The sequence below is a fragment of the Paenibacillus sp. ClWae2A genome (assembly GCF_032452295.1).
Taxonomy (GTDB): domain Bacteria; phylum Bacillota; class Bacilli; order Paenibacillales; family Paenibacillaceae; genus Paenibacillus.
The window spans coordinates 57,672-173,014 of the sequence record NZ_JAULSQ010000013.1; the positions used below are offsets into that span (position 1 = coordinate 57,672).

The 115,343-nt window shown below is 45.2% G+C and carries 103 protein-coding genes and 4 pseudogenes (1 of these 107 only partly in view); 26 read left to right on the top strand and 81 right to left on the bottom strand.

The window, feature by feature from the left end:
* Window positions 1-81 precede the first annotated feature (81 nt).
* Window positions 82-1,497, bottom strand: coding sequence for a sensor histidine kinase (locus tag QVE09_RS26140; protein WP_315939165.1), 1,416 nt, complete (start codon window positions 1,495-1,497; stop codon window positions 82-84).
* A 239-nt stretch (window positions 1,498-1,736) separates the two neighbouring features.
* Between QVE09_RS26140 and QVE09_RS26145 the strand changes: the two genes are divergently transcribed.
* Complete coding sequence (locus tag QVE09_RS26145; RefSeq protein WP_315939166.1) at window positions 1,737-2,390, top strand: phosphatase PAP2 family protein; 654 nt, start codon at window positions 1,737-1,739, stop codon at window positions 2,388-2,390.
* A 4-nt stretch (window positions 2,391-2,394) separates the two neighbouring features.
* On the opposite strand, the gene QVE09_RS26150 is transcribed toward QVE09_RS26145, so the two are convergent.
* From QVE09_RS26150 to QVE09_RS26175, 6 genes are all read right to left on the bottom strand, one after another.
* The gene (locus QVE09_RS26150; RefSeq protein ID WP_315939167.1) at window positions 2,395-3,906 is read right to left on the bottom strand and encodes an HD domain-containing phosphohydrolase; all 1,512 of its coding nucleotides are present in this window, start codon (window positions 3,904-3,906) and stop codon (window positions 2,395-2,397) included.
* Window positions 3,907-4,097: 191 nt separating this feature from the next.
* Window positions 4,098-5,081, bottom strand: a complete 984-nt coding sequence (locus QVE09_RS26155) for an anti-sigma factor domain-containing protein (protein WP_315939168.1) — start codon at window positions 5,079-5,081, stop codon at window positions 4,098-4,100.
* Entirely contained in the window at window positions 5,078-5,674 is a 597-nt protein-coding gene (locus tag QVE09_RS26160) for an RNA polymerase sigma factor (protein WP_315939169.1), read from the bottom strand. Before QVE09_RS26160 ends, QVE09_RS26155 begins: the two co-directional genes overlap by 4 nt.
* 954 nt (window positions 5,675-6,628) lie before the next feature.
* The gene (locus QVE09_RS26165; protein ID WP_315939170.1) at window positions 6,629-6,940 is read right to left on the bottom strand and encodes a hypothetical protein; all 312 of its coding nucleotides are present in this window, start codon (window positions 6,938-6,940) and stop codon (window positions 6,629-6,631) included.
* Between the two features lie 263 nt (window positions 6,941-7,203).
* Window positions 7,204-7,311, bottom strand: a complete 108-nt coding sequence (locus QVE09_RS26170) for a sporulation protein YjcZ (RefSeq protein ID WP_201028111.1) — start codon at window positions 7,309-7,311, stop codon at window positions 7,204-7,206.
* A 43-nt stretch (window positions 7,312-7,354) separates the two neighbouring features.
* Window positions 7,355-7,459 (bottom strand): hypothetical protein, encoded by a 105-nt coding sequence (locus QVE09_RS26175; protein WP_017690880.1) that lies wholly within the window; start codon window positions 7,457-7,459, stop codon window positions 7,355-7,357.
* A 447-nt stretch (window positions 7,460-7,906) separates the two neighbouring features.
* On the opposite strand from QVE09_RS26175, the gene QVE09_RS26180 reads away from it, so the two are divergent.
* Entirely contained in the window at window positions 7,907-9,031 is a 1,125-nt protein-coding gene (locus QVE09_RS26180) for a PsbP-related protein (RefSeq protein ID WP_315939171.1), read from the top strand.
* 95 nt (window positions 9,032-9,126) lie between these two features.
* Here QVE09_RS26180 and QVE09_RS26185 read toward each other — a convergent pair whose 3' ends face one another.
* Window positions 9,127-9,453 (bottom strand): MTH1187 family thiamine-binding protein, encoded by a 327-nt coding sequence (locus tag QVE09_RS26185; RefSeq protein ID WP_017690882.1) that lies wholly within the window; start codon window positions 9,451-9,453, stop codon window positions 9,127-9,129.
* Window positions 9,454-10,226: 773 nt separating this feature from the next.
* Between QVE09_RS26185 and QVE09_RS26190 the strand changes: the two genes are divergently transcribed.
* Window positions 10,227-12,545 (top strand): ribonucleoside-diphosphate reductase subunit alpha, encoded by a 2,319-nt coding sequence (locus QVE09_RS26190; protein ID WP_315939172.1) that lies wholly within the window; start codon window positions 10,227-10,229, stop codon window positions 12,543-12,545.
* A gap of 407 nt (window positions 12,546-12,952) precedes the next feature.
* Window positions 12,953-13,984, top strand: a complete 1,032-nt coding sequence (locus QVE09_RS26195; protein WP_062837278.1) for a ribonucleotide-diphosphate reductase subunit beta — start codon at window positions 12,953-12,955, stop codon at window positions 13,982-13,984.
* 112 nt (window positions 13,985-14,096) lie between these two features.
* Here the strand turns inward: QVE09_RS26195 and QVE09_RS26200 are convergent, their stop codons facing one another.
* Both QVE09_RS26200 and QVE09_RS26205 read right to left on the bottom strand, forming a co-directional pair.
* A complete protein-coding gene (locus QVE09_RS26200) occupies window positions 14,097-14,492 on the bottom strand; it encodes a toxin-antitoxin system TumE family protein (protein WP_315939173.1) in 396 nt (131 codons plus the stop codon).
* On the bottom strand, window positions 14,467-15,174 hold the full coding sequence (locus tag QVE09_RS26205) for a MerR family transcriptional regulator (RefSeq protein WP_315939174.1): 708 nt from the start codon (window positions 15,172-15,174) through the stop codon (window positions 14,467-14,469). Before QVE09_RS26205 ends, QVE09_RS26200 begins: the two co-directional genes overlap by 26 nt.
* 212 nt (window positions 15,175-15,386) lie before the next feature.
* Here QVE09_RS26205 and QVE09_RS26210 point away from each other — a divergent pair, with 212 nt between their 5' ends.
* Window positions 15,387-16,361, top strand: a complete 975-nt coding sequence (locus QVE09_RS26210) for an SMI1/KNR4 family protein (protein ID WP_315939175.1) — start codon at window positions 15,387-15,389, stop codon at window positions 16,359-16,361.
* Between the two features lie 21 nt (window positions 16,362-16,382).
* Window positions 16,383-17,417, top strand: a complete 1,035-nt coding sequence (locus tag QVE09_RS26215; RefSeq protein WP_315939176.1) for a phosphotransferase family protein — start codon at window positions 16,383-16,385, stop codon at window positions 17,415-17,417.
* A gap of 184 nt (window positions 17,418-17,601) precedes the next feature.
* Here QVE09_RS26215 and QVE09_RS26220 read toward each other — a convergent pair whose 3' ends face one another.
* The 17 genes from QVE09_RS26220 to QVE09_RS26300 form a co-directional block, all read right to left on the bottom strand.
* A complete protein-coding gene (locus QVE09_RS26220; RefSeq protein ID WP_315939177.1) occupies window positions 17,602-19,413 on the bottom strand; it encodes a S9 family peptidase in 1,812 nt (603 codons plus the stop codon).
* A 107-nt stretch (window positions 19,414-19,520) separates the two neighbouring features.
* Entirely contained in the window at window positions 19,521-20,327 is an 807-nt protein-coding gene (locus QVE09_RS26225; protein ID WP_315939178.1) for a 4'-phosphopantetheinyl transferase family protein, read from the bottom strand.
* A gap of 30 nt (window positions 20,328-20,357) precedes the next feature.
* Window positions 20,358-21,581, bottom strand: a complete 1,224-nt coding sequence (locus tag QVE09_RS26230) for a M16 family metallopeptidase (RefSeq protein WP_315939179.1) — start codon at window positions 21,579-21,581, stop codon at window positions 20,358-20,360.
* Window positions 21,574-22,884 carry a M16 family metallopeptidase gene (locus QVE09_RS26235; RefSeq protein ID WP_315939180.1) on the bottom strand — a complete coding sequence of 437 codons (1,311 nt, stop codon included), beginning with the start codon at window positions 22,882-22,884 and terminating at the stop codon, window positions 21,574-21,576. The genes QVE09_RS26230 and QVE09_RS26235 overlap by 8 nt, the downstream gene beginning before the upstream one ends.
* Before the next feature lie 24 nt (window positions 22,885-22,908).
* Window positions 22,909-23,886, bottom strand: a complete 978-nt coding sequence (locus QVE09_RS26240) for a lysophospholipid acyltransferase family protein (protein ID WP_315939181.1) — start codon at window positions 23,884-23,886, stop codon at window positions 22,909-22,911.
* Between the two features lie 2 nt (window positions 23,887-23,888).
* On the bottom strand, window positions 23,889-25,070 hold the full coding sequence (locus QVE09_RS26245; protein ID WP_315939182.1) for an arginase family protein: 1,182 nt from the start codon (window positions 25,068-25,070) through the stop codon (window positions 23,889-23,891).
* 27 nt (window positions 25,071-25,097) lie between these two features.
* Window positions 25,098-26,483 (bottom strand): MATE family efflux transporter, encoded by a 1,386-nt coding sequence (locus QVE09_RS26250; RefSeq protein WP_315939183.1) that lies wholly within the window; start codon window positions 26,481-26,483, stop codon window positions 25,098-25,100.
* 18 nt (window positions 26,484-26,501) lie between these two features.
* Window positions 26,502-27,470: a hypothetical protein gene (locus tag QVE09_RS26255; protein ID WP_315939184.1), complete on the bottom strand. Its 969-nt coding sequence runs from the start codon at window positions 27,468-27,470 to the stop codon at window positions 26,502-26,504.
* Window positions 27,463-28,620 (bottom strand): acyl-CoA dehydrogenase family protein, encoded by a 1,158-nt coding sequence (locus QVE09_RS26260; RefSeq protein ID WP_315939185.1) that lies wholly within the window; start codon window positions 28,618-28,620, stop codon window positions 27,463-27,465. The genes QVE09_RS26255 and QVE09_RS26260 overlap by 8 nt, the downstream gene beginning before the upstream one ends.
* A complete protein-coding gene (locus QVE09_RS26265; protein ID WP_315939186.1) occupies window positions 28,620-29,342 on the bottom strand; it encodes a hypothetical protein in 723 nt (240 codons plus the stop codon). Before QVE09_RS26265 ends, QVE09_RS26260 begins: the two co-directional genes overlap by 1 nt.
* A 15-nt stretch (window positions 29,343-29,357) precedes the next feature.
* Window positions 29,358-30,314 (bottom strand): 3-oxoacyl-[acyl-carrier-protein] synthase III C-terminal domain-containing protein, encoded by a 957-nt coding sequence (locus QVE09_RS26270; protein ID WP_315939187.1) that lies wholly within the window; start codon window positions 30,312-30,314, stop codon window positions 29,358-29,360.
* A gap of 20 nt (window positions 30,315-30,334) precedes the next feature.
* Complete coding sequence (locus QVE09_RS26275; protein WP_315939188.1) at window positions 30,335-31,213, bottom strand: hypothetical protein; 879 nt, start codon at window positions 31,211-31,213, stop codon at window positions 30,335-30,337.
* Complete coding sequence (locus tag QVE09_RS26280) at window positions 31,213-31,473, bottom strand: acyl carrier protein (RefSeq protein ID WP_017690901.1); 261 nt, start codon at window positions 31,471-31,473, stop codon at window positions 31,213-31,215. Before QVE09_RS26280 ends, QVE09_RS26275 begins: the two co-directional genes overlap by 1 nt.
* 18 nt (window positions 31,474-31,491) lie before the next feature.
* A complete protein-coding gene (gene lysA, locus QVE09_RS26285) occupies window positions 31,492-32,778 on the bottom strand; it encodes a diaminopimelate decarboxylase (RefSeq protein ID WP_315939189.1) in 1,287 nt (428 codons plus the stop codon).
* The gene (locus tag QVE09_RS26290; protein WP_315939190.1) at window positions 32,779-34,167 is read right to left on the bottom strand and encodes a preATP grasp domain-containing protein; all 1,389 of its coding nucleotides are present in this window, start codon (window positions 34,165-34,167) and stop codon (window positions 32,779-32,781) included.
* Entirely contained in the window at window positions 34,106-35,116 is a 1,011-nt protein-coding gene (locus QVE09_RS26295) for a 3-oxoacyl-[acyl-carrier-protein] synthase III C-terminal domain-containing protein (RefSeq protein ID WP_315939191.1), read from the bottom strand. Before QVE09_RS26295 ends, QVE09_RS26290 begins: the two co-directional genes overlap by 62 nt.
* A gap of 121 nt (window positions 35,117-35,237) precedes the next feature.
* Entirely contained in the window at window positions 35,238-35,429 is a 192-nt protein-coding gene (locus QVE09_RS26300; protein WP_315939192.1) for a hypothetical protein, read from the bottom strand.
* A 183-nt stretch (window positions 35,430-35,612) separates the two neighbouring features.
* Between QVE09_RS26300 and QVE09_RS26305 the strand changes: the two genes are divergently transcribed.
* A complete protein-coding gene (locus tag QVE09_RS26305; protein WP_315939193.1) occupies window positions 35,613-36,863 on the top strand; it encodes a helix-turn-helix domain-containing protein in 1,251 nt (416 codons plus the stop codon).
* A gap of 123 nt (window positions 36,864-36,986) precedes the next feature.
* Here QVE09_RS26305 and QVE09_RS26310 read toward each other — a convergent pair whose 3' ends face one another.
* Both QVE09_RS26310 and fosB read right to left on the bottom strand, forming a co-directional pair.
* Window positions 36,987-37,190, bottom strand: a complete 204-nt coding sequence (locus QVE09_RS26310) for a hypothetical protein (protein ID WP_315939194.1) — start codon at window positions 37,188-37,190, stop codon at window positions 36,987-36,989.
* Window positions 37,191-37,325: 135 nt separating this feature from the next.
* Complete coding sequence (gene fosB, locus QVE09_RS26315) at window positions 37,326-37,745, bottom strand: metallothiol transferase FosB (RefSeq protein WP_315939195.1); 420 nt, start codon at window positions 37,743-37,745, stop codon at window positions 37,326-37,328.
* 156 nt (window positions 37,746-37,901) lie between these two features.
* Between fosB and QVE09_RS26320 the strand changes: the two genes are divergently transcribed.
* The 4 genes from QVE09_RS26320 (at window position 37,902) to QVE09_RS26335 (ending at window position 43,589) form a co-directional block, all read left to right on the top strand.
* The gene (locus QVE09_RS26320; RefSeq protein WP_315939196.1) at window positions 37,902-38,801 is read left to right on the top strand and encodes a glucose 1-dehydrogenase; all 900 of its coding nucleotides are present in this window, start codon (window positions 37,902-37,904) and stop codon (window positions 38,799-38,801) included.
* A 124-nt stretch (window positions 38,802-38,925) separates the two neighbouring features.
* The gene (locus QVE09_RS26325) at window positions 38,926-40,536 is read left to right on the top strand and encodes a gamma-glutamyltransferase family protein (protein ID WP_315939260.1); all 1,611 of its coding nucleotides are present in this window, start codon (window positions 38,926-38,928) and stop codon (window positions 40,534-40,536) included.
* 366 nt (window positions 40,537-40,902) lie between these two features.
* On the top strand, window positions 40,903-41,910 hold the full coding sequence (locus QVE09_RS26330; protein WP_315939197.1) for a BMP family lipoprotein: 1,008 nt from the start codon (window positions 40,903-40,905) through the stop codon (window positions 41,908-41,910).
* Window positions 41,911-41,936: 26 nt separating this feature from the next.
* Window positions 41,937-43,589, top strand: coding sequence for a methyl-accepting chemotaxis protein (locus tag QVE09_RS26335; RefSeq protein WP_315939198.1), 1,653 nt, complete (start codon window positions 41,937-41,939; stop codon window positions 43,587-43,589).
* 757 nt (window positions 43,590-44,346) lie between these two features.
* On the opposite strand, the gene QVE09_RS26340 is transcribed toward QVE09_RS26335, so the two are convergent.
* The 4 genes and pseudogenes from QVE09_RS26340 to QVE09_RS26355 all read right to left on the bottom strand — a co-directional run bounded on the left by QVE09_RS26340 (window position 44,347) and on the right by QVE09_RS26355 (window position 47,682).
* Complete coding sequence (locus tag QVE09_RS26340; RefSeq protein WP_315939199.1) at window positions 44,347-44,514, bottom strand: hypothetical protein; 168 nt, start codon at window positions 44,512-44,514, stop codon at window positions 44,347-44,349.
* A pseudogene (locus tag QVE09_RS26345) lies at window positions 44,504-46,101 on the bottom strand (NAD(P)H-hydrate dehydratase). Before QVE09_RS26345 ends, QVE09_RS26340 begins: the two are co-directional and overlap by 11 nt.
* 201 nt (window positions 46,102-46,302) lie before the next feature.
* A complete protein-coding gene (locus tag QVE09_RS26350) occupies window positions 46,303-46,935 on the bottom strand; it encodes an NAD(P)-dependent oxidoreductase (RefSeq protein ID WP_315939200.1) in 633 nt (210 codons plus the stop codon).
* A gap of 318 nt (window positions 46,936-47,253) precedes the next feature.
* Entirely contained in the window at window positions 47,254-47,682 is a 429-nt protein-coding gene (locus QVE09_RS26355) for a GNAT family N-acetyltransferase (RefSeq protein ID WP_315939201.1), read from the bottom strand.
* A 111-nt stretch (window positions 47,683-47,793) separates the two neighbouring features.
* Between QVE09_RS26355 and QVE09_RS26360 the strand changes: the two genes are divergently transcribed.
* Window positions 47,794-48,681 (top strand): hypothetical protein, encoded by an 888-nt coding sequence (locus QVE09_RS26360; RefSeq protein WP_315939202.1) that lies wholly within the window; start codon window positions 47,794-47,796, stop codon window positions 48,679-48,681.
* Between the two features lie 639 nt (window positions 48,682-49,320).
* Here the strand turns inward: QVE09_RS26360 and QVE09_RS26365 are convergent.
* Both QVE09_RS26365 and QVE09_RS26370 read right to left on the bottom strand, forming a co-directional pair.
* Window positions 49,321-49,854 (bottom strand): transposase, encoded by a 534-nt coding sequence (locus QVE09_RS26365; RefSeq protein WP_315939203.1) that lies wholly within the window; start codon window positions 49,852-49,854, stop codon window positions 49,321-49,323.
* Entirely contained in the window at window positions 49,805-50,440 is a 636-nt protein-coding gene (locus QVE09_RS26370; protein WP_315939204.1) for an IS110 family transposase, read from the bottom strand. Before QVE09_RS26370 ends, QVE09_RS26365 begins: the two co-directional genes overlap by 50 nt.
* A 488-nt stretch (window positions 50,441-50,928) precedes the next feature.
* Between QVE09_RS26370 and QVE09_RS26375 the strand changes: the two genes are divergently transcribed.
* Window positions 50,929-52,488: an IS1182 family transposase gene (locus QVE09_RS26375; RefSeq protein ID WP_315939205.1), complete on the top strand. Its 1,560-nt coding sequence runs from the start codon at window positions 50,929-50,931 to the stop codon at window positions 52,486-52,488.
* 194 nt (window positions 52,489-52,682) lie between these two features.
* Here QVE09_RS26375 and QVE09_RS26380 read toward each other — a convergent pair whose 3' ends face one another.
* Window positions 52,683-55,394, bottom strand: coding sequence for an S-layer homology domain-containing protein (locus tag QVE09_RS26380; protein WP_315939261.1), 2,712 nt, complete (start codon window positions 55,392-55,394; stop codon window positions 52,683-52,685).
* Between the two features lie 364 nt (window positions 55,395-55,758).
* On the opposite strand from QVE09_RS26380, the gene QVE09_RS26385 reads away from it, so the two are divergent.
* Both QVE09_RS26385 and QVE09_RS26390 read left to right on the top strand, forming a co-directional pair.
* Window positions 55,759-58,080 carry a helix-turn-helix domain-containing protein gene (locus tag QVE09_RS26385; protein ID WP_315939206.1) on the top strand — a complete coding sequence of 774 codons (2,322 nt, stop codon included), beginning with the start codon at window positions 55,759-55,761 and terminating at the stop codon, window positions 58,078-58,080.
* A gap of 232 nt (window positions 58,081-58,312) precedes the next feature.
* On the top strand, window positions 58,313-59,782 hold the full coding sequence (locus QVE09_RS26390; RefSeq protein ID WP_315939207.1) for an extracellular solute-binding protein: 1,470 nt from the start codon (window positions 58,313-58,315) through the stop codon (window positions 59,780-59,782).
* A gap of 95 nt (window positions 59,783-59,877) precedes the next feature.
* Here QVE09_RS26390 and QVE09_RS26395 read toward each other — a convergent pair whose 3' ends face one another.
* The 10 genes and pseudogenes from QVE09_RS26395 to QVE09_RS26435 all read right to left on the bottom strand — a co-directional run bounded on the left by QVE09_RS26395 (window position 59,878) and on the right by QVE09_RS26435 (window position 68,008).
* Window positions 59,878-60,117, bottom strand: a complete 240-nt coding sequence (locus QVE09_RS26395) for a YezD family protein (RefSeq protein ID WP_036607453.1) — start codon at window positions 60,115-60,117, stop codon at window positions 59,878-59,880.
* 156 nt (window positions 60,118-60,273) lie between these two features.
* A complete protein-coding gene (gene cysW / locus QVE09_RS26400; protein ID WP_076319499.1) occupies window positions 60,274-61,149 on the bottom strand; it encodes a sulfate ABC transporter permease subunit CysW in 876 nt (291 codons plus the stop codon).
* Window positions 61,150-61,216: 67 nt separating this feature from the next.
* Window positions 61,217-62,053 carry a sulfate ABC transporter permease subunit CysT gene (cysT, locus tag QVE09_RS26405; RefSeq protein WP_017690928.1) on the bottom strand — a complete coding sequence of 279 codons (837 nt, stop codon included), beginning with the start codon at window positions 62,051-62,053 and terminating at the stop codon, window positions 61,217-61,219.
* Between the two features lie 87 nt (window positions 62,054-62,140).
* The gene (locus tag QVE09_RS26410) at window positions 62,141-63,220 is read right to left on the bottom strand and encodes a sulfate ABC transporter substrate-binding protein (protein ID WP_315939208.1); all 1,080 of its coding nucleotides are present in this window, start codon (window positions 63,218-63,220) and stop codon (window positions 62,141-62,143) included.
* A 518-nt stretch (window positions 63,221-63,738) separates the two neighbouring features.
* A complete protein-coding gene (tnpA, locus tag QVE09_RS26415; protein WP_315939209.1) occupies window positions 63,739-64,212 on the bottom strand; it encodes an IS200/IS605 family transposase in 474 nt (157 codons plus the stop codon).
* Between the two features lie 247 nt (window positions 64,213-64,459).
* Window positions 64,460-64,579: pseudogene (locus tag QVE09_RS31590) on the bottom strand (rhamnogalacturonan lyase family protein); the annotation flags it as partial.
* Between the two features lie 280 nt (window positions 64,580-64,859).
* On the bottom strand, window positions 64,860-65,414 hold the full coding sequence (locus QVE09_RS26420) for a GrpB family protein (RefSeq protein WP_315939210.1): 555 nt from the start codon (window positions 65,412-65,414) through the stop codon (window positions 64,860-64,862).
* Window positions 65,395-66,198: an ABC transporter permease gene (locus QVE09_RS26425; RefSeq protein WP_315939211.1), complete on the bottom strand. Its 804-nt coding sequence runs from the start codon at window positions 66,196-66,198 to the stop codon at window positions 65,395-65,397. The genes QVE09_RS26420 and QVE09_RS26425 overlap by 20 nt, the downstream gene beginning before the upstream one ends.
* Window positions 66,199-66,200: 2 nt before the next feature.
* Complete coding sequence (locus tag QVE09_RS26430; RefSeq protein ID WP_315939212.1) at window positions 66,201-67,001, bottom strand: ABC transporter permease; 801 nt, start codon at window positions 66,999-67,001, stop codon at window positions 66,201-66,203.
* A gap of 11 nt (window positions 67,002-67,012) precedes the next feature.
* Entirely contained in the window at window positions 67,013-68,008 is a 996-nt protein-coding gene (locus QVE09_RS26435) for an ABC transporter ATP-binding protein (RefSeq protein ID WP_315939213.1), read from the bottom strand.
* Window positions 68,009-68,206: 198 nt separating this feature from the next.
* Here QVE09_RS26435 and QVE09_RS26440 point away from each other — a divergent pair.
* A pseudogene (locus tag QVE09_RS26440) lies at window positions 68,207-68,865 on the top strand (IS5 family transposase).
* Between the two features lie 35 nt (window positions 68,866-68,900).
* On the opposite strand, the gene QVE09_RS26445 reads toward QVE09_RS26440, so the two are convergent.
* The 15 genes from QVE09_RS26445 to QVE09_RS26515 form a co-directional block, all read right to left on the bottom strand.
* Entirely contained in the window at window positions 68,901-69,722 is an 822-nt protein-coding gene (locus QVE09_RS26445; protein WP_315939214.1) for an HAD-IIB family hydrolase, read from the bottom strand.
* A complete protein-coding gene (locus tag QVE09_RS26450; RefSeq protein ID WP_315939215.1) occupies window positions 69,715-71,010 on the bottom strand; it encodes a glycosyltransferase in 1,296 nt (431 codons plus the stop codon). The genes QVE09_RS26445 and QVE09_RS26450 overlap by 8 nt, the downstream gene beginning before the upstream one ends.
* Window positions 71,011-71,086: 76 nt before the next feature.
* Entirely contained in the window at window positions 71,087-71,677 is a 591-nt protein-coding gene (locus tag QVE09_RS26455) for an HAD family hydrolase (protein ID WP_315939262.1), read from the bottom strand.
* A 23-nt stretch (window positions 71,678-71,700) separates the two neighbouring features.
* Entirely contained in the window at window positions 71,701-72,486 is a 786-nt protein-coding gene (locus QVE09_RS26460; protein ID WP_315939216.1) for a class I SAM-dependent methyltransferase, read from the bottom strand.
* A 22-nt stretch (window positions 72,487-72,508) separates the two neighbouring features.
* A complete protein-coding gene (locus tag QVE09_RS26465) occupies window positions 72,509-73,666 on the bottom strand; it encodes a PHP domain-containing protein (RefSeq protein ID WP_315939217.1) in 1,158 nt (385 codons plus the stop codon).
* Between the two features lie 10 nt (window positions 73,667-73,676).
* Window positions 73,677-75,905 carry a phosphoketolase family protein gene (locus QVE09_RS26470; protein ID WP_315939218.1) on the bottom strand — a complete coding sequence of 743 codons (2,229 nt, stop codon included), beginning with the start codon at window positions 75,903-75,905 and terminating at the stop codon, window positions 73,677-73,679.
* Window positions 75,906-75,920: 15 nt separating this feature from the next.
* Window positions 75,921-76,994, bottom strand: coding sequence for a mandelate racemase/muconate lactonizing enzyme family protein (locus QVE09_RS26475; protein WP_315939219.1), 1,074 nt, complete (start codon window positions 76,992-76,994; stop codon window positions 75,921-75,923).
* A 23-nt stretch (window positions 76,995-77,017) separates the two neighbouring features.
* A complete protein-coding gene (locus tag QVE09_RS26480; protein WP_315939220.1) occupies window positions 77,018-78,106 on the bottom strand; it encodes a radical SAM protein in 1,089 nt (362 codons plus the stop codon).
* 25 nt (window positions 78,107-78,131) lie between these two features.
* Window positions 78,132-78,602 (bottom strand): hypothetical protein, encoded by a 471-nt coding sequence (locus tag QVE09_RS26485; RefSeq protein ID WP_315939221.1) that lies wholly within the window; start codon window positions 78,600-78,602, stop codon window positions 78,132-78,134.
* A 4-nt stretch (window positions 78,603-78,606) separates the two neighbouring features.
* Window positions 78,607-79,629: a hypothetical protein gene (locus QVE09_RS26490; RefSeq protein WP_315939222.1), complete on the bottom strand. Its 1,023-nt coding sequence runs from the start codon at window positions 79,627-79,629 to the stop codon at window positions 78,607-78,609.
* 120 nt (window positions 79,630-79,749) lie between these two features.
* Entirely contained in the window at window positions 79,750-81,012 is a 1,263-nt protein-coding gene (gene ectB / locus QVE09_RS26495) for a diaminobutyrate--2-oxoglutarate transaminase (protein WP_315939223.1), read from the bottom strand.
* Between the two features lie 21 nt (window positions 81,013-81,033).
* Window positions 81,034-82,293, bottom strand: a complete 1,260-nt coding sequence (locus tag QVE09_RS26500) for an ATP-grasp domain-containing protein (protein ID WP_315939224.1) — start codon at window positions 82,291-82,293, stop codon at window positions 81,034-81,036.
* Window positions 82,290-82,550 carry an acyl carrier protein gene (locus tag QVE09_RS26505; protein WP_315939225.1) on the bottom strand — a complete coding sequence of 87 codons (261 nt, stop codon included), beginning with the start codon at window positions 82,548-82,550 and terminating at the stop codon, window positions 82,290-82,292. Before QVE09_RS26505 ends, QVE09_RS26500 begins: the two co-directional genes overlap by 4 nt.
* Before the next feature lie 2 nt (window positions 82,551-82,552).
* The gene (locus QVE09_RS26510; RefSeq protein WP_315939226.1) at window positions 82,553-83,686 is read right to left on the bottom strand and encodes a class-II aminoacyl-tRNA synthetase family protein; all 1,134 of its coding nucleotides are present in this window, start codon (window positions 83,684-83,686) and stop codon (window positions 82,553-82,555) included.
* Window positions 83,687-83,702: 16 nt separating this feature from the next.
* Window positions 83,703-84,845 carry an acyl-CoA dehydrogenase family protein gene (locus QVE09_RS26515; RefSeq protein WP_315939227.1) on the bottom strand — a complete coding sequence of 381 codons (1,143 nt, stop codon included), beginning with the start codon at window positions 84,843-84,845 and terminating at the stop codon, window positions 83,703-83,705.
* A gap of 128 nt (window positions 84,846-84,973) precedes the next feature.
* Here QVE09_RS26515 and QVE09_RS26520 point away from each other — a divergent pair, with 128 nt between their 5' ends.
* Window positions 84,974-85,729: a helix-turn-helix transcriptional regulator gene (locus QVE09_RS26520; protein ID WP_315939228.1), complete on the top strand. Its 756-nt coding sequence runs from the start codon at window positions 84,974-84,976 to the stop codon at window positions 85,727-85,729.
* Between the two features lie 594 nt (window positions 85,730-86,323).
* On the opposite strand, the pseudogene QVE09_RS31595 reads toward QVE09_RS26520, so the two are convergent.
* Window positions 86,324-87,000: pseudogene (locus QVE09_RS31595) on the bottom strand (IS5 family transposase).
* Between the two features lie 79 nt (window positions 87,001-87,079).
* Window positions 87,080-87,514, bottom strand: a complete 435-nt coding sequence (locus QVE09_RS26530) for a lactonase family protein (protein ID WP_315939230.1) — start codon at window positions 87,512-87,514, stop codon at window positions 87,080-87,082.
* An 86-nt stretch (window positions 87,515-87,600) separates the two neighbouring features.
* Between QVE09_RS26530 and QVE09_RS26535 the strand changes: the two genes are divergently transcribed.
* Together QVE09_RS26535 and QVE09_RS26540 are read left to right on the top strand one after the other, a co-directional pair.
* Window positions 87,601-88,461 carry an AraC family transcriptional regulator gene (locus tag QVE09_RS26535; protein WP_315939231.1) on the top strand — a complete coding sequence of 287 codons (861 nt, stop codon included), beginning with the start codon at window positions 87,601-87,603 and terminating at the stop codon, window positions 88,459-88,461.
* Window positions 88,462-88,607: 146 nt separating this feature from the next.
* Window positions 88,608-89,291, top strand: a complete 684-nt coding sequence (locus QVE09_RS26540) for an S-layer homology domain-containing protein (RefSeq protein ID WP_315939232.1) — start codon at window positions 88,608-88,610, stop codon at window positions 89,289-89,291.
* Between the two features lie 115 nt (window positions 89,292-89,406).
* Here the strand turns inward: QVE09_RS26540 and QVE09_RS26545 are convergent, their stop codons facing one another.
* The 3 genes from QVE09_RS26545 to QVE09_RS26555 all read right to left on the bottom strand — a co-directional run bounded on the left by QVE09_RS26545 (window position 89,407) and on the right by QVE09_RS26555 (window position 90,760).
* Complete coding sequence (locus tag QVE09_RS26545; RefSeq protein ID WP_315939233.1) at window positions 89,407-90,033, bottom strand: nitroreductase family protein; 627 nt, start codon at window positions 90,031-90,033, stop codon at window positions 89,407-89,409.
* 65 nt (window positions 90,034-90,098) lie between these two features.
* Window positions 90,099-90,230 (bottom strand): hypothetical protein, encoded by a 132-nt coding sequence (locus tag QVE09_RS26550; protein WP_315939234.1) that lies wholly within the window; start codon window positions 90,228-90,230, stop codon window positions 90,099-90,101.
* Window positions 90,231-90,295: 65 nt separating this feature from the next.
* Window positions 90,296-90,760 carry an RrF2 family transcriptional regulator gene (locus QVE09_RS26555; RefSeq protein ID WP_315939235.1) on the bottom strand — a complete coding sequence of 155 codons (465 nt, stop codon included), beginning with the start codon at window positions 90,758-90,760 and terminating at the stop codon, window positions 90,296-90,298.
* A gap of 431 nt (window positions 90,761-91,191) precedes the next feature.
* Here QVE09_RS26555 and QVE09_RS26560 point away from each other — a divergent pair, with 431 nt between their 5' ends.
* Together QVE09_RS26560 and QVE09_RS26565 are read left to right on the top strand one after the other, a co-directional pair.
* A complete protein-coding gene (locus QVE09_RS26560; protein ID WP_315939236.1) occupies window positions 91,192-91,923 on the top strand; it encodes an MBL fold metallo-hydrolase in 732 nt (243 codons plus the stop codon).
* A complete protein-coding gene (locus QVE09_RS26565) occupies window positions 91,920-92,492 on the top strand; it encodes a TetR/AcrR family transcriptional regulator (protein WP_315939237.1) in 573 nt (190 codons plus the stop codon). Before QVE09_RS26560 ends, QVE09_RS26565 begins: the two co-directional genes overlap by 4 nt.
* A 1,042-nt stretch (window positions 92,493-93,534) precedes the next feature.
* Here the strand turns inward: QVE09_RS26565 and QVE09_RS26570 are convergent.
* Genes QVE09_RS26570 through QVE09_RS26580 form a run of 3 tightly spaced genes read right to left on the bottom strand, consistent with a single transcriptional unit; the run spans window position 93,535 to window position 97,296 of the window.
* Window positions 93,535-94,665, bottom strand: a complete 1,131-nt coding sequence (locus QVE09_RS26570) for a hypothetical protein (protein WP_315939238.1) — start codon at window positions 94,663-94,665, stop codon at window positions 93,535-93,537.
* Window positions 94,666-94,718: 53 nt separating this feature from the next.
* Window positions 94,719-96,161: a glycosyltransferase family 2 protein gene (locus QVE09_RS26575; RefSeq protein ID WP_315939239.1), complete on the bottom strand. Its 1,443-nt coding sequence runs from the start codon at window positions 96,159-96,161 to the stop codon at window positions 94,719-94,721.
* On the bottom strand, window positions 96,142-97,296 hold the full coding sequence (locus tag QVE09_RS26580) for a HEAT repeat domain-containing protein (protein ID WP_315939240.1): 1,155 nt from the start codon (window positions 97,294-97,296) through the stop codon (window positions 96,142-96,144). Before QVE09_RS26580 ends, QVE09_RS26575 begins: the two co-directional genes overlap by 20 nt.
* Window positions 97,297-97,513: 217 nt before the next feature.
* Between QVE09_RS26580 and QVE09_RS26585 the strand changes: the two genes are divergently transcribed.
* Window positions 97,514-97,999, top strand: a complete 486-nt coding sequence (locus tag QVE09_RS26585; protein WP_315939241.1) for a CcdC family protein — start codon at window positions 97,514-97,516, stop codon at window positions 97,997-97,999.
* A gap of 120 nt (window positions 98,000-98,119) precedes the next feature.
* Here the strand turns inward: QVE09_RS26585 and QVE09_RS26590 are convergent, their stop codons facing one another.
* Together QVE09_RS26590 and map are read right to left on the bottom strand one after the other, a co-directional pair.
* Window positions 98,120-99,133, bottom strand: coding sequence for an NADP-dependent oxidoreductase (locus QVE09_RS26590; protein WP_315939242.1), 1,014 nt, complete (start codon window positions 99,131-99,133; stop codon window positions 98,120-98,122).
* Between the two features lie 174 nt (window positions 99,134-99,307).
* Entirely contained in the window at window positions 99,308-100,054 is a 747-nt protein-coding gene (gene map / locus QVE09_RS26595; protein WP_315939243.1) for a type I methionyl aminopeptidase, read from the bottom strand.
* Between the two features lie 207 nt (window positions 100,055-100,261).
* Between map and QVE09_RS26600 the strand changes: the two genes are divergently transcribed.
* Entirely contained in the window at window positions 100,262-100,471 is a 210-nt protein-coding gene (locus QVE09_RS26600) for a hypothetical protein (protein ID WP_017690946.1), read from the top strand.
* Between the two features lie 221 nt (window positions 100,472-100,692).
* Here the strand turns inward: QVE09_RS26600 and QVE09_RS26605 are convergent, their stop codons facing one another.
* The 3 genes from QVE09_RS26605 to QVE09_RS26615 all read right to left on the bottom strand — a co-directional run bounded on the left by QVE09_RS26605 (window position 100,693) and on the right by QVE09_RS26615 (window position 102,744).
* Window positions 100,693-100,941 (bottom strand): hypothetical protein, encoded by a 249-nt coding sequence (locus QVE09_RS26605; RefSeq protein ID WP_017690948.1) that lies wholly within the window; start codon window positions 100,939-100,941, stop codon window positions 100,693-100,695.
* Window positions 100,942-101,101: 160 nt separating this feature from the next.
* On the bottom strand, window positions 101,102-102,061 hold the full coding sequence (locus QVE09_RS26610; protein WP_315939244.1) for a serine/threonine protein kinase: 960 nt from the start codon (window positions 102,059-102,061) through the stop codon (window positions 101,102-101,104).
* Window positions 102,058-102,744, bottom strand: coding sequence for a hypothetical protein (locus QVE09_RS26615; RefSeq protein WP_315939245.1), 687 nt, complete (start codon window positions 102,742-102,744; stop codon window positions 102,058-102,060). Before QVE09_RS26615 ends, QVE09_RS26610 begins: the two co-directional genes overlap by 4 nt.
* Window positions 102,745-103,288: 544 nt before the next feature.
* Between QVE09_RS26615 and QVE09_RS26620 the strand changes: the two genes are divergently transcribed.
* Window positions 103,289-104,242, top strand: a complete 954-nt coding sequence (locus tag QVE09_RS26620; protein ID WP_315939246.1) for an L-lactate dehydrogenase — start codon at window positions 103,289-103,291, stop codon at window positions 104,240-104,242.
* 258 nt (window positions 104,243-104,500) lie between these two features.
* Here QVE09_RS26620 and QVE09_RS26625 read toward each other — a convergent pair whose 3' ends face one another.
* The gene (locus tag QVE09_RS26625) at window positions 104,501-107,209 is read right to left on the bottom strand and encodes a PAS domain S-box protein (RefSeq protein WP_315939247.1); all 2,709 of its coding nucleotides are present in this window, start codon (window positions 107,207-107,209) and stop codon (window positions 104,501-104,503) included.
* A 542-nt stretch (window positions 107,210-107,751) separates the two neighbouring features.
* Between QVE09_RS26625 and QVE09_RS26630 the strand changes: the two genes are divergently transcribed.
* Window positions 107,752-108,312 (top strand): acyltransferase, encoded by a 561-nt coding sequence (locus QVE09_RS26630; RefSeq protein ID WP_315939248.1) that lies wholly within the window; start codon window positions 107,752-107,754, stop codon window positions 108,310-108,312.
* 94 nt (window positions 108,313-108,406) lie between these two features.
* Here the strand turns inward: QVE09_RS26630 and QVE09_RS26635 are convergent, their stop codons facing one another.
* The 5 genes from QVE09_RS26635 to QVE09_RS26655 form a co-directional block, all read right to left on the bottom strand.
* Window positions 108,407-109,141 carry an ABC transporter permease gene (locus QVE09_RS26635; protein WP_315939249.1) on the bottom strand — a complete coding sequence of 245 codons (735 nt, stop codon included), beginning with the start codon at window positions 109,139-109,141 and terminating at the stop codon, window positions 108,407-108,409.
* A 1-nt stretch (window position 109,142) separates the two neighbouring features.
* Complete coding sequence (locus QVE09_RS26640; RefSeq protein ID WP_315939250.1) at window positions 109,143-109,859, bottom strand: ABC transporter permease; 717 nt, start codon at window positions 109,857-109,859, stop codon at window positions 109,143-109,145.
* Window positions 109,856-110,770, bottom strand: coding sequence for an ABC transporter ATP-binding protein (locus QVE09_RS26645; protein ID WP_315939251.1), 915 nt, complete (start codon window positions 110,768-110,770; stop codon window positions 109,856-109,858). The genes QVE09_RS26640 and QVE09_RS26645 overlap by 4 nt, the downstream gene beginning before the upstream one ends.
* Before the next feature lie 80 nt (window positions 110,771-110,850).
* Window positions 110,851-112,311, bottom strand: coding sequence for a HAMP domain-containing sensor histidine kinase (locus QVE09_RS26650; RefSeq protein ID WP_315939252.1), 1,461 nt, complete (start codon window positions 112,309-112,311; stop codon window positions 110,851-110,853).
* Between the two features lie 113 nt (window positions 112,312-112,424).
* Window positions 112,425-113,108, bottom strand: coding sequence for a response regulator transcription factor (locus QVE09_RS26655; protein WP_315939253.1), 684 nt, complete (start codon window positions 113,106-113,108; stop codon window positions 112,425-112,427).
* A 229-nt stretch (window positions 113,109-113,337) separates the two neighbouring features.
* On the opposite strand from QVE09_RS26655, the gene QVE09_RS26660 reads away from it, so the two are divergent.
* Window positions 113,338-115,092: an alpha-glycosidase gene (locus QVE09_RS26660; protein ID WP_315939254.1), complete on the top strand. Its 1,755-nt coding sequence runs from the start codon at window positions 113,338-113,340 to the stop codon at window positions 115,090-115,092.
* A gap of 142 nt (window positions 115,093-115,234) precedes the next feature.
* Here the strand turns inward: QVE09_RS26660 and QVE09_RS26665 are convergent, their stop codons facing one another.
* Window positions 115,235-115,343: the final stretch of a helix-turn-helix transcriptional regulator gene (locus QVE09_RS26665; protein WP_315939255.1), read on the bottom strand. Its footprint extends 404 nt past the window's final position; the window shows 109 of its 513 coding nt (coding positions 405-513); the start codon falls outside the window, past its right edge — the gene reads right to left on this strand; it ends in the stop codon at window positions 115,235-115,237.

Below are 115,343 nucleotides of genomic sequence, written 5' to 3' on the forward strand. Positions count from 1 at the left end.
GGGATACACTCCTTAGACCGGGTCTCAAAAGCCGGTCGTTGCTAGTTGTCATCCCAAATTCTACTCACGGCGCGAAGGTTGTCAACTCATTTTTTCACGGTCCAACGGAAGATAGAGATGGAAGGTGCTTCCTTTACCTTCAGTGCTCTCAAGTTCAATTGATCCCCCCAGTAATCTCGCTAAATCCCGACTGATCGACAGGCCAAGTCCGGTACCGCCAAATTTTCGACTAATCGACCCGTCAGCCTGCTGAAATGCTTCAAATATGGAATGATGCTTGTCCTCAGCAATGCCAATGCCTGTGTCCTGAACGGAGAAAACGAGCCAGCGATTCTGAATACCTGCATTCTTAATCTGCTTGGTGCTTACGGTCAACGTGACCTTCCCCCGGGGAGTGAACTTGATGGCATTGGACATCAGATTCCGCAAAATCTGTTGTACCCGCTGGGGATCAGACCAGAGCGTGTCGGGCAGTCCCGGTTTCTTACCCATTTGCAACTGAATGCCTTTTTTCTCGGCAACCAGTTGAAAGTGATTCATGGCATCTTCTGTAAGTTGTGCCACACTGATGTCCTCCAGTACAATATCCAGCCGACCTGCTTCCACTTTGGACAGATCCAGAATATCGTTAATGAGCGTGAGTAGTTCCTGCCCGGAGTGGTCGATCATGGTGGCGAAACGTACAATATCCTCCTGATCCATCGTGTCAGCGTTCTCACTGATCATCTGGGCAAAGTTAATGACACTGTTCAGTGGTGTACGCAGCTCATGTGACATATTCGCAAGAAATTCGGATTTGTACTGTGAGGCAATCATCAATTGTTTCGCTCGATCCTCCAGTACAATCTGGGCTTTCTGTAACTCTTCCTTTTGCACAGACAATAGCCGGTTCGTACTCTGGATCAGCAAAATTCGATTCTGTTCATTCTGGAAATCACGTAAAATAAATGCAAAAATAAGACTCAGAAAAATGCCTGTAGGGAGTGTGTACGGCATAATATGTGAAAAGAAATATGTAGCTGGGATAACACCAACGATAGCGATGTTTATACTATTGACCACATTGACGATAACTGTAACAAGTATGCCTTTAATAATCAGCCTGTAGTTACTGCGTCTCATCCATATATTCAGACCTGCACATATCACGCCCAGAATAGACATGTTAAGCACTGCCGCCAATGTAGCATCCGTGATGCCAAAAGTCAGCCTCGACAGCCCAATTCCAATACCCACGATGATTACGCTATAGGGTTGTCTATACGTTAGAACGGCAACAATTAAAGGAACATATCGAAGATCAAAGACCACTTCATCGGTGAGTTGAAACCCAAAAACGGTGCTGATCCAACCTGCAAATATAAGGACAAGCACTGAACTGATCTGCTTCACTCGGGAAGAGGTACGTATTACGACATATTTATAGAACACACTAGCAAGATATGCAATGGTAATAAGCATCCCCATATTCAATACGAACATTTTTGAAAATTGCATTCACTCACTCCTGTTGTACTGACTTTACTGGCCAAAGTACCTTCGTCCGTATGTGTCTCTATCATATCATGCCCATTGAAGCTTCGACATTCCTTCTTCGTCAAAAAAATACACAAAAATACACAAATCAGGATTCAATTTGTGCGCTGAACGTAGTAAAATATATTGTTGTTTAAATTTGAATTAGTTATTTGCTGGGTCATGTTCCTCTGGAGCATGAATGAAAGGAGAAAGATGTTGTGCAATTGTTAAAAAGCAAATCCTATTGGCTGTCATTGAGTTTGATGCTGTCTTTGGCCGTCATGGGGCTCTTCTATGATATTCTTAATAGTCCAGAACGCGGGTTCGTAGTACTTGATTCGCCGCTCGACCGGATCATTCCCTACGTGCCTGCCATGTCCATTCCATATTTGGGCTGGTACCCGTTTGTATTCGGTGTGCTCGCTTACCTGTGTGCCAAGGATCGTCTGACGTATTATCGCGTCTTGTTATCCATGAATATCTGTGTCTGGATATGTTATCTCATCTACTTCAACTTTCAGACCATGGTACCGCGCCCGGAACTGACGGGTACAGGCCTGGGAGCATCTGTTCTCGGATGGCTGTATAGCCAGGACCGTCCTTATAATTGTTTTCCAAGTATTCATTCTCTTCACTCTTATCTGGTTATGCGTGCCGTTCTCTCGGTTCCAAGCATCCGCAAACCCATCAAGATTTTGGTGGCCGCTGGAGCAGCAACCATTATTGTATCCACGCTAATGATCAAACAACATGTGGTCTATGACGCCTTGGGTGCAGTCATACTTGGCGAATGCGTTCTCACCATCATAACAGGCCTCGCTCTACACCGAAGACGCAGAAAAGAATCGAAGTGGACAGAGGGGATCAACTGATCCCTCACTTCGATTGTTTCTGAAGATGCTGTTGTCTTCTCCATTCATCAATAAACAAACCTGCAAAATAGGGGTCCCATTGGGTCCCTTTTCCTTCTTCCAAAATCGTTAGCGCTTTCTCGTGACTCATCCCATTCCGATATGGTCGATCAGACGTCATGGCATCAAAGGCATCCGCTACCGCAATGATGCGGCCAAAAAGGGGAATATCATCACCAGCCATCCCATCCGGGTATCCTTTGCCATCATATCTCTCATGGTGAGATCGTACACCTGGCAGAAAGTCGGCCATGGCATCAATAGGCTCGATCTGTAACAAAATACTCTCTCCCTGCACGGGATGTGTGCGAATAATCGCGAATTCTTCATCGCTTAGTTTTCCATCCTTCAGCAGTACCTCATCAGGTATGCCGATTTTCCCGATATCATGAAGCAGGGCTGATTTGTACAATAAATCCGCCTGTTCCTCATTCATTCCGCTTAGCTTGCCAATCATCAGCGAATACTCTGCCACACGCATGGAATGCCCAGCCGTGTACTTATCTCGGGCGTCTAAAGCAGCAGCCAGTGTAGAAAAATAACTTTGCAACAGCTGTCGATTGCGTTCCTGTCTCATCTCCAGCCGATTAATCATCATATTGAATCCAGAAATCAGTGCCGAAAACTCATCCGCATATAGATCCGGAGCTCGTCTGCCAAGATCTCCCCCCTGAATTCGGTTCATCTCATGTGTCAGTTCAGCAACCGGATCACGAACATCACGAATCAACAGCCAGCTTCCCACCAGCGCAAACCCCGCGCCCAGAACCACGATGAGAATTCCCCACAGAATGTACTCTTTGGCAAATTCACTGTCCATATACTGAAGTCGGATATATGTAGCCAGGAAAAATAGAAATAGAGGGAATAATCCAATCAATGCCGTACTTAGCTGAAATTTACGCTGGATTGATACCAGAATGCGTCCTCCCAGTGAAGGCTCCATCCCGTATTGGACTTTGCCTCGATGACGAATCTCAAGTAACAGGGGTCTAATCGCCCGCACCGTTAGGTAATACTCAATCAGCGCATGCATGATAGCAATCAGAAAGGCGCATGCGGCGGCCACGACAATATACAAATAAGGGAATTCAAGCGACCCTGTGGATATCATCCACATTGTTAATCCGGCTGCCGGAAGGGAAAAACCAAGCATGTGCGGACCCATGATCCGATATATGGTCTGTCCCGGGAAACGATGAATTTTCTCATACATGTGGTTCAATTCGTCTCTCTCATGATGCTCGGAAGTGAAAAATTGTCTTATGGGGCCAAGCTGCACCCACAGCGTAATTAATTCTGCAACCAGCATGAACAAGAGTGAGATCAGTACAATGAAGATGAGTCGAACAAATTGAATATTGGGTATTTGCAGAGTAGATACCATAACTACTGTACCGACAACAAAAACAGCTGCCAGTGAACCGATCAGATAATTGCGAATCAGGCGAAAGATAAATGAACGGTATGCTTCCAACTGAACCCCTCACTCTCTATGTGCAACCAGTTCTCCCTTGAGACACGGGGAGATTAAGGGTATTGCCTTCTATTTGTTTATCGGTTGCTTCGACTAAAAAAATTAATAAATTCCAATGGGTGGGCACCAGAACTGGAAAACACAAAAAGGCCGCTCCACGACGGAGCAGCCTTTGGTGATATATCCTATATTTATCCTTTAATCTTGGCAGCCAGGATCATCGTCCCCCGCGGCTCATCCCCCATTGCATCCGGTTCAAGCGTGATGGCAACCGTATCATAGTCGTTGGCCGAATCCAATGTGTAGTATACCGCTCCCGTCCCGTCACGACTAAGGAACGTACCGGCATTGTGAGGGGTATCTCCTTTGATCAACCAGACCTGAAAAGCCTCGTTGCCTTCCAGATTCGGCAGGTTCTCAGCCTGCACAACCAGGTGAGTGCCTTTGCTGTCAATAACGATGGTTGCGAGACCCTGAGCTACAATGTCCTGCGTTGCAGGATTCAGCTTCACTGCCTCGCCCGTCTGCATGCCCTGTGCAGGTTCCAGAGCTGATGCCAGCTGCTCTTGCAGCTGTGCATTCTGCACCTGTGCCTGCACCAGTTGCTCTTGCGTAGCCGACGAGCCCGCCGCTTGCTGCGTCAGCGAGTCGATCTGACTCTGCAGCTGCGCCGTGTACACGCCCAGCAACAGTGCCGCTGCCGCAAGGCCGGCACTGGCTATGCGCCATGCGCTGCTGCTGCGCGCACGCGCGCGCGCTTGTGGCTGCCATGGCTGTGCCTGGGCAGCCTCTTCCACCCGGGCCGCAGGCACCGCCGTTACCGGCGGCAAGCCTGGCCCGGGCTGCGCCGCACGTTCGTGCTGCGGCGCAAGATCCTCCTGAAGCACCACGGGTGCTTCAGGCTCTGCAGGAACAGCCGCTGGCTTCGCCTCAGCGCTCTCCTGCACATGTCCGAGCACGTTGCCCAGCACACGTGCTCGCATGCCTGGCGGCGGTGCTACAGGTTCCGCCGCAAGTGGCAGGAAGCCAGTCACTTCCTGCAATTCCCTCACCTCCTGGCGACAAGGTTCGCAAGTTGCCATATGCGCTTCAAACGCAGCCACTTCCTCTGCTTCCAGTCCGCCCAGCACATACATCGGTGCCAGATCAGACCACTCCTCATGTCGTTCTATCATGGATGTATGCCCTCCCTTCCCGCGTCCGGATGCAATTCAGCATCGGCCAGCAACTTTTGGAGTTGTCGCATGGCAAGCCTGACACGGCTCTTTACTGTACCCAGCGGAATCCCGAATCGGCTGGATACTTCCTGCTGGGTTAATCCCGCATAATAAATCGATTCTATAACTTGTTGCTGATCACCGTTCAATTGGGACAACGCCTCTTTGATCCGGGTACCTTCCCATTTACGCTGCACTTCTTCTTCCGTGTTTGTATGCTCATCGGCATAGGCCGCCAGTGTCTCGTGTTCAACTGAAGTAACCGCTGCCCCTTTTGATTTCCGCCTCAGCATGTCCACTGCAATGTTACGCGTAATCGCAAACATCCATGTGGTCAGCTTCCCCTGTGAGGCATCGTAACGTTCAGCATTATTCCAGACCCGCATAAAAAGTTCTTGAACGGTCTCTTCTGCCGTCATGGGATCACCAACGATACGATAGGCGAAAGAATACACCGCTCGCTCATAACGGTCATATAAAAGCTCCAGTGCGGAGGCATCACGTTCCGCGATCTGCCGCATTAACCTGCTGTCCTCCATCGATTCAGTCATGCGAGGGCCCCTTTCTGTTTCTTCCCTCTTATTATAACCTACGCAGAATCTTTTGAAGAGGATTACCTCTATGAAGAAATAGTTTGAAAAATTTTCTGTATCTTTTCAAACTAACCTTTCACCTTCTAACTTAAAAACAACCCGAAAATATGTTGCTCTGGTCGCGCTTTCCTTTTTATTGCAGAAAATTACAACCTGTGGTATACTATAAAAGTTGTATTAAACAACCTCATATGATTTCTGTCTTCTTTAAACCCCGGAATATTTTCTTCATGCTGCGACCGCAGCGAATTTTAAGCACAATTAACCTATGAAGATTGAAGAACCTGAATCACAATAACCCGGTAGTACAGAGTTTCACAAGATGTTCCCATTCACACTGGCGCGGTCATCGGAGCCGCAAGGACAAAAGAGAGGTAGGGCTTTTGTTGTTTTGGATATCACTTATTCTTGAGAAGATTGAAAACATACACAAAACACCCGGAATTGGGTTCCGGGTGTTTATCCATGTCTACATACACATTTCAGCACCACCATCAGACTGTCGGACACCGTTCCTTCATTGAGAAGATTCTTCCTTACGCTTATCAGACGCTAACGAATCCTGCACACCTTATATTGAAGATTTCAGTGCTATGTAAAATCTAACGAATCTCAGCCACGTTAATTCATGTCACTTCATGAATATAGGCTCCAAACATGCCCAGATTCAGATAATAAGGTGTCTACAATTCGTTAAGCCTTCAATTTTTGCAGAAATGCATGGAATAGAGCCTGTGGAGTTCGTTAAAGAAAGTACTCCCGAAGTAAAAAAAGGACAGCGCAGGATGAAATCCTACGCTGTCCCTTTCTGAATCATAGATACGTTATGCCCCGATTTGGAACTCAGAGTTTATTTAGAGCACCTATCGTAACGATCCACGATCAGCAAAGTTTCCTTGCACTCACAAATACTTAGATAAACATCGTTTTGGAGATAATGACCAGCAGGATGAACAGTACGAGGATCGTGCCCATGGAACCCCAGCTTCCGCCGCCATGACCATAGGATACTCCACAACCCTGTTGATAACCGTGCATCATTGGAGCCTGATTGGCATGGTGTCCGTATCCATAGCCATATCCCATTGGCATTGTTCCACAACCATATCCATACCCATGCATTTCATGACCTGTGTATTGGTATCCTTGCATATACTCATAACCTCCCGTATGTCCGTATACGTGTCCCTGTCCGTTCGGTGAATTCGGTTTTACTTCGCTCATTGTTCATTCCTCCTTAACATTTGCCTACACCCCTAAGCTATGTATTCAGCCTACCTCTGGACCGGGCTATCGCCCTCATTTTGACAAAATGGGCGTTAAGCCATCAGGTACCTTCCCTATTTTCGAAGCATACGCCGTCCCTCCATTTCTTGAATTCCACCAATTCTTTCGTTCAACCACAAGCTATCTCATCTCCCTGGCTCTCCACCATGCTTGTCCTTTAGAAAAAAAACCCCACCGGTTGCCCGGCAGAGCTCGCCATATTATACCCAGAATGATTTAGTGATGATTACGAGAAGAATGAACAGAACCAGGATTGCTCCAGTCGATGTCCAGCCGCCGTATCCTACGCCTTCAACTACTTTGCTCATGCAGAACCCTCCTTCACGAATATATTAGGGTCCAAGCGGTTTATTAGATCAAGAATGCTTTAGAAATGATGACCAACAAGATAAAGAGAACCAAGATCGCGCCAGTTGATGTCCATGCTCCGCCGTATCCACCTACTACTCCACTCATGTAAACCCCTCCTTTGATTTGAGGTACAGTTCACTATATGCACCAATCACACATGGGACCGGGCTCAGGTCGAAAATGGGCTGTTTTTTTCCACCAACTATTCGCTAATTGCACCTAAATAAAGGGTTAGTTCTTAAGTCGGAATGTTATGTTTAGATATGTTTAAGTCATACATAAATCTCACACTTATATTAATCATCAAATGTATGTACTATCATTCAAAATGGATACCACTATGATCTATTATTAGATTTTAACTTGTTAAATACAGATAAATTCCCTTTTTAGTAATTATGAATACTGAAATCTTTATTTATGTTATTATTTTACTAATAAAGTAGAAAGGAGTGTCCATGCCCACCGTCTAAACTAGATTATCCCAAACGAAATGATGAACTTAGAAAAAATCCCAACCGATGGGAAGCACATTAGGAGAAATTAGACATAATGAAGAAACTTATTACGATTTTGGCATTAGCCACATTGCTTAGTGCTTGTGGTAATTCAGAAACAAACACAACAACCAATAGCCAAACGTCCGAAGCATCCAAGGCAACTGAAACTGTCTCAACAGAAGCAAAAGCTACGAAATACACTACATATAGTGGAGAAGGATTTTCTTTTGCATATCCTGAATCCTGGAAAAGCCTAGATACAAGTCAAATGAATGTGCCATCCATTAAAGCTGCTTTTTCAGACCAATCTTCATCAGCCACATTTGCAGATAATATGAATCTGGCGATTGAGGCCAGCTCAACCGGTTCAATTAATCCTGAAGAATACGCCAATAATATAGTTGATTATTACACACAAAACGGTTCAAGCATCGGCATTTCCGATTATAAAAAAACCAGCTATACGAACAAGCCTTATAAAGAATATAGCGCTGGTGTCTTGGAAGGAGCCTATAAACACACATCGGGTACAGATGTTGTCCTTGTCCAATATCTGATTCCAACCAATACAGAACTCTATAGCATGACATTAACCTATGCCAAAGATACATATAATCAGGACGAGGTCAAAGATATCCTGGATTCCCTAAGCATTACTGCTCCTCTGGAGCAAACAGCAACAACTGCCACGACTGGAAATACATCTGCCACAGCATCAGTTGCCGATTTCTTTAATGAGTTAACTCCGTACATTACGGAAGATACAGCCTTTATGGAGCAGGCTTCATATGATTTCTTTGGCAAGCATAGCGATGTATTCCCTGCCAGTACGGCAAAACTCCGCAAAAAGGCGAAGGATCTCGTAGACACCAATGTAACGACCCGACATCTGAATAAAAATGTGGCTAACTATTATGATCAATTCGTGCAAGTCAGCGGTGAAGTCATTTCAGTGGAGGAAGATAACTCTCTCGGAGCAACCTTCTCTGTCGTTCATGTCATGGATGAGAACGGAAACGATATTATAGCGCTATATCCTGCAACAACCGGAGATTTGCTTGACGGTGATTATGCCACGGTTATCGGTGCTCCAATTACCAACTTCTCTTTTGAAAATGTTGGCGGTGGTTACACCAACGCCACTTTGATTGGTGCCTCATTGGTAGTTGCAGATTAATTAAAATGTTAAATGAGTATACAAAAAGGCCAGCTCTTTAAAAGACTGGTCTTTTTGACATTCGATCTAGGGATGTAGAGTATTTACATTAGGAATTAATTGGGTCTTGCCTGAAGTGACGTCAGTTTATCCTGAACCGATTGTAACTTCTGTATACTTGAGGCATCCGGTTTATCACGACGGTCGTCAATTTTGACGGATGTGGACACACGCTGAGCTCCTGACAAAAACGGCGCTTCATGCAGAGCCGCAATTGCTGTAAAGATCTCGTTAAGCGGTCCCTCAATAATGGTGCTCATGGAAGTTAACTGATACGTAATGCCCCGTTGATGTTCCAATACCTTTTGCATGTCCGCCACATAACTGCTTAGACTCGTTGTACCCGTTCCGATTGGAATTACAGTCACTTCTGCTATTGCCATTCTGCTCCGCCTCCTCTGGGCCCCGTGAACAACCGCTGCCGCTAATTTTAGTCGATTTTTGACTATTTTTATTCTACCAGTTGAATGCGTTACAATTCAAACTGACGTGAAGACGTCATTCAAATTGGTCAAAATTTTTTTTTGATAAATCTTCAAATCTTCCAGTCCTTTTCCTTTGCGGATTCCTGGCTTAAATGGTATACTCGGAATTACGTTTTACTGGTTCCGCCCACTTTACAAACACAATATGTTGGGTTACAGTATGTTGACAGCTACAAAATGTAGTAACACTAGATTTCTCCGCTTCTAATAGTCACCTTCTGCAATCTCGCGAAAAACAGGATGAAATCACCTCCAAAGGCACGTCCCTGTAGGTGTAAATCGCTTTCTCGAAACAGAGTTGACACGGAGGTTAACGGGGCTGTTTGGACTGCATCCGGTATCCTCAAACTACAGGCACATCTGCATATAGACAAAAGCTTACATAAGCACTCTTTTCTGTCGATATCCTGAACCTCTAAGACAGTAAGGAAGCAGAGCATCCATGGGCATTTTCAGCCGCGAGGCGGGAGAATGCTTTTTATATGAGCATGTTCTGCATTGTGCTGCTTTGTGCACCTCAAGTTGAGCGATTTAAGACATGAACTTGTCACCGCCGTTTCAGTCCGCAAAACGTAACCTATTTCTTTTTCTCACCGTAAGAAGACACTCAATTCTTTATATAAAGAATTTCTCCAATTTATCTCTTAAACATGCGAAAGCGAGGAATATTCATGCCACAAGTTGTGACCAAGCCGAACAACCGCCAGCTTGCCTTTGATGATATGCGCATCTCGGTATATGCCGACCGTATTCTGGAAGGACTGGACATGCTCGACAAGGAACGTCTGGTACGTGGGGTAAACAGCAAGCTCCGCCGTGATGAAGTTACCGGAGACGAAATCAGCAACGCTTTTATCATGAGCGCACTGGAACTGGTAACTAAAGAGGAGCCTAATTGGAAATTTGCAGCGGCACGCTCCCTGCTCACTTCCCTTTACAAAAAAGCGGCTACCAACCGCAGATACAAGTCTTACCCGGACGAGCCCTATGGTGCATTCCATCCCCTTCTTGTAGATCTCGTGAAGAAAGGTATCTACCGCGAAGAATTGCTGGAATGTTACACCAAAGAACAGATCGACGAACTTGCTGAGTGCATTGACTACCGCAACGATCTGCTCTTCGATTACATCGGCTTGCTCACACTGGCAGAACGTTACCTCGCACACGATTTTGATGGAAAAGTAATGGAATTGCCGCAAGAGCGTTATATGGTTATCGCCATGTTCCTAATGCACCAAGAGCCTGCCGAGAGACGTATGGATCTCGTCAAGGAAGCATACTGGGCAATGAGCAACATGTACATGACTGCAGCTACGCCTACGATGTCCAATGCAGGTAAAAAAGTAGCCGGTCAACTTTCCAGCTGCTTCATTGATACGGTGGACGATTCACTCGAAGGTATCTTCGATTCCAACACGGATGTAGCACGTCTGAGCAAGATGGGTGGCGGCATCGGCGTTTACCTCGGCAAAGTCAGAGCTCGTGGTTCGGATATCCGTGGTCACCAAAATACAAGTTCCGGTGTAATCCCTTGGATTCGCCAACTAAACAATACAGCGGTCAGCGTAGACCAGCTCGGTACGCGTAAAGGGGCCATTGCCGTCTACCTGGATGTGTTCCACAAAGATATTCTGGCCTTCCTCGATCTGAAGCTGAACAACGGCGACGAGCGTATGCGTGCGCATGACGTATTCCACGGCATCTGTCTGCCTGACTTGTTCATGGAGCGGGTATCCACCCGTGGCGAATGGAGCCTGTTCTGTCCGCACGAAACAAAGAAAGTGATGGGCTGGAAGGACGAGAATGGTCGTGCACTCGGACTGGAAGATTTCTATGATGAGTCCTTTGGCGAAGGTGCGTTCCGTGATAAATACGAAGAAGCGGTGAATCACCCACTGCTGTCCCGGATTACAGTACAGGCGATTGACATCATGAAGCGCGTACTGAAATCCCAACTGGAGACAGGTACGCCATACATGTTCTACCGGGATACGGTTAACCGCTCGAATCCTAACCGTGCACACGGTATGGTATACTCCTCCAACCTGTGTACCGAAATTATGCAGAACCAGTCTGCCACTGTGATTGAAAAGGAAGAACTCGTAACCAAGGATGGACAGACTCGCATCGTGATTTCCAAAGTACCTGGCGACTTCGTTGTCTGCAACCTGAACTCCATTCACTTGGCACGTGCCGTGCCTCACAATGTATTGGAGCGTCTGGTACCGATTCAGGTACGTATGTTAGACAACGTTATCGACATTAACAACATTGAAGTGTTGCAAGCCCAATATACCAACAGCCAATATCGCGCAGTCGGTCTGGGAACGTTTGGACTTCACCACCTGCTTGCTCTCGAAGGCATTCATTGGGAGTCAGATGAAGCGGTAACGTATAACGATAATCTGTACGAAAAAATTAACTACCTGCTCGTGAAATCCAGTATGGAGCTGTCCAAAGAAAAAGGACATTATCCGAAATTCAAAGGTTCCGATTGGGAAAGTGGTCATTACTTCGACCAACGCGAGTACACATCAGGTGAGCGCGTAGGCGAGTTTGTGACAACCGAACAGTGGAAAGAACTTCAAGCCGAAGTACAGCAAAACGGTGTACGTAATGCCTGGTTGTTCGCCATTGCACCTAACGGTTCCACGTCCATTATTGCCGGTTCAACGGCTAGTATTGATCCGCTCTATGAGCTGTTATCTTATGAAGAGAAAACAACTTACAAAATTGCCAATCCGGCTCCGGATCTGTCCGAAAAAACAAGCCCTTATTACCAAACGGCGTTCCAGGTGGATCAACATGCTTCCATTAATATGGCGGCTGCCCGTCAGCGCCACGTCGATCAGGGACAAAGTTTCAACTTCTACGTTCGACCAGATATTAAAGCAACAGAATTCCTGGAATTGCATCTGCACGCCTGGAGAGCCGGCATGAAATCAACTTATTATGTCCGTAGCCGTGCATTAACGATTGAAGAATCTTGATTTTTGCGCAAGTTACGTATTATCCATGATAGAGAAGATTTACTAGATTCAAGGTGACCACCAGGGCATCCTGTTTTGATTGCAAAATGGCGTTGCCCTGGTTCTTTTTTGCCTAAAACACGATCACAGCATCGCAAGATGTTGATATAGATGCCACATTATACAACCCTAATATATATAAAAGAATTAATGATTACACGATAACGAAGAGGACAGAACAAAGCTGAAGAAGCGGAGCTAAAAGCTTTCTGTAAGAAAGCTACTTCGGAAGCATACACTTCGCCTTTATCACCGGATTTTCCCCTTTGAAAGAGGGAATCAAAAAAATCAGGGGATAACAGCGATCGGAAGGTTGTTCTGTCATCGTAGTTATACAGTGTAAATTCATTCAAGGAGTGAACGGAACAATGCAAGTACAGAAAATTTTCAACACCGAAGCCCCTAACCAATCAACCCGTATTATTGAAGGTGAATGCTCCGGTATCCTGAACTGGAACGACATTCGCATGCCTCATATGTACAAATTGTACAAAGTACTACTGCTCAACCACTGGATCGCAGACGAGATTCCAATGTCCAAAGATGCTTCCCAGTTTGCTCAACTGGATGAGGAAGAGCAACGTACATTCAAAATCAACATCTCCCTGCTCGCGGTTCTTGATTCCATGCAGACGATGTTTGTTGGTGATGTAAAACGTTACTTTACCGATTCTTCACTCGAAGCGATCTCGGCCATTATCGGACAACAGGAAGTCGTTCATAACCAATCGTACTCTTACGTCCTGTCTTCCATCGTATCTGATCGGGAGCAAAAGGAAATCTTCGAATACTGGAAACATGATCCAGTACTGCTTGACCGCAACCGTTTCATTGCTGATATCTATCAGAACTTCCGGGACGAGCCGTCTCCACAGACGTTCTTCCAGGCTATGGTAGCCGATCTGGTACTTGAAGGTATATTCTTCTATAGTACGTTTGCCTTCTTCTACAACCTGGCCCGTGACCAGAAAATGATGGCAACCAGCCAGATGATTTCGTATATCCAGCGGGATGAAAACCAACACTGTTACTTCTTCGCTGAAGTGTACAAACAGTTGCTGGTAGACTTCCCTGAACTGAACACACCTGAGAACATGGACTATGTATACAAAACAATCCATCGTGCTGTTGAGCTTGAAACGAACTGGGCACACTACACGCTCAGCAACGTACGCGGTATTGACCTGAACGAGTTGGAAGATTACATCAAGTACATCGCCAACAAACGTCTGCGTCTGATGGGTATGGAAAAAGCGTATGAAGGTGTGGATGTAAACTGCATGCCTTGGATCAAACCATTCTCCGATGAAGCACTGAATGCAACCAAAACAGACTTCTTCGAAGCTAAATCCCGTAACTACGGTAAAGTTGGCGACGATAATGGATTTGACGATTTGTAATAAAGAATAGACTACAAATAAAAACAACACTCCCTGAATGGTGGCTATAATGCCTAAGTTCAGGGAGTGTTGTTTAATTCGTATGTACAAACATCATATCAGCGTTGAACTATTATAATGTAATAGAGATATTTCTTAATCTAATAAATTCAAGAATCGTATATAATTCTTGAAATTTTTCATTATTCAATCTTCTCTCATTTGCCGTATGAATATGAAACGGGTCATACATCGTGATATTAGCAGGTGTTTCATCAGGATGATAATGAGCATGGAATTTCATAATCAACTCTTTTTGATCATCATACCAATATAACTCGATGAATCCCCCGTTTCGATCTATCTCCTCTACACAGTACATCTTCGATAGATCATTAAAGACAATTGTTTTACGAATAGTTCTAGCACTGCTTGGAAGACCCTGGGCACCATCTCGAATCTCCATAATAATATCTGAAAAATCATTCTCAATAAAACGAAAATTACTTTTCGGTATCTTTAAAGCCAAGACGCTGCCTCCCCAAATGGTGTTTCCAAACTTGTGCATCGGTTTCTTCTTCAGGTGTTAAGTTCAACTTAGTTCCGAGTGTCCGTTCGAATTCCCCTTTGTATTTATCTTCATATAAGGCAATTTGCCCTGTGTGGTAATCCAGGTCACTGACTTCTATTGTGGATTGGTGTTCTGCCTCTTCCTTTTTCCACATAGTCACAATCTCTTTAATCGTCGTTCTCTTACCTGATCCATACACATATGTAGTATCGTCTGGGATGAGATTATGTTTGTTGGACCCGGCTCTTTGAATCCCCATAAAACGGCCTTGATCAATCCAGTTGAAAATCGTCGTAATACTCACTCCAAAAAATACAGATAATTCTTTAGGAGTATAAGAATGGACATCTCTAGTAGAAGGAACACCACTGTCTGTAATTCCTGTCGGTACATCCACTGCTTGACTTAACGCATGTTTGAGAAGAGTAACATACTTTTCTCTAAAGATATCAGCATCTTCAAAGATAGATTCATCCAGGCTACGAACAAATTCAGCATTATTCTTGACTGCAAGTGCCAGCACTTTGAACAGTAAAATGCTATTATCTGCATTGCTCAAGCTCTGAACTAACTCAGAAGCAATCTCATCCGTGTTCTGACTAAATATATTCTTTTCAACTCTTGTGATTCCCATATCCATCTCACCTCACACTCCTAGTATAGGATAGTAAAGTTTAACTTTCAACATAATACTTAAACAAAGTTAAACATAACTTAAACTTTAAATTTTGAACTTAAAGTATACTTAAACATTATGCTACGAAGATACTGATTTATACATTCTCCAACCAACACACACTTATTATATAATGAAAGAGATTCATACCCCTCCTACGGAAGCGAGGCCTATTCATGGAAAGAGAACTGCTGGAACAAATCAACTTGTGGCATGAGCAGGACCAATTCAGTCTCATTATTGAACATATTGAACGTATCCCCGTCTCAGAGCGGGATTATGATCTGATTGGTCAACTCGCCAGAGCCTATAACAATGACGCACGTTACCGCGAAGCCGTCCAACATTTGTTGTCTGTCAAGGAGCAAGGGGTAAACGATCCGCTCTGGCAATACCGCTTGGGGTACGCCTACTGTTATATCGCCAACTATGAACAAGCACTTTTGGCTTTTGAGAGAGCGGACGAACTCATGCCGCACGATGAATCTACCTTGGAATTTCTTCGTCAGGTTCGTCCCGAAGCGGACAAGATGCGTCGAGACCGCCAGCGTCATGCAGAGGAGCTTGCTGCATTCGAGCAGAGCGGTATACAGAACCATCTAAGAGCCGCTTCAGGGACTTATAATCCCGCAACGTTCTGGGTACAGAGTGATTATGCGCAGGAAAATCATTTATCAGAACCTTTTGACGAAGAAGAAATTGTGTCTATTGAGCAAGAATTAGGTTACAAACTGCCCGCTTCCTATATTCAACTGATGAATACGCAGAACGGCGGTATGCCTGCGCTCACTATATTTCCCACCAAAGAAGCGACTTCCTGGGCTGAGGATCACATTGCCATTTCAAGCATTATGGGAATCGGACACGATAAAATATACGCACTCGCTGGTGAGCTGGGAAGTCGGTTCATGATCGAAGATTGGGGATACCCCGACCTGGGGATTGTGATCTGTGATTGTCCATCCGCTGGTCATGATGTCGTTATGCTGGATTATCGTTTCTGCGGTCCTGAAGGTGAACCCTGTGTAGTTCATGTGGATCAGGAAAATGATTATGAGATTACATATCTTGCGCCGAATTTTGAAACTTTCATCCGTGGATTGGTCGATGAGGATACGTATGACCTGTCTGACGAAGAAAATGAGGACTAAAATCCAGGAGGGTCCGGCCATATGACAACCCGTATATATTTTGGTTCCAATCAACTTGGCGAAGTGGCCGCAGTTTCATTGCAGGATGCGCTGAATGAGCTTGACCTGGGAACCCTTGAAGATTATCGACGAACGGATAAAGGGGTTATGGGTCAGACACTGATCATTCGCTCTTCCCGTGGAGAGTATATTCTGAAAGGCAATCCTTTATATGCAGGACAGTTACAGGAAGAAAAGTTCTTTGTAGAACAACTGGCGAAACATACGTCCATCCCTGTCCCTGATCCATATTTGTTACATGAAGATACCCATCTGCTAGGCTGGAGTTATGCCATAATGCCACGCCTGCCCGGGAATCACCTGTATGATCCAGCATTCCAGGCTTCACTGTCACAACAAGATCAGGAAGAGATCGCCTGTATGTTTGCCCATACTTTGGCTGAACTGCACCGCTGGAAGGTGCCTGATGCCGGGGAATATGATCCTGTAGCGCAGCAGATTGTTTCCTTTGCAGGCAATTATCTGGACTGGTTGTACGGAACCATTCGTCACTGGTTACATGATGCTGAACAGTACTCGGTGATTACGGATGAAGATGTTCAGTGGGTAGACGAGCAATTCAAGAATGCTGAACCGGCATTTCGGTCCAGAGCTGTTCCGTGTTTTGTTATGGGAGACTTCAAGGTCGAGAATATTCTGATTCAAAATCCGAATGACCGTTCTTCAGGGTGGCGGATTAGTGGTCTGTTCGATTTTACAACCGCCTATTTCGGAGACGGTACAGCCGACCTAACCAAAATATCCACCAGGTATGTTCGTGAGGGTCAACCAAAACTGGCCGCACAGTTCCTTCGCTGTTACCGGGATCTGGTCTGTGCAGCAGATGAGGAGAAATGCCAACACTTCCGCACACGTCTCAGCATGCATCTGCTCTATCAACGTATCTTGTGGTGGGGGGAAGCCAAAGCAACAGGACAAGTGACGTGGGCAGCCGACCTGCCTTTTGCACAGTGGGCGCAGCAGTCCATCAATTCGATTGTCGCATTGCTGGATTAGTAGATTAATTAGTAGATTTGGCAGGTCGATCAATGGATAGCGGCCTTCCAAACTAACGTATATTTCGTTCCATATATGTCGCCCAACATCCGGGCACACGCATAAAACCGCCAAAGATCAAGATGATCTCCGGCGGTTTTCTTCATACCACTATATATTTCGATCAACGATGGAATCTCTCAACTTAAGCTTGTGCGACGGGTGACTCCTGATGTTTCTGCAAAAACTCCAGCATCCGGCGGTATACGAGAATCTCGTTTGTTTTCCTGGAGAAACCATGGCCCTCATCATCCAGAACGATGTATTCCACATCAAGTCCCTTCGACTGGAGCGCAGCCACGATCTGATCGGATTCGGCCTTCACGACCCTTGGATCATTGGCACCCTGAATGACCAGCATTGGGTTAACCATCTGATCGAGATACGTAATCGGTGAATCCTTCGTTAAGCGTTCGCGGTCACGGACCGGATCACCCAGCCAGTTATCCATCATCGGCTTCCAGTCTTCCGGTACAGATTCCAGGAATGTAAACAGGTTACTTGGCCCAAAAATATCGACCGCAGCCCGGAACAGCTCCGGATGGCGACCTGCCAATAACAGGGTCATATATCCCCCATAACTACCCCCTACCACAAACAACCGCTCTGGTGAGGTAATTCCCTGATCGAACAGCCAGTTGATCCCGGCGACACAGTCCAGTCTTGGCCCTTCGCCCCAATCTCGCTCAACCAATTTGACAAATTCCGCACCGTATCCGGTACTGCCCCGGAAATTCGGTGCAAAGACATGATAGCCCTGAGCGAGCATCATCTGGAACATCGGCCGAAAAAACTTTGCTTCGGAAGATTGCGGCCCACCATGAGGCCAAAATACGGTGTAGCCATTGGCCTGCTCTGGTTTTGCTTTGAACAAGAGAGCTTCGATCTCCAGTCCGTCGTAGGAGTTATACCGAATAACGTCAGGGTACACGAGATCACTTGGGTCAAGTCCGGTTACCCGATTGGCGGTCAGCGGCTCCCAGGACTCAGCACCTGCCACTTTACGATAAATATTATGCGGTTGGATCGCTCCACGTCCGAGGATATACACATTGCCAGCCTTCGTAACGTTCACCTGCTCTATCGTATCCAGCGGCATCTCTATGCGCCGAGGCTCATCGGCATTTTTGCCCAATACGTACATGCGATTCTCCGGCCCTGTAAGTGTCCAGAAATATAAGGTCTCGGAAGCCTGATGCCAGCGGATGAACTCCACATCTTCCCCTTCGATTCTGCACAATAAACGGAATTCGCGGGTATCGATACGGTACTCAGCCACATAGGCGTATGCGGAGTCATCATTGGTAATGAACAGAAGACGATTATCATCTGCAAAAATCAAATCGGATACCTGACTATGGCGTTCTGAAGCTGGCAGAATCACCATTTCTTCATCATTACGATATAGATACGCCGTCTGATACGTATTGGAGTACATTTTTAAAATAACATAACTCTTCTCGTCAGAACTTACTGCAAACAGGCTGCTCGTAACCTCTTCTCCACTGTATAACAGTTCATCTTCCCCTGTCTCCAAATCGATGCGGCGTGAATTCAGATAATTCGGATTACCCGCGCTGGTAACATAATAGAGACGCTGTCCATCCTCGGACAACTCAGCGAAATAACAGCGATCATTTGGTTCTGCTGGAACCACAGGCAGTGGAACACCACCCTCGGGTGGAAGTGCATACAGATGATAGTTCTCATCTCCATCCCGATCAAATGCGGTAAGAAGATGACGTCCTTGCGGGTCTGCTTTGATAAATTGACTGCTCTGATTCAAGTACGTTAAAGGATACGGGTATCCTCCAGGCAAATCCATCGCCCAAATATTCGGCTGACCGTTCAGATTGCTGTCCATGAACAAACGTTTCTCATCGGCCGATACGGCAAAATGCGAAATACGGTACGTCTGAAAATATTGCTCGACATCCGGTTTAGGGAACTGAATCATGACAAACCTCCTTGGAATGAAACCAACGAATTTAATATTGGAAAATTAAGGTACCATTTGTCCATATTATAGGTAATGCCAATGTTTATTCAATAGATATGTAAGATTTAATTACCAATTCCCTCGTAGCTTCGCATATGATTATCCACATTCATCCAGCGTATCAGTGGCATCTCCCTCCCTGTCACGCATAATGATGCGGAGTAGCTTTTGCCCATTTTCAGAGACTGCAACACATACTTCTGTCCGGCCCATTCCAGCAAATGTTCATGATTCTTTATAGCTTGTACCATATTCAGATTTCTCCACTGTCCACATAAAGATTGACCGGAAGCCTTGATCCATGCCTCCTTGCCTGTAAGAAATTTCCACAGCAGGAAAGAAGAATCTTCCCCGGAACACACGGCTTCCAGTACATAATCCCGCTCCTCTTCCGTCAGGAAACGTTGGATGATGGCCTGCTCTCGCAACAGTGGGCGTACCCATTCCACATCTACGCCAAGCTCGTTGTTACTGGATGCAATCGCTAGTACACACAGCCCATTCGTATGCGAAAGGCTGAATTGTGGACCTCCCACGAGATAAGGCTTTCCGCCGGTACCATATTCAAATAAAATATCCCGTGCCTGAAGCTGCATGTACTGTGCCAGCACTCTTCGCAGAAAAGTTCTTGAAATCATCCAGCAATGAGCCTTTAGCAGTGAGTTTCTGCTGATTTTGCTCATACGTTCATGTTCTTCCATAGTCAGTGCACCGGAGTCCACGGCATCTGCTGTCTGCAGCTGATCCTCCCTTCTGGGCAAGGCCTGTGTCCAAATATGGACCTCCGGGTCCTCTACAACTGACGCAAACGCATCATTCCCTTGTTCCTTCATTGCTAGAAAGCTGTTGATTGTTCCGGTGCTAGAATCCATATAGCCCTCCTCCCTATGCGGGGTTACATGCTAACGTATAACAACCATCCGCAGACGAGCAGACGTTGCAATCGTTCTGAGACCACTCATAACCTCTTCTTCTGTCAATTCAAGTGCATACTTGCTGAGTTGCATATAATCCAATCCGATCACCTCATATTCGGAGACGTGCATGCATCGCTGTTTTAACGAATCGATGTCCGCATAATACTTGCTTAACCACTTCATCCGTGCATAGTTCAAGTTGGATAGGGACAACGTTCCGTTCTGAATATGTTCACATATCTCCTCAACCCGGTTATATAAAGAAACGGGATCTGCTGAATACCCACAAGCGTTCGAAAAGGCAAATTCCTTGCGATAATAGTGGTCCCATTCTGCACCCTTATGAAGCAGACCCAACTCCATACATTCGGCGTAGAAATCGGAGGTTTCACCCAGTAAAGCTTCAATACCGATCATGCAAGCAACCTGCTCTTTTAACTGCATCCTATCTTCGGCACGGAACCCATATCTAACAAGTGGCAAGGACAATCCGGATTCAATTTCCCGATAATGCATATTGGAATCCTCACCCAAATAGTTGAGTGTAACTTCTGGCAGGAAGGAAGCATGCAGTGATTCCATTGCAGGGAATTGTTCCAGCATGTCCACAATGAACTCCGCTTCAACCGGACCCGCTACCGCTACTGCCATTCTCCCTGTGGCATAGCGAGTATTGTAGGCATGATTCAGCTCATCCGTTGTCATTTGGTACAGACTATCCGGTGTGCCTGCAACATCCAACGTGATGGGGTGATTGCTGCCATACATCATCTGAGTCAACTGCTGCAAAGCCCGCCAGGAGGGCTGGTCTGCATACATGGACAGCTCCTGATGAATGGCGGCCCGTTCCTGTTCCATATGCATCGGGGTGAAATAGGGAGTAGCGAGCATGCCGGTGAACAAGTCCAGACTTCGTTTCAAATCACCTGTGCAAGCCATTTGATAGGTCGTTACATCGTAACGTGTTAATGCAGATGTCGAAGCTCCCAGAGTATGAAATAGCGGCTTGACGGGCCGTTTATCGGGATTGTAGAACATCATATGCTCAAGGAAATGTGCTCTGCCGGGCAGGGCTGCATCATGGATTGAGCCATAGGACACGGACCATGAAACAAAGGTATGGTGGAACTGAGGCTCGGGGAAAATGTGAACCGACAGACCGTTGGATAAGCGCCTGCGGACCGGTTCGATGTTCACAATACTATTCATGAGTCACCTCCTGTACTGGCGCGGAATATTCACTCTCAGGATACAAAATCCAGGTGACAGCCTTTTTCATGCCAGAGGCCACCTCGGCCACTTGTACTGCAGTAACGCAGGATATGGCTTCCAGGAATTGGGGTGTGGTCATCTGGACCCGGTTGAGCAACCGATCGATATGGAGGTTGACCACCTGCTCAGGCAGATCGTAACCCACCTGCACATAATGCATCACATTCTGAATCGCTCTATTCAGTTCCACTTCCTGAATATCTCCACTACATATCCTCAGCCATTCAGCGTCTATCGCTTCAAGTACCTCTGTCACATATCCACTGCTTGTTCCCGTTGTCACATGAAGCGTTCCCCGATAATCATCCAACGTGCTGTAGATCTGATACACCCATTGCTTTACTTCACGAAGCTCAGACTGCAGCCTGGACGCAGGGGTAGCGCCGAACAGGGAGTGAAGAAGAAACAGGGCAGGATAGTTCGACGATCCATACGTGACCCCGGTAGTGAAGGCCACATTAATCTTGCATTGCTGAACATCCATCAGTTCAAGCATGATCTCGCCTTCCTCCCGGCTCTCAGTAGGCTGATGATCATGCCCGATCACAGATGGAGTTCCTTCCCCCTCTGCCGTGATAACCGAAGGCAAAAAGGTCTCCATGACCTGAGCTATCATCACATCCGATTGGAAATCACCAATTACATGAATATGTAGTGGGCTGCAAAGCACCTCCCGGTACCATTCCAGCAATTCACCATCACGTGCACAATGTTGCAGTTGCTCCAAGTCGGAATCCCTGCTTCGTCCCGCATACCCAAGCCACTCCAGACTGCGCCCCCGTACCACCTTGTCCCAATCGGAAACATCATAGCCAGCATGATGTTCTGCCCAAGCAAGTTCCTCCTGGATCTGCGATTCATCAAAATCAAATCCGCCCTTAAGACTCGATCCAAACAGCATGTCTGCGAGCAGCTTCAGCGCATCCAGCGTCCGTGCCTTGGTTCCGGGCAGCAACCCTGCAGGGATACGCAACCGGATGCATGCGAGCTGAGTCTCCCCCTTCTGCTCCAATTCGCATCTTAGCTCATCGACATACATGGACCATAGTTGCTGCTGCAGCTTTCTTTTACCGAGCGAATCCTGCCTGAAAAGCAGCCGCACAATGACTGCAAACACCGCTGATGGAATTCTTCCCTGTTCATTAACGATACTCAGATGGAGATAACCGTTGGCGTATTGGCTTGTTGGCATCACATGGACCGATAGACGATTGTATTGCTCCGTAATGAAAGACTGCATCCTTGCCTCCCCCTTATCTGACGGTTAACCCAAATTGTAGATCATGCCACTCGCGGTGTTCAGTCCCAACTGACCGAATCCCTCAAGCGGCTTGGAGAACCAGTCCACCTGACTCTCGGCCTCAGCTGAATGAAGAGTAGGCTCATCTTCTTTCCAGTGAATCACTTGCTGATGATGACGGTCCCAGAATCTCCATAATGCAGGCTGCTTCAGCAGTTGATTGCGAAACGGCTCATATACACGCCCAGCTGACTCCTGGATATCGCCTTCTAATATAAAAGGCGGCAAAAAAACAATTTTGGAACGAAAATCTTCAGTCAACGTCATAAAATAGAGGCATACAGGCTTGCGCGTCTTAGCCAAAATTCGAAAAATACCGCTCCTCGTCCGGATGTGTGAACTAAGGAAAGGAAGCTCCACTGCGCGATTATCCGCGTTGAACCCCGTCTGTCCATCTACGAAAAGGTTAAACGAACCTCCCTTCCGCAAATGAGAGTATAATCGTATGCCAATCATCTCATCCTCGGCATTCAGCAGCTCAGCACCTGCAAACTGTCGTAGAGTGTTCCAGGACGACAGCTTCTGTTCCTGCTTTACGGTACCTTGTTCAGCCACCAGATAGAAGGGTAATCCGGACTTCATGTGGCCTGCGCGAATCTCCTGTCCGATGGTGATCATGTTATGCCGGACGAATCCGTAATGCCAGGTCAACAAGGCCCCACCTTCCTGCAGCGTCGCTTGCAGATGTTCAAGCCCCTCGACTTCATCCCAATCCATAAAGGAGTAAGGGTTTTTTTTATGTTCGTCAACCGTCCGCAAAAAAGCCAGGTAATCCATCCAGATCAACTCCGGTGACGTTTCCAACTGAAGAGGTGAAAGTTCTTTAACAATATTCATTAGCGCATAGAAGAATCCCAGTCGAATTCCATCTGTCTTTTCCCGATACAACTCCTCCCTGACCTGTTCCCGATGTAACGTATATAATGTACGAAAATCCTTCATACTCACACCTCCTTTAAGCCCTTATTCATGGATGCTCCGGCTCCCGACAGCATCTCTTCTCTGGCTACTCTAATACTGGAAGAATTTTTAAACCGACGACGATTCCGGTCGATGCCATCCACCATATAGGCCAGCATCCGAAGCGCCAGCTCATATTGTCCGGGAATGTGCCGATCTGATTGCACACCCTGTCCTTCTACCATATCCATCCCTTGATAAGCTATCGGTACTTCCAGTGCTGCAATAACACAGTCTCGAATGTTCTGCCACGTCGGCCCTGCTGCAATTGGAAAATCAACAAAGGGGAAGCTTCCCGGATCAAGAGAATCCAGATCAAACGTTAGATAAGCCGAGTCGACGTCGTACTTCTGCCTTACCTCGTTCAGAACATGGCTCACCCTCTCGGGTGTCATATGCTCTGCCGATATCTGAATCAAGCCGGGATGGCTGTACATCTGATCTGCTGAGCGAAGACCACGCAGGCCAATCTGTACAACAGCAGCAACCGTACCCTGCTCTAGCAGATGTCTTACAAAATTGGAGTGACTGGGATTCTCCTGATGAATGGCATCGATACCGCAATCATGATGGGCATCGAACTGTACCAGCATCCTTCGACTGCCCAGGGCCTTTGCCATCATGTGAAGCACTGCATGCGTAATGGAATGGTCTCCACCAATGCAGCACAATAGTGCCTGTTGATCCAGCGCATGATCCAGTGCGGCGTCAAGCCCCTTTTGATAAGGAACAGCTGTATCCGCCTCCGCTTCATTCATAAGGCAAGTACCCCAATCCTGCATGGCAACACGCTCAAGCAATCGTCTCCCACTTCCGATGTCATACAAGCTCGAATTCCCGGACTCTTGCAACGATGGATAGATGACCTTTTTCCATGATTCTACCCGTAACGCATGCGCGAGTCCGGCAACGCTGGAATTCAACATGCTTGTCCCACCCGAATACGGAATACCCAAGATACCCAGTTGGGGAGCCTGATGACCGATGAGAGGCTCATACAAAAAAAAAGGCGATTGCGCGGGTTCCACCCCCGGCAGATCCGGGGGGAGTTGTGGCTCCAGCTCTTTCGCAGGTTCCAGCTCATAAAACTGGCTGAACGTTTCATCCGCAGCGATCCACGCATCTGCAATGCGACGCACCAGATAAGCAGGTTCTGATGTTTTCATGCACAAGCCTCCTGTACGTAGTTAGAGTCAAGTCTGTGTGGAATAGCTCTTATTCGGCAACGTCGCTTCACCTTCTGTACTGATGTCCTTATCCGCAGAAGGTTCCACGTATTCCCGCCTCAGCATTCGCATGAAAGGCAGGAAGAATGACATGCCGACAACATTCATACCAGCAATCACCGCATAGAAGTAAGTAACTTCATTGAAGGCCCGAGTCAGTCCCCAGCCAAGTGCGATAATAATCAGAAAGTACACCGCATTCAGGAGTATGGCCTGGTATCCGCGCCCGCTCTGTTCCATCGTCAGCAAGGTTGTCATCATGGGACCCATGCCAATATAAGAAAGAGCTACGATGGACAGATACCGCGCTGCTTCGGCTCGGGTTGCCGCGTCTTCGATCAGGAATGCGATAAGCGGATCTCGCCAGATCCAGACGGCAACGGCAATGATTACGTACAGAGCAAAGGATTGCAGCAGTCCTTGGCGATAGCTTGCATAGGCCCTTGGCCGGTGTGGTGATTGCAAATTATGATTGATGATAATGCCGATGGCCGACCCAATGACGATACCCGGCAGGATCGCCATCGTCTGAATTCGATAACCAACGCCAAAGCCGGCAACCGCCCCTTCACCAAAGTGACTGACAATTTTATTGAAAAAGAATGTACTCAGAAAAATCATGCAGTACGAGATAAACACAGGAATACCGACATGCCTGAGGGCCATCAGATGTTTTTTTGCAAAAGCAAAGCGTTCAAAGACCATTTCCCGGCGAATGAACAGAATAAGCAGAGAGATGGCCAAGGACAAGACGGAAGTGATCAGGTTGGCATAGATGATGCCCTTCAAATCCAGACCGAAGACCGACACAAATGTGTACACGAGAGCAATATTTAGCATCGCTATCCCTACCGCGTTCCATGAAGCTGCCTGTGCCCGGCCCAGTCCTCGTAGCGCCGCGCTGCTCACTGCCGCCAGGACGGCCGGGATGCTCACTGCCATCATGCCCCCTACATACAGCATAAACATGGGCCCAATGTCGGCAGGCACACGGTAAAACCATGAAAGCACAGGGGTCAGTAACATCACAATTCCCCCGGTTAGAATGGCAAGCAGCATTGCACAGCCCATCATGTGCACGAATAGCTGGGTAAATGCACGAGAGCCCCCGGCACGACTGCGCGCCACCGCGACCTGAACAGACAGCTGCATCGCTTCGATGATGGCAATCATGACGAATGAGACAGGAATATACAATGAGAGCACATATAATACACTTTGACTCGTATGACCCAGGAAAAATACATTGGCCAGTTGTGTAATCACGTTAACCAGAGAAGCGAGCAGCATCGGAACGGCCGTACGGAATAACAAACGATGGATCGAGCCGGCCGTATAATCGATCCCCTGCATGGGGTTCACCTCCATAATTCATGAAGTCTTGATTTCTTGATTCATTGTAAGCCTGCTGAGTATCGGCAGATGTATCACATGCACGCAACAAGCAGATATCACCCGATCGTCATCCCATGAGACCAGCATGACCCGATCATCTGGCCTGATGATACCCCGCTCTAACTTATCTGCAAGCTGTATCCATACATCCCCGCTCTGATAGTCGGTTCGCGGTACGCAGATGGTCTTGGAAGGGGAAATATGCAGGACAGAACTGCCATTGAGCCGTAATCCCAGTCTCGACTGAAGAATGACGTGCTCAGCTGCATACCCATCCATCCATTCGCGGATCATACCGAGAGCCTCGGATGCAAAAGCCGTGGCTTCATCCGACCTGATGATTCGTTTTCCCGCATAGTGTACCTGCAACGCTCCTTGACCCAGGCCTGACTCAAGCGCAACCGCCATGTCGCCCAGATCACACTTAGGGTCGGATGGTTGACCATATCCAATCTGTCCATCTTCATGGAGAATTCGCTGTTCCACCAGCACAATCGCAGTCCGTTCGTTAGGAAACATACTCCAAAGAGCGACCTGAATGGCCTCGGTGCCTGCGAGCGCACCCATATGGGTAATACCAAGTGGATGATCCACTCGCCACGGAGCCGTTTCAAGCATTCGGGCAAGTGGAGCATTCAGCGCATGACGTTCCGGGCAGGTCTGGGCAAAGATCAACCAATCCCAATGTGCCTTTGTACACAACCGCTCTAGCACCATAAGCGCAAGATCACCGGCTGTAACCCGTATCCCATCTGCCATAAGGGAGCGAGTCAGCGTTCCCACGCGACCATAATAGTGATCCTCCATGTATATGTGCGGCGAAACGTAAACATAATCATCAGGTGTTGGCCAATCCAGTGTATACAGATGATCCTCCGCAGTGAGCCAGCAAATATGATCTACATAGATGGGCACGCCAATATCATCGTGAAGTGAATCAGACATGCTGCATCTTCCCGTTGGCATACGCCTGAAAAACGTTTATCTTCTGAATGGACGTTGTGCCTTCCATGAACTCAAAGGCCCTTGCATCGCGATACCATTTGTTCAGTAGAGGGTGCTCCAGAAGGGAACCGGGCCCCATCATCTCCAGTGCCCATTCCGTCGCTTCCTCGGCAACTGACGCAGCCCGTATTTTACTGAGGGAAGCCAAATATCCCTTATTCGCATCATGGTCAATCTCTGCTGCCGCATTACGAATCATGCTGCGCAGCGCGTGCAAACGCATCTCCAGTCGCTCCAGTTCTGTCTTTTCGCGTTCTGTGAAGATCGTTCTGTGCTCCACGACATAATCATACGCAGCCTGTGCAACTCCAAGCGCCAATGCCGCCACACTAGGGCGCATCCGGTGGAATGTACGCAATGCTCCCCACAGTCCGCGCTTGGTCGGGCTTAGATGACGGCCGAGAATATCTTTCTCTTCCAGTGGAAAGGCCTCGAATTGCAGATGACTGAGTTGCAGACCCCGAAGACCCATCGTGTCCAGCGGGGTTGCTGTGAAACCTTGCAGGGAAGGATCAACTATAGCGACCTGAATGCCCAGAGGCGTGCGATTGGTCTGGGCGAATACCAGTCCGATACTCGCCCGGTGTCCATTCCCAATATAGAATTTATGTCCGGTTAGCTCCATTCCCCCATCTGGATGTCTTGTAATTCTTGTGCTGATCTCGGTTGCATCCGAACCCTTCTCCGGCTCTGACAAAGCAAAAACAGCCCAGGCCGCACCTTTCAGAAAGTGGCTATAAAAGCGCTCCTTCTGATCCTCATCGCCCAAGTCAATCATGACGATGCTGGACATGGAAGGACCAGGTCCTCCCAGAAAAACGCCCGCATCTCCTGCGGACAACTGCTCAATCGTAATGACTCTTTCCAGAGAAGAGAGTCCATAATATCGTTCCTGACCTATGGTTACTATCGGCTGACCGCCATACTCCGGGGGAATCATCATATGATTGATGGCCTGCAGGGCTGACGTGTGCAAAAACTCGGTGAGCCGGTCTGGCTCCCGGTCGATGATCAGGCCGATCTCGCGAAGCTCCGCAGCATACTGTTTCATCTCATGCTCGAAAATCGCAATCGTTGATGGAGTAATCATCAATATTCCTCCTTAGCTGGCAACAGCATGTTCTTCACCAGTTGACCTGCATATGTATACGCAGATATGCCATGTCTCAAAAAACCGAAACCGCCGCCAAGACGTTGAATCTGTCTGAAGGCCTCATCTAACTCCTGATGTATCCACGCATGAACCCGGACCGATGGAAGGCCTGGATTCGCTGAGAGGAAACGGTCTTCTGGCAACGTTTCCGCCATGTAGAGCGTTGTAAGGATGTCAGCGACCATGCCTTTCACGAGCTGGTGCTGAAACGTGGATTGCCCACCCGATATTCGCACCGACAAATGCCTGCGAACCTGCTCCAGGCCAGCCTTGCACAGCTCTGCGCGAAACCCAAGCAGGCGTGTTCTCAGCTCATTCGAGGTCACTTTCTCGCCTGATGTCTCAGCCTTCTCCCCCTCGTTCGGCTGTACCCGATATAACAATAGTCCAGAAGGCTCCAGCATCCGATCCTGCACATAAACGGCATGTAGTTGGTTCCAACGATACAGCCCGGCTGATTCTTCATGCCAAAGTAAAGGATCTTGTTCCATGAGATGAGCGGTCGCGAGCACGTATGGACCTGTTGCCAAAAGCACTGGATGATTGCTCACTAGCAAGGTTTTTGCCTCCAACATTTCCGATATCGGAGCAACGGGGTTGCCTGCTGCCTTTGATCCGACGGGCTTTGCATCTGGGCCCTGGAATTCAATAACGTGCATTGTCATTCCTCCTGTTCATTCTTTTTCGCATCCTCCATGCTCCACCAGTGCAAAACCAAAAAAACTGCCGAGCCCGATACTGACCATGATGGAGCGCCCCTTCCTGCATACCCAGTCCTGCTCCAATCCCGAACTCAGATTAATGAACGGGTCGGTGGAGAAGGTATGTCCGATTCGCTGAATGTTATCCAGATATATCCGTTCAAGTCCAACTCCCGTACGTCGCGAGAATTCCTTCCAGGTAGTCCAGTTCACATTATGGGGAAAAATATGATCCACATCTTCGAAACTCAGGCTTTGCGTTGACAGCAGCTCTTCCATCCCTTGAATGATATGGTCCACATACAATCGGTTAAATGCCGAGATCTCATCGGCGGTTGCATGATAACCGGTGTGAAACCGGGTGTCTCGCAGCATATGCGTCGCCTGAATGACATGCTGACAGCTCTCTCTGCTCAATAGAACAGCTACGGCAGAATCACCCAGAATGGCCGATTTGCGCAGATAGCGCCATTCGGGAGGCAAAAAATTGAATTGATCTGCACAGATCAACAACACATTCCGAATGTGAGGTTGCGTTTGCGAGATTCGCTCAAGCCATTGAAGAGCGGCTATCGACGATGCACAGTTCATTTGGGATATACCATAGAACGGTACATGTTCCAGCCCGAAGCGCCGAAGGACACGCTGCACAAGCCTGTAATCGCTCGGTGTCTGCACCTGAAAGGAATGGACATAGAGAACAAGGTCGATTCCGGAAAGGGCAGGTCTGGTCTGGAGCCGTTCCACAGCCTGTGCGATCGTATCGTCAAGCATCTCGCCCGGTTCCGTTACAGGCACACCCTCGAGGCGGTGGTACTTGCGCAGAAACTGAAGCTCGCCCTTCCCAAGCTCCAGAGCAGCCAGCACCTCTTCCGGCTGCTGAATCTGTTCAGGCAAATAAACGCCAATATCCACAATACCGAACCCCAATGTTCTCCCTCCTTCTGCGATTAGTGTCCATTCATGCTCCATTCACAAGTCCGAATCAGCAAGGCGTGAATGAACGAATCCATCTGCTCCAGATGCATAAGACATATGTACTCTCCCCCGTCCTTCTCCTCCAGCATCTCCTGTAATGCGAAGAATGGTGCTGCACTCCAGCGCGATGGATCATAATTGCTCTTCGATCCACATTCGCTGTACCAGACAGCCTGATTGCACTGCTGCTCCAGATCAGGATGGATAAGCAGGTTAATCTGATTCCGGTGAATGGATGCCTGAGCACATAATCGATCCAGTACCATCTCCGCAGTATCGGCTATGGAATTCTCGGCATGTCGCATCTCTACCCCAAGCAGGGAGGGTCCAACGCCCGTCAATCGATCAAGGTATATTGCTGCAGCCGTGTCCGGCCCAGGTGGTGAATTAAGTTCCATCGTTTCATAGGGGAGAGCCGTCTGGTCCATGACCAGCAGCATGCCTTTCATGTAACCTTCTCTACCCAGATAGTGCTGAAGCATGTGGAGCGCCGCAAAAGGAGCACCAAAACCAAGATCATTTACAGCAAAACTGATAAAGCGAGCCTGATAACGATCCATCAAATAATTCACAATCGATATATCCGGGCGGGTATTCGGAAAATTGTATGCCAGCAGTAGCACATCCACATCCTGCATAACCTGATCAAGTCCCGTTTCCTCCAGCAGTTCCACACTCATCTCGTGATAGGCATTGTTGTTACGCCCCTGCAAAAGCTGAATGTCGTACTTGATCGGAGTACCCGCGAGCATGTCCTGATGAAATCGCAGCAGTTCCGGATGCTCGAACGGAGGCTTCTTCTCCGGGAACAACCTGACTCCCATCTCCCGTATGGCAACTGGCGAAGCCATCAGGCCGCAATGAGCTGCTTCTCAATATAAGCAGCCAGAGAGCCTACCGTATCGAATACATCGGGCTCCAGATCATCCGGGTCAATCTCCAGACCTTCAATCCGGTCTTCCAGCGTCATCAGCAGTTCCAGAACCGAGGTCGAATCCAGGTACAGCTCGTCAAATAAAGATGTGCTTAATTGAATATCCTGCCTGGCTTCCGTATTCAACACTTCAGCAAGGGCACCCTTGATCTCTTCAAGCAATACTGCAGTTGTCATGATCATCATCTCTCCTCATCAATTGGTTATTGCCGTGTGGGACACTTTAATCAAACGTTGCTTGGACAGTAGATCCTGCGGAGTATCTCGCTCACGGATCAAGTGAGCCTCCCCAGCGACAATCAGAACTTCCGCCGGACTTCCGTGACTCAAAAAGTGTGTGGGAGAAGCTGTTGGTCCATAGGCTCCGGAATGAAAAATGCCGATTAGATCGCCCCGTTCAACAGGTGGAAGTAGTACCCGCTTCCCAACAACATCGTTGGGCGTACATAAAGGACCCGTAATATTGTATTCGGCTACAGGGGACTCGCCATAACGCGTCAGGGAGGCAATCGGAAAGTTACGCTTCACGTAAGAACCTGTGCCCACCGCCGCCATATGGCAGTTCGTTCCACCATCAGTTACGACGAAGTGCTCTCCATACGATTGCTTGACGTACAGGGCACGACTGACCAGCATACCGCAGGTGCCTACCAGATAACGCCCAAGCTCCATAAACAGCCGGGTGTTGGCATGATTTCGCCGAAACGATTCGAACATTGGATTCAACTGTTCTGTCAGTGTGGCTATGGATAGAAACTGCTCACCTTCATGGTAGGGCACACCCAGTCCCCCACCTACATCGACCATACGTAGCGTGATATCCAGCTCGTTCTCCATTCGTTCAGCCAGTTCCAGAATATGACGGGTATTCTGAACGATCGGCTCTACATCCAACATGCGGGTTCCCATGTAGACGTGAAGTCCCATGATCTCCAGATGAGAGAAGCTCTCGAACTGTTCTTTCCCCTGGAGCACACTTTGTTCATCCATACCAAACTGACGTGGTTTGCCACCCATGGTCAGCCTAGAGCCTTTAACAGAAAAAGACGGGTTTACTCGCAGCGCTACCGACACGGTTCGCCCCTCACTTGCAGCGATGTTCTCAATGCGCTCCAGCTCCTGAAACGATTCACATACAATCGCATATATGCCCAGACTTATGCATGCAGTAATCTCATCATCACTTTTTCCCGGCCCCAGAAAAATAATGCTTTCTGGCGCTACTCCAGCCTGTACAGCCGTATGCAATTCGGCCAGGGAACACACCTCTGCCTGTGCTCCCATCTCCCGCAGCATGTTTACGATCGAAATATTGGGATTCGCCTTCAATGAATAGAACAGCTCCACTTGAGGCGTAAGCAATCCCCTGAGCTCCTGATACACCTGTTGCAACACATCCCCGTCATATACATACAGTGGGGTCCCGAATCTCTCGGCGATGTCCGAAACAGGCAACTGCTGAATCTGATATTCCGTAGACAATTACATCACCTCGTTCATGGAAGATAGGACGGCTTCTATCGCTTCATCGATTACTCCCAGCCGTTCAGGGGAGGACGCAATAATCACGCCATACAAACGTCCGGAGAACAAGGTCCCCTCACTTCTGAATGCCGCATTAACTGTGGCAAAATTATTGATCAATAATCCTTCACCACGTTTCGGTTCAAACATCAACTCACCCAGCCTGGAACGAAGTAGCCCGTATTCCAGCAGTTGATTAAGGCGGAGCGTATATTTTTTCGCCAGCCCAAATTTATTTTCGGGTAGCCATTGATGTTGAATGTTGGTCTGATAGGTAGACATATTAAACCTGGCATTAATCTCAAGATTGGGCCAGATTGTACCGTCCTCGTCCAGAATGGCGTCCATGCCGGCAATGCCATAATATCCATCTCGATATAGAGCTGCTCCAATTCGCATGGCCGCTTCGTCAATGACCTCAAGTTGAACATCGTTGAGCCGTGAAGGCATGAGATGCCCCTGATGCACGCCTTGCTCTACCAACGATTCCTTTACGCCAAGAAACTCTACTCCACCGGATCGATCGATGAGAATCTGGTAATTCAGGTCACAGATTTTATCAATCCATTGTTCAAGCACGTAGTTGATCTGCCGAATTCCCTTTTTGCTTGCTTGTTTCTCCAGCATGCTCATGCATTTGTGAAACCTGGCTTCATCGGTGATGACGGTAATTCCCTTGCCTGATACTCCCATGGAATCCTTCAGCACAAGCCGTCCACCCTGCTCTAGAACAGACTTTAGCTGATCGAAACCGGACACCAGTTCATCCAAAGACGTGCACTCAACGCCAGGAATCTGGCGAATCCCCAGCTCCGCGTTGAGACGGCGGGAATACCCCTTGTCATTCACCTTGCGGAAGATATCTGAGGATGGAACAGCCAGCGGAATTCCGGTCTGTCGTGAGAATTCCTCTTCCTGATCCGAGGTACCAAAGGGAACCAGATAAGCATTCGTTCCAGCAGCTTGTGACAGTTCTCGCAGCTTGTCCACAGTTCTTGGACAATTCAGAAGATTAGCGGTAATATTCATTGCCGGATCATTGTGCTCCACCGTTATGCATCGGGAGCGCCCAAACCCAAGAGCCTGTGCATCTGCCATGAATCCCTGATCCGGCGGACCCTTGAGCAGGATGATATCGTTCTCTCCAGCGAGGAAAACACCCAGTTCCTCCATCCGATTAACGACATCCGCAGCCGAGCCTATGCTTAATGAGGGTAGCTTGAGAATATCCGTTTCACTCCAGTACTCCTCCACCTCAAAATTGTTCAGATAGACAAAAGTAACGTCATACTGGCCCGTTAACGCCCACTTGAGCTTGCTCGAAAAATCCGTCAATACGGTGGTCACGGCTATTCCCTCCTATTCCTGCATATTGCATCACCGCTACGCTGAATGTAACTCCAAGTCCCACAGTTACAAGCAGATAATACTCCTCTGGTTGCAACAACTTCTGCTCCAGAATGGCTTGGAGATTAATATATGGGTCCGAGCAGAAGCAATGACCAATCTCCTGCACGTTGGATGTATATATGCGTTCAAGAGGATAGGATAAACGGATCGCCACCTTCTTCCACGAGGATAGATTCACATTGTGTGGCACGATGTATCGAATATCCTGCAACGTCAGACCCGCTTGCTCCACGGCTGCAACAATGGCTTCACATAACCGAGGAGTATAGATCTCCTGAAATTCCCTAAGAATCTGCGGGGTTCCCGTTAATACATTACAGAATTGGCCCAGTGTAATACTCGTAAGTCCAACAACACGGCTTCCATTGCCCTTGTTGCCCACCAGCACGGCGGCTGATGCCTCTCCCATTACGGTGGTATTGGGAATCAATTGCACAACAGGACTAAATGTTTTTTCACCTGTCAAAATTAAAATATGATCATCCGCTTCCAATGAAGGCAGCAATGTCTCGGCAACATTCAGGGCAATTAAGCCCGATGCACAGTTCTGCTGCGTAAGCGAAAACGCGATGGCATGCTGCAACCCGTAAGCCCGTTTCAGGGCTTGCAAAACTTTCATAGGAAAGGGAAAATTTTCCTGAATTGTGTGGCAATAAATGATATACTTAATCGAGTTGGGAGCGATCTCAGGAGTATTCACCACCTGGGTTAATACGCGCCCAAGCAACGAAGCCAGGTCTCCATCCCTGTCTTGCCGAACCTGTTTCAAGCCGTGAATTTTTTCCAGTACCTTTGTCTGGGCATTATTAAGTCCCAGCACCTCGTTCAGTTCCCTGATTGGCACAATGTGCTCCGGAATGTAAGACCATATTTGCTTGATATGCATCGGCTTCAGACACCTCGTTATCACTAACGTACGAATCTCACTGAACTATAGGGAGATAAAGAGCTTCCGCAGAAGCTCCCATCTATGAATCTAGCGTAATACGATAAGTAAGTAGGAAAAATCAGGCACGAGCCGCCGCTGCACGAGCTTCAACAGCACGAGCCGCTACAGCACGGGCTTCAACTGCGCGAGCGGAAGCCGCGCGTGCACTGACTTCACGTGCCTCGCCCAGTCCACTCGTTTCCAATTGTGCTGCTTCAATTTCTTTGCGTTTCAGTTGCTCCAGTGTAATGGGAGTCGCTTTAATGACCATTCATATCTCCTCCTTTCATCTTAGATACTCTGATTCTATAATCTCCCAAATTGGATTTAAACTGTAAATGGAGGTAAATGAACCTCTCACTCTCCTTACCCTGCTTCTGCACACGCGATGAACCCGACATACCAATCACATCTCCATTCCAATCAAACTATATTCAAGGGACGGTGAACGATCATGCTCGGACCCAAAATCCGGCAAATCCGGGAGCAGCTTGGACTGTCTCAGAAGCAACTGGCAGGTGAGGATATGACGCGTTCTTACATCAGCCTTATTGAAAAAGGCAGGGCCGTTCCCTCGCAGCGTATGTTGAAAATTATTGCCAGAAGGCTCAATACACCTATGGAGTTTTTTCTGGGAGGAAGTGCATCGACAGATACGGATATTGGGGGGGCTGTACTGGACAAGGCCAAATCCTATTATGCCGAGCAGAATGATTCTGCCTGTATCCGCATAGCTCATAAAGCGCTGACACTGACGGAGGATACATCGGATCAGTCAGAAGCCTACCTGCTCATTTTGCGAAGTTATAACAGGCTGGGGGATTATCGCCAAGCTCTGGATGAAGGGGAAAACGCAGCATTTACAGTCATCCGAACGGGTGACAGGGAACGTATTGTTGAATATTATCTTGAAATGGGGAGAGCAGCTTTTCATGCAGAGCTGTTTCATGCTGCCCGGAAACATTATGAACAGGCGTATACGTACAGCAGCAGACTCAAACATCTACAGGAAGAACATATCCAATCGCTGACCTTTCTTGGCACAACCCATTTAAGGCTAGGCAATGTGGATGAGGGGTTGAACTACTATCTCAAAGCGGAGAAGGAAGCCCAAATGGCGGGGCAACCGGAACTGTATGGCGAGATTACGCTGGGTTTGGGCAAAGCATATTATATGTCGGAACAGGACGGACACATGTTGTTAAGTTATGACTGGACCAAGAGATCCGTACAGGCCTATAAACAGGCGAGAAGTGAATCCTATGTTCTGGCACTTCACAACCTGGCCGTGATCCAGCTTCATATGGGGCAAAAAAAAGAAGCCCTCCCCTTGCTGGATGAATGCGCACGAATTTACGACAAACGCAATCTTCCCCACAAGAAGGCTTCCATATTGGAGGAAATCAGTAAAATTTATTTGGAGCAGCGTGAGCCAGAACAGGCAGAGGCCATCATCAAAGAAGCCCTTCAACTGCTCGATCAGCAAGATGAAGGGATGCTTCGTGCCAAACTGTATCGCTTGCTAGGTATTGTATTTCATGAGAAAAACAACAGTAATGAAGGCTATTATTTTCTAAGAATGAGTCACGATCTGCTTAAACGCATCTATGCAAACCGCGAGGCTGACATCAGCCATCAACTTCTTCTGCTAAGCCTTCAGGATCGTAAAATGAACTACGAGGATTATAAGTCATTTATCAAATAAAAGCAGATACCTTCTTCATCTAACAACTGAGGACATCGAGAAATGAACGGATGGATTTTTAGGGTCTCTGAACAGGGACCCTACTTCCGGGAATCCACGGTGAACGGGTACAGGATCAACCTCTCATCGAACAGGTACAGGATCATTCAGATCCAGCAGCGTTTGCATAGATACGGCATGTTTTGGTCCCTGCTGACCACTAGACTTAACTGACCCTGCATATGCCTCCGAAACATGAAGCTGTCCTGTAATAAAAGGCAGGAGCATGATGGTAATCATGCAGAGTTCACTTACCATTGTAACGAATTTGCTTCCTTTACTCTCCATGCTCATCTCTCCTCATGTTTATAATTGGGTAGCATCATCCACCAGGGATTCCTGGCAACCTAAGACGTATTGTACGGATAATTGCAATGACTTTAAATACGTTAATCACCATTTACCTCCACTTGCATATGAAACTCATGTATAAAAGGTCATATGAGCTTTGTCTTCGCGATAATAATCCAGCCTTTGCTTCATCGTACCTGTATGCAGTTCGAACAGATGTCCATCCGGATCGGTAAAATAAACGGATAATGCATCCCGCGGATCTCTCGGCCTTCCGGGAAGAATGTCAGCCCCCGCTGCTCGCAGCTGCTGCACAGACGCGTCGAACTCCTCTTCTTTGACGGTAAATGCAATATGGGTATAGGTTCGTTCCGTATAGTTGCGAATAACATCCTCCTTATTCAAGGCGATCCACAGACCGGCAAGCTCGAAATAAGCCAGTTTGCGTCCTTTCACCTGAATTCGGGCACCGAGAGCCTGCTCATAAAAGGTAATAGACCGCTCCAGATTGGATACGGAAAAGCACAAATGATTCATTCCCTGAATATTCATGTGGCTTCTGACACCTCCATCGATTTTAAGGATCTATCCTTATTATGGTATATCCTGTGCAAAAAACAACAGCCTGACTGCCTCCTCTCGCACCTTCTTCTGGGCGAATGCATAGGTTATCCGTATCAATGAACGTTCGAGGAGGATGTAAAGCGAATGAATCCTGTCTATCCTTTTTATGGTGAGAAAACGGTGTGCAAGGAGCAAAAGCTGGCATTTCCACCCCAGCATCAGGACCAGCAACCCGGTCTGGAAACCCTGATGGTGCCTGAACCGATTAGTGAAGATCCTGCTTACATCGGCAGCTGCAAACTCCAAGGCAAAGTTGCCATTATTACGGGTGGTGATAGTGGAATCGGACGGGCGGCCGCCATCGCTTTTGCCAAGGAAGGTGCAGATATCGTCATCGCTTATCTATATGAACGGACAGATGCCGAAAGGACTCGTGAACGGATCGAAGAATTGGGACAGCGCTGTCTCTTAATCGAGATTGACCTCCGCTTAAAGAAAAACTGCGAAACCGTCATACGCACGACGATGGAAACCTACGGGAAGATCGACATTCTGGTCAACAACCATGGCGTACAGTATGTGCAACCAAGCATTGTTGATATTACGGAAGAGCAGTTGTACCACACCTTTCAAACAAATGTGTTCGCCTATTTCTTTCTGATTCAGGCCGCTCTCCCCCATCTGTGCAAAGGTGCCTCCATCATCAATACGGCCTCCATTACGGCATACAAAGGCAACATCCAGTTAATCGATTATTCCTCCACCAAAGGAGCTGTCGTGTCGCTGACTCGAGTACTCGCCCAATCGCTCGCTGCACAGGGAATCCGTGTGAATTCCGTCGCCCCGGGACCCATCTGGACACCGCTCATCCCTGCCAGTTTCTCCGCGGAGGATGTACAGGTATTTGGAACAGATACACCCATGGGTCGAGCTGGTCAGCCTTACGAACTGGCGGCAGCCTACGTTTATCTCGCTTCCCGCGATTCATCCTACGTCACAGGTGAATGCATTCATGTCAATGGCGGCGATATGGTAACGACATAGGCTGATGTCAGGTTGGATTTGGCAGGTGTGGCAGGATATCGGTTGTCCAGTTGCGAAGAGGGTTAGGAGTATGATCCGGTTATGCCGGAGCCTGACATCTAGCGACAAGGAGCTGAACAACCTGATGAACTTCGATCCACTCTACCAACCGTACCCCTCTTACCGCGTGCCTGTGTATGCGAAACAAGGCATGGTCGCCACGTCTCAGCCACTGGCTGCACAAGCCGGTCTGGATGTATTGAAAAAAGGCGGCAATGCCATCGATGCCGCCATTGCAACTGCGGCAGCACTCACGGTGCTGGAGCCAACGTCCAATGGCATTGGCGGCGATGCTTTTGCCCTCGTCTGGACCGAGGGCAAACTGCATGGCCTCAATGCCAGCGGCCCTGCGCCTCAGGGCATATCCATTGAGGCGCTTCAAGCGGCAGGCTATACGGAGATGCCGAAGCTTGGGGTTGTTCCGGTGACGGTGCCTGGCGCACCGGCGGGTTGGGCTGAGCTGAGCCGCCGTTTTGGGCGACTCACGCTGGCGGAAGCGCTGGAACCGGCCATCCGCTATGCGGAGGAAGGTTATCCGCTTGCGCCTGGGCTGGCCCGCCACTGGGCAAGGGCAGCCGAGATCTATGCACGCCAGGGTGATGCGGAGGCAGGGCGTGCGTGGTTTGAGACATTTGCTCCAGGCGGGCGTGTTCCCGCAGCTGGAGAGATGTGGCGCTCGCCGGATCATGCGGCGACTTTGCGCCAGATTGGCGAGAGCGAAGCGCGAGACTTTTACGAAGGAGAACTGGCGGAACGCATTCATTCCTTTATGGATGAACACGGTGGTTATCTGACTCGCGAAGATCTGAAGGCTTTTCAGCCCGAGTGGGTTGATCCCATCTCCGTCTCCTATCGTGGTTACGATGTATGGGAGATTCCGCCGAATGGACAAGGATTGATTGCTCTCGCGGCGCTTAATCTGTTGAAAGGTTACGAGTTCGACGAGAAAGAATCCGTTCTGGCGTATCATCAACAACTTGAAGCCATGAAGCTGGCATTTGCCGACGGGGAGAAATATATTACCGAAGAACGCAAAATGGGTATCACGGTGGAGGAACTGCTGTCCGAAGCATACGCGGAAGAACGGCGCAAACTCATTGGTGATACCGCACGTGCACCTGAGGCAGGCGATCCACGAGCAAGTGGGACAGTCTATCTGGCTACGGCTGATGGTGAAGGCAACATGGTTTCGTTTATCCAGAGTAACTATATGGGCTTCGGCTCTGGATTGGTTGTTCCGGGGACAGGCATTGCTTTGCAGAATCGCGGACATAATTTCTCACTGGACCCTAATCATGCGAACGCCCTGGAGCCAGGTAAACGAACCTATCACACGATCATTCCGGGTTTCCTCACCCGTGGCAGTGAAGCGGTTGGGCCATTCGGTGTCATGGGCGGTTTCATGCAGCCGCAGGGTCATGTGCAGGTGGTCATGAATACGATCGATTATCACCTGAACCCACAGGCCGCCTTGGATTCTCCACGCTGGCAGTGGACGAAGGGCAAAACAATTCTCGTGGAACCGGGTTTCCCGCAGCACATTGCACAGGCACTCGCCCGCAAAGGACATGATATTCAAGTGGCACTCGATCCATCCCAGTTTGGACGCGGTCAGATCATCTGGCGCAACCCGGACAATGGCGTATTATGCGGGGGTACGGAAACCCGAGCGGATGGCTCGATTGCGGCTTGGTAAAACTCGCGTCATTTTATAATAGGATGATCACCTTATCATCCGTATAGGGTGCTATTCTATGGCACAAGAGAGATGATTCATGTCATCTCTCTTGTGCCTTTTTTCGACTTCTAACATCAGTAAACAACATACTGTAGATATTTATGTACCCTTTTAACCAGAGAAATGTAAAAATAATGTGTAATTCATGAAAAATACTTATTTTTTCGTAAATTTTCACTACATACCATAAATCACAGTGCCTTTCTGACCGATATAGATAGAGGGAAATCCTCACCATATGTGTCATCATGTACACGTCATTCCCTGGAGCTAAGGAACCATGCAAAACAGAAAAATGCGACTACAGAAATGAGGGTACCACACATGAAAACAAACAAGAACAGACGCGCAGGTCTAGGTCTCACCATAATGATGATCCTGACGGTACTGATCCTGGGGGCATGTTCAGCCAACAATACAACAACGGCAACAGACACAAGAACAAAGGTTGGGATCGTGCTTACGGAAGTGGGTCTGGGTGACCGTTCTTTTAATGATGCTGCTTTTGATGGACTGGTTCAGGCCAGAAATGAGAAAAGCATTGTCTTTGACTATCGTGAACCGGGCGACAATGCCGAAGCTGCATTTGAAGAGTTTGCAGAAGCCAAATTCGATCTGATTATCGGCCTAAGTGATACGGTCCAAGCGGATATGGAGAAAGTTGCATCCAAATATCCTGACCAGCAGTTCCTCATGATTGACAGTAAGTCCGAACTGCCTAACATTGCCTCCATTTCATTCCGGGCGGAAGAAGGAAGTTATCTGGCAGGCGTTATTGCTGCTATGGCTTCAACGGAAAATCATGTCGGCTTCCTTGGTGGAATGGAGATACCGGTCCTTCGTAATTTCGAGCAGGGTTTTAAGCAAGGTGTTCTGGCTGTCAAGCCGGATGCAACCGTTGATGCTGTCTACGCAGGGGACTTCGGTAATGCCGAGCTCGGTGAACAACTGGCTGCACAGATGATTCAGGAAAAGGGCGCTGACGTGATCTACGTAGCTGCCGGTCTCACAGGCGTAGGCGCACTGACGGAGATTCAGAAATTAGGGAAATACGCCATCGGTGTAGATACCGATCAATTCTTTTTGGCGGAAAAAGCCATTCTTACGTCCATGCTAAAAAATGTGGATGTCTCTATCTATAATGCCGTTAACACGTTTATTCAAAACAATCATACCTTCCCTCAAAAGGAAATCGTGGAGGGGCTGGCGGAGAACGCTGTGGGTCTGACTGCTCTACATAATATCACGCTCAGTGATGAACAACAGCAAACCTTCGAAGATCTGAAAGCAAAGATCTCTTCCGGTCAAATCAAAATTACGCTTGATCAATAACCCATCGGATACAAGGAGGTACGCCCATGAAACTACAGGGAAAACTGATACTTAATGCTCTAATCTCACTACTTCTATGCCTTGCGCTGGTCGCATATATCATCATGCAATTGCTCGGTATGAATGCCAAAAATCAAAATCTGGTACCCGCCATGCTCAAGGTTAGTGAACTGAATGCCAATCAGATTCAGACCCAGCAAGCGCTGGATGTCTATTCGTTCTCCATGACAGCAGGAAACCAGGACGCCGTGCTTCGATTGCTGGATGAAGGTCAGACGATGATTCAAGAACTTACGGACGGATTGCTGGAAACGGATCAGCAGTTACAACTTATTCAGTCCATCGAGACGAAGTTAACAACTCTCAACCAGGGAGCCACCGAAGCGATGAGCGCGATGAACAGTGCGGAAGCGAAACGTTATAGCACTCGGGTTCGGGGCATACAGAATGATATCTATTCGTTAGATGAGATGACTCGGGATCGTTATGATCAATACACCGTCGATTTGGAACATGATATCCAGCAAACGTGGGAAGTCGCTCTCGGTGGAGCCATCGTATTGCTTGTCGCCGTGATGCTGTTTAATATGTATACTTCACGTCAGATCGCCAAGCGTATTCGAACACTCAAAGACGCCGCGGGACAAATTGCGGACGGCGACCTGACCGGACAATTACCGGAAGCTCGGGGCAAAGATGAACTCGATGACCTGAGTCGCTCCTTCGGGATCATGACCCATAATATCCGCGGCATTATTCAATCGATTGGTGCGGCGGGTCATCGTGTCGATCTGATGGCGCAAGATATTGACCGCGGCAACGATACAGCCCAAGCGATTGTGCAGCAAGTATCCCGCACCACGGAGGAACTCTCGATTGGCAGTCAAAAGATTGCCGAGGATCTGAGTGAGACGGTGATGGTTGTGGACAAAATGCAGTCTACCTTCAATAGCAATCTGGAGGCCACTTCCCAATCGGTGATCGATGGTCGTGAAGTATTAACTACCGTTGAGGAAGGTAATAAGGCAGTAGCAGAGCAACTCCGCCTGGCCGAAGTGAATCGCATGGCGATGGCCGAGGTGGAACAAACGGTGCGGGAACTGGAAGAAAGCGCGGTTCGAATCACCACGATGACAGCATATGTATCGGAGATTGCCAAACAAACGACCATGCTCTCGTTAAATGCCTCCATAGAGGCTGCTCGTGCTGGAGAAGCCGGACGTGGCTTCGCTGTTGTTGCGGGCCAGGTGAATAAACTCGCCGAACAATCTGCTCAATCGGTCAAGCATATCTATGCGGCTGTGGGAGAGATCACAACCTCCATGGACAAGGTGAAGAACTCTGTAGCGCAAAGCAAGCAGTTATTCGGCGAACAGGAACAAGCCACCAGCCAGACTCGCGAATCTTTCTCTGCTATTCGTGAAAGTGTAGAGCGCATTAGTACGGGTATCCATCAGCTTGCTGAGGACATGCAACACTCCAATGAACTCAGTACACAGGTGCAACAGGCCATTGAAAATATCAGTGCCATCACCGAGCAGTCGGCTGCCAGCAGTGAAGAGATCACCGCCTCCACGTCGGAACAACAACGTTCCTTCGCTGATGCAAGTATCAAGGTGAAGTCATTGCGTGATATCAGCGCAGAGATGCATCAGGAACTACTTCGATTCCGACTGTAAGCAGGATACAGGGAGAATTCGGGACGGACGTAGGCCGGATGTCGTTTAGATGTCGTTTAGATGCAGATTATAGGCAGATTATGGGCAGGTTATGGGCAGGTTATAGGCGAGCCAGGATCAGCTATCGTGAACATACAAACAAATAAAGGGGAGCCTCCGTCATAAATCATGACAGGGCTCCCCTTTTCAGTAATTAATCGATGTTCTTCTAAAAATTAATTCGTTTCAAAGATATGAAAGTATATAAATTGAACTAAACATTTACACAAAACAGAGAGGACAGAAAGAACCTGAAGAAGCGGAGCTACAAGTTTTCTGTAAGAAAATTACTTTTAAAGCATACGCTACGCCTAAAAGCTTTCTGAAAGAAAGCTGCTTCGGAAGCATACGCAATCCCCGGATTTCCCCCTTTATAAAAGGAATAAAACACTGGAGATATCAGCGATCGGAAGGTTGTTCTGTCACCGGAGTGTCCAGTGTAAATATTCTTTAGTTCAAATTATATAGATAACAAGGCATCAGCGTTTCAGATCCAAACGTTTAACGAACTGAGCAAACCTTATTGTGCCACTAATTGCGGATTATAAAATCTAACGAATCTCAGGCACTCTATTCCCTAATTTAGCCTGGTTTTTCAGGTGTTTTATCTGAAATACGCAGAAATAACGTGGATGAGATTCGTTAGCTTTTACTCCTCGATGTAAACCATGGCATAAGGTGTGTCAGGTTCACTAGGGCATTGGGCATTGAATACTGATTACTGGGTACTCAACAATGGACAATGTACAATGAGCAACATGCACTCGTCTACTTTTGGTGCGCTGGTTTGTTGGTTCATTGGATCACTTGCAGTTTGGAAATGGGTCGTCATGGGCAGTAGCCCCAAACCGCGAGCTTCCCCCACTGCCCCATCCTCACAGTGCATCGATGATGTCTCCGGCCAGCAGGGACGATGGGTCACCGCGCAGCAGGGCTGCGCGTTCGGCGGCCTGTCCGTGAAGATATACGCCGAACGTGGCGGCTTGCTCCGCGCTGAACCCTTGGGCAAGCAGACCGGCGATGATGCCGGTCAATACGTCTCCGGCACCGCCAGTCGCCATGCCGGCGTGCCCGGTGGTGTTGATGTACGCCTCGCCGGACGGCGTTGCGATGACCGTTCGTGCTCCTTTGAGCACAAGGGTCACGCCCTGCTCGCGGGCGTATTTTGCAGCGTGTCCAAGGCGGTCACGCTGCACCTCCTGGGTCGACATGCCCAGCAGTCGGCCCATCTCGCCAGGGTGCGGCGTCAGGATTGTCGCCGCACTTCGCTGGCCCCAGTCGCGAGGCCCATGTGGGCCAGCGTCTGCCAGCATGTTGAGGGCGTCCGCGTCGATGACGAGCGGACGATCCGTATGTTGCCACAGACGGCGCAGCCAGTCTGTGTCGCCCTTGAAGCGGCCAAGGCCTGGGCCGGTCGCGAGCACGTCGCGGCTCTCCGCGAGACGCAGCACGGTGGAGGCGGAAGCCGCGTTCCATTCGCCGCTGTCGCCATCGGAGGCGGCAGCAAGCATGAGCTCGGGCACGGTGCCGATGACATGCGGCAGCAGTGCCGCGGGCAGCGCCCATGTGGCGAGCCCGCAGCCTGCGCGCAGCGCGGCCTTGGCCGAGAGCAGGCCAGCGCCGCTCATCGGCAGACTTCCTGCGGCCAGCAATACGTGGCCGTAGGTGCCCTTGTGGCCGTCCGGTGCCCGGAGACGGCCTGTGTCCACGCGCAGCGCACGGCGCAGCACCTCGTCCGTCAGCAGACGGACCGAGGGGCCATGCTCTGGCGCAAGCCGCGCGGGAATGCCGATGGCGCGCACCACAATGCGCCCCGCGGCAGAAGCGCCCGGGTACTGCACCAGCCCGCGCTTAAGCAGCGCGAGACATACGGTCACCCGGGCTTGAATGCAGGGCTCGTACACCTCTCCGGTGTCGGCGTCCAGCCCGCTTGGCACATCGGCGGACACGACCGGCTTGCCGCTGTCGTTTGCCGCCTTAATCAGCGCCGCGTAAGCTCCGCGCGGCGCCCCCCCGCGAGCCGGTGCCCAGCAGCGCATCCACGATGCCTGTGCACCGGCTGAAGTCCACGGCTTCGCGCCCGTGGACAAGAGCAGGGATGCCAAGCTTCGCGGCGGCATCCCGTTGCACTGCGGCTTCGCCCCGCAGTGCATCAGGGGCATCGGCGTAGACCAATGTCACGCCAAGCCCTGCTTCAACCAAATGGCGCGCGGCCACCAGCCCATCGCCGCCATTATTACCCTTGCCGATCACCGGACCCGGTGTGTGCCCGCCTCGCATCTGTCTTGCTGCTATAGCCCAGCTGCCCTGAATCCGCAAGCCAGCCTTCTGCCTGCACTTCCCGGCACAGCTTGATCACTTCCTCGGCTATGGCGCGGCCTGCATTCTCCATTAGACTTGCTGCCGGAATACCGAGCTGATGAATAGTATACTCGTCTACAGCCCGCATCTGTTCAGCGGTTACGATAAACAACGTTCATCCCTCCCCGTGACAAGCTCATCTCTTACCTAAAAGTAGCAACGTCGCACCTCAAAGCTACATCCTATATGTGTATCACTATATTCCCTTACCCCATCCAGTTACCACAATCCAATCGATACATCATCGGAAACTCTATCAATTCCGTGTACGAGACTTTCAGATTAAATTATCCATTCCAAAGCCTGTCTACGCTTAATAACCTACCGTAAACCGTGCTTGGATAAATTGCGGATCGTCCAGTTCGTCCACCAAAGCCGCTGCAAAATCGCCAACCGAAATCGAGCTTTCCCCGATATCATCCGTAATCACACGGTTCATGCCAACCCGGAACTGGCCTGTCCGACGTCCTGTTGTGATTGTCGCAGCAGGGCTCATGTAGGTCCAGTGAATACCCGATGCTTCAATCAGGTCATATGCTTCTGCATGGGCTTTCGCCAGTGGTTTGACTTCTTCCGGGAATCCTGGCGTATCCATCAGCATCTCACCGGAATCGGTCATCAAACTTCCCGCTCCACCAACCACAACCAGACGTCCTGTTTTTGCCCGGCGCACACCCTCGATCAACGAACGTGTCACTTCCAGCATCTCTTCTTCTCCACCAAACTTCGGTCCATATGCACTCACAACCGCTTCCTGACCCGCTGCAAAATCAGCCACCTGATCCGGGTTAAGCAGATCTCCCTGTTCTACACGCAAACGCTCATGAACCATCTCAATCTTCGAAGGGTCACGCACCACCGCTGTCACTTCATGCCCACGATCCATCAGCTCCCACAGTATCATCTTGCCAATCGCTCCGGTTGCTCCAAAAATGGCTACTTTCATATGAATTCCCTCTTTTCTGTAGATATCATTTCATCAACTTACCGTTATTTTAATACTTAATCCTATTGTTATATACCTTAAACGGCTCACGCCATCTTAAACCGGATGTGAACACTTGTAAACCTATCTCTTACAGCTTATATGTTGAAAAATAATTTTCACTCCACTACCGGATGAAACACCGACACTCAGAAGTATCCCCTCTCCCCACGATCAAGCAACACAGATCATGAAAAAAAGCCGCTAATGCGGCTATACTGAGATGATTTCATTATGATATGAAGTTTAGTCTCACACCAAAATTCAGTTTTCGTTCCGCTAGGTAGTCGGTCCTTCTTCTCCCTGCCTCCACCACATGCCCTCCGATTTCGGGCTGGTGTATTCAAATCCAAATTGAGCATACAGTCGATCAGCCGGAACATCCGCCAGCAGACTGACCAAACCACGGGCAGGTACTGCTTCACGCAGATAATTCATAATCTCGCTCATGATCAGTTTTCCATACCCCATTCCCTGAACATCCGGGTGTACAGCAATATCGACGACCTGAAAGAAACAACCTCCATCTCCAATCACTCGCCCCATACCTACCAGCACATCTTCTTCACGCAGACATACGGCAAACAGGCTATTCGGTAATCCAATCTCCGCTCCTTCCCTGCTCATCGGGCTAAGACCCGAAATCTGCCGTAAGGCAAGATACTCCACCGCTGCGGGTGGTGTGTGTTCAATACTCACATGATCCATGAATTGTGCCCCTTTCTGCTTGAATTCATCTACTTCCTGTGTAATAGTGAGAGAAAGCTTACGTGAAGCGTGTTTCATGATACGTGAAGTTGGTGCAAAGGAGGAACAAGTGTGTTTCAACGTTGGATTGAGGATCTGACATCACGCCCAGGTGCTGTGGCTGTGCTTCTTGGCGTCATGGCTTTGCTTCTGGGAATATACATATGGTCTGCCACTGAAGTTCGCCGCAGCCACGAAAGGCGAATGCAAAGGATACGAGATACATTATACATAAGTACAGCCCTCTTGGGACAACTTACCATCCAGGAAAATCGGAATTATGAACGGTCGGAACACGAACATAACGATCTGATAACGGCAATGTTAGCCTGCAAAGCTGCATCTTACCTATCCCCTCAGCTACAGGACCAGATCCGTGACTGTATTAAGGATCATGATCCTGCCAGAATCGGACTGATGCACAGAGCACTGGAACGGGAATGCACCGTATTATCGGATGAACTCAGCCGGGAGACTCATGCAGATCATTGGGGCACAGCGCTCTGGACCATCCTTCGGCCCGTAGCCGAACCAGCCGCACTGGCGGCTACAGGGTTTCTGGTTACAGATCTGGTATTTCGTCAGCAGATGTTGGACGTGCATGTGGACTCATGGGACAGCATCTTGCCATGGATTCGCGCAATTTCCCTAATGATCACCATAATATATGGTTACCTGCTCTGGGCCAGCCCACGCCGGGATATACCAGGTACAGTAACCAAAATGCTCTCCTTGCTGATCGCGCTATGCTCCTTGCTCCATCTGATTGGACCTGTTGCTGCGCCCTACGCCCTTGGATTACAGTTGATCTTGTTCACTTCAGGCTTTGGTCTGACCGGAACACGCTCTCGCAGTGATCGCCCCTACGCAGGACATACGGATCTGGAACCAACGAAGCAAGTCTCTACAGAGCTGGAAGGGAATACACGTCGTACATCTGGTACCAACACCGACGAATAACTAACGCATTGCTCCTTCCATAACATTGATCTTAGAGATCCACCTCGATGATACGAGACTCGGCCCTCCTTCGGCTGGATTTTCACAGATCAGGTCGTGTCTCCTTACTCGGCATGCTATACGATGATGAATGTCAGTGTCCCAAAATTATCGAGCTCTCGTCTGGCTGTTCCTATTGAGTAGCCAGTCGATTTTCTAAGGAACACAGGACGTCTTATATTACCTCTACAGCCTCTTTCAAAATTGTAAAGAACCTCAGACACGTTATTTCCCAAAATCGCTCGATAAAAACGCTCTAAAACGCCGTATATTTCGATATAACGTGTCTCAGATTCGTTGCTATGAACGTTTTTGTCAAGCCCATCACAAAAAGCTGCTTTTCCCCGAAGCCCTAAGCGCGGGAGTCCATATGCGAGCGACGGTTGGCACGCTGCTATCCGTGGGTTGGTTACCACATGGTATGCCTTCGTCAAGGAGAGCTTTTACAAGCTAGCCACGCACGTTCAGCCCATTAAAAGCCTAGTGCAAACGAACCTCGTACATTCTCTCCTGAACCTTCCATGAACTCCCGGGCCTAAGGCTCCGGAGTTTTCCCCTTCTTCCTTTTAAACCATCCGTCTCTTCAAGATGAATAACAGATTACTGAGCGTTCGGTAGCTCCAACGTTCGGGCGACCGCCCAAATGAACCCGGTCAGTTTCCTGGCCACCGCGGTGACCGCGACATTTTTGTGTTTGTTTAATCCATAAACTAAACGGCGGAATTTTCGGTGCAGCCGTTCCTGGGCTTTCCATGAAATGAGCTGTATGTCCGCAGGCAGACCTTCCAAACGGCGGGCCAAATCCCCTTTAATCGCAGGCCGATGGCGGTAACTCCATGCCGATTCAATCAAGGTGCGACGCAATCGTCCATTTCCCGCTTTGGTGAGCGAGCCTCGTTGGGTACGGACTCCAGACGAATGCTCACGCGGAACCAGGCCCAAGTAAGCCATGAGCTGAGCAGGGGAACGGAAACGGGCAAAGGAACCAATCTCCGCAGCAAGCGTGACGGCCGTGAGAAATCCAATGCCACGCAGAGACTGTAAAATTTGAATCAAATCGGCTTTAGAGCTGGTCGCCGCCTCTTCAATCAAGGCTTTTTCCAGTCGACCGATGCGTTGCTCGATCTCGTCCATGGCATGAAGGTACTCCGTAAACGCAATCTGCATAGGCGCAATTCGGGAAGGTCAGTTGTCCAAGCCATACGCGATATTTTTTCGTCCAGCGACGTTTGATTTGTTCAGGCGGATGGATCTGATGACGCAATAAAAATTTGAGCACGCGTTGACGAGCCCGGTGAGCATCTTCTTTTGCCGATTCGCGTGCCCGAACCAATTCACGAAGCGCCTCATCTTCACGTGCTGGAACGTAAATCGGCGTAAGCTCGCCTGCACGGAACAGACGTGCCAGTTGCTCGGCATCCCGTCGATCGGTTTTCACGTGATCGCCGGAGCGTTTGGGGATGAGGGAAGGGGCAATGACGACACAATGGGCCCCCATGGATTCGATCCAGCGGTAGGTTTCGTATCCTGTAGGACCGGCCTCATAACAAAACGAGAGGGAGCTTGCCGGACCCAATTCTTTGATGAGTTTGCGTAAGGCAGCAGGCGCATGAGCAATGGTGCCGTAATACCGCGGCTTGTCTTGACCCTCGTCAGCAATAGCGACAGAATTTTTTTCTTTGGATACATCTAAACCGATGAATTTTGTGGTAGACTTCATAGGGATAGCTCTCCTTTGCTGTGTAGCTCTGAAATGGTGGTCTTCTTACTGTCCATTTTAACCTACGATGTGCAGCAATATGGAGGGCTATTTTTTGTGGTTACGTTCATCATAGCTAGCGCTCAATCCCTGCTCATGCTCTGTTCCAAGAGCGACTGAGAGGACAAGCTCGTGTCCCTCCCTTACGAAAAGAAAATTTTCATTGGTAGAGGAAAATAGGAAAATCGCTTTTGCGACGTCCTGATCGCTAGCTCGTACATTCAGTATGCAGCACGCTTTCCAACTCTGGACTCGTTAATATACGTCTCGGCTTTCAGTAGATTTTGAAAGAACGCTCTAAATCCAACGTATCTGCACTCAAAAGGGGGCTGTCCCATAAGTCATAAAAATGGCTAGGGACCGCCCTGTTTTCAAAATTGTAACACAAAAAGAAACCGTTCCTTCGTAAAATGGAAGTGCGACCCACCATTTGAAAGGAGACGGTTTCTTTGTACATTCAATATACCATGGAACAACTTTTCTTGCCAATGGATTTGGAGACAGATATCCCTAAAAATCACCTCGTTCGTGTTGTGAATGACGCAATTAATCGCCTGAGCAACTCCATTTTTAACTCGGTGTATCCTGGCGGGGGCCGCCATAGCTATCATCCCAAAATGCTCACTAAAGTCATCATCTACGCCTACACTCAGCGCATCTACTCTTCCCGGCAAATCGCGAAGGCCGTTCGCGAAAATATCATGTTCATGTGGCTCGCCGGGCGGCAACAACCGGATTTCCGGACCATCAATCGCTTCCGCTGTGAGCGGATGAAAGAGGTCTTGGAAACCGTGTTTACCCATGTGCTGGAGCTGCTGGTTCAGGAGCAATACGTGTCCTTGGATCACTATTTTCTGGACGGAACCAAGCTCGAAGCGAATGCGAATCGCTACACCTTCGTCTGGAAAAAAGCCGTCGTCAAGCACCAGGCCAAGCTGCAAGAAAAAGTACATACCCTGTTTCAAGCCATCGAAGAGGCCGAAAACGAAGAAGATGCACACCAAATCGGAATGGATCTGTCCGAACTTGGTGAAGCATCCACGCTCACGGCGGAGAAACTGGAGCAAGCCGTCAAACAATTAGAGGAAAAGCTAAGCGAAAAACCGAAGAACCAAACCTTAAAAAAAGCCGTGCGCCAGTTACGGAAGGACTTGCTACCACGACTACAAAAATATGAACAACAGATTGAAACTGCCGGCGAGCGCAATAGTTACAGCAAAACCGATCCGGACGCAACGTTCATGCGAATGAAAGAAGATCATATGCGAAATGGTCAATTGAAGCCCGGATACAATGTGCAGATTGGAACAGAAAACCAATTTATTTTGGGTTACACGGTACACCAGCGACCCACAGACACGAAATGCCTGAAACCCCATCTCGATCATTTGGAAGAAACGCTCGGGAAAAGACCGAAGACCGTCATTGCGGATGCAGGATATGGAAGTGAAGAAAATTACAGCTATTTCGAAGAGCAAAACATCCAGGCAATCGTCAAATACGGGACGTACCACAAGGAGAAAACGAGGGCCTGGAAGCAAGCGATTGGCAAGGTGGACAACTGGAGCTACAACGAAACCGAAGATACATGGACTTGTGCGGCTGGGAAGACGTTACGCTTTCGGTACGAAAGCGAGACAGTCACGGAAAGTGGCTACACGATTCAGACCCGCCATTATCGAAGTGAAGATTGTAGTACATGTCCTCTGAAAGCAACGTGCACCAAAGCCAAAGGCAATCGGGAGATCGCGATCAGTCTGACTTATATGCGGCAAAAAAACGAGATGCGGGAACGACTGCGCAGCGAGGAAGGATACACCCTTTCTGTTCAGCGCATGACGGAGCCAGAGAGTGTGTTTGGACAAATCAAAAACAACCGGGGATTCCGAAGATTCCTGCTTCGCGGCTTGCAAAAAGTAAGCCTGGAGGTCGGGTGGCTTTGCCTTGCCCACAATCTGCTTAAAAAAGCCGCAATGACGGAAAAACGCAAAAAGGACAAAGCAGGATAAACCTCTGCATTGTCCTTTTTTGAACCTATGAGTGTTATTTCTTTTTGCCGATACGCTTTTAAGGGCTTTTGAGACAGCCCCCTTTTCTAGATTACTAATTTTGTCTTGCGAAGAATGATCGGAAGGTTATTCTGTCATCGAAGTCGCATGTGTAACATTCTTCGTCCATTTTATATCAAGCATAATTACTTCACTTATTTGGCTACAACATGTGCAATGACACGGCCATTTTCGTACGTGACAGTCACGTCATAACCATCTGCCGTTACACTGTCGAATTCACCTGTAATTCCATTTGCCGTGATTAACGTAATATCTTTGGAACCTTCGATCTTATAGTTGGACAAGTCCAGTTTGAGACTTCCGCCATCAATATAGAGCTTTCTTCCGACATTCAGTTGACTGTTGCCGTCAGCCACTACCAATTCCAAAGTACCATTATCCATGGTGAGGTTTCTATTCAAGTTCAATGCTCCATCGACATTCACAACAACAGTTCCATTTTCAACATACAGATCACCTGTACCAAAAGCAGATGCTGATTCGGCTACCAGTGTTCCTACTTGCAGTAAGGTTCCGCCTGTGTAGCTATTGTTGCCTGTCAGGGTAAGTGTTCCTGTTCCCTTTTTCGTAAGCATTCCACTACCCGTAATATCATTTCTCCACCAGTCTTCTGCATTAAACCGTCCTTTGGAAGCATCCATATCCACAGTTACATTGTTCAAGAATGCACCGTATCCATCCGCAGCCGTGACCAGATCAATTCTACCCCAGCCCTTGGATTCATCCAGTACTGGATATCCAGAGTCAATGGATGTTGTATACAATACTTGTCTGCGTTGCTCATCTGTTAAATACGGTTGACGCGTTTCCAACAGAGCTTCTGCTCCTTGCGGTACAACGGGAGCCAAGCCTTTGGTTCCTGTTTGTGGTAGACCATAAGTCATCTTCTCTCTATAGAAGGCTTTATTGGCATCATGATCTTCCCATTTGTGTTCATCGTAAGCACTCTTGAACGTATAATCTTCGGTTACGGTATGTGCATACTCATACAGACTCATATTTTTTTCCTTGGCTGCAGCTCCAAATACTTCTCCTGCATTCTCATAGCCTTTCTCTAACACATCTTTATTCTCAGGCTGATTAAGTGCATAGGCAGCCATGGCTGTCGATTGTATTCTTCCTCCTATAATATCAAGCGGTGAGTGCATCCCTGTTATGACTCGATTCTCGCCCAACTGAGCTGCTCTCGTTAACAATTCAGAGAATCGTTCTGGCGTAGCGTATGCCAAAGGAAATACGGATAAGTAAGCTGCACTGGTATGTCCGCTCGGAAATGCGCCATCTTTTCCTCTTCCATCCTCAGCGATTCGTTTGACATAAGTTAACGCAGGAATAAGCTTAACGTTGGTTTCGTATTGCTGGTAATGTTTTTCTCCGGTTGATTTGGTTCCGCCTGAAGCCAGAGGTACTTCTTTTTTCTCACCTTCACCCAAGGTTTCCCATACAGGCAGTCCCTTGCTGTCAACAACTTCTTTCACTTCTCCATTGGAATTCATTCTCCACGGTCTAGGGGAAGAGTAGAAATATTTAGAAGGATTAGATGAGGCAGGAATTTTGAATCGAACCAGATCAACTAAATTGACCAAGTCTGAAAGTTCCGTCTTTGCTTCCCAATCTCCAATGCCTTGGCTTTCATCTTCCACTGTTTCTTCGGTCAATACCACATTCATCTCGTCCACCGTTCGTTCAACGTTTGTCTTTGGCTTGATGATATCTACATACGTGTTAGCCAACGGACCAAAGCCCTCCATCACGCTATAGATCTTATCTCTTTGGTCATCATAATAGGCTGCCAATGTCTCTTCAGCCGTGCGATTTTGCGTGACCTTTTCTACATATTTGATATTGGCTTCCCAAGTCGCTTTGTTTCGGATCTCTTCATTTGCATATGTTTTCTGATCAGCGACAGCTACAGTTGGATCGTTTTTAAAGCCATCATAATATGGGGACGGTCCATCTCCATACTTTGCATTTTTGCCGTCAGCTCCAATTTTAGTTGCCGCTGTTCCATCTCTCCAATCCGCTTGGTTCATGGACCATACTTGATCAAAACCGTCCAAAATATCAATAAACGGATTGGTTTCCGCAATATTTTTCAAGGTGTCGTCTCCGGCATTGGCTCCGTGCTTCACGGCGGATAACCGAGCTTCATCTGCTGGGGGATTAACATTCAGTACGGTTGCCGTTCCTTTTGGCTTAGCTGGTTTGGCAGCTGTAGTAGCATCTGTTTCCACAGCCTTAACGAGCGCAGACACCGCTTCGGCACGCGTAATGGAATTAAGCGGTTTGAAGCTTCCATCTGCATAACCGGAGATAATTTGTGCTGCTGCCGCTCCACCTACAGCTCCCTTGCTCCACGCCGCAATAGACGATGAATCGCTAAATACATTCGCTGCTGTTTCATTTAACTCCAGATTCAAAATGCCAGCGATCACTTTAGCTGCTTCTTGACGGGTGATCGGATCTTGCGGCTTCATTGTGCCATCGGTGTATCCATCTATATATCCATTCGCATTTGCAATAGAAATTGCTTCGTAATACCATGCACTCTCAGACACATCGTTAAAGGTAATTTTAGCTTGTCCGGAATATCCAAAAGCACCGTTTACCAAATTCATAAATTCTGCTCTGGTAATATACGTATTCGGTTTGAATGAACGATCCAGGTAACCTCGAATTAATCCTTCATCACCCCATGCTTGAATATTCGCTTCCGCCCAGTGTCCCTTAATATCAGAGAACTGAATCTTCTGATCGGCTGCAAAACTCTTCTCTGCAAATGTCGGACCTACCATAGACAACATTAGAAGTAATGCCAGTGACTTTTTAAGTGGTTTTCTCATGGCTTGCAAATACACGCTCCCGTTATGGTAAATTATTTTTTTGCTTCTGCATCTGCAAATGAGTAAGAAAGACTCTATACAGATGTCTGATCTGCCGTTACTGTAGCATTAGGGAGCGTTTCGCATCTATAGAACAAATTCCGTTTTATATCAAAATCGTACGTTCCGGAGCTTATATGCCAACAAAAATGGAGTTAGATACTACATTTATCAATTAAAATACCTACTTTTGTAAACGCTTTATTAACTGAAAGTAAATTATTCAGTGGGAGTTTGTTAAATTTCGATCAACATGATTTCTAGTCCTCGGCCTGCTATATAATGATGAAGTTGTTTAGAAAAGAGAAATGAAGGGGGAAAAAGAATGCTTAAGCCATTTCAATCTGTGAGATCCAAAATGGTTCTTTCCTACCTTGTTGTCGTTCTTGTCATTGCGCTTCTTTTCGGCTCCATTCTGTACCTCTTCTTCTCCCATCAATACAGCAAAGAGATTCGAATCAATAATCAACTTTCGCTGAAAAGCACTGTCAATTATATTGAGAGCTCCGTTATCCAGAAGGTGAATCAGGTCTATCTGTCCCTGGCACTCGGTAACGCTGCAAGTATCGATCTAGATAGCTTAAAAGGAAACCATAGCAAAATCCTGGACATCGAACAGTCCCTCAAAAATATGGTGCAAAATTATTCCGATCTCATTGAAGCTATTCATGTGTACGATACAAAGAACCACTTCATCGTCTCATCTGTATATGGGCTGATGCTCTATGAGGATACGCCTTCGAGTGTGGATCATACGACGGATTGGATTGCTGCGATGAAAGAGACTCCAGACAGCTCCTTATGGATGAAGACTCGCATGGTGCCTAAGGATGCTTATATCGAATCACGGGAACAGAGCAACATGAGTCCCTTAATTTCCTATGTTCATAGTTACCCGTTTCAATCGTCTGGACAAGACAGTAAGGCCATGATTGCGATTGATATCAAAGAATCAGCGATAAGTCAGATCATTAAAAATATGCTCCCTGCTGACTATGCGAATACACTAATCATCGATCAGGATGGAACCGTCATTTCTGCCGCAGACAAAACGTTGCTAGGTACCTCCACGGAGGAGAATCTAACGCAGTCGCTCCTTTCCTATCATTCTTCAGATGAAAGTTTCACGCCTGTATTTAACCATGACTCTCATGTCGTTACCCAAGATCAATTTAAAGGAAATGCATGGCGGATTTACACAACCACACCTAATGAAAGCTTCTATTATAAATTGGATAGCTTGAAGGAGATTTCGGTTCTTCTCGGCTTATTGGCTGTTGCGGTTGGGATAGTGATGTCGTCCATCTTTACCAGGGCAAACTATAGTCCTCTTAAGCGAATCCTGAATAACATCAAGAGCCGGATGGATAGCCCAAACAGCTTAAAACAGGACGAATACCGGTTCATCGATACAACGTTTAACAGTCTGTCCAATAAAGTTGATAGTCTTGAAGAAACCTTACAGGCCAATCACAAGATGATTAAGCATAGTATCATGCTTAATATGTTAAATAACCGATTTACACCAGAGGAGCTTACGGAGCAACTGCAATCTATTCATATTTCGATGGCTTACTCCCGCTTCCGCTGTATTGTCATTGACCCCGTCAATGAGAAGTGGAAGGATCTGCAGCCACGACAGTTGCAGCATACGTTGTACACGATGATTCAGCAACTGGAGATCGCAGAAATGGATGGAACTCAACTGCTGGCAGAGGAATTGCAGGATCACAAAATTGCGGTCATCATCTGTACCAATCAACCCGAGGCACCTCTCTCTAATCACATTGTAGACTTTATTCACGCTGAAGCGAGCAGCAGATTTGGTCTGGAATTTGTACTATCGTTAGGCGGATGGGTAGAGCACTTCACGAAAATTCACACAAGCTATCATCAGGCTAATACCCTGATTCGATACAGCTACTTCTTCCCCGAGCAGTCTGCCATTGAGGATCTTGATCTTCTGAACAGGGAAGCGAGCAGCTTGGAAATTCCGGACTCATACCTCGTAAACTTTGAGAAGAAATTGCAGACTCGGGATGTGCAAGGTTCGGTTCAGGCCATTCAGGAATTGGTCGCAACATTAAAGGAAGGCCCCTATTCAGCCGAGTACAGTCGGATCATATTATTAAAAACGGTATCTATTTACGCTGAATGTATTAATCAGGTACGTTTACAACCTGCCGAGGCGACTTCATTGAATTTGTACAAGCAATTTTCATTGTTCTACAATATCAACCGCTATTCGGAATGGATGATTCATCTCGTGACCGAATTTGTGATGCATATGGAGAAGCGAAGCGAGGTACGGAGTGTGGATACCATCTCGGCTGTCAAAGCCTATATTCAAGAGCACTTATCGGGCGATCTCACACTGGATCATGTCTCAGAACAAGTATTCATCAGCCCCAAATATCTCAGTAAACTTTTCAAGGAAGAAACCGGGATTGTTTATTCCGAATATGTTACGAATCAGAGAATGGAACGCGCACGGGAACTCATGACACAGCGTGAAATTACGGTTGAGCAGGTCGCAAGTACGGTCGGTTACCGTACCCCTGCCTATTTCATTAAGAAGTTCAAAGAAATTCACGGCTGTACGCCAAAAAACTTCATGCGCAGTCTAATGGAACAAGGATCTATGTAGGTTCAATTAAAGAATATTTACACGGACACTCCGAATAGAATTTAAAATTAGAAAAGGAGCTGCTATGAACCTTAACCTTTCAAGAAAGCTATGTCTATATTCTGCAATGTCTCTTCTTCTCGTATTTACAAGCGGATGTACCGTTCTAAACAGAGAAACAGCACAAATACAGCAGGACCACCTAGCAAGCGCTGAGAAGGATACAACACCGCAGTATACGATATCCTGGACCATGCATCAAAATATTGCTGTTCCTGAGGACGCTGAGATGATTGCATATATTGAGGATCGGTTTGATGTCGATCTGCAGGTATGGAACCTTGAGAACAAGCGGTACGAGGAACTGCTGGATCTGGAGCTTGCTCAAGGCAAAATACCGGATCTGTTCCGGATCAGACAACCGCAAGATCTGCTTAAGTATCAAATGCAAGGGGTCTTAGCGGAAATTCCCCCGGATGTCCTTGAACAATATGCGCCAAATATCGTACAGCGAATTCGCGATTATAATTCACGTTACTTAGAGTACGGAAAAATAAACGGCTCCTTATATGGAATACCGGCCATCAATCAGACCAACATCTATCGAACCCCTGTCGTATACCGAGAGGACTGGCTTAAGAAGCTTGATCTGGACGTTCCGAAGACATTAGAGGAATTTGAAACGGTTATGTATGCTTTTTCCAAAGGTGATCCGGACGGGAATGGTAAACAGGATACGTATGGCCTATCCAGAGAGGGCTTAAATGTGGTATTTGGTGCTTTTGGACAGTCCGTTTTCACCGAGCAGCTGTATTTTAATGAAAAAAACAACCAACTCGTGATCGGTGCTTTGGAGCCTGAGATGAAAAAAGCCCTGACTTATATGCAAAAGTGGTATCGGGACGGGATTATCGATCCCGAGTTTATAACCGGCGAAAATAAAGGCGGCTATAAACATCTATCCCATGCTTTTATTAATGGAAAAATTGGGATGACCTCGATGGGCAACTATTATCATTGGAATCAAGAGGGAGACTACAGTGTCCTCAATGAAAATGGCCAAGCAACCCCTGTGGGAGCCTCGTTCAATGTTAATGAGCTGTTACAGAAGAACGCAGCTGCAGAGGTTGTATTTGGTTCTCCTGTTATTGGTCCTGATGGACATAGCGGTTCAAAAGGGAACAATCTGCTGATGAATTTTATTGCTATAGGTGCTGAGGCTGCGAAGGAGCCGGGGAAACTGGAGAAAATTTTGGAGATCCTCGATTATGTAAGTGCCAACCCCGATCCGGAGGAGCAGATCAAAATGGAGTATGGCCTTCCAGGAAAACACTGGAATTGGAGCGCTGAAGATTCAAACTCGTTCCATTTACTTTACCCATACAACAGAATGGAGAATTATATTAATATGATCGGCTCAAGTATCGGCATGACGGTTCCAGGTACACCCTCGGATAAACGTGAACAGTGGGCTGCATCTGCAGGGTTGACGGAGAATGGTATCTATAATCGCCTGGAGGTTGCAACCCCTGCCCTGATTCAATATTCATCTGAATTGATTCGCATGAGAGACAGAGCGTACATCTCCATCATCACTGGCGATCAGCCTGTGGGGTATTTCGATACTTTTGTGGAAGAATTCATGGATGCAGGTGGGCAACAGGTGCTGCTTGAAGCGAATCATTGGTATAACGAGCATAAGGAGACGAGTCACGCGCAATAGGTGGGACGATATGGAACATACATTTCCCATGAGTTTCTAGATTATACATGTGTTCCTATGCACCTATCTTCGCTTCCCTCAAGCCACGTCACTCTCTATCCCTTCGCACTCGCATTTGATCCGCGTAGTGAACGGGCTGAACTGCTTCGTGCCGTGCTTCCGGATTTGGAGGCGCTGCCTGAGGGCGTGTTTTCAAAACGCTTGCGTTCGGTCCGCTCCATCTGCACAATCTGACCTTCGTGCACCACGATATGCAAAGAACCAAACTCCATGTCATTCAGCTGTCCGGCAATTCGGTCCAACCATACCTCATCCACTTTTAACGGCTTAGCCATAGAGCCGCCTCCTCTTCTCGGGCTATTGCCCGCCATATTCCTAAGTACGCTGTCATCCAACGGATTTATAAATCATTCTTATCCAACCTATATACTTGGTTTATACATTAGCAGGGCTTCCAGTAGCTGTCAATCTGTATTTTCTTCTTCTCATCATCACTTTTCTGAAACGGCTTTGTGTCCAAGCCAGCTCTTGAGCAGCAACGTGGCGAGAGCCAGAATCAGGAGCAGGGATGCTACGGCAAACGAAGCCGAGAATTGATATTCGTTATACAAAATCTCCACATGAAGTGGTAACGTATTGGTCTCCCCGCGGATATGTCCGGACACCACAGATACGGCTCCGAACTCACCCATAGCACGAGCATTACACAGAATAATGCCGTACAGCAGCCCCCATTTGATGTTGGGCAAGGTTACACTCCAGAAGATTCGCCACCCGGAAGCACCCAGCGTAACCGCTGCTTCTTCTTCCCGGGTTCCCTGGTCCTCCATTAGTGGGATCAACTCCCTAGCTACGAACGGGAAGGTAATAAACAACGTTGCAATCACAATGCCTGGCAGCGCAAAAATGATTTTGATATCATGTTCGGACAGCCACGGCCCAAACCACCCATTCGAACCAAAGACCAGTACAAAGATCAACCCGCCCACCACAGGCGAAATGGAAAAGGGAAGATCAATCAGGGTGATCATGAGTCCCTTGCCCTTAAACTGGAACTTGGTAATGACCCATGCAGCGGCCACACCAAATATCGTATTCAACGGCACTGTAATCGCCGCAACCAATAACGTGAGTTTCAGTGCAGACATGGCATCCGGCTCGGTAAGAGCCGCGATGTACACACCCCAGCCCTGCTTCAACGCCTCCATGAGCACAATGGCCAGTGGCAAAATAAGCAGCCATATGAGTACCAGGCTTGCCAGTCCAATCAACAACCATTTGACCCATGGAGCTTCCGTTGTTGCACGGTTAGTTCCACGCCCGGTCTTTACGGGTGGAACAGGGCTTAGTGGGACAGAACCCGCCATATGCTGCACCTCCTTTGGTTTGGGTGAGTGACGTCTTTTAATATCCATATTCCATCATGCTTCATCGTCATGCTCTGCCCGCCTTCCGGCTCCAACGTTGCAAGGAATTAATGATCAGCAGCAGGATGAAAGAAACAAGAAGCAACAGCAAAGCTACAGCTGTAGCGCCTGCATAATCGAACTGCTCCAGCTTGGCCATGATCAGCAAGGGAGCAATCTCCGTTTTCATCGGCATATTACCTGAGATAAATACAACCGAGCCATATTCGCCAATGCCCCGGGCAAAAGCCAGAGCAAAACCCGTCAGCAACGGTGGAATCAGATCTGGCAACAGAATGGTGCGGAATATCCGCCATCTTCCTGCCCCCAGTGTGGCAGCCGCCTCTTCCACCTCAGCCTCCAGCTCCTCCAACACCGGTTGCACCGTGCGAACTACGAACGGAATTCCGATAAACATCAGCGCCAGCGTAATCCCGGCCTGTGAATAGGCGAGCTTGATGCCCAAAGGCTCTACAAACTGCCCAATCCAGCCATTGCCGGCATAGATCGCCGTAAGAGCAACCCCTGCTACCGCTGTCGGCAAGGCAAAAGGCAGATCAATGACCGCATCAAACAGCCTTTTGCCCGGAAATTCATACCGAACAAGCACCCATGCCAGGAGTAACCCCAGCACGAGATCAATCAGCGCCGCTGCACCTGCGGTCAGGAAGCTGACCTGGAAGGAAGCCAGCACCCTGGGATTGGTCGCAACCTCAATCATGGTTGCCCACGTCAGCCCTGTTGAGTTAAACAACAGCGCAGCCAGTGGAATAAGTACAACCAGGCTCAGGTAGAACACACTGTAACCCATCGTTAATCCAAATCCCGGCAATGTGCGTCTCCGCGCCACCATCACCTTGCTCATGCACGTTCATCCTCTCTGCCTTCAGCCGGTAAGGCTGGTTGGCCGCTCACAGCGCGATTGATCGGGTGTTCATTGAACAGAGCAACCTTAGCTGCCTGGAACATAGATCTGGTCGAAGATACCACCGTCATTGAAATGTTTGGCCTGAGTATCCCGCCATGTACCGAATACATCTTTCAACGTGAACAGTTCAAGCGCCGGGAACTGATCCTTGAATTTTTCCTCCACGCTGTCCAGCGTTGGGCGGTAATAATTTTCTGCGGCAATCGTCTGTCCTTCTTCACTGTACAAATATTTCAGATAGGCATCCGCCACGTCGCGGCTTCCTTTTTTGTCTGCATTTTTGTCCACAATCGCAACCGGTGGTTCGGCCAAGATACTAACCGATGGCACGACAATATCGAATTTGTCCGGACCCAACTCTTTTACCGATAGGAAAGCTTCATTTTCCCAAGCAAGAAGCACATCCCCAATGCCACGTTCAACAAAAGTTGTCGTAGACCCGCGGGCACCCGAATCCAGCACAGGCGCATGTTTGAACAACTCTCCAACGAATTCCTTCGCTTTCTCTTCATCATTGTTATTATGCTTAAGGGCATATCCCCATGCCGCCAGATAGTTCCAGCGCGCTCCGCCGGACGTTTTGGGATTCGGGGTGATGACTTGGGTATCCCCTTTGATCAGATCATCCCAGTCCTTGATACCTTTTGGATTGCCTTTACGTACAAGGAATACAATCGTAGAGGTATATGGAGAGCTGTTGTGCTCGTATTTGTCCTGCCAACCCTCGTTAATCAGACCTTTATCTTCAATCGCATCAATATCGTATCCCAATGCCAGCGTCACCACGTCTGCATCCAGTCCGTCAATAACAGAACGGCTCTGTTTGCCCGATCCCCCATGGGATTGCTTGATGGTCACTTCCTGGCCTTTCTCTTTCAACCAATGCGCCGCAAACGCTTTGTTATATTGTTCATAGAGTTCCCGCGTTGGATCATAGGAAACATTCAGCAGTTCGATGGCCTTGGCCCCTTCCTTACCACCCTCCGCTCCCCCCGATGTTCCTGCCGCACTGGACCCACCGCTATCCGATCCGCATGCTGCCAGTACCCCTGTTAACACCAGTGCCAGACCAACCAGAATACCCTTGTGAATTCTCTTTTTCATAGATAACACTCCCCCGATATAGATCTGCATGACTACCTCAGGCCGGCTGAACAGGATCGAACGCCCCGTAAAAAAAACAAGAAGACGGAGGAACCCCCGCGCATATCTCCCCATAAAGTCATGCCGGCTCTAGGCCGTGCATGCTCCATCTGAAAAGGATGCGCTGCGGTGTTCCTCCGTCTATACGGTGAGAACGTTATTCTGTTCAGGTTGCATGGTTGCATCTGTCTGTAAAATGACCATTTTCACAATGAAAACAGACCCATTTTTATTATTCCTACCTGTTTAGTAAGTTATATACGTATAATAAAGGCAGTCTATATACCTGTCAAACGTTTTTTCCGATTTTTACCGTATTTCTGGGCTATTGGCAAAAATCATGACCACCCGTCCAACGGGTGGTTTGCTCTTGGGGTATAACCCCTTGTTGCCAAACTGCGCCTAAAGACGCTAGCCTGACAGCAAACCTGTTCAGGCTCAGTGTTATTTGTCACTTTCACTTACCAGTTAAACTGGTTTTACTTCTTTTTGCTCTTGTTACTGTTAAATGGATCTTCGTATTCTTTTACACTCAATTTATCTAACGCTTGATCATGTGCTTCTTGTTCACGAATATACTTTCTTACCGTTGCTTCATTTAGACCCACTATACTCACATAGTACCCTTCTGCCCAAAACTTTCGATTGCCATATTTATACTTGAGCTGGGCATGCTTCTCGAAGATCATTAGCGAACTTTTTCCCTTTAGATATCCCATGAACGTTGAGACAGCCATTTTCGGGGAAATCGCTACCAACATGTGAACATGATCGGGCATCATGTGACCTTCTATAATTTCTACTCCCTTGTACTTACATAGACGTTTGAAAATTTCGATTAAATCTTTTCTCACTTGATTATAGATTTCTTTCCGTCTATACTTCGGAGTAAATACAATGTGGTATTTGCACATCCACTTTGTGTGAGCTAGGCTGTAGCTCTTGTTTGCCATCTAAGACCATTCCTTTCTTTGAGCCTGAACATCTCAATTTTATCGGAATGGTCTTGGTGGTCAAACCCTCGATCCCTCCACCCGCATAGCGGGTGGTTTTTTGTTTCGCGCGTTTCACGCACTCAACTGGCTAAAGCCATAAAAGAGGAACAACGAACCTGCATCCGTTGTTCCCTTCAGCGAATCCCATGCTTCGCTGGCTATTGTAAACATGAACGGAATTGGACGGCCACACCTTGTCCATTTCTCATCTGCCCGCATACCGGATATTCGGTACCGGTGGTGTGCTCATGCCTTCTCCCAGATAAAATCCGGTGTGCGGCGGTTGATTGTAGGCTACATTTTGCCAAGCGATGCTAAGTCTGTGTTGAAAAAGCTAATGCCGATTAACTACCGACGTTAGCTTTTCAAATGTAAACAAATGAAGGCTTAAAAAATAGATTTCCAGTTTTTTAAATTTAATTTCTGTGTTATGGATTAGAACTTAAAATCTATAACACAGTAATATTAGTCATAATTCAGTAATCTTTATGCTTTCAACCTTTTATCAATTCATTCTTTTTGGGCCTATTGCTGATACTGGTATCAAATGATATTAAATATTTATAGACATGAGTACAGATGCTGCAGAATAATTTTGAAAACACCTAGTTATTTTTGGATGCTTCAAAGATTATAGATTTAATAAATTTATCTTTTCCTTCAGTGTAGGACACCCGATCATTACTGAATTTAATTGATAGTTCCTTTTTTAGTTGCATATATTCATTAGCTGCATCTAAGTTAGATTGCATAAAATTACGAAACATTAAATTTTGTTGCCATTCCACACCATTGTGTTGATACACATGTAGGTGGTGCGTACCAGCCCTCCAAAGCCCTTTTCTAAAAAACCAGCGCGTTGGAAAATCGAGCTTCGGAACATACTCGTATCCAATCTGAGCCAAGGGTTCAATGAATGTCTCGACCCCTGTTAACTCATTTACAGATAACATTATATCAATTAATGGCTTAGCTGCCATACCTTTTATCGACGTACTTCCGAAATGTTCTATACCTATAATCTTACTTCCCAGTGCATCAATAATTTTTTCTTTCTCTGACTGATACTCTAGAGCCCAATGCTCCTTATATTCAGAAATCACAATTTTGGGATCCACATTTAGCACAACCTTTCTAATTTTAAGTTCCCGCACCTTCATACCTCACTAACCCTCTTTTAAATCCCCAAAGGGACAGTAAAAATAAAATTACTCCAACTGGAAATGTTAAAAAACTAATTATGGGGTAGGAATATGAATTGTTATTATTACCTATTAAATATGTCACTGGATAATAGTTTACCAGTGCATACGGTATAAGAAAAGTAAGGATTAACTGCACTGTTTTCCCAAAAATACTAATTGGATAATTAGCAAAATTCCTAACTGAAGAAGTAAACAAATCAACAAAGGAACTAGATTTAAAAATCCAGAATGCTGAAGAACCTGCTAGTATTATTATGCTCGATTGAATGAGTACTCCTCCAGCTAAAGAATACAAGAGGAAAAACACACTATTAATATTCCAATTAATATGTAAGTGATTTAAACACAAGAAAAACACAAAAATAGAAATAATAATATGTCCAAGAAAAGTATGCTGAAATTGACGGAATATCAATAATTTAAATGGAGACATTGGTTTAGTTAGAAAATTGTCAAAATCACCGTTTTTAATTGTTTGTTCTAAGTATTTCATTGGAGCCCAGAAAAAAAGCGAACTAAACGAATAAGTAAATAAATTTATATTAAACAAGAAAATCAATTGCCAGTATGTCCATCCGTTTAAATTATCAAAGGTATTAAACATTACCCAAAAGCTCAAATATACAGTGATAAATGTAAACATATTCACAAAAATATCGCCAATAAATGAAAACCGAAACTCCAGTTGTATTTTCATGTAGACCTTTAAAAAGTGGCCATATAATATAAACGAATTCAAGATTACCCTCCTTGTATAACTAGTTTTTTCATTGCCTTTGACCAAACATATGATATTAATATTGATAAAATAACGATCCACATATACCCTTTCATAAGCGCCCATGAGTATTCATAGATGTTACCCTTTTCCAGAAAGATAACTAGCGGATGATAATAAATCAGTTCAAAAGGTAGGAAACTAGAGACTACCTTTAGTGTGTGTGGGAAAAACCAAATAGGTACGAGAAGCCCAGAAAAAAAATTAAGCACTTGTGTAAGTATAAAATCTAAGTGAAATATACGATAGTACCAAAAGCTGCATAGTCCTAGCAAATATGTCAAGAGAAAATATATTATAAACCCATTAAATATAGACAGGGAAAAAAATAAAGTTGACCATCCAATCGGTAAGGAAACATTGAATAAGAAGACTCCTACAGTTAAAATTGGTATGAATTCTAAAATAACTGTTAATAATTTTGCACCAATCGTTTCAAACATTATTGTTTTAAATAAACCAATTGGTCTTATCAAATTCATTACGATACTACCAGAGCTTATTTTTTCGCTAATTATATAAATATTAGAATTCTGTATAAGTATCCCAATAAGAGTTGTTATAAGAATATAAATAATCATCTCACTTAAAGTTGCTTGCTGTATTGTGTGATTCATCAAATCTGCTCCATTATATAATGCAATCCATACAGATATGTATACAATCATGCTCAATAATCTATTTAATGTATTCGCCAAGGTGGAGAATCTATATGTAATGTTAGATTGAATAGCATTAAACATTATTTGCCAATATAATTTCATCGGGCCTCTCCTTAGTTAGAATAAATTCTTTGAATAACTTCATCGAGTTCACATGATTTCACTTGAAAATCCTTAATACCATCATTCTGAAGTAAATATTTAAGAATTTGTGTGGAACTTACTTCTCTTTTATCATAGTAAAAGTTTAGAATGTTACTATCATTCTCACATGTAATTTTTTTCACGCCGACTTCCAGAGAATAAGCATCCGTTAAAAAGCGTTCATTATTAAAACTATTCATTCGGACAATCAGTTTCTCATCCGAGCCATGTAATACTTTTAGTTGCTCCAAATCACCATCATAAATTTTTTTTCCATGATTGATTACAAGCACCCTCGAACATAATTTCTCGACATCCGACATATCATGAGTTGTAAGTAAAATCGTCGTTTTATAGTCCCTGTTTATTTGGATTAGAAATTCCCTGATTTTCTTCTTAACGACGACATCAAGTCCTATTGTCGGTTCATCCAAATAAATAACCTCTGGGTTATGCATCAAAGCAGCACATAGGTCAGCCCTCATTCGTTGTCCAAGACTTAATTGCCTAACAGCGACGTTTAGAAATTCATTAATACCCAGCACCTCTGAAAATAGTTCTATATTACGTTTAAACTGTGCATCAGATATTCCATACATATATTTATGTAATTTTAATGTCTCAATGACCGGAATATCCCACCATAATTGTGACCTCTGTCCAAAAACGACACCTATTCTTCTGGCATTCTCTTTTCTATTTTGATAAGGTACAATTCCATTTACTCTTACCTCACCATTAGTCGGCACAAGTATACCTACTAGCATTTTTATCGATGTCGATTTACCAGCTCCATTAGGCCCCAAAAAACCCACCATTTCACCTTGATTAATGGAGAATGACAGGTCATCAACTGCTTTCTTATTTTCATATTTACGATTGGTAAAATCCCTTAAAGCACCACGGAATCCTTTCTCCCTTATGGGTCTACGGAATACTTTAGAAATATTATTCACATTTATCATTGATACAGACACCACTCTCTCTAAACATTTTTTATATTTCATTTCTATTTTTCGAAATTTTATAGCAGATATTAGTGGAATTGATCAGCTACAAAAAATGTTACAAACTATTCTTCCGTACGCACTTTTGATTAGGACGTGCCTGAAAACTAAAGAAGTCTGTGGTAGGATTTGAGAAAAACGATTGGAGCATGAATCATGATTCAAAGACGTTATGAACAATCGGAACAAATTAAGGATGTTTTCCCTCCATATAAAATAGGACGTCCGTCAAAATTAAGTAATCGCACGTTGTTTACTGTTATACTTTGGATCGCTTGAAGTGGTGTTTCTTGGCGTAGAACTTGATTTTGAAAACTTCAAGCATTGGATTCTACATCGGTTAAAGCCCATCAACACAGTGACGGTGCTAAAAAACGCAGATGGAAACGAAGTAAATCAGCACATCGGCATCCATCGTGGCGGAAAGACAACCAAACTTCATACTTTAGTCGATGGATTAGGAAATCCCCTCGCGTTTCTTCTGACGGGTGGCCGAATCTATGATTCCGTTCCAGCGATAGATTTGCTTCAGGAGTTTGATATTACGGAAAGCCCTATTCTTGGTGATAAAGCTCATGGCTCAAAAGCTATTCGGAATTGGATTACGGCCAAACAGGAATCTTATATCATTCCACCTAAAGCTAACAGTCGAAATCCATGGAAAGTCGATTGGTATTTATACAAAGAACGCCCCTTAGTTGAGTGTTTTTTAAATAAAATCAAACACTTTCGCCGCGTAAGCTACTCGTTATGACAAACTAGCTAAGTCATTCTTATCATTTGTATACGTGGCTGCCATTTTTAAATTGACTTAATGATGAGTTTTCAGACACGTCCTAAATAAGTTCAATCATTCTAAATCTATCTTCCCATTCTCCAGTATTTTTTCTAAAAATAATAATGCTCCATCCTCGTCTACACTCCCAGCGATAATTGTCGCGATTTTCTTAAGTGACTCACTGGCATTAAACATAACTATTGAAATTGCAGCATTTTTTAACATGTCCCTATCATTTTCTCCATCCCCAAAAGCCAATACATCACTCATCGTAAAGCCATACTTATCTCCTAGATATTCTAACGCAGTACATTTAGTATGATTTTGCATTCTAATAACCGTCCAACCATTCCCTGTTACATATACTTCAGCACTATATTTTTTTGCGATTGAGTACAAATGACAATAATCCTCATCATTGTCCCTATGTTTAGGTTTTAGATACATGTAAATTGGATTGATTCCCGAAATGTTTTTAGATATAAATGAGCGCGGGATTCCAAAACTCATCACATAACTAATACCACTTTCTCTTGTATGTGGTATTAGTTCTGTACACTCTTCCACTATGTAGTGTGATGAACCGAACCTTAACTTAACTAAACTGACTAATTTAGATGGTAAACAATGACTAAGCAATAATATATCACCACTAGGTTGATATATTAATCTACCATCAAAGAAAATAACCGGAAATTTAGGTTGGAACTGATTTAATATGTCCCGACTTCCAATTAGAGTTCTCCCCGTGGCAATAATGATTGGCATCCTATTTTTTAGTACATTCAATTTTTCTAAGATATTCAAAGAAATTACATTACTTTTTCCAACTATTGTACCATCCAAGTCTATTGCAATCACAGACGGATTTCCCTTTTCAGTCATTTTACTCATTCATTTTTCCTTTTTTAGTATTTATTATCTCAGAAATTAATCCTACACCATTATCAAGATAATCATATGCGTTAATCCGTTCCTTCATTAAAACAATATTATCTTTATATACTTTACTAGCAAGCATCCTTTGAATTATTTCAATCAACATTTTCGAATCAACATGACTTATCCCATAACATTCTCCTATTTGATGATATTCAACTCGTGCTGCATTACCTGGTTGGTCATAAATGCAAGGGAAAATGACCATTGGAACAGAGAGTGCAATACATTCTTTGATAGTACCAAACCCACCATGTGAAAGAACTAGTGCGGATCTTCTAATAATGCTTAATTGGGGAATTTTATTTCCTATTATTACATTTTCAGGTATTTCCCCTAAACATTTTATATCTTGTATATTTCCAATATTCATTACCAATTTCCAGCCTTTCCTTTGACGAAAGGCTTCAATCACAGTACGAAAAAAACTAATGCTCTCCTCATACCTATTGCTCATTGTACCCAGCGAACAGTATATTATAGGCTTGTCATCCTCCAATCTCTCCCACTCAAAAAAGATCCCTGTTTCATCTCGATTTAAATCAACACAAAGTCCTGAATAACTTCTTCTATTCTCATTAGAATATAAAAATTCAAATTCATATGGACCGAAGATTATTTTAGGGCTTTCTAAGTAATATCCATCAAGACTATATCTCCATAGTAAGTTTCTGAATCTAGCCTCTCTTCTCAACTTAGAGAAAGGAAAGCAGTATTTATATAAATTGATTTTTGGCTTAAAAAACTCTCTGCGTATGTATCTCGTAACCCATAAACTTGTAGCGATTAAAGTGCCTTTAATCGAACCGTTGGGAATTTCAATTGAAGAATTAGGAGCAACTCTATGATTGAAATGAGTTTCACCGCTATTTGTCCAAAAACTAATAATAGGGATATCTGTTTCCAATGCAGGAAGATAGTAAAGATGAAATCTTGTGATGTCATAAAGAACAATCGTAACCCTTTCGCTTACAAGAACATCTTTTATTTCCTTAAATAAATCTTTATAGATTTTGGATAGTCTGAAATATTGAAATTCTAGTTTCATCCTAAGAAATACAGCTTCCCCTGTTCTTTTAATACTGTAATAATCAAATCCTTCTTGCCGAACTGTACACTCAAGGTTTTCAAATCCTAAATATAGGACGCGATAACCTTTAGTTACGAGCCTTCTAGCTAGTTCTAGCGTAGGAGGGAAATGGCTTTCAACAGAGCTCAAACAAAAAAGAATGGTTTCCTTCATAAATCTCACTTCTTCCATAACTACTTCATTACATTTCTATCAAAAAGATCTATTAATTCATATAAATTATTGATAATTAGGTCAGCTTCATTTTTTTTTTTTTGTGAGTTCGATCAATTAGAATAGATAACCAATTTGCGTTTTTCGAACCAATTACATCACTTTTTATAGAATCTCCAACGAAAGCAATTTCATAATTAGTCAATTGCAAATCCAATTGTACTTTCTCAAATATTTCGATATGTGGTTTTGCCACCCCCAACGTAAAAGAATAATAAGTACATGTACTTAAAAATTCAGGTAGTCCCAATTCAAAGATAGATTTACAATTCCATGGAAAGGCGTTTGAGATGATTCCTAATTTATATCCTCTCGAATACAAAATATTCAAAACCTTATTAGTATCCTTAAATAGATGGGGTATAGATTGATTATTCTTTATTATATCTACTATCTTGTGAGGGGAGTTATATTTAATCTCCCTTGAGAAATTTTCAACAAGTACATTTAATGTATTATTTTGTATTACAAAGTGTTTATTCATTGTTTCTTTAATATCTTCTTCACTACGCGATGTTAGTTCACATATTTCACTTACTAGACTCTTTCCTTTCTCTCTTTCAAAGTGAACAAGCGTTTCTCCTAAATCGAAAAAAATAGCTTTCACTTCCAAAAGTCGTGTTATTCCTCTCATAACGGTTTTGAAGAAACAAACAAGCCAGCTCTCTTTGTAATTACGATAGATTTATCTCTTTCTAATAAAAAATCAATCTTATTAATGAATGCATGCAACTTTTCCTCATCGAACGCTTTTCTAGCCTTGCTACTTGATAGCACATAATCAATTAGAGGTTGACTCTCTGTAACAATTAAGGCATCGTCATGATGTAACAGTGCAGTGTTTTGAAATATGTTATTAATATAATCAAAACCATTTTCTAATGTAAACTTATCCGATGTACGAGTATCAGGCAAAACAATAAACTGTCGGATTAACTCATCCATTTCTTTCAAATGCAACTTACTAAATGTAGAAGCGAAAAATAAGCCACCTTTTTTAAGTACTCTCCTTACCTCACGTATAGCCTTGGGAATATCCGAAACATGATATAGCATGTGATTAGCAATTACTACATCAAAAGACTCATCCTCAAAAGGTAATTCCTGTATATCCCCAACTTTGAAATTAAATTCATCGCTTCTAGATGCCACATTCTTTCGTGCATCATTAAGCATCCCTTCCGAGAGGTCCATTAGTGTGATATTAATTGGAGAAGCAATTTTATTTATATTTTTGTACCAAATGGCTGCTGGCCCACATCCACATTCCAATATATTCATGTTATGGGTAAGTTTCATTTGTTCAAACGCCCATTCGTGAAAGCCTAATTTGTTAGTGCTAAACCTTTCATGGAATTGAATCCTTTTACTAATATTGGAAGAATCTTTATATTGCTCAGAAATAGCATTATTCATTTTTATACGCTCCCTTTAATAACTACATTTTTGAAATACATATTTGATTCTGTTTTAATGCTTGATAAAGGCTTCTCACATTGGATATAGATAAATTAAAATTACTAAGATCACCATACACGTCCTTGCTAACGCCGTGATTATCAGATCCTCTAGTCAAAAATAGACCTAACTCCATTGCTTTATCAAAAATATCTTGTTCTAGTGCGTGTCTATTTGAAGAATTTAGTTCCAGTGCAGCCATCTTTCCTCCAATATTCAGACATTCATTCATCAAATGCAGTTTATCTCCATTGGGATGTGCAAAAACTGTGACTCCCTCATCCGTAAGCTCAGTAATATGAACTTGGCCATACTCATTAATTGACAGATTACCACTCGAAATGTGGTCAGGATAATCCGCATCATCTATACCAACTGTGGCGAATAGGGGCGCTAATAACCTGGACTTGTAGTCCCATCTATTTAACTGACTATTGTACTTGGCAATAAAGCGATTCAGTGCACGTATTTTTTTTTGTTTCCGATCCTCACATTTATCAAATAACGTAGCTTTATATAACTGTGATATTATTTTTTTTAACTTAATTTGATGTGGTTCCATTTTCAGAAATATATAATCAATTAAGGATGGGTATTCTGGTATAGGTACCTTTTGCATTTGTAAGTATATTTTATATTCTTCGAGTGAAAACAAAATATTATATTTTTCAGAAAAAAAACGAAGGGTCTGATTCTCAAAAATTCGCTTAAATTGTTTCGTAGCACGCATCCAACAGGCAGCCTCATTTTTTTTTATTATCAAATCTAATGAGGGACTAGCAGGATTAATTCCATACTTTAACACATGACACATACTACCATAGTCCTCATAATTCACAGTAAATTCAATACCCGTAATAATTATAGGAAGTTTAATATTTAAAACTGAATATTCTCTAATCAATACTGCTAACTCATCGTAGGCCCTCACAGAATCATGATCAGTAATTGAAATAATCTCAAAATCCATTTCAATAGCTTGATCAATAATATGTTTAACCGTCTGCTCTCCATCCACAGAATAGTCCGAGTGGTTATGAAGATCCACTCGAATATAATTTTTATTTAAAGTAAGCAAACGTTCTATCCTACTTATATTTTCTTTGTTATAATTATCCCAAAAGTCATAACTATTCATCTCAATGCTCCTATACAATGGAGTTACAATAATGATTTAATCTATTTTCGATTTCCGATTTACAAAAGTTGTATTCTTTCTTCGATATTTTCCCATTTTGTTTTAACCTTTCGATGATTTTAAAAGAAATTTGAAAATGACTGACTCCATTTTGAATAAGCTTATATAATTCAGGAGCTGAGGCATCACCTTTATCTGCATAACCAATAACATCAAAAATTTGATTTTTTGTACGCTCATACACTAATGCTTTAATTGTAGAAGGATACCCATGGAAATTAAAAAGAATTGGAGTATCGACTGGAAAAAGTCTGTTAAACTCGCAAATTGACAAAGAGTGAGTATAGATTTCCCTGTCACCTAAAATGGTGATATCTATTATAGAAACCAATTTTATATATATATGAGGTATTAGTTCATTAATCTGCTCAATACTACGCTTACTTTCTCTTAACGGATAATCACCTGCGGAAACCATGACAAAATCCGCTTTATTATCGCATGGCCACTCATAAAATCCCTGTTCAACAGCTACATTCGCCTCATCCATATTAGTCCATTGATACATTTCTCTCTTGGAGGTGACAATGACATTTATTTTGTTGTAGCTCTTCAACACTTTCTCCATACATTTCAACAAAGAGTTGGCATCAATGGGGAAGTAACACCTTACGAATGGGAATGTTTTACTCGTCAAAGTCGAAATGAATTCTGGATTTTGATGAGAGTATGTATTTGCCCAGCATAAACTCGTTAATAGATAATTCAGTGAAGGTGTTTCTTTTCTCCATGTGACTTGACTTGATTGATGTATAAATTTTGCATATTGGGTCATCATACTTCCAAAAATTGGAGCAAATGCTTCGTAGGTCGGTAATAATCCATATCCTCCGGATTGGAGATAACCTTGCAACCACCCATGACATGTATGCTCGCTCAAAATCTCCATCACCTTCCCCTCAGGACTAGTGTCCTCATCAGGAGAATTTCGATTAAAAGCCTTTTTTGTATACGTAAGAATTTTTCCCAAACCATTTGATACCAGTTCATCGGGTGACATGATCCGAATTTTTTTATTTTTTGAAAGTATTTCACCCAAATAATCATTAATAATCTCAATGTTTTTGTACTGTTTATTTCCATGATTAATAGAGTATATATTCTTATCCGGTAAAAAAAGTTCCTCATTCTCGTTTTTTCGCTCTAAACATAAACCTAGTTTATAATCATCTTTAGGAATAATCTCAGAAATCTCATCCTTCAAAAAACCATTGCTGTTAAATAACTCTCCCGGATTATAACTAAGTAACCATTCCTCTATAATTCCAACCGATGAATTCGTATCACTTATAGGATTTTTATGAGAAATCGCCCTGCCTTCGATACTGCTTACTCCTGTCCAACCCTTTTGTGTTTTTAAAATAATCATTGGCCAACGAATAGTATTATTTTTCTTACTCTCTTTTATACTTAAGATAAGTTCGTAGGAATTCTCAATAGCATTAAACATACTTTTATGATCGCCCAGTACAATATAGGGGGTATATCCCAAACCCTCAAAATAACTTCTTAATTCCTCATCCGTCATAGAAGCCATTATCGATGGCCCACCCATTCTGTGTCCATTTAGATGAAGTATCGGTAATACAACGCCTGAGGTAACCGGATCTAAATATTTATGGCTCTGCCATGCTGCTGCAGTTGGACCGGTTTCTGCTTCCCCATCGCCAACAATGCATACTGTTATAAGGTCTGGGTTATCCATAACATTACCGTGTGCTACAGCTAATGCATATCCCAGTTCACCACCTCCATAGATAGTACCCGGAATATGTGGGCTAATCTCCGTTCTAAACCCATTAATATCTCCGAAACTCCGAGATAAGTTCTCTATACCTTTAATACCAAAGGTTAATTCAGGATAATATCTTTGTAACGTCCCTTCAAGATATAAATTTGCTAAAAGTGCACATGCTCCATGCCCGGGGCCTATGATCAGCGACATATTTGCCTTCGTCCTTGTGATAAATCCATTCAGATGAGCATAAATGAAATTTATTCCCGGACTTGTTCCCCAATGACCAGGTACGATATTTTTAACATGATGCTCTTGCAAACGTTCCTGCAATAAATAATTATCCTGCAGATACATTTGAACAAGCGTTAAGTAATTGCTAGCTCGCCAATATTTATCGATGCTATTCAACTTATTATTGATTTCTTCTTCTGAACAAGTCACACTTCATTCCTCATTTTATTGACGATTTATTATTATCAGTATCTCTCTTTCAAGTATCAGCGACTCATCGTACTCCATTCCTAGACCACAATGTAAGTCAATTTGAATTTCCGAACCGCAAAGTCTAATGGGATTTTTATAGAAGCATTGTCTTCGTGGTTCAAAAGTCACATGATATTCTACCAGAGGAATCAGTTTGCAATCATTTGAAAAAGCTAACTGCAGTGCTGGCATAAGATGATGACCGTGGGGAACGATTATTTTATTATATGCTTTTGCCAAAGCTAGAATGTTTATAGCTTCCGTTATTCCTCCACAACGTCCTATATCCGGTTGTAGATAGACGATATTTTTATTTTCCACGTATCTAGTAAAGTCGAATATATTCGACCCATGTTCGCCTATAGCTACAGGTATATGGCTCAGTATTTCAAGTTGTTCATCTGGTGTGGGTTCCTCAATCCAAAAAACACTTATATCACGCATTTTATTACAAAAGTCCATATACTCGGATCTATTCCACTGACCAAAGACATCAAACATGAATATAGCAGATGGTACATCTTGTATCAGTGACTGGACTGCCCTAATTTGCTTTGCAAAATCAAGATCAGGATACCGACGAATGGGCCATTTTTGCATTACAAATCCTCTCTCAAGAAAGTGCTGAGAGGTTAATACCGCATCCAAAGATGTTTCATTATATTGAAGCAGACTTGCATAAGCCTGCACCGAATCTCTGGTTGCCCCTCCTAGTAATTCATAGACTGGACAATTGTAATACTTACCTTTGATATCCCATAAAGCACAATCTATTGCACTTATAAACTCCATAAACAGTCCAACTTGACCACCAATTTTTTGTTTCCAAAGCAAGTTCCATATTTTTTTTGTATCTAGAGGATTCAAACCAATGAGTAACTTGCTAAGTTCTAAGTAAACAGAAAGGTACGGTTTATAAAGAGGGCCAAAATAGCCTGTTATATTCTCCGAAGTTTGTATGATGAGGAAATATCCGTTCTCTTGTTGGGTATTATATAGGACTGATATTTTTTCAAATAACAATGAAGTTATTGTAATTGGTTTCATACGTTCCACCCCACGCTCATTTCTTACCAACCACTATAACTTAATGGATTACCATCAAAGGTGAAATACCACAAACTTCTATAACACTCCCAAGTAGTTGGTTCTAGATTATGTTTAAGTAGCAATCTTTCAATTTCTTGACGCATCATCAAGTACCATTCGATTGAATTAACACCATCTGCTGCGAACTCCTCCATGTACTCATTATGTGCCTGGAAAAGATTAATCGAAGGCATTCTCGAAGAAACAGATAATAACTGATCTAAACCGGAAATCGCATCCTCTTTTTGATCTAAACCCAAAATATAAGTAAATGTAGTATCTAATCCATTACTTCTGGCTCGTTTTAATAAATCAATCAAGAGCGGTACAGTAAGATCTGCTTTCGTACTCTTCAAAATTATCTCTCGGTTTGTAAAACACTCTGCCGTAAGCGTCAACTTGAAGTCACCTATATGTTCAATAATTTCTTCAAAAGCCTCGTCACTTCTAACGACAGAGCCTAAATAATTAATTTCACCTTGGAAATTGTATTTATTCAATGTGTTTTTCACCATTCGTAGGTGAGTTAGAGCCAACTCTTCGTGGTAGAAACATCCAGTCGAGAGGCACACTTGATCAAGTGATGAGAGATCCTTCCAATTGTTTTTCTCAATCATTATTGAAAAGTACTGATCCAAATCATCAAGCATCCTCAACCGTGGGTCCTCGGAAATTTCCAAAGTGTTATAACAAAAGACACAACCTGTACACAAACTCCTAGCATTAGAATTCAATGTTATTACCTTACCATTATTTCTAGAATAACTTACAACTACATCATCATTTTCAAAATCAAACACATTAGCAAAGTGTATTCCATCAAAAAATATTTTATTATTTTCTAAGTGAAAAGGGGAATCCGGTTGATGAACAGGTATAATTATTCTGAAGGTCGATTCAGGTCGGCTATTTACCGTCAGAAACATCCTCATCCTCGGATGTTTATATTTAGAGTTCACTCCGCAAAGGTTTAATGCAATCAAAAGGATGTCTTCTATGTTAATCTTATATTTTTGAGACAGGCTTTCCGCTTCAGCCATCGTTAATGAAATAATTTGAGTCAAATTCATTTTAATGCCTCCTGTTTTATAGATGCTAAACTTTTTTATTTTCAATCTGTGATACGTTCATCCGCGAATATTTTTTGAGACAGGAACTTATTAAAGCCTCAATTCTTTTCTCTCTTATTTCTAGTGATCTTGATTCATTGATTGAACTAAATAATTGCTGCTTCTCTGCAAAACTTAGTATACTCATAGGAATACCCCTATTATTTAATTCGACGAGCAATTCATCGGGAGCCTTCTGAGGAGGTAAGCTAATATCTTTGACTCTAGCCTCTACTTCAACCAAACCGTTAACTTTCAACCCATTATCTAGTATCCAATCATGAGAAAGGGAAATATAAAAGGAGCTATGGTGTTCTGTTAACCAACCTTTAAAATCGTAACCGTTAATCTTACCTTTGATAGGTCTAATCCTAATATCGTTTAACAATCCTTCAGGTAGTTTAATAAGATGTAAATTGTTTAAAGTTATTAATTCACTACTAAATGAAACTTTCATTTTCTTATTTCACCCCTAATTTATGTCGTATATACCTTGATATATCGTTCTCAATTTCAGAAATTTCCTTGTATTTTGCAATTATCAAATCAGTATCAGTATCTTTTGAGACTAATTTCCTTATCATGATAAAATGCATATTTTCCCAAAATCTGTTTGCTTGGCTGAGTAAATCCTCTAACTCAGCAAGTCCAATGATTCCATTTGTCCTAAGTATTTTAACCATTTGCAATCTACTCATTGCAAATGGAATCAATACAAATTTTATGTTAAAAAAAAGTCCCCTATTGATAAATTGAATTTCTTTAGATGCGTAGTATCCGGGTAAATCATATGCAAGTTTATGAATCTCCTCAGATAAAATAAAATTAATTAATTTTTTTTCACTTGCCTTCTGCTCAACAACATTTCTTTTATACCCGCAACATTGCAATGAAATATGACCCTTCTGGTAATATTGAAACGACTGTAATAGAGAATAAAAAGATATTTGGTATGATTGGTTAAAATCAATATCAATAACTTCAAAATATTCTTCATGCGTGTTAACTCCTTTTATAAGAACCGCATGTGTATTGTGCAACTTTTGGTGGTATTTCTTGTTGATCGGATTAAAAAATTCATCTATACTCACAATAACTAGAGAATCATTACAGACTCGATGAATAATTTGAGCTAGCATTTCTTCGTGTGAGTAATTATCATAGTCTAGTAACTCATAATCAATATTAAAATGATTCTTTAGAAATTGAAGTAATTTGTTTATTGTAAGTTTTGTAAACAATGCTGTATTACTTGAGTCAACTAACTGTATTGGTTGAAATCTCCAAGGGTTACTATTCTCTCTTTCTTTAACCACGTTAACATCAAGTTTCTTATATACGGGTTTACTTTCATTCAGGAAAAGCTGAATATCTTCAATATCACCTTGATTCGAAAAATATTTAAGTGCACTTATCAAGTAACTACCATAACAATTGATAAAAAAAAACTCTGGTTGACCCAACATGGGGAAATATTTATTCATTTCATTCTCCTTTAGTGAAAACTCCATCATTTTCAAAAAAATGTGTATATTCCCGAGTAAAGGCCAGTTCTTGTTATCATTATCGTATCGTTCTCTCCGAACGAATTCAGCTGGTCTTATCTAAGAGGGCGCTTTCATTAGAACTTCATGTACACTTTCTTTTAATACCTCACACCCTTTGCTTAGTAACTCCGTCTCTATATTTAGTGGAGGTAAAATCTTTATTACATTGTCTTGTCTTCCAACACATTCCACTATTAGTCCATTTATAAAACACCTGTCACGAACTTTTCTTGCAATATCCTTCGAAGGAATTTGACTAAAGTCAATCCCCCATATAAGCCCCTTTCCTCTGATTTTTATATTGAAATCTAGAGAGGAAATATCTCTAACCAGTATAGATTGAACTAAAGTTGACTTAGACTCTATTTCATTATTAAATTTTATCTCTTCCCATTGTTCGAGTGCAGCAGTCGCGCCAACAATTGCTAATTGGTTCCCTCGAAATGTACCATTGTGCTCCCCAGGAGACCAAATATCATGCTGCTTTTTCATAAGGAGTATTGACATTGGCATTCCATATCCACTAATCGATTTGGAAATAACAACTAAATCCGGAATAATTCCAGCATCCTCAAATGAAAAGAACGTACCTGTACGTCCACAGCCCACTTGAATATCATCACAAATCAGAAGAATATCATGTTCTTCACACAAGTTACTTAATGCTTGTAGCCATTCAATCGGAGCTATATTTATGCCTCCTTCTGCTTGAATTGTTTCTACAATTATAGCGGCAGGTTTTTCTATACCTGAATGGTCATCGATTAACACTTGTTCAATGTAATTTATCGAATCAATTTTATAATTATCTCCAGGGTAAGGAAAAAAGGTTACATTATTTAAAGGGACACCTGCAGCTTGTCTATGATAATGATTGCTTGTAACGGATAAACTACCTAATGACATCCCATGGTATCCGCCCATAAATGCAAAAATCCCGGTTCTTTTTGTCACTTTTCTTGCAAGTTTAATAGCAGCCTCAACTGCATTTGTTCCTGTTGGTCCACAAAACTGAATTTTATATGGATACTCTTTCTTATCTAATATTATTGAACGAAATGCTTGAAGAAACTTTTCTTTAGCCACCGTATACATATCTAAGGAATGTATAATGCCATCCTTTTCAAGGTATTCAATAAGCCTGCTTTTAATATTCTCATTATTATGACCGTAATTGAGTGCTCCAGATCCAGAGAAAAAATCAATATAAGACTTTCCTGTGGTAGAATACAACTTTGATCCTTTGGCACTTTGGAATACATCAGGGAATGTTCTACAATAATTTCTGATATTAGATTCTAATTCTTCGAATATATTCATAGTAGATCAACCCTTCTCCTATTATATTTCTTCATTATGCAGTAATATGGAGAGTGGTTTTACATCCATTTCCAATCGGATGTTATCATAAACTTCTTTGGCTAATTTCTGTGCTTCTCGGGTAGTATCAGCAACAGTTAGTATTCTTGCGAGTATATCAGTGTTTGAAGTAGCTTTCTTAATATATTGATTTTTCTCTTTAAGAAAAATTATATGAATATCATTACGTTCTAAATAATCTTGATCAACTTGTAAGCTTTTCAAATATCCCGAAACAGGACTTGTGACCTCTATACATGTTGAAAATTTTTGACCAAGTGCTGATAATTCACTGAGTTTTCCCGAAATGTATAATGAACAAATATGATCAAAAATTGAAATCTCCAGAGCTTGATCAATCATCCATGGATTTGGCGGTCCAACTAATCTCGGATTTACTTCTAAAATGTATATTCCCTTATCTGGAGTGACTATATATTCAATATGACATGGTCCAAAATCATATTGAAAATCAATTACAAATCTATTTGTCTCATAAATAATTTTCTGTTCTATAGAACCGTAGATTGGAAAAGTATAACCTAGTTCCACAAAGTATGGAGGATTACTCATTAATCGGTTAGTAACCCCTAACAGCTGAACTTCTCCATTTGATGTAATAAACTCACAGCTATAAATATCCCCTTCAATATACTCTTCTAATAGAAAATTCGGATACAATAGAGAACTAGTATATCTCGATAGATACTTCAGTTGTTTATAACACTCAATCAATTCTTTCTCAGATTGAATGAGTGATACAGCAACAGATTCATTTCCATTAACCGGCTTGAATATCCATTTTTTTCTCGTGGAAACATTATAAAATTGTACTGCATCAGATAACTCATCAAAAACATGAAATTCAGGATAGTTGTAATGAAGCTCTTTTTGCTTTTGCCTGAATTCATTTTTGTGATGAAAAATATAAGCAGCACTGGAACTTAGGAACGGATAACTATATTTTTCACAAATCAAACTCACTGGATACATAAAAAAATCACTTGTCGAGCAAACAGTTTTGATTGAATGGACGAAATGAAGATTTTGAATCTCTTCAGCAATTCTTTCATAATGAATGAAATTCTTATCGTAAATGACTTTAGTCGCTTGCTCTTGATATTTCTGATCACATGGAATGATACCTGTTGTGAGAAATATTACATCTAATCCCAATTTTTGGAACACGGGAATTTCGGCACCGAGATTACCTGACTCAACTAATATCACCGTCTGTTTCATTGCTTTACTCCGTATTTCCCTGATAGTAGGATAGCGATTTTATGTATGGTTGAAAAATTTTCAACCAACAAATCTTGATCGTCAATTTCAATATCAAATTCAATCTCTAGGTTAACAATCAACTCAATTGTTTTAACAGAGTCTAAGCCTTCATTTCTTAAATCCGTATCATAACTTATTTGGACTTCCCTATTAAAAACTTCACTAATCTTCTCAAATACTATTCTTTCCACTATAGATACCATTGGAATCGTCAAAGTCAGGTCTCCTTTCTTATGCTCATCCTAGGCCAATTCTTCATATCTCGCCCATGAAGATCAATGAATGCCTCCTTCCATCGCTCAATTCCAAATGCAATACATCCTGAAAATAGTGCTGATTCATTCTGATCTTTTATCTCATATTTGGAGCATAGTGTATCTTGACAGTAATTAAAGGAAGCAATTGAGCTCCTTTTACAGTTCAATGTTGTAACTATCAACTCATATTTGGCATTACTTATCAATTGATAGGTACCTTTTGTTTTCAAGTCCTGACTAAAAAAGAAAGGGTCTGTAGCATTCTCAATCTTCCCTTTTAGACCGATAGAATCAAAAAAACTCCATACTTCATCCATAATTCGATCACGAGTATTAACTACCCACTCCTTCTCGCCTACAAAAACTATCTCCCTCATCGTAAACTCACTATGCCTGTACTTATCCTTTCTCCATTCAATTTCGTTACGAAAACATTTCCCTTTACCCGTGAGTATCTTCCCTTGTGTTAATAATTTACCTTGAAGTTCTTCGTAACAATGGTAACATATGCATGGTTGCAAAATTTCCCCATGAAAAGCAATGCTCTCCTCATAAGATTCAATTAATGCCTTATTCCGAAATTTTTTTATAGCCCTGTAATTATGTGAAACCCTGGTTACACCATATATGTTTTGTGGGAAATGGATATGATATTGGTTTCGGATCATATTACTTTTACTTAGAACAGATGAATATTCCCTAAGTTCAGCTCCATACTTCTTCGCAATCTGGACAAAGACCTCATCTAAATTTCCAATTAGAATGATATCCGACTCATCCATATACGGCAGACTTTCAACATCTATATATTTAGCACTTATTCTATTGGAGTTATCTGAATCTAAATTACTTCTAATAACTCTCCGTTTAATAATGCGCGTTTTTTCAAGACTCGCACACAGATCTAGATATGATTCACTTAATTCAATAATTTCAGGTGAATTCATATCCAATTCAACAGTGGTCAACAATATAACTTTATCTATATCGTTATAACACATTCCCGTTATCACTTCTGAAAGGTAAGGAATTCTTTCTAATAAAATATCAACCTTATTGGTCAGCTCATGTGGTACTGGAAAAGAAATATTCATTTTTCAAAATTCCTTTCTATAACCAACGGGTTCGGTGAGTCAACACACCAAGTCTATGTTTGGCAATCATTTCATATGTCACATCAGATTGGGGGGGATGAAATAGACCTGCTTTAACATCTTGGTATAGTTTTGAAAGAATACTTGAATTTGAAATACTGCTAATTCCAACAACTTTCATTGCCAAATTAACAACTTGTTCAGCATTCTTCACTACTGTTTCTTTCGTTATTATACTTATTATATTTATATTTTCTGGAGTTGGAGTACCTACAAGGTGATCTTGAAGCAAACTACAATATCTAACTATCTGTGAACGACTCACTTCTAGTAAAATGGACATTTCTGCTATTGAGAATTGTACACCTGGGAAAAATGACAAGCTACGATTAGTGTGGGATACTTGTTTTTCTTTGCAGTAATTTACTACAAATTGATATGCTTTATTAGCGATTCCATAATACACAGATACAACACTTAATCGAAATAAATAAGCAAAGTCATTTGTTTTTTGCAATGCATCTTTATTCTGATATAAAACATCCAGATGGGGAACGAGAACACTGTCTAAGTATATACTATTACTGTTGCTTTCAGACATAGATATAGTATCCCAGTCTGATTGAGTTGTAATTCCTTTTGCACTTCGTCTTATCAACATAACTGCTATACGCCCCTCTTCATTTGTGGGGTTCTCAACATAACAATATACCGGTAGAAAATATACATAAGGTTCTAGCGAAACAAATTTCTTGACTCCGCTGATTAAATAACCATCATCTGTCTTTTTAGCATGAATTGAAAAATGCTCAGGCAGTAGTTGATCTTCCCGAACAAAATAGATTCCAGGCTCATTAAACGAACCAAACAATTTGTTTTGATCTGATTGATTAAAAATCTGAGCGAACCTTTCATTAGACAATATCCTGCACATTCCCCATTGCGTATATAAATGCATAGAGAAACTTAATGCAGTTGATGAGCAAGCTTCTGATAAGCCAGAAATTAAGTCAAAATAATCTATTGGGTTAATTTTACTATCTCGCATGAAATGGTGAGCATTCATTTTCAGCAAAAAATCTATTTTTTCTGTAAAGCTTCTTTCGGTCCCAGTAGTAAACTCGAAAAACCTTTCGACGTAATCAGTGCTTATCTTCATATTTTATGCTCCAAGTGGTATAATTTTCTACTGTTTCAATTTAAACATCATTTCATTATCTCCACAATATGATCTGTATATTTTAAAGACATGTAAAATGTAAAGATAGTGAGAAAAGAGGAAAACAGATGAGAATTAGATCAATTAAAGAGAAAATCATTTTATTCCCTGGAGAGTCAGAAAAATGGTTTACCATTAAGAATGATTACATCTACATAAAATCTAGTGGTCGCATTTCAATTTACTTCAACCGTATCAATTTTGAATTACCTAGTGAAGTATCAGGGATAATTCAATGCTGTTATGGCTCATTCTCCATTCAAAATATCGATAATCGTCCTGTATATTTACAAGGAATTCAATTTTCTTGTGCGATTAAAATGAATAACAACTTTTTCACAACCGTATTTGATCAAATTCCGTTTGAATTAATGCTAATGAGTGGGCAATCAACAGAGACTAACTGTAAGGACATCCTAAGTACTTTAGAAAATCTAAAAAATTCCCAAGTAATAAAACAAGTAAAGATAGATCGAAATAAAATTGATTCAAGACTAATTCAAATAAACAGATACATTAGAAAAAACTATTATTTGCAAATATCACTAACTGATTTAGCAGATCTTATAGGAGTTCATCCTACATATCTAAGCAATACTTATTCTAAAGTATTTAAGATCTCTCCTATCTATTATATAAATCAATTACGAATGAATATGGCAAGAGAATTATTAGCTCACCCTCAATTATCCGTAAATAAAATAGCAACAACTGTTGGTTACGGAAGCATATCGCAATTTAGCTCAATTTTTAAAAGATTTCATTCAATATCACCAACTCAGTTCCGTGAGGATGTTTTAAACATGATCGAACCAAGATTGTAGACATAATCAGAAAGTTTCTATATAACTGTACTTATCAACAATAACTCCAATATCTTGGAAATAAAAAACTGACAGTATCCCTATGCCGCTCTGAGCTGTGTTTTAATTTGGACTAATGTAGCCCCCAATTGAGCTTGGTTGTAGATATATTCAATCATGTGCTGCTTTTTCTGTAAGTGGTAGCAATGTAACCCCTCGATCAAGCTTCCATGGCCTTCATAGATACAGCACATCGAAGCAAACATCAGTAGGGTCAGGTCAATTGCCTGAGCGGATCGAAAGTACGTTTCAATGGCTCAGCGTTTGCTGTAGTAGCTTAATATTTCTTCATTGCTCAGGGAAACATCCGTACTTAGAAAAGCCTTCATTTGCTTGGGGTGAAAACCTTCCCCCTCTTTCCAACACAGCAGCAATACGGCGTTTTCCAAGAAATTGAGCTTTCCTTCATAGCGATATACCCGATAAGCGGAGGAGCCGATGGTCACCAGATGGGTATCCGATTTCGAGATGTAAGGAAGCAAAACGATTGCCGATTGCCTTGGGGATAGAAGATACGATTAGTTTTTAAACCACTAGGACGTGTCTGAAAACTCATTACTGAGTCAATTTAAAAATGGTAGCCACGTATACAAATGACAAGAATGACTTGGAAAGCTTGTCATAACGAGTGGCTACGCAAAATGTTTGATTTTATTGAAAAAGCAATCGACTTTCCATGGATTTCGACTGTTAGCTTTAGGTGGAATGATATAGGAGGCCTGTTTGGCCTTAATCCAATTCCGAATAGCTTCTGACTTTGTCTCCAAGAATATAGCTTTCCGTAATATCAAATTCCTGAAGTAAATCTATCGCAGGAACGGAATCAAAGACTTGGCCACCCGTCAGAAGAAACGCGAGAGGATTTCCTAATCCATCGACTAAAGTATGAAGTTTGGTTGTCTTTCCACCACGTTGGATGCCGATGTGCTGATTTACTTCGTGTCCTTCTGCGTTTTTTTAACACTGGCACTGTGTTAATGGGCTTTAAGAGATGTAGAATCAATACTCAAGTTTCCAAAATCAGGTTCTAGTCGAAGCGCTTGGAAGGTGGTGATAAGTAACTCTGTATCTCTCCATTTGCAGAAGCCACTGTAGGCCGTTTCCCATGAACCATAACGTTCTTCTGACAGGTCCCGCCAAGCAGCACCACTTCGAGCGATCCAAAGAATAGCATTATACATCGTGCGATTGCTTAATTTTGAAGGACGTCCTTTTGTATATGGAGGGAACATATCTTTAGATACCAGGAGTCCATCAGCACATAGATACACATGCTACCACAACTATTTGTATCAAACATTCTACTGTTTCTTACACTACTGGAGCAATGCACACCGGGCGAGACATCTCCAATTTAAATCCATTATGCTTCAGACGTCCGTCCTCTCCATTGATCTGGAATGCAACGAGGTTGTTGCTGTCCTGATTCGCCACCAGCAGAATACCACCTGGCAGCAGATTGAAGTTGCGCGGTGTCTGACCCATCGTCGATATCCACTCTACTGCTTCCAGTTCACCGGATTCCTGATCGATGTGATACAGTACAATGCTGTCATCGCCACGGTTGGATGCATATAAGAAACGTCCGCAAGGGGATACGCGAATATCGGCCGCCGTTCCTTCTCCGGTATGTCCTTCTGGAAATGCGGAACATGTACTTACCCGATTTACCGGCTTCTGCTTCACATCGCATAACCCAGAATTCCGAATCTGCTCTAACCCTGTTAACGCTTGCAGATATCGCATTGACTCCCTTATCCCCTCTCACCATAATACAAAGTATGAGACCTAACAACCGACCACCCCTACAGCGTAAATCTGACGGATTTCGTATGCAAAAACTCATTGTGCTTCCGGACTCCCTGCTGCAAGAAACCGCAGCTTATCCGGTCACGTCCGGATTATATGTTACCGATATCGGTTACTTTCACGAAGCGGAGCATCATTACCGAGACCGTCCCGATGGTTGTGAGTCACACATTCTGATGTACTGTGCCCAAGGCACAGGCTGGTATACAATGGATGGCAGCAAGACATATGATGTCCGCCCGGGAAACCTCGTCATATTGCCGGCACATGTTCCTCATGTGTATGGTGCCAACACAGCAGAACCATGGAGTATCTTCTGGATTCATCTGCGCGGGGAACACGCTTTAACTTACATAGAACCATTATTAGCCCATCATATTTCTACCATGCCACCGGCCAAGGCTCAAAAATGGCTTGAGCTGTTCCATGAATGTTACGGCGCGCTAGAGACAGGTTACTCCATGCAGACGATGACATATGCCTCCCAGATTATCGGTTATATGCTTGGTATGCTCGCTTATGGACCGGAGACAACCGGAACGGATGGCGGGATCGTGAGCAGCAAACGTGCGGCTGAACAATCCGTTCAATATATGTTGGAGCACCTGGAGAACGGAATCACCCTCAAGGAACTGGCGGCACACGCCCGGCTCTCTGTCCCTCATTATTCTCAGTTGTTCAAACAAGCTACCGGGCATTCGCCGATCGATTATTTCCTGCGGCTGAAGATTCAGCATTCCTGCCGTTATCTGGATTTTACCGATTGGACTGTGAAGCAGATCAGTTCCGAGCTTGGATTCAAGGACCCGTACTACTTCTCCCGTCTGTTCAGCAAAATGATGGGACGTTCACCCACGGATTATCGAAACAAATCCAAAGGATAGATGCCGTGTGCTTCACTTAAGCCTTTCAGAATCCTCATGAATTCAATTGGCAAATTCCAGCAACCTTTTGAACAGAAGGGTCGTCTATAGGGGCAAATAACTTTTATATAAAGGGATCATCCCTGGAAAAGTGAGGCGAACCTATCATGAAAAAAAATATACTTGCTACATTAACTGCGGGAGCTCTGCTCACGCTGTCTCTAAGTGCAGGCCCGATCAACGCTGCGCAGGCCCAATTCACGGATATTCAAGGTATCGCAGGAGCAGACAAAATCGAATCTCTCCATAAAGATGGATTCATCAAAGGCGTGAGTGACAGCTTGTTCAAACCTGAACTGGAGTTAAATACCGCTCAGGGCATTCAACTGATTGCGGACGGCCTGAATCTGAATCTGGACACGATTCGTTTTATCAAAATGCCGGTACCAAGTGACTACTTCTCTGCTGTAAAAGATGGCGTATGGTACAGTGATGCATTTATCCGCGCGCAATATAATGGCATTCAGATGTCACAGGATATCGATCCGTCTAAACCGCTTACTCGTGAACAATTCACACTGTTCCTGATGCAAGGCATCGAGGCCAAAGGCGGTCTGCCGATGATTAATATCAAACCTGTTGACATTACCGACGAACAGGAACTTACGCCAGAGTACCAAGGTGCCATTCAGCGTTCACTCGTTCTCAAAATCAATGAACTGGATGCGAGCGGAAACTTCAATCCCAAACAAACGATTACTCGCGCCGAAGCAGCAGTGATGATGTATAACGCAATCGAGTACATGGAATCGTTCCATGCACCACAAATCCCGGAAACACCTGAGAAGTAATCATTTGATGGTGGAAGCCGTATGCCAAACAGCCGCACCCTCCCTCAACAGGAAAGTGCGGCTGTTTGTATTATACCTATATCACTGATGCAATCATCAGATTTAACTTTCTAACTTAGAAAGAACCTTTAACAACAACCTCAGACAACGGCAAACGTCCTGACGGGCGAGCTGGCTGTGCCGCTTTACCTACAGTGATCAACAACGTTGGTACAAATCGTGCAGGAATGTTGAATGTTTCGATCAGTTTTTGTGGATTATATCCACCGATTGGACATGTATCGTAACCTAGGGAGCGTGCAGCAAGCATAATATTTTGGGAAGCAAAAGATGCATTGCGGATCGCTTCATCACGAGCGATTTGCGGGCTTTGGTAAGCACCGTTGATCTGTCCAACCAATGCGTCACGAACCTCAGCAGTCAGTGCGCCTGCTTCAACAGCTTGATCGTAGATTACGGTGTTACGGTTTGCTTCCAAATCTCCGAGAACAGCAATCGTAACTGAACTTTCCGCGATCTGACTTTGACCGTAAGCAACTGGCAGCAATTTCGCTTTATCTGCTTCGGATTCAATCACGAGGAATCTCCAGTGTTGCAGGTTCCATGAAGATGGTGCTTCAGCAGCTGCTGTCAAGATCGCATTGAGATCAGCTTCAGGCAATTCAAACCCTTTTTCGTACTTTTTGACAGCATGGCGTTCGCTAATAACGCGAAGTGTTTCATTTTTTTCAATGCCTGACATGTGTTCCACTCCCCAGAATCTAATTTGTTTATACTTCTTTTACTTTCGCAAGGTGATCTCGAAGTTTACTCTACCAGGGATTTTCCTTCCGAAAATAACATCAGCGCAGACAATCTCTCCCCATCTGTGTTCACGTTATGCCCGGAATCGCCTGAGAACATCAATGGATCTTTCACCGGAGCACACGTCAATACCATAACTTGTCCACCATACCTGACTAAACCAAGGCCATGTCATGAAGGACCATTCGTTGTGGACTCCGTCAGGACTTCTCCTTTGCACGCAATCCATTCAGCGACAAGGTTATCGCTTCCCCATGACCTATGCGCTCTTTTACATCCTGAATGGATATACGGTCAAAATAAGCGCTGAGCGCCTCTTCGCCTCCGTTATATATGTTCCCCATCACATCCTGCATATTGGAAGATACCACGCACGATGAACCGGACTCCCCTGAGCACCAGTTGGGACCGAGTGAACCACCAGCTACCAGTCTGTACAATTCTCCAAGCTTGATCTCTTCACTTGGACGGCTAAGCAAGTACCCACCATGAGCACCTTCCTTGGTCGTCAGGTAACCATGCTTGCGCAGAACACTAAGTACCTTACGGACTCTGGCCGGGTGTGTACCCACACTCTGGGACAAATCTTCACTATTGGCCATACACTCATCTCTCATCGACAGAAAAACAAGACAATGCACCGCTATGGTAAATTCGCTGTTCATAACTTACTCCCTTCCCGGCTTACAACACCGATGAACTCCAACCCAAGGTAAGTATAACTGTCATTATATGAATAACAGTTATGTTTGTCAACTTTCACCCAGGATGGAGATCAAACGTGATTTTTCCTGTTATACCAATACTTACAGCTCTTCAACACAATTAAGCTAGGATTAACATCCCGTCTTCATTTTAATCCAAAAAGAACAAAAAAGTGAGCCTTCCGCTACGCGAAGGGCTCCAATAAGATAGACATATGAAAGGGCTTACGTGATTATTATAATCGGTAATCTTCAATTTGAAAACGCTTTTTTTGTAAAGTGCATCATTATTTAAAAATTTTTTTATTTGAATAAAATGAACAACAGGCATTGCTAAAACTAATGGCATTAGTTATTATACTAATATCATTAGTTTTAAGGAGGGTTTATCGATGCGTATTACCCGAGAATTTGATGTCGTTCAAGTTACGTTTTTTCCAAGACTCTTCCCTGTGAACGTATACCTGGTTGAAGAGGAAGATGGATTAACCCTGATTGATACCGGAATACCGTTCAGTCTTAAGGGAATTTTGGGAACTGCCCAGTCCTTTGGGAAGCCCATTACCAAGATCATTCTGACTCACGCTCATAACGACCATATTGGTGCATTGGATCATCTCAAAGAGGCACTGCCCCAAGCCGAGGTCTTCATCTCCAGACGGGATGCCCTGCTATTGGCGGGTGATGCTTCCCTTCTTCCCGGTGAGCCACAAACCCCGGTACGCGGCGGCGTGCCTAAGCCCAATGCGGTGCGCACCCAGCCAAACCACTTGCTGGATGACGGTGATCAGATTGGTTCACTGGTCGCCATTGCCTCACCAGGCCATACGCCGGGGCATATGTCTTTCATGGATACGCGCAGCCGCGTGCTCATCGCTGGCGACGCGTACCAGCTGCACGGCGGCCTTGCCGTATCCGGCCGCATGCGCCCGCTCTTCCCGTTCCCCGCGCTGGCGACGTGGAACCGCGAAGCGGCTCTGACCAGCGCGAAGCGCCTGGCGGAGCTGGAACCGTCCGTGCTGGCTGTAGGCCACGGACGGATGCTGCGCCAGCCCGCGGCCGCCATGCGCGCGGCAACCGCTGATGCACAGCAGCGGTTCGGTCTTGCCGGGGGTCAACGATGAGCCCCCGCCAAGGGCTGGATCGCGGCGCTCTGCTCAGCGCCGCCACCCAGCTTGCTGACAGCGACGGCTTTCAGGCGCTGACGCTGGCCGCACTCGCCCAGCGGCTGGATGTGCGCTCGCCGTCGCTCTACAACCACATCAGCGGACTTCCCGGGCTTCGCCAGGAAATGGCGCTGATGTCCGTACAACAGCTCAGCCGCGCATTAACCGCGGCTGCAGCTGACCGCACAGGCGACGATGCCATTCAGGCCATCGCTGCGGCATACATTGGCTTCGTCCGCGAGCACCCCGGGCTGTACGAAGCCTCATTTCATGCCCCGGATCGCGAGGAGCCACAGCTCGCCGCGGCCAGCACAGCTACGCTGGAGTTGCTGCTGCACAGCTTGCAGCCCTACCCGCTAACCGAAGCGGAAGCATTGCACGCCGTTCGTGGTTTGCGCAGCCTCTGCCATGGATTTGCCTCCATTGAGGCACAAGGCGGCTTCGGCATGAACTTTGACCCGGACGAAAGTCTGCGTCTGACCGTATCTGCCTTCCTGCACGGACTCCGGCATCTTCACCAGGACTAGTATGGCACGCATTGCATCATCAAAAAGGACTGCAGATCCTCTGCAGTCCTTTTTGTCTTGCCGTATACTGGTACATCCCATAGATTTGACAGTAATAATGTTATAGTTGCGCCAATGACTTTTAACACATTAACATCCACTTTGAATTCATCTTTCATCGGCTTGTGTTCTTTATAATTTCTTTTAATACAGAAGAAAGAAGGGCGCCTCGGTTGCGTGATGCCATGATCGGTGCCCTCTGACCAAAATCTAACGAACCAAGGACACTCTATAACGGCAATTAGAGCGAATAACAACAATTAACGAACTCCACACGTCCTATTTCGCAGAAAACTGGCTGCGGGACAGGAATAATGAGTATATTCTGTCATTTAACGTGTCTGTGATTCGTTACATTTACCAACGTACCAAATTAGGCCAAATAAGATGTGCTGAGTTCGTTAGAACGTGCTACGTACGGTGCTTCAGATCACGATGCCATAGCGGCACACATCTAGACACACATTGTGTTAGGGTCCTAAATACGGAGTGTTCATGCTCCAAATTGTATTGATCAAGCGGATGCGGGTACATGACTAGATAAGGATGTTACCTTGCTCGTAATGCAGATGGTAGTACATGTTTTATTACTATTCATGTATAGATCACGCTATAGTTCAGTGCACACATTGGGGCGATTCTCGATACGGAGCTTACCCCGGTAGTGATGCACACTTTAGTACTTGTTTTAATACGTGTTTTAGTACGAATCATTTTATAAATCACACTACATATCATGTTCACACCGCAGTGGGATGATTCTTGTTACGGATCTAGCGACATACCCCATTGCTCATGGTGGTAAGGTTCGAAACGTATTCGAGCTACCCAGTCCCATTTCACCTGGCAATCTGATCCTTACTTGATCCGCCCTGTCTCTCAACAACACTTTTGCAACTAACAACGACGAAATTCTCTACTATGTAAATCTCCCGTTCCTCACTCCAGTAGAACGGCCTTTCGCTTGCTACTCTCCATCCGAACATTACTCTTTACAACCACCCTATGGCCATTGCTGCCGTCCATCCTGCACTTCATTCAAAATATGCTTCATCACTGGCACGTACACCTTCCAGTAGAACATGTCAGGAATATCTTTCTGATCTGGCGTAAGCTTGGAGCGGACGACCTCCCACCCCCGGATTCGGCGCCAGAAGGAATAATGCTTCATCTCTCCGAATGACCCTGCCATGTAATACGACCGATTATAGTCGTCGTAGCGGACAAGTGCCGCAAATTCCACAGGTATTCCTGCATTCCCCAGTTTCTGCTCGCCTGTCTCCGTCAAATCAGTCTTATACCAGGCCAATATGGAATCCTGCTGTTGTGGCAGAATGATATCGAACCAGCCACTGTAATGAATATCCTGGGTTATGCCGCTCCAATCCCTGCCTTCCTGCGTGAATGCAACCTGTACATTTCCTGTCTTCACATCCGAGCCTTTTTCCAGCACTATGACCTGCCCATCTACATGAACCAGCAGAATACCCGCTCCGGAATATGACCATTTCGTCTTCTCCCGTTGCTCATAATTCGCCCGAACCCACCGGGGGACTTCTTCCATACTTTGCAGATTAGATACCGATTTCCCTTGCCATCCACTGCTGTTCACTCCCAAGATGGGATACAGTTGCTCCTTGGTCATCTTCGAAGGCGTATTCGCCAGTGCACTATATTCGGCGACAATCGTTACCCCTTTATACGCAGCCTCGCGGATCTTCTGCACATCATATATCGTTAATCCTTCATAGATTCCGTCTTGTTTCCGTTCACTCTTCTGTGCAGACAGACTGCTCCGATTAGCCGTCAGATAGATCAGATCCGTGTCCGTCACCTCATCAGGCAGCAGTTGTTTCATCCGGGGAAGCCCGTTCTGAATATCATAGCCGTAATAATCCTCTTCATACGAGTAGTATTCCCCTGTGTGCTGTACAATCTTCTGTTGATTCAGAAGCCAGACCAATCCCTTGTGCCCCTGATAGGACAAGTCCGGTCTGCTCTTGTCAATAATCATGATGTTCAGTGGAACCGCAGCCTGGGATTGCCACATAATCCAGGGGACAACCAGCACCACCGATACCACTGTACAACAAGCCAGTGTCCACATCGTGGCTGGCCTGTAACTTTTTTTCATGAAGCGTCTTCCTCCTTGCTCTGTTCCAAGGTATTTCCAGGATTGCCGTTAGATTACCCCAATCCATTCCTGATCTCCTTCTCCTCTTCCTTCCTCAATCCCATAGCCTTCAAGATGCCAACCATACGGAATATATTATTCAGCGGTCTGAACCAGAACGTCTCCGAACAAGCATACAATAACAGACGCGTCACCACTCTGGACGTGTACGCTTTGCGTGAACACCATATTTCGAACATTACCATACCTGCGGACAACAGTGAACCATAGAGCGCCAGCAGTAGAGCAAGAATGATGCATAGGTTAATATCCACCAACTGTAGCCCTATGCCTGCAATGAACAGCAAAATCGCTCCCAGTTCCATCACAGGTCCCAGCAATTCGATCAGAATAAAATACGGGATGGATACCATCCCCATCCAGCCATAGGCTGGATTAAAAATCATGCTCCGTTGGGCCCATAAACTGCTCACAAGCTGCATATACCAGCGGGTACGCTGTGCACGCAGCTGACGCCATGTGCCCGGTACTTCTACTCTGCAGATCGGATCGGGAATATATATAATACGACCACGTTCCCGAGTTCGCTTCATATGTTTCTGCAACCGCATCACCAGTTCCATGTGAGCAACCTGGTCATTGCGCTTGTACCCACCAACTTCCATCACCCGGTTCTTTTTGAATACACCGAATACTTGGGCCGTAAATAAAAGCACATTAATATTGTAACGAACAAGTCCCACACCACCAATCAAAAAAGCACGCACGTATTCAATGGTCTGCATTACATACAACGTACTACCCGTAAGTCGTGTGCTGTTATCCGTTAAATCTGTATGATCCGTATTTCTGGGGGCCATGAGATCTACTCGTCCACTACAAGCAACGACCTCTTCTCCTGGGAGAGCATCCATAACGGGTTTCATAATCTTCACCAATGCATCCCGTTCCAGAACTGTCCAGGGGCCAACAGAGGCGATATAAGGATATTGCGAGATATTCAGACCTGCATTCAGGGAGTCCATTCGTCCTCCATACTCCTTGTCGATTACAATCAGACGATGATGCAACCTGGATTGGTAGACACATTTAATCTGAGCCGTCTCCTGACCGAGTCCCGAATAATGAACTTTACTCCGAATGGGCATCAGGTCATAGGTTTCCTTTAACCGTGACATTGTTCCATCCTCTGATCCATCATTAATGATAATAACTTCATAGCGTGCATATTGAATATCCAGCAGACAGCTAATTCGTTGTACGATCGTATTCTCGCTATTACGCATCGGGACAAGCAGGGATACCGCCGGAGCCAGTTCTTCATCCAACATCTCATGATATTGCAGCGGGTCCAGATCCCTCCGGCGGATCAATGTGCGAGCGGCAGCAACTACCAGAACACTACACATCACAATCGCTAACACCAGATAGATAAATATACCCTCGTAACATGCCAAAACAAAACTCCGCAGCAACTCAATCCATCTTTCGTCCATACTGCATCCTTTCCAGCGTTTCTTCCGCTATCTGCCTTGCATATCTATCCGGATGGTTTACAGCCGTCTCCCGGAGTTCTTCAAGTCCTTGCTCGTACCGGGATAGGGAGTTAGCCGCTTCCTGTCTGATCTGAAAAGAAGGATCACCCATCATTACCTTCAGGCGAGGAATAAAAGCATCCGCATGAACAGTACCCATGAGTTGGGTCACTGTTAGTCTTTCAGGGCGTTGCCTTTCCTCACCAGATTCGTTCCATACCAGCAATAACCTCTTCAGCAAATCTTCACGACCTCTGCCCACTTGAGCCAATGCCTGATAAGCGTGGGTACGCAGCAGCGCATCCTCTCCAAGAATGAGCTTCTCCAGTAGAACAACAGCACCATCCGTCTGGTCATCCCGGATACGAATGGCATGGACCATATTAGACTGGACCTGATAAGGTACATTCTTGAAATGGTCCTTCAGACGAGTCCAGGATGAATCGGTAAGCAACAGCAGAATCTGCAGAACCTGCGAATCGGACCATACATATTGCTCACGCATTAATTCCTTCACGATTCTGAAATAACCGGTTCTGGCATATATACGCAAAATGATGAAGCGTTCAAGCGGTGTACAGGAGGTAACCCGTAGCATATTCTCTAACTTGGGCAGAAGCTCCACCATATGAAACTGTTCAATATATAACAACGTGTTGACCCGTTCACTCCACTTTCCCGTCTTCAGAACCGACCGGTATGAACTTCCAAAGACTTGCCAGGATAACAGACGAATTCGCAGAATCTCGTGCTCTGCCGGACCTTGAGCAAGCCTTTGCAATAACAACTGCTGCAAAACGATCTGTTGATCTCCACTCATATTTAATAAGTCTACGCCAATTTCGCCCTCGTTCAGATACCGCTGTAGAAATGAACCTTCTGCAAGTAATTCCTGTGTCCGTGCTGTCTTAACTTGTTCCGTGCGTCTGCTGTTATATTTCAACCATACGATATAACCGTAGATAACCAGCAAAAGAATCAGTACACTTGCACATATGAGGCTAACTACATGTACCAACCATTCTGTATTACCTGCAAGCCATCCTGTATGATATGAACCGATGAGCCTAGTATACATCCATTGTTGTCCAATCATTGCATGATTTCCCCTTAATCGAATAAACGGCCTTACAACGGGCACAATAATACAAAATTTTCAAATACACCCTGTGAATACATATCAGGTATATGATACACTAAGCTTTCTATCGGCTTTCTGCGTTTGTGATATAATAGGAACTGAAAATTCCGGCAATTCGTACTGAGTTCCGGATCTCCGAATAACATATTATTCCAGAAAGAGGGAGTTCTACGTGGCTCAAATCAGTCCGTACTACCTGCAAATCGGAGCAACCGTGGGCATGCTCGTCATGGCACTGCTTGCCATCTTCATCCGCATGAAAGCCAGTCACAGACCGGTGACCATTCGCAAAATCCTTATTCCTCCGCTCGGCATGAGCACAGGATTTCTTATGTTTGTTGTACCGGAAACTCATGTTCCTCTACTCTGGGCATTCATTGCGTTTCTGGTGGGCTGGTTCCTCTTCTCCTATCCCCTCATTCGCAGTACACAATTTGAACGAGTAGGCGAAGAAATTTTTGCCACACGTTCTCGCAGCTTTGCTTTTATCTTGCTTGGATTGCTGGCCGTACGTCTGATCCTGCATGAAGTCATTCAGCGATATGTAAGCATTCCGCAAACGGGCGGATTGTTCTTCCTGCTGGCTTTTGGCATGATTGTACGCTGGCGTGTATATATGTACAAACACTACAAAGAAGTGCTGGTTGCCGAACACTAGTCACCATACGCAGACCACGCACAGATTTACAGATAAAAAGACACGTTCTGCTGCACCCTAGGTGTGCAGAACGTGTCTTTTCGTTTTCAACCTAATTTGTACATGTAAACCATTCGATATCTATTCAGGATCTGCAACCTTAACCAGTTGCTTGCCCAGATTATCTCCCGAGAAGAGGCCCATGAATGCTTCCGGTGTCTGTTCGAACCCATCCACAATGTTTTCTTCATACTGGATATGACCTTCCTTGATCCATTTCGCCAACTTGGCGCGGCCTTCCTTAAAGGATTTCGTATAGTCACCCAGCAGGAAACCTTTCATTAATGCTGTATTCGTTAACAGCAGCGTCTGTGGGCGCATCCCGATATCCGGTTTCTCCAGATTATAAGACGAGATCTGACCGCATAACGGAATACGTGCATTCCGATTGATGTGGCGCAAGACTGCATCCGAGATGTCACCGCCCACATTGTCAAAGTAGACATCTACACCATCCGGGCAAGCCCGTTCAATGGCCGCTGACATATCCTGCTCCTTCTTGTAGTTCAACACCACGTCGAAGCCCAGCTTTTCTTTCAAATAAGCGCATTTCTCATCAGAGCCTGCAATACCAACCACGCGTGCTCCCACAATTTTACCAATCTGACCTGCAATCATGCCTACCGCTCCGGCTGCTCCCGATACAACAACCGTTTCGCCGTCCTTCGGTTTGCCGATGTCTTCCATACCAAAATAAGCCGTCAGACCCGTCAGGCCCAGCGCACCCAGGTAAGCCGTGATTGGTGCTTCTTCCGTATCGATCAGCGACAGATCCCCCGTATTCACTGAGGCATATTGCTGCCAGCCCCACATACCGGATACGAGATCTCCTTTGCGCAGATTGGGTTCCGAAGATTCTACAACCTGTCCAATGGCTCCACCCTTGATCACTTCATTTAACGCGTACGGTGCAGCATAGGATTTTGTATCTTTCATGCGGCCCCGCATGTACGGATCGACCGACAAATATAATGTACGTACCAGAACTTGCCCAGCTTCCGGTTCAGGAAGAGGTGCATCAATGAAGTTGAAATTCTCTCTGGAAGGGGCACCTTCGGGACGAGACGCAAGTACGATCTGTTTATTTAAAGACACCAAAATTACCTCCTTGTTGCCAAGTGGACGCAAGGTTAACCCTTGTCAGCTGAGATCACTTACCACTGGCTCTGTGTTATCACTTCTTATTAGTTTAAACCGAAACAGGCGGATCACAAACGTGGGCCGCCTTGAAATATGCAAATATCGTCACATTGTAGCTGCTTTTGGCTATTATTGTGCTGTCAAAATCACAGGACCGTCTGCTGTGATGGCAATCGTATGTTCATACTGGGCAGACAGACTTCCATCCATAGTACGAGCAGTCCATCCATCCGAATCCAGCTTACTTCGGAAAGTACCAATATTCAGCATCGGTTCGATCGTAATAACCATACCTTCCTTGAGACGCGGACCCCGATGAGGCGGACCGTAGTGAGGGACTTGTGGTTCCTCATGCATCTTCTCACCAATGCCGTGTCCGATAAACTCACGCACAACCGATAGGCCTTCACCTTCTGCATACACTTGAATCGCATTGGAGATATCTCCGATCCGGTTGCCCACCACGGCAAATTCAATGCCTTTGTACAGAGAGTTTTTGGTTACATCCAGCAGATGTTGTGCTTCCGGAGTCACTTCACCTACGGCATATGACCAAGCCGAATCCGCCAGCCAGCCATTCAGATTAACTACCATGTCGATTGTGACGATATCGCCGTCTTTCAGTGCATATTTTCCCGGAAACCCGTGACAGATCACATCATTAACCGACGCACATGTCGCATATTGGTAGCCGTTGTATCCCTTTTGTTCCGGCGTAGCGCCATTTTTCTTCATAAAAGCTTCTGCAAACTGGTCAATCTCCTGTGTCGTAATGCCTGGACGAATCATCTTTGCAATTTCTCTATGGCATGCGGCGAGAATTTCTCCGGCTTTTTTCATATATTCAATCTGTTCTTTGGTCTTCAATGTAATCATAATAACTACTCCTGTCCGTTAAAATCTTTTCCTGTCCTCTATTGTAACGCTAAACGCTCAAAATAAAAAATTCCGTGCAATCAGCAACATCCTATTATACGCCAAGCTCCTGTCCAATGAATACAATTTTCCATAAAAAACTCGAAACCCCTTCATATCCGACCACGTATATGGTTAAAACAGTTGAAGTCGAAAGGGTGAAAGCTCATGTTCAAAAAGATTATCGGCAAACTTATCGATTCCAAATCTTCATCTCACCGCAAACGTTACAGCTCCTCGGACAGGCGCTCCTATAAACGTCACAGCAGTTCCTCAGGCAAGCGTTCCTACAAGCGCTATTCTTCTTCGGATGTGAAATACCGTGATAGCCGCAGTGGTTCCGGGTATTACAAAAGCAGAAAATACAGCTCCAGCTAAGCTGCTCTCACGACTGCTTTTAAAGAGTAATGATCGTGCCAGCTTATTAGATGCTACCATAAATGAATATGTAATAAAGGGGTGTTCGCTAGCCATACACACGGCTAACAGAACACCCCTTATTGTTTCTATATCAGTATGTATCAATTTTGCTAAGTAAAACGAACACTTCTGATTTGAGCGAGAGCCTTTCTTGCTGAAGGTGTCCACTGGATCAACATCTATAAATTCCCTTTTTCAATTGCGTCAATTATATCATCTGTAGAGTAGACCCTACCCGAAGAAATATCTTTTTTGGCTTGCATAATTAAAGTTTTGAGCTCCAGATCACTTTCTATTTCTTCCTGAACCACGTTTTCCAGCGGCTTGATTAAATAATGCTTACCTTCAATATCCACAATGGTGTCTTTTTTGCTATGAAACCATGTTTTGAATAATTCGGCATGATCGCCTTCCAGTTTTTTAAGCATAAGATGAATCGCCTCCTTCAACGTGTAATTGTTATCCATTATATCATTTAACCCACTGTTTTGATACGTTTTGCATTTTCAGCAAAAAGGAAAAGACCCCTGCAGATATCATACGAAGAGGTCACGGATAATAAATGTAGGTCCGCCTATAAAGCTTATTTCATTGTAACTTCAGCAACACATTCTCAATTTCTGCCTGTAACTCCATAGCCCCGCCTTCATAACCCGGACGAAGTCCAAGGAGTCGTTCGAGCATCTGGTGCAATTCCGGCGTAAGCTTAAGTTCCTCCTGCCAACTGGCGGGTTCACGGCCCTTCTCTGGCTCATAAGCCGAATACAGCATAAAGAGAAGAAAGTGGCCGATATCCTGCAGATCATGATCCGGTGTAGCCGGTTCATCTTCAGGCTCAGGGACTTCACGCATACGTCGCTTCAGCTCCGGCAACAACGGCTCCCCCAAGCGTCTCGCCAGGCCAAAGTCAATCAGATGTACCGTCCCTTCACGTAAAATAACATTGGGAATCCGCACATCTCCATGAATATATCCCTGCTCATGTACATGAGCCACCGGAGCCAGCAGTTGACCTGCCAGTTCCAGACATTCCCGCTCCGTATATCGAAGACCTTGCTCAAATATGCAATCTTCCAGCGTCTGTCCACGGATACACTCGGTAACGATATAACTTCGTCTCCCGGATGTGAACACATCCAATAGATCAGGGATCGCCGGATGATGAAGACGTCTCATCACGTCCGCCTCCCGCTCCAACAGCTTCACAGAGAGTCTGCCCTTGCTGGGCTTGGACTCCTTCAACGCCACTTCATAGCCAGTCCGGACATCTGTGCACAGGTATGTCAGCCCATAGCTCCCCATACCCAGCAATTCCTGTATTGTATAACGCTCAGCAATGGTCGTGCCTTCCCGCCGAGGACGGTCCGTCCATAATCCGAGCAATCTTTGAAAGCTTCGTCGCAGCTCCACAGATCCTCCCACACCAGCTTTCCGATCTCCCAGCCTGTATCTATACTGAGCAGTCCGTTGCCAGTCTTCATGTTGTATGGAGCTTATTATATCAGGCCGATCATGCAAAATCACGATGAGCAAAAGCCTCTCGCTCAAGCTTCCTTATGCTTCTTGGGCAACAGCCCAAACAACATGCGCAAGGATACTCCTTTTGGTTTGCGTTTTCTTCCCTGGAAGCTGCGCAAGTTGGTCACGAGTTCGCGATCTCGCTCTTCCTCCAACTTCTCATTCATCCACAGGCGCTGTTTCTCCATCTGTTCCTGGAGGGCCATATGTGTCTCTGCTAGATGCTGAAGGGTTAATTCCAGTTCATCGACCCGCTGTTGCAGCAGCTGTACCCGATCATCCTGTTGTTGTTCCACAGCACCGTAAGTTACCTCACTTACCAGTTGCCCCAGACCCTCATAGGATCTCAGATTACCCGTTAATTCGGGTTCTTCAGGGAATACGGATGACATGACTGTCGCTGCACATTCCGTCTCTGACAGACCTTCGATTCCCACCACCGGTACATCTACATGTACTGCAGCTACAGGTGCTTCTGGAGCCAATACAGTCACCACAGCATCAGCCAGGGGCAGATTATGCTCTCTGAGTTCGGTCATCAGACGTTCAATGCACTCGATGTCGTCGGACTTGAATAGTCTGGATTTGTTGGCGGACCGTTCGAACCGGTATCCCTGTTCTTCCAGTGCCGCCGCATATTTACGAAGAGTACTGGCACCTATGCCCAGGCTCTTGGCCGTTTCCGTCGTTGCTCCTGCTTCTTCAATCATCATTAATTCCCTCCCGGAATGAAGTCTTTTGGGAACCAATTTCATAATACCTTTAGTGAGTTATGAAATTGATTCTTGGATAAGAACATTATGGCTTCAGCGTTCCTTTTTGGAACCGTCATCGGATCGGGGCAACCTGTCTCATGGATCAAGTATGTTTATCTTTTGCTTGTCCGTATGTATTCGTCAGCTTCTCGGCAGATCCCTTTGGCGGTTTTGTTCTGTTTCTGCGGATTCCTAAGAAGTTTTGTCAGGTATATGATCCGCACAAATAACCCCCAATCCGACAACGAGCATGAATGCTGTCATGTCGAATGACACAGGTGCAAACGCCGTCAAATCATATGATTATGAATTATTCATGTCAATATTGTTAACTCCGTTACTCCAATACGCTCCCGCGATAGCGGATATCATTGCTGTACAGCTTTTTCGTGTGTTATCTTATGTAACGTAGAAGTACATTCCAGCATAAAATAAAGGACTATACTTAACATAGAACGCGTTAGTAACGGAAAATATCAATCTAATTGGGGGCTGAACGGCAGTGTTAGGCAAATCAGGCAAAGTAGCGGTGATCGGGGCGGGTCTTGTCGGTTCGAGTTGTGCGTATTCCATGATTAATCAATCGATATGCAGGGAAATTATGATGGTGGACCGGACGTATGACCGTGCTGTAGCACAGGCACTGGATTTTTCCCATTGCATGGACTTCACACATAACCGTACCAAAGTATATGCAGGCACGTACGCCGATTGTGGCAATATGGATGTGATTATCTTAACCGCCGGGGCGAATCCCAAGCCAGGACAGACAAGGCTGGATATTTTGGAGGAAGCGGAGTCCATTGCCAAAGACATCGTGGTCCCGATCATGAACAGTGGATTTAACGGGATTTTTGTCGTCGCTGCCAATCCGGTTGACATAGTAACTTATATGGTATGGAAATTATCTGGTCTTCCGCGGGAGCATGTCATCGGCACAGGCACGTCCATTGACTCTTCACGACTCAAAACGCTGCTATCTGAAGTCTTCTCCATCGATCCACGCAGTGTGCATGGTTATGCTCTCGGGGAGCATGGAGAATCCCAGTTCGTGGCCTGGTCCCATGTGACCATCGGCGGTAAACCGATTATGCACATTTTGGATCAGCACAAGGAGCGTTTCAAACATCTGGATCTGGACGATATTGCACGCAAAACGAAGGATGCCGGATGGGAAATCTTTACCCGTAAAGGCTCTACCCAATTCGGAATCGGCAATGCCCTCGCGCACATCACCCGTTCAATCCTCAATGATGAACACAAGATCATCGCTGTATCGGCTATTCTGGACGGGGAGTATGAGCAACACAACGTCTGCGTCGGTGTTCCTGCAATCATCGGTGGAGATGGCATTCAAGAGATTATCGAATTGAATCTGGATGCAACGGAACGCCAGAAATTCAATAACTCCTGTGAGATTCTATCCGGTAATATCAATCGCCTGTCATTGGCATAACTCATTCGTATATAGCTGTACTTTGTATGCTTGGGCTCAATTTCAAAAGCCTGTCAACACAAACACGCCAATAACACTCCATCTGAGGAGGATTATTGGCGTGTTTGTGTGTATTATTTTCACAGCCAGATGAATCAATTTCATAATACCTTCAGCTGCTTCAATCAAGGCTAGATATAGATCAAAACGGTTCATTTTGTCTATATTTAGTTACAGAAATCTATTTTAGTGAGTTATGAAATTAATTTGAGTGGTTGTTCAATTCGGTGCAAGTTGAGGTTCGTCCCTTGGCCCCCATTGCTGTAACACCCGCTTCAACTCACTCAGCATAACCGGTTTGCTAATAAAGTCACGCATACCAATCTCCAGACAAGCTTCCTTATCTTCACGTTTGGCATTGCCTGTAACTGCGATGATTGGAGGTATGCGATCCCGTGGAATTAGGCGGTGTAACAGGTCTGTCGCCTTCAGTCCATCCATCACCGGCATATGAATATCCATCAGGACAATATCATAAGCATTCTGAGAGATGGCATCAATCGCTTCTACGCCATTAGTACACACATCTGCATGGTATCCGAGCTTCTCCAGATATTCTCGCAAAATCTTACGGTTCACTGGATGATCCTCCGCCACCAGAATACGCATGGCGACCCTGTCACTCTGACGTGTACGATCATGATGGAACTGACTTGCTGTCTGTTCTGCTGAAGCATCTACACTCGCCGCTGGAACAGCAAACCGGAAGGTTGATCCTTCCCCTTCTATACTCTCGACACTGATACTGCCTCCCATGATCTCCACGAGTCGCTTGGAGATGACCAGTCCCAGTCCGGTACCACCATATTTGCGGTTAATCACCGGATGCAGTTGAGAGAAGGACTGGAACAACTGATCCAGCTTGTCAGCCGGGATGCCAATTCCCGTATCTTGCACCGCAAAATCAAGAACACTGTCTTCAGGCTTTCTGCCCTTGATAATATCCACGGCAACCTCAATGCTTCCCTGATCTGTGAACTTGAGCGCATTGCCAACCAAGTTCACCAGAATCTGCCGGATACGTATGGCGTCACCAACCATGAACTCAGGGATGCTCGGATTGAGACGATATCTGATCTCCAGATGTTTCTCATCTGCAAGCGGTTTAAACAGTTCGGCAACCTGTTCCAGCATCTTGCGTAATGCAAATGGTTCATAAGCCAGTGCCATTTTCCCGGATTCCAGCTTACTGAAGTCCAAAATATCATTAAGGATGTTCAGCAGAGCATCGCCGCTGTCTCGAATAATCTCGGCATATTCACGCTGCTCTTCCGATAAATCGGTACCGATCAACAATTCTGTCATCCCCACGATCCCGTTCATCGGTGTCCGGATCTCATGGCTAACCATTGACAGAAATTCTGACTTGGCCTGAGCTGCCAGCTCAGCTGTTTCTTTGGCACGTACAATTTCACGTTCGCCAGTCACATCATTAAATACAACCACAGCACCCTGAATCTGTCCCTGTTCAATAATCGGCGTCACCTGATACTGCACCAGAAAGCTGCTGCCATCTTTACGCCAGAACACATCTTCCTTGATTGAACGTATCTGTCCATCCAACACGGTCATGTGGATCGGGCATTCTTCTTGTGGCAAATGACTTCCGTCTGCACGGGTGTGATGGATGATGGGATGTGAGTTTTTTCCAATGAATTCTTTCGCCTCATAACCGAACATCGAAGCTGCTGCTGGATTCATAAACATGGTGATTCCATCCGCATCCAAACCAAATATTCCTTCCGTAACCGTGTTGAGAATCAGCTCATGTTGCTTGCTGAGCTCCTGAATCCGTTCCGTGTATTCCTTGCGCTCGGTAATATCGGACACGATCCCATAGACGCCCACCATTTCCTTATCCACAATAATGGGCACATTCGTAACAGATACTTCAATCTTCCGACCACTTGAATTAACGACTCGGGTCTCATAATATTGCGGTTCGCCTTGCTTCACCATGTCAAAATAATGTTTGCCATATTGCACTTCGCATTTATCCAGATTGGATAAAAAAGATTGGCCAATAAGCTTATTGCGCGAAATATCCAACATTTGCACCAGTTTGCTGTTCACTGCGCTGTATTTACCTTCCAGATTCAATGAATACACAGCTGCCGGGTTATGTTCGAACAACGATCTGTATCGCTGACGGCTTTCCCGAAGACGTCTTTCCGCATCTTTATGCTGGGTGATATCCCTGCTGATGCTTACAATCTGGGTAGTCTTCCCACGTTCTCCGGCCACAGGTTTCGCCAATGTCTCCATCCAGATATAATGTCCCTTCTTGTGCAACACACGCATCTTGCAGCCATTGCCGATCTTGGAAAGATCCATAGAGTCCGGATAATCTCCCGGATAACAATAATCCTTGAAGGACTTTCCTATGACTTCCTCCGGCTTATAACCCAGTAAGGTGTACACGGAAGGGGAAACGTATAATAACTCGCCATCCGTAGCACAAGTTGTAATCAGATCTTGTGCATGGTCAGCCAGCACCTGATATTTCTCCTGTGCCTCCTTAAGCTCACGTTGCACTTCCAGGATATCGGTAACATCTTTGGCAATGCCATAGATTCCTACAACTTCTTTTCCCTCCGTTATAGGCACATACGTTATCTCTGCCTGTTTCAGGGAACCATCTTTATGATAAAAAGTAATGGGATTACTGACTGAACGTCCAGCCAGTACCTCTTTAATGTATTGTTTGCGTGAATTTTCACTGTCCGGAGGACAGATCTCACTCTGATTCATACGAATCAAGTCATCCAGTGTATACCCAGATATCCGCTCTACCGAGGGATTAGCATCAATATAGTTTCCATGGATGTCCATTACATAAATGGCATCCGGATGGTTAAAAAACAGTGATTGGTAAGAACTTCCCTCAGAAATAATGCGCTTCAGGGTTTCCGTTTTATTAATATCCAAGGCTTACCCCTCTTTTCTCAGCCACTTTCTTCATCTAACAGCAGGGATTAATTATCCCTTACAAAAATGGGCCTACCCTCGAATAACCATGTAAGCCTGCCTAGAAACAGCTTTTTTTATTTTACCAGATTCTCGTCTCATTTTGCTTACAATCTATGATCCAATTCACATGATGTGTGATGTAATACTTGGAATTTTGATTTTACGTAGGAGGCGTCTTCAAAGGCAAGCAAGTTATACAAGGATCAATGTAAGCCTCTCACAAACTTGAAGTTCAAGGCAGCTGATTCTGGCGAAAAGAACATCAGACACGTTAATCCCCATAAATCTCCTGATATAAACGCTGCAAACGGTTGTTTCATTGGATATAACATGTCTCAAGTTCCTTAGATTTCTGGGATCACTTCAAATCCTTGAATAAGACTCCTCAAATTTGTTAGCACTCTTACGATGCCTCGATGTAAAAATAACGATACAATTTGTATCAAAAAGGCTATAATCGTTAAAAAACGTTTTTCGACTACGGAGAGGACGGATGAATCATGCTGCCCAACAGAGTTAAAATTGCTTACGGTAAACTAAGAGGCTTGGCCATCTTTGGTAAAATTCAGCCCGCTATGGGCCTGCTGCCACGAATTCGGGGTAAGGTTTATCTGAATAGATTGGGTGACTTGCAGGTGGGAAAGCGACTTAACATCATAGGCAAACCTTGGGGAACCCAGTTAACCGTGGTCAAGGGCGCGCGATTAACGATTGGCGATGACGTCATGATTAATGCCGGTGTGGGGATTGCCGCTAACGTTGAAGTGACCATCGGCAATAACGTCATGATTGGTCCTCGAACAAGCATATTTGACAGTGCCTATCACCGGATTGACTCTCTGGATGACGGGAGCCAGACTGCCAAGCGAATTGTGATTCAGGATAATGTCTGGATCGGTACAGGCGCGCTCATTCTGCCCGGAGTGACCATTGGCAGAAATGCAGTCGTGGCAGCAGGAAGTACGGTAACCAAAGATGTACCCGAAAATACACTTGTAGCCGGGGCACCAGCCAAAATCATTCGGGAGCTGACCATTCATGATGGGTGGGTAAGACATTAGAAAAAATCCTCCTGAAGCATACATACAATAGAGCTTTGCATGTTTTGCTTAAAGAGGATTTTGATCTACGATAACCAAGTGCGTAATGGATTATTCAGATTTCTTTTTTTGCAAAATACATCATGCCGATTCCAATAAAAATAACAGCACTGCCTCCGACAACTGCCAGCATTGTCATCAGTGGTACATTATAGGCTCCGAAACCTCCCCCATCCATTGGTGTCATCAGAATCATCGGTTGTGCCCATGGATAATACGGCCCATATGTAGCCGAGTTTACGATAAGAATATTCGGCACTGTCAGTGCAAAATTCAGCGCGAGCGGTGCGGCAAAGCTGCTCCACACCAGGGAAACAAACATCTGCAAGGCAGACAAGGGTACACAGGCCAGCAACCCAAGCAGCAGTTTGCTCGCCAAGAATCCCCAAGGTACCGGCATCGTAATGCCGTGAACCATGCCTGCCAGCAGAATGGACATCAGCAACAATACTTGCGTACCCGCCAGAAGCATGAGTACAATCGTCAGCTTACCTGCATATACACCTGAACGTGTGAGTGGCAAAACCAGCATCTGTTTCCACCCTCCCCCTGCATGTTCGAAACGGCAGACAAAGGACGTAAACACACCAGTCAGCATCGGTAACAATAACAATCCGTGCAGGAAAACCATCGTGGTCATCAATACCTGCCAATTCCCCGATGGCGTGGACAACAGTCCGATGAGCAGCGCAATGAGTGGACTCAGCAGAATCAGGAGCCATATGGGTGACTTGCCCATTTTCAATCGTTCAGCGGACAAAATTCGGAAGTACGTTGTCGCAAAGCTCATATCAGGCCACATCCTTCCGGCTAAAATGCACCATACCTATCAACAGGATCAATATCCCAAGACCTGCTCCCATGCCTGCATAGAGGTATGGATTGGGCCCATTCCAGGCCATCTGTGCCCATGCGAGCGGAAAGCTCGGTGAGATACTGAGCGAGAACATGCCCGTTATCGCGAGAACGATGCCCAGGGTGACGGGAAGCGCCTGATTTTTGTTAACCATCGTAAGCCACAACTCCAGTGACAACACCGGAAGTGCACCAGCCAAAGGCAATAGCCCCAGCTTGATCGCATGTGTCCAAGGGATCTCACTGGCATGGAATCCGAGGATCAGACCCAGACCTACAATTCCTGCGGTTAGCAGCAGGCAGGAGATCACCAGCAGCACACAAGCAAGCAAGAACTTGGCTAAATACACGGCTGGTCTGGAAATCGGCATCGCGAGCAACTGTTTCCACGATCCCTGTTCATGCTCAACATTAGCAATCATGGAGCTGAGAATGGTTGCTCCCAGCATCAGAGACAAGGGCACAAAGACAACCACATTGCCCAATAATCCGCCCCACAGGTTATCTGCATACTGCTCTTTCAGATAGTCCAACCGTAAGCCAAAATTAAGCGCCTGCATCGCTGTCAATCCAAGAGGGGCCAGAAAGACAAGAAACCAGATCCCTTTCCCCCGAATCTTGAGCCAGTCTGACGATAATGCACGCCCGGTCATATGGAAGCCCCCTCGCCAATGACCCGCATGAACAGATCTTCCAGCGACTGACGCTGTTCCTCTACACGATACACATCATGATCCTGCTCAATTAATCGGCGCACAAGCAGTGCCACTGAACTGTTATCCATATAAGGGAACGTTAACGCAGATCCTTGTCGCTGGCCAAATTGCCCCTGTTCTCTCGCCAGCTTCATAGCCTCTTCCGGCTCGGAAACCGTTAACCGGATAGAGCTACCCGTCTGACTATGCAGACTTGCGATGGTATCCTGAAGCACCATCTTGCCTTCACGGATAATACCAACGCGGCTTGCCATCTGTTCGACTTCACTCAGCAAGTGGCTGGAAACCAGAACGGTAATGCCATGTTCCAGAGGCATGCGTTTGATCAGTTCCCGAATCTCCTGAATGCCGGCAGGATCAAGCCCATTCGTTGGCTCGTCCAGAATCAGCAGCTCCGGTTCACCCAGTAAAGCGCTGGCAATCCCCAGACGTTGCTTCATCCCAAGGGAATACCCCTTCACTGAACGTTTGGCATCCTTAGTAAGATCTACAATGGATAGCACTTCAGCAATTCTTGATTTCGGGACATTGATAATGCGGCGCAAGGTTTCCAGATTCTCTACTGCGTTCAGATGTCCGTAATAGGACGGGTATTCGACCAATGAGCCCACACGGCGCAGAATATCCATGCGATCCTTGCGGATATCCTTGTCAAAGATACGGATCACGCCTTTGGTTGGTTTAATTAAGCCGAGAAGCATGCGAATCGTTGTTGTTTTGCCGGCACCGTTGGGACCGAGGAAGCCGTAAATATCTCCCTTTTTAATATGCAGATCAAGTTCACGGACCGCTGCACGGTCCCGGTATGTTTTCCATAAATTCGCCGTTTGAATAATATTTTCACTCACTGTATGATCACCTCGGAACTATCGTAACCTTCCAAGGTTAAAGCCAAAGTAGTCTCTAGTTTAAGTTTAGTTTAAAAAAGCTATCTCAGCGGTTGGTTGTTTCCACTGTTTCCCTTACCACTGTAGATATATGTCTGGACACCCGCATCGGAACTGTCTACCCGCTTGCGCAGTCCCATCTCACGAATCAACAGATCTACAATGGATAAGCCCAGACCTGTGCCTTTGGTGTCGGAATCCTGTTGCATTCCCGGACCCCGATCCTGAATAACGATGGCTGTCTCACCCTGAATCTCCTGGGTCGATATGCCAATATACTTCCCGCTGGCAGCATGTCGGATCACGTTCTGGAACAGATTATCGAGAATACGGCGCATGCCCTGTTCATCCATATGCCAGATCAGCGGTTCCTCTGGCAGGTCAATATCAATTTCAAATTGCTCTTTCTCCCAGACCGGGTACCAGGCCGCCGCCGTTTCCCTGACAATCCGCAGCATATCTTTCTCTTCCAGCTTCAGCGTATATTTCCCGCTTGTGAGCAAATTGTAGGATAACATGTTGTCAATGAGCCCACCGAGGTCCTCCATCTTCGATTCCATGCGATGTAATGAACGGTCACCTTGCTCGCTCAGCTCTTCCTTGTGCAAAGCATGCATATGTCCACGAATCACCGTTAGCGGGGTACGCAGATCATGGGAGAGCCCGGCAATGAGACGTTTGCGTAATTGTTCTTCCTCGCGTTCACGCTGGCGGCTGTTGGACAGTTGATACACCATCTGGTTAAATGATTCCTCCAGTTGACCAATTTCGTCTGACCGGCGGATATCTACCGGAAGCGGGATGCCCTCCTTGCCCGTGGTCATCATGGCCGTCTGCAAACGAATAAGTCGTTTGCGAATGCGTGCGAAGAAGAGAATCGACATCATGATGAAGCTCAGAAAGATGATGATCATGACAATGCCGAGATACAGGAGCTCCATCGGCCAGTTACTCTGTGTCATTTGCAGAAGTGATCGGGGCACTTCAATGATCATGAAGCCCTGTCCTTTGTCCTGTTCAGCCCCGCCAATATATGCAACTACAGTCAATGGATCGCGAAAGGAAGCTTCTTTCATGAATTGTATTGTGTTGTTCACATTCCATATGGCTGGAATTCGAGTCTCTGCCGTTTGCCCGGAGTCCAGTGACCATCTCAATGTTGTGTCTGTCCTGCCGTCCGGGGATGTGGATTTCTGAATGGTTACACCCTCACCACCGATAATGAAGAGGGTTTCACCGTTAGCATTCACACGATACATGGAAGATTTGGGATAAGATGCATGTAATTGCTCCAAACGGGCCTTAATTTCCTCATCTGAAGCACCATCTAGATTTTCTGCTTCACGCGACCAGAGGTTACTGATCCGGGTAACATCACCATAGGGTGCCGTTTGATTCGTATTTGTGTTATTCACCACGACCACATAAATGATGGATATGATCGGCAGAACGACGGGCACGAATAATACGGCCGCCAGAATCAGGATGATATATCTGGACATCAAGGACCGCCCAAAGCGTAGCTTGCCCTGCTTGGTTTGCTTATGCTTAGGATCTATGCGCGGTTCTCCTTTCCATTCTCCATTCATCGTCTTCCTTGCTCTGAACCGTCGGATCATGGCTTCTTCACACGATATCCCACACCGCGGACCGTCTGAATAACGACCGGATTGGCCGGATCAAGCTCCAGCTTTTCGCGTAGATGTCGAATATGTACCATCAAAGTCTTGTCTCCATCCAGATAGGGCTCGTTCCAGACGGCTTCATAGATCTGCTCTTTGGTTCGAATCATGCCCATATGTCGTAGCAGATAGGCGAAGATGTGGAACTGTTTTCCCGATAAAACAATCTCATCCCCCGTCTCCTCATTGACGATCCGGTTGTCCTTCTCATAGATGGAGAGATGATCCAGCTTCAGAGCTGAATCCGATGAGACCGCAGTTCCCGCCTTACGCAGTTGGACCTCAATTCGCGCTGCCAATTCATCGGGATGAAATGGTTTGGTGACATAGTCATCGGCAAAATCAAGACCATGCAATTTGTCGTCAATGGACGTTCTGGCCGAGAGCATGACAATGGGCACGGCGGGATGTTCTTTTTTCAGTCGCTGGCCCACCGTAAATCCATCCAGCCCGGGCAGCATGACATCCAGAATAATGAGTGAGCAACCAACAGCAGCCTCCGCTGCACCTTCGCCACTGCCCAGCCATACCACCTCATAACCGCGCTCCTCCAGATCGGCTCTGACCCAAGTCGCAATTTCCGTATCATCTTCAATATATAACAGTTTGGTTTTCATCCGAATATTCGTTTCCTTTCTGTCCCCATTGGGTTAATGATATATCTGAGCATCATCATAATAAAAGCTGTCTATAACATATGGATTCATGTCTTGTTGAAACAATGTTGAATTCCTATACGTGACCACACATGCTAATTATAACTTATCCATTAACGTGGAGGATTGTTATATCAATCAAGTCTACCAAGTACATATCAGTTCTACACCTGACGGGAGGAATTTCATTATGCTGCTGGAAGCCATCTATCATCAACCGAAACGAAACTGGGCCTATGCCTATGACCAAGATACAATCCACCTGCGCCTGCGTGCCAAAAAGAATGATCTGACCGAGGTACATGCCCTGACCGGGGATAAATATGCGTGGGATGCAACCAAAGCGCTGGTTCCCTTAACGAAGTTCACCTCTGACTCCATGTTCGATTATTACGAGGGTGAGGTGAAACCTCCCTACCACCGATTGAAGTACACTTTTCTGCTCAAAAACGGAGACGAACAGATCTGGATGACCGAGACGGACTTCCAGAAAGAAGAACCGGACGATCCGGGTCGTATGTTCCAGTTCCCTTATATTCATGCCGGAGCTGTATTCACACCCCCTGCATGGGTTAAGGATGCCGTGTTCTATCAAATTTTTCCAGAACGATTTGCCAACGGCAACCCGGATATTAGTCCAGAAAAGGTAGAGCCGTGGGGTGGCGAGCCGACACCTTTCAATTTCTTCGGCGGTGACCTTCAGGGCGTGATCGACCACCTGGATTACATCAGCGATCTTGGCATTAATGCGATCTACTTCACACCCATCTTCGAAGCCACCACCAATCACAAATACGATACCGAAGACTACCTGCGGGTAGATCGGCATTTTGGTGATGCAGATACCGTGAAACGACTTGTCGAGCTGTGCCATGCACGTGGAATTCGCGTACTTCTGGATGCTGTGTTCAACCATTCCGGGAAGACATTTGCGCCGTTTGTGGATGTGCAGAAGAACGGAGAACAATCCAAATACAAGGACTGGTTCCATGTACATGAATTCCCGCTGGACGTGAAGGAAGGCATTCCTACCTATGAGACCTTCGGATTCGAAGCGCACATGCCAAAGCTGAATACGGAGAATGCCGAGGTGAAGGCCTATCTGCTGGAGGTTGCCGAGTACTGGATCAAGGAAGTGGGTGCGGACGGATGGCGACTGGATGTGGCAGACGAAGTGGATGATGCATTCTGGCGTGATTTCCGCCGTGTAGTCAAAGCCGCTAATCCGGATGCCTATATTCTGGGGGAAGTATGGAACGAGTCTTCTTCCTGGCTGCAAGGCGACCAGTTCGATGCGTCTATGAACTATCCGTTTACCGATGCCGTGAATGCTTTCTTTGTGAAAAATACGATGCACGCCGAACAGTTCGCGAACTCCATCGGGCGACAGTTGTCCCGTTACCCGCTTCAGGCCAGCGAAGTGGCGTTTAATTTGCTGGACAGCCACGATACCCCGCGGCTGCTCACGCTGTGTGAAGGTGACCAGCGCAAGATGAAGCTGGCTGCGTTGTTCCAGTTCAGTTATATGGGTGCTCCGTGCATCTATTACGGAGACGAGATTGGCATGGACGGCGAACATGATCCGGGCTGCCGTAAATGCATGGAATGGGATGAAGCGAAGCAGGACCGAGAGCTGTTCGACTTTTATCAGAAACTGATCGCCCTGCGTCATGCTCATCCTGCCCTGCGTGCAGAAGGCACCGTTCGTTTCTTGCAGGCTCGTCCTGATGGCAGCCAACTGGTATTTGAGCGGCAAAATGAGGAGGAACGCATTCTGGTTCTGTTCAATCGATCAGAAGAGACGGCTATTGTCGAGCTGGAGGCTGGTGACGAGGAATGGACCGAGTTATTCGGCGGAAACCATCGTACCGCCAAGGAAGATGGCGTGCTCGCCATTGAACTGCCCGCGTATGGATATGCCGTACTGAGTACTAGTCTCACATAAACACCAAGATGTATTTGCTTTTATGCAAGACCGGACATGGGTGCACTTCATCGGAATATAAAAACCAAATAGGCGCTCACAGACCTGTTCCGGATCTGATGAGTGCCTATTTGATTTTGACGTTATTCATTATGACCATGGATTACTCTGGCTGAACCAGCTGTTCCTTGAGCAACTGGATGGTGGCCTCATATTGTACAAGCCCCACTTGCAGACACAGACGCTGTGCAGGCGAAATGTGTTCACCGAAT

What these genes read in the sequence shown, in the direction of transcription:
- QVE09_RS26140 (WP_315939165.1), bottom strand. Translation starts at nt 1,497, where the DNA reads ATGCAATTTTCAAAAATGTTCGTATTGAATATGGGGATGCTTATTACC.
- QVE09_RS26155 (WP_315939168.1), bottom strand. Translation starts at nt 5,081, where the DNA reads ATGATAGAACGACATGAGGAGTGGTCTGATCTGGCACCGATGTATGTG.
- QVE09_RS26160 (WP_315939169.1), bottom strand. Translation starts at nt 5,674, where the DNA reads ATGACTGAATCGATGGAGGACAGCAGGTTAATGCGGCAGATCGCGGAA.
- QVE09_RS26165 (WP_315939170.1), bottom strand. Translation starts at nt 6,940, where the DNA reads ATGAGCGAAGTAAAACCGAATTCACCGAACGGACAGGGACACGTATAC.
- QVE09_RS26170 (WP_201028111.1), bottom strand. Translation starts at nt 7,311, where the DNA reads ATGAGCAAAGTAGTTGAAGGCGTAGGATACGGCGGCTGGACATCGACT.
- QVE09_RS26175 (WP_017690880.1), bottom strand. Translation starts at nt 7,459, where the DNA reads ATGAGTGGAGTAGTAGGTGGATACGGCGGAGCATGGACATCAACTGGC.
- QVE09_RS26180 (WP_315939171.1), top strand. Translation starts at nt 7,907, where the DNA reads ATGAAGAAACTTATTACGATTTTGGCATTAGCCACATTGCTTAGTGCT.
- QVE09_RS26185 (WP_017690882.1), bottom strand. Translation starts at nt 9,453, where the DNA reads ATGGCAATAGCAGAAGTGACTGTAATTCCAATCGGAACGGGTACAACG.
- QVE09_RS26190 (WP_315939172.1), top strand. Translation starts at nt 10,227, where the DNA reads ATGCCACAAGTTGTGACCAAGCCGAACAACCGCCAGCTTGCCTTTGAT.
- QVE09_RS26195 (WP_062837278.1), top strand. Translation starts at nt 12,953, where the DNA reads ATGCAAGTACAGAAAATTTTCAACACCGAAGCCCCTAACCAATCAACC.
- QVE09_RS26205 (WP_315939174.1), bottom strand. Translation starts at nt 15,174, where the DNA reads ATGGATATGGGAATCACAAGAGTTGAAAAGAATATATTTAGTCAGAAC.
- QVE09_RS26210 (WP_315939175.1), top strand. Translation starts at nt 15,387, where the DNA reads ATGGAAAGAGAACTGCTGGAACAAATCAACTTGTGGCATGAGCAGGAC.
- QVE09_RS26215 (WP_315939176.1), top strand. Translation starts at nt 16,383, where the DNA reads ATGACAACCCGTATATATTTTGGTTCCAATCAACTTGGCGAAGTGGCC.
- QVE09_RS26220 (WP_315939177.1), bottom strand. Translation starts at nt 19,413, where the DNA reads ATGATTCAGTTCCCTAAACCGGATGTCGAGCAATATTTTCAGACGTAC.
- QVE09_RS26225 (WP_315939178.1), bottom strand. Translation starts at nt 20,327, where the DNA reads ATGGATTCTAGCACCGGAACAATCAACAGCTTTCTAGCAATGAAGGAA.
- QVE09_RS26230 (WP_315939179.1), bottom strand. Translation starts at nt 21,581, where the DNA reads ATGAATAGTATTGTGAACATCGAACCGGTCCGCAGGCGCTTATCCAAC.
- QVE09_RS26235 (WP_315939180.1), bottom strand. Translation starts at nt 22,884, where the DNA reads ATGCAGTCTTTCATTACGGAGCAATACAATCGTCTATCGGTCCATGTG.
- QVE09_RS26240 (WP_315939181.1), bottom strand. Translation starts at nt 23,886, where the DNA reads ATGAAGGATTTTCGTACATTATATACGTTACATCGGGAACAGGTCAGG.
- QVE09_RS26245 (WP_315939182.1), bottom strand. Translation starts at nt 25,070, where the DNA reads ATGAAAACATCAGAACCTGCTTATCTGGTGCGTCGCATTGCAGATGCG.
- QVE09_RS26250 (WP_315939183.1), bottom strand. Translation starts at nt 26,483, where the DNA reads ATGCAGGGGATCGATTATACGGCCGGCTCGATCCATCGTTTGTTATTC.
- QVE09_RS26255 (WP_315939184.1), bottom strand. Translation starts at nt 27,470, where the DNA reads ATGTCTGATTCACTTCACGATGATATTGGCGTGCCCATCTATGTAGAT.
- QVE09_RS26260 (WP_315939185.1), bottom strand. Translation starts at nt 28,620, where the DNA reads ATGATTACTCCATCAACGATTGCGATTTTCGAGCATGAGATGAAACAG.
- QVE09_RS26265 (WP_315939186.1), bottom strand. Translation starts at nt 29,342, where the DNA reads ATGCACGTTATTGAATTCCAGGGCCCAGATGCAAAGCCCGTCGGATCA.
- QVE09_RS26275 (WP_315939188.1), bottom strand. Translation starts at nt 31,213, where the DNA reads ATGGCTTCGCCAGTTGCCATACGGGAGATGGGAGTCAGGTTGTTCCCG.
- QVE09_RS26280 (WP_017690901.1), bottom strand. Translation starts at nt 31,473, where the DNA reads ATGACAACTGCAGTATTGCTTGAAGAGATCAAGGGTGCCCTTGCTGAA.
- QVE09_RS26295 (WP_315939191.1), bottom strand. Translation starts at nt 35,116, where the DNA reads ATGCATATCAAGCAAATATGGTCTTACATTCCGGAGCACATTGTGCCA.
- QVE09_RS26300 (WP_315939192.1), bottom strand. Translation starts at nt 35,429, where the DNA reads ATGGTCATTAAAGCGACTCCCATTACACTGGAGCAACTGAAACGCAAA.
- QVE09_RS26305 (WP_315939193.1), top strand. Translation starts at nt 35,613, where the DNA reads ATGCTCGGACCCAAAATCCGGCAAATCCGGGAGCAGCTTGGACTGTCT.
- QVE09_RS26310 (WP_315939194.1), bottom strand. Translation starts at nt 37,190, where the DNA reads ATGGAGAGTAAAGGAAGCAAATTCGTTACAATGGTAAGTGAACTCTGC.
- fosB (WP_315939195.1), bottom strand. Translation starts at nt 37,745, where the DNA reads ATGAATATTCAGGGAATGAATCATTTGTGCTTTTCCGTATCCAATCTG.
- QVE09_RS26320 (WP_315939196.1), top strand. Translation starts at nt 37,902, where the DNA reads ATGAATCCTGTCTATCCTTTTTATGGTGAGAAAACGGTGTGCAAGGAG.
- QVE09_RS26325 (WP_315939260.1), top strand. Translation starts at nt 38,926, where the DNA reads ATGAACTTCGATCCACTCTACCAACCGTACCCCTCTTACCGCGTGCCT.
- QVE09_RS26330 (WP_315939197.1), top strand. Translation starts at nt 40,903, where the DNA reads ATGAAAACAAACAAGAACAGACGCGCAGGTCTAGGTCTCACCATAATG.
- QVE09_RS26335 (WP_315939198.1), top strand. Translation starts at nt 41,937, where the DNA reads ATGAAACTACAGGGAAAACTGATACTTAATGCTCTAATCTCACTACTT.
- QVE09_RS26340 (WP_315939199.1), bottom strand. Translation starts at nt 44,514, where the DNA reads ATGCACTGTGAGGATGGGGCAGTGGGGGAAGCTCGCGGTTTGGGGCTA.
- QVE09_RS26350 (WP_315939200.1), bottom strand. Translation starts at nt 46,935, where the DNA reads ATGAAAGTAGCCATTTTTGGAGCAACCGGAGCGATTGGCAAGATGATA.
- QVE09_RS26355 (WP_315939201.1), bottom strand. Translation starts at nt 47,682, where the DNA reads ATGGATCATGTGAGTATTGAACACACACCACCCGCAGCGGTGGAGTAT.
- QVE09_RS26365 (WP_315939203.1), bottom strand. Translation starts at nt 49,854, where the DNA reads ATGGACGAGATCGAGCAACGCATCGGTCGACTGGAAAAAGCCTTGATT.
- QVE09_RS26370 (WP_315939204.1), bottom strand. Translation starts at nt 50,440, where the DNA reads ATGAAGTCTACCACAAAATTCATCGGTTTAGATGTATCCAAAGAAAAA.
- QVE09_RS26380 (WP_315939261.1), bottom strand. Translation starts at nt 55,394, where the DNA reads ATGAGAAAACCACTTAAAAAGTCACTGGCATTACTTCTAATGTTGTCT.
- QVE09_RS26385 (WP_315939206.1), top strand. Translation starts at nt 55,759, where the DNA reads ATGCTTAAGCCATTTCAATCTGTGAGATCCAAAATGGTTCTTTCCTAC.
- QVE09_RS26390 (WP_315939207.1), top strand. Translation starts at nt 58,313, where the DNA reads ATGCATCAAAATATTGCTGTTCCTGAGGACGCTGAGATGATTGCATAT.
- QVE09_RS26395 (WP_036607453.1), bottom strand. Translation starts at nt 60,117, where the DNA reads ATGGCTAAGCCGTTAAAAGTGGATGAGGTATGGTTGGACCGAATTGCC.
- cysW (WP_076319499.1), bottom strand. Translation starts at nt 61,149, where the DNA reads ATGGCGGGTTCTGTCCCACTAAGCCCTGTTCCACCCGTAAAGACCGGG.
- cysT (WP_017690928.1), bottom strand. Translation starts at nt 62,053, where the DNA reads ATGAGCAAGGTGATGGTGGCGCGGAGACGCACATTGCCGGGATTTGGA.
- QVE09_RS26410 (WP_315939208.1), bottom strand. Translation starts at nt 63,220, where the DNA reads ATGAAAAAGAGAATTCACAAGGGTATTCTGGTTGGTCTGGCACTGGTG.
- tnpA (WP_315939209.1), bottom strand. Translation starts at nt 64,212, where the DNA reads ATGGCAAACAAGAGCTACAGCCTAGCTCACACAAAGTGGATGTGCAAA.
- QVE09_RS26420 (WP_315939210.1), bottom strand. Translation starts at nt 65,414, where the DNA reads ATGAAGGTGCGGGAACTTAAAATTAGAAAGGTTGTGCTAAATGTGGAT.
- QVE09_RS26430 (WP_315939212.1), bottom strand. Translation starts at nt 67,001, where the DNA reads ATGAAATTATATTGGCAAATAATGTTTAATGCTATTCAATCTAACATT.
- QVE09_RS26435 (WP_315939213.1), bottom strand. Translation starts at nt 68,008, where the DNA reads ATGATAAATGTGAATAATATTTCTAAAGTATTCCGTAGACCCATAAGG.
- QVE09_RS26445 (WP_315939214.1), bottom strand. Translation starts at nt 69,722, where the DNA reads ATGAGTAAAATGACTGAAAAGGGAAATCCGTCTGTGATTGCAATAGAC.
- QVE09_RS26450 (WP_315939215.1), bottom strand. Translation starts at nt 71,010, where the DNA reads ATGAAGGAAACCATTCTTTTTTGTTTGAGCTCTGTTGAAAGCCATTTC.
- QVE09_RS26460 (WP_315939216.1), bottom strand. Translation starts at nt 72,486, where the DNA reads ATGAATAATGCTATTTCTGAGCAATATAAAGATTCTTCCAATATTAGT.
- QVE09_RS26465 (WP_315939217.1), bottom strand. Translation starts at nt 73,666, where the DNA reads ATGAATAGTTATGACTTTTGGGATAATTATAACAAAGAAAATATAAGT.
- QVE09_RS26475 (WP_315939219.1), bottom strand. Translation starts at nt 76,994, where the DNA reads ATGAAACCAATTACAATAACTTCATTGTTATTTGAAAAAATATCAGTC.
- QVE09_RS26480 (WP_315939220.1), bottom strand. Translation starts at nt 78,106, where the DNA reads ATGAATTTGACTCAAATTATTTCATTAACGATGGCTGAAGCGGAAAGC.
- QVE09_RS26485 (WP_315939221.1), bottom strand. Translation starts at nt 78,602, where the DNA reads ATGAAAGTTTCATTTAGTAGTGAATTAATAACTTTAAACAATTTACAT.
- QVE09_RS26490 (WP_315939222.1), bottom strand. Translation starts at nt 79,629, where the DNA reads ATGAATAAATATTTCCCCATGTTGGGTCAACCAGAGTTTTTTTTTATC.
- ectB (WP_315939223.1), bottom strand. Translation starts at nt 81,012, where the DNA reads ATGAATATATTCGAAGAATTAGAATCTAATATCAGAAATTATTGTAGA.
- QVE09_RS26500 (WP_315939224.1), bottom strand. Translation starts at nt 82,293, where the DNA reads ATGAAACAGACGGTGATATTAGTTGAGTCAGGTAATCTCGGTGCCGAA.
- QVE09_RS26510 (WP_315939226.1), bottom strand. Translation starts at nt 83,686, where the DNA reads ATGAATATTTCTTTTCCAGTACCACATGAGCTGACCAATAAGGTTGAT.
- QVE09_RS26515 (WP_315939227.1), bottom strand. Translation starts at nt 84,845, where the DNA reads ATGAAGATAAGCACTGATTACGTCGAAAGGTTTTTCGAGTTTACTACT.
- QVE09_RS26520 (WP_315939228.1), top strand. Translation starts at nt 84,974, where the DNA reads ATGAGAATTAGATCAATTAAAGAGAAAATCATTTTATTCCCTGGAGAG.
- QVE09_RS26530 (WP_315939230.1), bottom strand. Translation starts at nt 87,514, where the DNA reads ATGCGATATCTGCAAGCGTTAACAGGGTTAGAGCAGATTCGGAATTCT.
- QVE09_RS26535 (WP_315939231.1), top strand. Translation starts at nt 87,601, where the DNA reads ATGCAAAAACTCATTGTGCTTCCGGACTCCCTGCTGCAAGAAACCGCA.
- QVE09_RS26540 (WP_315939232.1), top strand. Translation starts at nt 88,608, where the DNA reads ATGAAAAAAAATATACTTGCTACATTAACTGCGGGAGCTCTGCTCACG.
- QVE09_RS26545 (WP_315939233.1), bottom strand. Translation starts at nt 90,033, where the DNA reads ATGTCAGGCATTGAAAAAAATGAAACACTTCGCGTTATTAGCGAACGC.
- QVE09_RS26550 (WP_315939234.1), bottom strand. Translation starts at nt 90,230, where the DNA reads ATGGTATTGACGTGTGCTCCGGTGAAAGATCCATTGATGTTCTCAGGC.
- QVE09_RS26555 (WP_315939235.1), bottom strand. Translation starts at nt 90,760, where the DNA reads ATGAACAGCGAATTTACCATAGCGGTGCATTGTCTTGTTTTTCTGTCG.
- QVE09_RS26560 (WP_315939236.1), top strand. Translation starts at nt 91,192, where the DNA reads ATGCGTATTACCCGAGAATTTGATGTCGTTCAAGTTACGTTTTTTCCA.
- QVE09_RS26565 (WP_315939237.1), top strand. Translation starts at nt 91,920, where the DNA reads ATGAGCCCCCGCCAAGGGCTGGATCGCGGCGCTCTGCTCAGCGCCGCC.
- QVE09_RS26570 (WP_315939238.1), bottom strand. Translation starts at nt 94,665, where the DNA reads ATGAAAAAAAGTTACAGGCCAGCCACGATGTGGACACTGGCTTGTTGT.
- QVE09_RS26575 (WP_315939239.1), bottom strand. Translation starts at nt 96,161, where the DNA reads ATGGACGAAAGATGGATTGAGTTGCTGCGGAGTTTTGTTTTGGCATGT.
- QVE09_RS26580 (WP_315939240.1), bottom strand. Translation starts at nt 97,296, where the DNA reads ATGATTGGACAACAATGGATGTATACTAGGCTCATCGGTTCATATCAT.
- map (WP_315939243.1), bottom strand. Translation starts at nt 100,054, where the DNA reads ATGATTACATTGAAGACCAAAGAACAGATTGAATATATGAAAAAAGCC.
- QVE09_RS26600 (WP_017690946.1), top strand. Translation starts at nt 100,262, where the DNA reads ATGTTCAAAAAGATTATCGGCAAACTTATCGATTCCAAATCTTCATCT.
- QVE09_RS26605 (WP_017690948.1), bottom strand. Translation starts at nt 100,941, where the DNA reads ATGCTTAAAAAACTGGAAGGCGATCATGCCGAATTATTCAAAACATGG.
- QVE09_RS26615 (WP_315939245.1), bottom strand. Translation starts at nt 102,744, where the DNA reads ATGATGATTGAAGAAGCAGGAGCAACGACGGAAACGGCCAAGAGCCTG.
- QVE09_RS26630 (WP_315939248.1), top strand. Translation starts at nt 107,752, where the DNA reads ATGCTGCCCAACAGAGTTAAAATTGCTTACGGTAAACTAAGAGGCTTG.
- QVE09_RS26635 (WP_315939249.1), bottom strand. Translation starts at nt 109,141, where the DNA reads ATGAGCTTTGCGACAACGTACTTCCGAATTTTGTCCGCTGAACGATTG.
- QVE09_RS26640 (WP_315939250.1), bottom strand. Translation starts at nt 109,859, where the DNA reads ATGACCGGGCGTGCATTATCGTCAGACTGGCTCAAGATTCGGGGGAAA.
- QVE09_RS26650 (WP_315939252.1), bottom strand. Translation starts at nt 112,311, where the DNA reads ATGTCCAGATATATCATCCTGATTCTGGCGGCCGTATTATTCGTGCCC.
- QVE09_RS26655 (WP_315939253.1), bottom strand. Translation starts at nt 113,108, where the DNA reads ATGAAAACCAAACTGTTATATATTGAAGATGATACGGAAATTGCGACT.
- QVE09_RS26660 (WP_315939254.1), top strand. Translation starts at nt 113,338, where the DNA reads ATGCTGCTGGAAGCCATCTATCATCAACCGAAACGAAACTGGGCCTAT.